Here is a 115,343-nt window from a genome sequence, read left to right on the forward strand (position 1 = left end):
CGTCAAAAGAGCCAAACATCACCGCTCTTTCAACTCCTTCCAGGCCTCGATGAACTGAAGCAAGCCGCTGTCGAAAACTGCGTAACTCATTGAATCTCAAGTAGTTTTCCGTTTCGACTGCGCCGGAAGTGGGGCGAATTATAGACTTCTAAAATTCGCCGTCAACCCCTAAATCCAACTTTATTCAGATTTCAACGTGATGCGTGCAAATGCCTTCTTGCCCGCCTGGCAAACGTGGGTCGCGCCCAGCACATATATAAAGGAGCGATCAACCACCTCACCATCCACACGCACACCACCGGAAGCCAACAAATCACGCGCAGCCGCCGAGTTCTTCACCAGCCCTGCCTTATTAAGGACGGCCGCAATCGGCATATCTTCAGCAGAGACCAGTTCGATCTCCGGCAGATCATCCGGCAGCTCACCATCCTTCATACGGTTACCAGCAGCGCGATGCGCATTGGCGGCAGCCTCCTCACCGTGGAAGCGAGCGACAATCTCTTCTGCCAGCTTGATCTTGATATCGCGCGGGTTAGCCCCTGCCTCTACATCCGCACGGAAGGCATCGATCTCATCCATCGAACGGAAGCTGAGCAGCTCAAAGTAACGCCACATCAGCGCATCTGGAATCGAAACCAGCTTGCCGTACATCACACCTGGCGCTTCCTGGATACCAACGTAATTGCCCAACGACTTGGACATCTTCTTCACGCCATCCAGACCCTCCAGCAACGGCATGGTCAGAATGCACTGAGCTTCCTGGCCATACCCACGCTGCAGCTCACGCCCCATCAGCAGGTTGAACTTCTGATCGGTACCGCCCAGTTCGACATCCGCGCGCAGAGCAACCGAGTCATAACCCTGAACCAGCGGATAGAGGAACTCATGAATAGCGATCGGCTGATTGGTGGTGTAACGCTTATCGAAGTCATCACGCTCAAGCATACGCGCGACAGTGTATTGCGAAGTCAGACGAATAAAGTCCGCCGGCCCCATCTGATCCATCCAGGTGGAGTTGAACGCAACTTCGGTTTTCGCCGGATCCAGAATCTTGAACACCTGAGACTTGTAGGTCTCGGCGTTTTCCAAAACCTGCTCGCGAGTCAAAGGAGGACGCGTAGCGCTCTTGCCGCTTGGATCACCGATCATCCCGGTGAAGTCACCAATCAGGAAGATCACCTGATGCCCCAATTCCTGGAACTGGCGCAGCTTATTAATAAGCACGGTGTGACCCAAGTGCAGATCCGGGGCGGTTGGATCGAAACCAGCCTTGATACGCAGCGGCTGGCCGCGCTTGAGCTTCTCGATCAGCTCGGACTCGACCAATAGTTCTTCCGCACCACGTTTAATCAGCGCTAGCTGCTCTTCAACCGACTTCATAACAGACCCGCAAGGCTCAGATTCAAAGGGAACCAACCATACAAGATCGTGCACCAATTACAAGTTTTGCCCGGCGCACGGACACCAATCTGCAGACAGGGTGTCTGTAGACTTGCTTCGGGGATGATTTGGTTATATTTTATACAGTTATTTCATCTTCATCATGTCATTCATCTTTTCCAATTCATCTTTTTTCAAAGTCAAAATTACTTATGACCACTGAACCGTCTAAAGCGCCACCGCTTTACCCGAAGACCCACCTGCTTGCCGCAAGTGGAATCGCCGCCCTTCTCAGTCTGGCGCTCCTGGTATTTCCTTCCAGTGATGTTGAAGCCAAAAAGACGACCCTGAGCCTGGAACTGGAAAGTCCTGCTGAACAACTGACACAAGATCAAGACGCTGCTGACGCGATTCAAGCCACAAATGAGCCAGCAGCCTCACCTTTCGCCCAGATCGAAAACAGCACCGAAGAAACCCCGAAAACCGCTGAAGCCGCACCTGCCCCAACTCCGGCTGCAGAGAAACCAAAAGCCCCGGGGCACCGCGAAGTCGTCGTATCCAAAGGCGATACGCTCTCTACATTGTTCGAGAAAGTCGGTCTGCCAGCCGCTGCTGTGCACGAAGTGCTGGCCAGCGACAAACAAGCCAAACAGTTCAGCCAGCTCAAGCACGGCCAGAAGCTGGAGTTCGAACTGAACCCGGAAGGCCAACTGACCAGCCTGCACAGCAAGGTCAGCGATGTCGAAACCATTACCCTGACCAAGAATGACAAGGGCTACGCATTCAACCGCGTAACAGCCAAGCCGACCGTTCGCACGGCTTACGTGCACGGCGTGATCAATAGCTCCCTGTCACAATCCGCTGCCCGCGCAGGCCTGTCCCACAGCCTGACGATGGATATGGCCAGCGTCTTCGGCTACGACGTCGACTTCGCTCAGGACATCCGTCAAGGTGACGAATTCGACGTGATCTACGAGCAGAAAGTGGTCAACGGCAAGGCAGTGGGCACCGGCCCGATTCTGTCTGCACGCTTCACCAACCGCGGCAAGACCTACACCGCCGTGCGTTATACCAACAAACAAGGCAACAGCAGCTATTACACCGCTGATGGCAACAGCATGCGTAAGGCGTTCATCCGTACCCCGGTGGACTTCGCCCGCATCAGTTCGAAATTCTCCATGGGCCGCAAACACCCGATCCTCAACAAGATCCGCGCCCACAAAGGCGTCGATTACGCAGCGCCACGCGGTACGCCAATCAAGGCTGCCGGTGACGGTAAAGTGCTGTTGGCTGGTCGCCGCGGTGGCTACGGCAACACGGTGATCATCCAGCACGGCAACACCTACCGCACGCTGTATGGCCACATGCAAGGCTTCGCCAAAGGCGTGAAAACCGGCGGCAGCGTCAAGCAGGGCCAAGTGATCGGTTACATTGGTACCACCGGCCTGTCCACTGGACCGCACTTGCACTATGAGTTCCAGGTCAACGGTGTTCACGTCGACCCACTGGGCCAGAAGCTGCCGATGGCAGATCCGATCGCCAAGTCCGAGCGCGCACGTTTCCTTGCGCAGAGCCAGCCGCTGATGGCGCGCATGGATCAAGAGAAGGCCACCATGCTGGCTTCGAGCAAGCGCTAAGCCATGGCTCTTTATATCGGCGTGATGTCCGGCACCAGTCTCGATGGGCTGGACATCGCCCTGATCGAGCAGACCTCGGCGATCAAACTGATCGCCACGCTTTACATCCCCATGCCTGAAACCCTGCGCGCCGAGCTGCTTGGCTTGTGCGCCAGCGGCCCCGACGAGATTGCCCGCTCGGCGATCGCCCAGCAGCACTGGGTCAAACTCGCTGCACAGGGCATCCATACCCTCCTCGATCAGCAGCAACTGAAGCCTGAAGCCATTCGTGCAATCGGCAGCCATGGCCAGACCATTCGCCATGAGCCCGCTCGTGGCTTCACAGTGCAGATCGGCAATCCCGCACTACTGACCGAGCTGACCGGCATCACCGTGGTTAGCGACTTCCGCAGCCGCGACGTGGCTGCTGGCGGTCAGGGTGCCCCACTGGTGCCAGCCTTCCATGAGGCTTTGTTCGAAGAGCGTAACGGCAACCGTGCAGTCTTGAATGTCGGCGGTTTCAGCAATCTGAGTCTGATTGAGCCGACCAGGCCTGTAGCCGGTTTCGACTGTGGCCCTGGGAATGTGCTGATGGATGCCTGGATTCATCAGCAACGCGGCGAGAACTATGATCGCAACGGTCAGTGGGCAGCCACCGGCACTGTCGAGCCAGTCTTGCTCAAAGCGCTGCTCAGCGATCCGTTCTTCGTGACCAAAGGCCCAAAGAGTACTGGCCGGGAAGTGTTCAACCTGCCCTGGCTGGAACACCATCTCTCAGAGCTACCGAGCTTCGCTGCTGAAAACGTCCAGGCAACGCTGCTCGAACTGACGGCGCTGACCATTGTCGAGTCGCTGCAAACCGCTCAATCCGATACCCGGGAAATGCTGGTCTGCGGCGGCGGCGCTCACAACGCTACGCTGATGAAACGTCTTGCCGACCTGCTGCCTAACGCCACCGTCGCCAGCACCGCCACTCACGGCGTCGATCCGGACTGGGTCGAGGCAATGGCCTTCGCCTGGCTGGCCCATTGCTGCCTCGAAGGCATTGCCGCCAATCGCCCGAGCGTCACCGGCGCCAAAGGCCTGCGGGTACTCGGCGCCATCTATCCCAACTGAATAAAACGCCAGCAACAAAAAACGCCGCAGAACCGTAAGGCTCTGCGGCGTTTTGTTGTGCGCAGCGAGGTGCGATCAGATCGAGAACGAAGAGCCGCAACCACAGGTCGTGGTGGCGTTCGGGTTCTTGATCACGAAGCGCGAACCTTCCAGACCTTCCTGATAGTCCACTTCGGCACCCGCCAGGTACTGGAAACTCATCGGATCGACCACCAGACTCACGCCTTCGCGCTCGACGATGGTGTCGTCCTCGGCCACATCTTCATCGAAGGTGAAGCCGTACTGAAACCCCGAACAACCGCCGCCCGTAACGAATACGCGCAGCTTCAAGCGATCATTCCCCTCTTCATCGACCAGGCTCTTCACCTTGTGCGCAGCACCTTGGGTGAATTGCAAAGCCGTGGGGGTGAAGGATTCGACGCTCATGCTGACTATCTCCCGGCGTTACGCCGCCATAATGCGTGATGACGCGCATTATCCGCTTGTCCTAGAAAATCGGTCAACTATTGTTACGGTATATCAATAAACCCGACCAACTGCCCAGAATGCAAAAAGGCCCGTTTGACGGGCCTTTTTGCTGTGTTGCCGAACGTGTTACGGCAGCATACCGGCGTGGGACAGACCGAAGCGCTCATCCAGGCCGAACAGAATGTTCATGTTCTGCACCGCCTGACCCGACGCGCCTTTGACCAGGTTGTCGATTACCGACAGCACCACCACCAGATCACCATCCTGCGGACGATGCACAGCGATGCGGCAGACGTTGGCGCCACGCACGCTGCGGGTTTCCGGATGGCTGCCGGCCGGCATCACGTCGACGAACGGCTCGTTGGCATAACGCTTTTCGAACAGTGCCTGCAGATCCACCGAACGATCAACCACGGTCGCGTAGAGCGTGGAATGAATGCCACGAATCATCGGGGTCAGGTGCGGGACGAAGGTCAGACCGACATCCTTACCGGCAGCGCGACGCAGACCCTGGCGAATTTCCGGCAGATGACGGTGACCTTTCACCGCATAAGCCTTCATGCTTTCCGACGTCTCGGAATACAGCGAGCCTACAGAAGCACCGCGACCAGCACCGCTGACGCCGGATTTGCAGTCAGCGATCAGACGCGAAGTATCAGCCAGACCCGCTTCAAGCAGCGGCAGGAAACCCAACTGTGTGGCGGTTGGATAGCAACCCGGTACGGCGATCAGACGCGCCTTCTTGATCTGCTCGCGATTGACTTCCGGCAGGCCGTAGACCGCCTCGTCCAGCAACGCCGGCGCACCGTGTGGCTGTCCGTACCATTTGGCCCATTCTTCAGCGTCCTGCAACCGGAAGTCCGCTGACAGGTCGATGACCTTGGTGCCCACCGCCAACAGTTCACCGGCCAACGCATGGGCAACGCCGTGCGGCGTGGCGAAGAACACAACGTCGCACGCACCCAGGGTTTTGATGTCCGGCACGCTGAACGCCAGACCGTCGTAGTGGCCGCGCAGGTTCGGGTACATGTCAGCCACGGCCAGACCGGCCTCGGATCGGGAAGTGATTACCACCACTTCTGCCTGCGGATGCTGTGCCAACAGACGTAGCAGTTCGACACCGGTGTAACCCGTGCCGCCGACGATACCGACCTTGACCATAAACCTGCCCTCAACGAACCCACTGGAAAGCCGTCGATAATAGGGGCCGCGCGCCCCTGCGACAACCATCAAGGTGACGTGCGGACGCTCAAGCCTCTACTATCCCGGCTACCGTGAACCTGGGAATAACCAAAAATGTTCTATCTGTGGATCAAAGCGTTTCACATCGTCAGTGTCGTGTGCTGGTTTGCCGGGCTGTTCTACTTGCCGCGGCTGTTCGTTTATCACGCGCAAAGTGAAGACGCGATCAGCAAGGAACGCTTCAGCCTCATGGAGCGCAAGCTGTATCGCGGCATCATGGGCCCGGCGATGATCGCCACGCTGATCTTCGGCGGCTGGCTGATCTACCTCAATCCGGGCATCTTCAGCATGGGCGGCTGGATTCACGCCAAGCTGACCCTGGTGGTGCTGCTGATCGGCTACCACCACATGTGCGGCGCGCAGGTAAAACGCTTCGCCCGTGGCGAGAACACCCGCAGCCATGTCTTTTATCGCTGGTTCAATGAAGTGCCGGTTCTGATATTGCTGGCTATCGTAATTCTGGTCGTGGTCAAGCCGTTCTAACTTCATAACAGCATCACACCTCGGGGGATTTCCAATGTCGTTGCCCGCTCTGCTCGAACAACGTCTGCGCTTGCCGGTAGTGGCGGCGCCGATGTTCCTGATCTCCAACCCGGAGCTGGTGCTCGCCTGCTGCCGTAACGGCGTGGTTGGCAGCTTCCCGGCGCTGAACCAGCGTGAAAGCAGCGGCTTCAAGGCCTGGCTGGAGCAGATTGAAGCGGGCCTGGCGACACTGGACAACCCGGCGCCGTATGCAGTGAACCTGATCGTGCACAACAGCAATCCACGCCTGCAGGCGGATCTGAACATCTGCGTCGAGCACAAGGTGCCGATTGTCATCACCAGCCTCGGCGCAGTGAAGGAACTGGTCGATGCCGTGCACAGCTATGGTGGACTGGTGTTCCACGACGTGACCACGCGCCGGCATGCCGAGAAAGCCGCCGAAGCCGGAGTCGACGGCTTGATCGCCGTCGCGGCGGGCGCCGGCGGCCATGCCGGCACCTGGAGTCCGTTTGCACTGATCGCCGAGATCCGTGAATTCTTCGATAAAACCCTGTTGCTTGCCGGATGTCTTAACCACGGCCATGAGATTTTGGCCGCACAGCTGCTCGGCGCGGATTTGGCCTACTTCGGTACGCGATTTATCGGCACCACCGAAAGTCATGCGCCTGACGCCTATAAGGACATGCTGCTGACGGCCAAGGCGGCGGACATCATTCATACTCCTGCAGTCTCTGGCGTACCGGCCAGCTTCATGCGCCAGAGCCTGGAGGCGGCGGGTTTCGACATGGCCGCGCTGCAAGGCAAGGGCGAAGTCAATTTCGGTGACAAGCTCAAACCGATCAACGATGAAGCCAAGGCCTGGAAGACCGTGTGGTCGGCCGGCCAGGGCGTAGGCCAGATCGACGACCTGCCGAGCGTCGACCAGTTGATCGCCCGGCTCGACGCGGAATATCGTCAGGCGCTGGAACGCGCGGCGCAGTTGCCCAAACGCTGGCCGCGCTGAGAAAAATCAGGCCAGTGATCGACCGACTGGCCTTACACTTGCTGACTTTCAATTGATTCGCGACAAGGATGCCCCGACCATGAGCGAACCTCGTTACAAGATCGTTTTCGACGGTGCTCTGCAGCCCGGCGTCGATCTCACCACCGCCAAGCTCAATCTGGCGGCCCTGTTCAAAAGCGATGTTGCCGCCATCGAGCGCCTGTTCAACGGCAGCACCGTCGCCCTCAAACGCGACCTGACCCACAGCGATGCGCAGACTTATCTGCAAGCACTGAGCAAGACCGGGATCGATGCCCGGATCGAAAGCGAAACGGCGATCGAACTGAGTCTGTCGGACGTGCATGAACAACCGGCGACTTTCAACGAACCCGTATCACCCTATGCGCCACCTCGGGCCAATGTCGGCGAAAACCTGCCAGCATTCGCAGTGCTCAAGCCCTTCAGCGTCGAAGGCCGGATCGGTCGCCTGCGGTTTCTGGCCTGGACGATGGTACTGAGCCTGGTGACCCTGCCGATCGTGGGCATATTCGCCCTGCTCGCTCTCGGACTGGTCAGTGGCGACTCCACCACCGGCCTGATCATTGGCGGGATATTCGCGTTCTTCCTGTTCCTCGGCTTCATCATTGTCAGCATTCTGTTCAGCGTACAGCGCCTGCACGATATCGGCTGGTCCGGCTGGCTCTGGCTGCTGAACCTGGTGCCGTTCGTGGGCAGCTTCTTCCCGCTGGTGATCATGGTCGTACCGGGCAACACTGGCGCCAACCGCTACGGCCCGCCGCCGCCACCCAACAGTACCGCGGTCAAAGTGTTGTGCTCGTTGTGGATCGTGTTCTTCGCCCTGGTATTTGCCGGCGGCATGCTCGGCGGTATCTCGGCGATCCAGCAGGAATACGAAAGCAACCTTGAGAGCAGCTACGAAAGCGGCTCGGTCACCACCGATGAAGTCGAGGTCGAGACTGAACCGGCGAATTCCGTGGACGATGCAGCCGAAGCGGCTTCGGCCCCTGTAGACTCTGCGAAAGAATGAACAACGCTCCCCGCCGTGACACCTGCGTCGCTGGCGCGGAGCTGTTGCGATGGAGAATTGCATGACCCGTTACGCTCTGATCACCGGCGCCTCCAGCGGCATCGGCCTGGCCATGGCCGAAGCGCTGGCCCGGCGCGGTCGCAGCCTGATTCTGGTGGCCCGCCAGCGTGATCAGCTGGAAAGTATCGCGATCGAACTGACCCAGCGCTTTGGCGTGGAGGTGTTGTTCCGCGCCTGCGACCTGGGCGAGCCATTGCGCTTGTCCGGCTTCCTGCTGGAACTGGAAGAAGGCGACCGGCAGATCGATCTGCTGGTCAATTGCGCCGGCATCGGCACCTGCGGCCCGTTCCTCGCCCAGGACTGGATGACCGAGCAGGATCTGATCGAAGTCAATATCCTCGCCCTCACCCGCCTGTGCCACGCCATCGGCAACAGCATGGCGCTGCAGGGCGGCGGACAGATCCTCAACGTCGCCTCGGTAGCGGCGTTCAATCCCGGCCCGTGGATGAGCACTTACTACGCCAGCAAGGCTTACGTATTGCACTTCTCCGAAGCGCTGCGGGTTGAACTGAAACAGAGCGCGGTCAAAGTCTCGGTACTTTGCCCCGGCCCGACCCGCACCGCTTTCTTCCGCACCGCGCAGCTCAATAGCGACAAACTCAAGGACAGCAAACTGCTGATGAGCCCCGAGGAAGTCGCGCTGTACACCGTGCGTGCACTGGAGAAAAACCGCGCCATCATCATTCCGGGACGACGCAACCGGTGGCTGGCCTTCCTGCCACGCCTCGGCTCGCGCTGGCTCAATCGCACCATCGTCGGCATGGTCAACAAGGCTTACTGCCCGCGCTGAACTGTCCTACGGCAAAACACTGGGCGGGGTCATTTCCCATGAGTACACTCAGGCCAGCCCCCACAACGGAGAAAACAGCAGTGGATACTCTGTTCACCAAGATCATCAACCGGGAGATCCCGGCCAAGATCATTTACGAGGACGACCAGGTTCTGGCGTTCCACGACATCGCCCCTCAGGCACCGGTGCATTTTCTGGTGATCCCGAAGAAACCGGTGCGCACCCTCAACGACCTGACCGAAGACGACAAGGCACTGGCCGGGCACATTCTGTTCACTGCCCAGCGTCTGGCGCTGGAGCTGGGCTGCGAGGAAGGCTTCCGGGTGGTGATGAACTGCAATGAAAAAGGTGGCCAGACCGTCTATCACATTCATATGCACGTACTTGGTCAGCGCCAGATGAACTGGCCGCCGGGCTGATTCACTGCATCCGCCCCTGTAGGAGCGGGCTTGCTCGCGAAAGCGGAGTGTCTGACATTGATATTCTGAAGGTGCCGACGCCTTCGCGAGCAAGCCCGCTCCCACCAAAAGCATGACCGCGTGGCAAATGACCCAGCGCAAACCTTCCCCGGCCGATTCGGTTAAACTGGCGGTCGAGATTTTTCCCGGAGGTCAGCATGACTACCCAACGTCACTACTCGCCGATTGACCGTCTTCTGCTGCAAGCCGATGCCGCGATGCGTACCCTGCTGCCTTTCAGCGGCCAGCCGTACCGTCCGTCGCCTGCCATCGTGCAGCCGGATGTGCAGATGAGCGATGAAGACACCCGCCACGTCGCCGGCCTGATGCGCATCAACCACACCGGTGAAGTCTGCGCCCAGGCGCTGTATCAGGGGCAGGCGCTGACCGCCAAGTTGCCGCAGGTGCGTGCTGCCATGGAGCACGCCGCCGAAGAAGAAATCGATCACCTGGTGTGGTGCGAACAGCGCATCCATCAACTGGGCAGCCATACCAGCGTGCTCAATCCGCTGTTCTATGGAATGTCGTTCGGCATCGGCGCTGTAGCTGGTCTGATCAGTGACAAGGTCAGCCTTGGCTTCGTCGCGGCCACCGAGCATCAGGTGTGCAAACACTTGAACGAGCACCTGGAACAATTGCCGGCCGAGGACGAAAAGTCCCGGGCGATTCTGGAACAGATGTGCATTGATGAAGAGCATCATGCGGAGAGTGCACTGGATGCGGGTGGTTTCCGTTTTCCGGCGCCGGTGAAGTTCGGGATGAGTCTGTTGGCGAAGGTGATGACCAAGAGTACCTACAGGATCTGACTTCAGTGTTGTCTGGCAGGGCCCCTTCGCGAGCAAGCTCGCTCCCACAGGGTTCTGTTTCGGTAATAAAAAAGGCGACTACCGCACGGTAGTCGCCTTTTTTGTGCCCGGGAATCTTACGCCGGCATGTTGCGCGCGTAGAAGATTTCCAGCATTTCGTGTTTCACACGCTCGGTCACCTGAGCACGCTGCTCGGAGGACAGGTTGCTGGTGGCGTCGCCGAACAGGTAGTTATCCAGTTCGAAGTTCTTCAGCAGCATTTTGGTGTGGAACAGGTTTTCCTGGTACACGTTCACGTCGGTCATCTGGTACGCGTCGCGAGTGTCTTCGGAAAGGTAGTTCTGGATCGAGTTGATCTCGTGGTCGATGAAGTGCTTGTTGCCTTCAACGTCACGGGTGAAGCCGCGCACACGGTAATCCACAGTCACGATGTCCGAATCGAACTGGTGAATGAGGAAGTTGAGCGCTTTAAGCGGTGAAATGACACCACAGGTCGACACGTCGATGTCCACACGGAACGTCGCAATACCGGCGTCCGGATGGATTTCCGGATAGGTATGCACCGTGATGTGACTCTTGTCGAGGTGGGCAAGGATGATTTCGGGCAATGGACCCGGGGACTCTTCGATCTGGCTGTCAGTCGGGGTCACCGGCTCTTCCGAGATCAGAATCGTGACGCTGGCACCCTGAGGCTCATAGTTCTGACTCGCGATGTTCAGAATGTTGGCACCAATGATTTCGACAACTTCCGTGAGGATCTGCGTCAGGCGTTCGGCGTTGTACTCTTGATTGATGTACTCGACGTAAGCCTGCTGGTCTTGCGGGGTTTCCGCGTAGCAGATGTCATAGATGTTGAAGCTCAAGGTCTTTGTCAGGTTATTGAACCCGTGGAGCTTGAGTTTGCTTTTCACCGTTAAAAACTCTCTATGTATGCGGCGCAGCCGCGTGATCAAGCATGCCCGTCAAGTGCGAACAACGCACCTGCGTAGGACGGTTAACACCTCTTCGCGATGGCGATTTTGGTTATCTGTTCAGGCGGACGATCCGTCGGTTGACCGATCACTGCCCTGAAAAAAGTGGCGCATTATGCAGACGTCAGCGAGGGATCGCCAGAGTCTGCACTGCTTTTATGATAGTTGAATGTCGATTCAACCGAGCTCGACGATTTCATAATCGTGAGTGATCGCCACGCCGGCCGCGCCGAGCATGATCGAGGCCGAGCAATACTTCTCGGCAGACAGTTCGATGGCGCGCTTGACCTGGGCTTCTTTCAGGCCACGGCCCTTGACCACGAAGTGCATGTGGATCTTGGTGAACACCTTCGGATCTTCGGTCGCGCGCTCGGCTTCGAGGAACGCTTCGCAGCTTTCAACCGCCTGACGCGACTTCTTCAGGATGCTGACCACGTCGAAGTTGCTGCAACCGCCAACGCCCAGCAGGAGCATTTCCATCGGGCGAACACCCAGATTACGACCACCGGCGTCCGGCGGTCCGTCCATGACCACAACATGTCCGCTACCGGATTCGCCGAGGAACATGGCTTCGCCAGCCCATTGGATGCGTGCCTTCATCGCCAAGACTCCACTGTAGAAAAAAGGGTCGCCAGCTTAGCACAGGCCTTTGCTCTGGCAGCGCCCGGCGTTCCTAGGACGGATGCCTCAGCTGCGTAGGTAATTTCTCGAATTTTCGACGAAGTGTCTGGTAAGCTGGCGCCAATTCGCTGGCGCCAATTGTCAGCCTGTGTAGCGACCGCCTTCAACGCCTCATAAAAAAATCAAACATCACCGTGCAGTCTTTTCGGGATACAACCATGGTTGCTATTACCCCCACACCCAAAATCAAGAACCTCGACAAGCTGTTGATGCATTGCCAGCGCCGTCGCCATGCGGCCAAGAGCAACATCATCTGCGCCGGCGATCGCTCGGACACGCTGTACTTCATCATCAAAGGTTCGGTCACCATCTTGATCGAAGATGACGACGGCCGCGAAATGATCATCGCCTACCTCAACGCCGGGGACTTCTTCGGCGAGCTGGGTCTGTTCGAACAGGCAGGCCAGGAACAGCAACGCAGCGCATGGGTGCGGGCCAAGGTCGAATGCGAAATCGCCGAAATCAGCTACGTGAAGTTCCGCGAACTGTCGCAGCAGGATCCAGACATTCTTTACGTCCTCAGCGGACAAATCGCCCAACGTCTGCGCAATACCACGCGCAAGGTCGGCGACCTGGCGTTCTTCGACGTTACCGGTCGCGTGGCCCGCTGCCTGCTGGAGCTGTGTAAGCAGCCCGACGCGATGACCCACCCGGACGGCATGCAGATCAAGGTGACCCGTCAGGAAATCGGCCGGATTGTCGGTTGTTCGCGGGAGATGGTCGGTCGCGTGCTCAAGGATCTTGAAGAACGCAACCTGGTCGATGTGAAAGGCAAGACCATGGTGGTCTTCGGCACGCGCTAAGCGCACAAAATCAGGCGCTGTAGACCTGCGCCAGCATCAGACGAAACAGCTCATCCAGACGCGCCAAAGCCGTTGGCGCGACGAACTTCTCATGCAGGGCGATGTGGCTTTCGGCGCGCACCCGCTGCTCCAGACCGCAAGCCTCGTTGAAGCGATTGACCGCTGCAACCATCGACTCGCGCTCGTTATCCATCAGCATCGCCCCGTGCACCAGCCCCACCGGACGCTGCCCGCCCTGACTCTGGCGCCAGCGCTGAGCGGTGCCGACCATCTTGCGGCCGTCGAGATTGACGTTGAAACGACCGTCGCAGAACGCGCCGTCGATTTCGCCCAACGACGACACACCACCCAACTCATCGAGCAATTCACAGATCGGATCACACAGGCGCCGGTAACCGGTTTCGATGCGGTTCAGATCGCCCTCGCTGCGGGGCGGGGCGTAAACCAATGCGATGTTGATGGTTGAAGCGGATTGCGGGACCGGTTCACCGCCGGTTTCCCGCAGCAAGACTGGCCAGCCGGCAGCAGCGGAGACTTCACAGGCGTGGTCAAAACCGGGCAGACGATTGAGCCGGCGCGGCATGACCAGAGCGCAATCGCTCGGTTGCCAGAACAGCAGGCCGAATTCGGCGTCGCCGGCGCAGATCGAGGCCAACAGGTCTTGCTCGGCCTTGAGGCCGGCTTCGATGGTCAGGGGGGTTGGCAGCGACATGGAGAACTCCGGCAGATCGTAAATCTTCGGGAAATTTGAAGGCCCTTTCGCGAGCAAGCCCGCTCCCACAGGGGGAAATGCATTCCAAATGTGGGAGCGGGCTTGCTCGCGAAGGGGTCGACTCGGTCTAACGGCAATCAGTCGAGAGTCGAACCACTGACCGGAACGCCACGCTCCGGGAAGAACAGGCGCTGCAGTTCGGTGCCCGGGCTTTCCGCGCGCATGAACGCTTCGCCCACCAGGAACGCATAAACGTCGCTGATTTCCATCAACTCGACATCGGCACGGTTGAGGATGCCGCTCTCGGTAATCACCATACGGTCGCGCGGGATGCGCGGCAGCAGGTCGAGGGTGGTTTCCAGGCTGACGTCGAAGGTGTGCAGGTTGCGGTTGTTGACCCCGACCAGCGGCGTGTCGAGGGTTTTCAGTGCGCGTTCCAGCTCATCGCCATCGTGCACTTCCACCAGCACATCGAGACCCACGCCTTTGGCCACCGAGGCCAGCTCAGCCATTTTCACGTCGTCCAGTGCGGAGACGATCAACAGCACGCAGTCGGCGCCCAGCGCGCGGGCTTCGACGATCTGGTACGGATCGATCATGAAGTCCTTGCGGATCACCGGCAATTTGCACGCGGCGCGGGCCTGTTGCAGGTAGGCATCGGCGCCCTGGAAGTAGTCGATATCAGTCAGTACGGACAGACAGGTCGCACCGCCCTTCTCGTAGCTCTTGGCAATGTCGGCAGGCACGAAGTTCTCGCGGATCACGCCTTTGCTCGGCGAAGCCTTTTTGATTTCGGCGATCACCGCCGGTTGCTTCTTCTTGGCCTGCGCCAGCAATGCCTGGGCAAAACCACGGGGTGCATCGGCCGCCTTGGCCAGACTTTCCAGCTCGCTCAGGCTGACGCGAGCGCTACGCTCGGCGACTTCCTGGACTTTGCGCGCCAGAATGTTTTCCAGAACCGTCGGTACACTCATCCCTCATTCTCCACTTTGAATACCGCGGTAAAGGCACCCAACTCCTCGAGTTTTTCCCGAGCAAGACCGGTGTGCAGAGCATCGTGCGCAAGTGCCACGCCTTCTTTGAGACTGGTCGCCAGGTCAGCCGCGTACAGCGCCGCACCGGCATTGAGCACAATCATTTCGGCAGCTTTCTGGCCGTTCTCGGTCTTGCGCTTGCCCAGCGCATCGCGAATCAGCGCCAACGACGCTTCCGGGCCTTCGACCGAGAGGCCGTGCAGGCTCTGGCTCTTCATGCCCAGATCTTCCGGCTCGACCCAATATTCGGTGATTTCGTTGTTCTTCAGTTCAGCGACGAAGGTCGGCGCGGCGAGACTGAACTCGTCCAGACCGTCCTTCGAATGCACCACCAGTACGTGCTTGCTGCCCAGGCGCTGCAAGACTTCGGCCAATGGCCGGCACAGCGCGGGCGTAAACACGCCCACCACCTGATGTTTGACACCGGCCGGATTCGTAAGCGGGCCGAGCATGTTGAACAGCGTACGCAGGCCGAGATCGCGACGCGGGCCAGCGGCGTACTTCATGGCTTTGTGATGAGTCTGGGCAAACATGAAACCGATGCCGACGTTGTCGATGCAACGGGCGACCTGTACCGGCGTCAGGTTCAGGTAGATGCCGGCTGCTTCGAGCAAGTCGGCGCTGCCGCTCTTGCCCGATACCGCGCGGTTGCCGTGCTTGGCCACGGTACAACCGGCTGCCGCGACGACAAACGCGGACGCCGTCGACACGTTGAAAATGTTCGCACCGTCACCGCCAGTGCCGACCACATCGACCACGCCGTCGAGGGTCTTGAGTTCGACCTGATCGGCCAGCTCACGCATCACCGAAACGGCGCCGACGATTTCATCGATGCTCTCGCTCTTCATGCGCATGGCCATCATGAATGCGCCGATCTGCGCCTCGGTGCATTGACCGGTCATGATTTCGCGCATCACGTCGCGCATTTCTTCGGTGCTGAGGTCGAGGTGTTCGACGATACGGCTCAGGGCTGTCTTGATATTCATGGGAAGTCCTTAGCGCGTGCCGCCGGTTTGTTTGAGGAAGTTGGCAAACAGTTCATGGCCCTGCTCGGTCAGGATCGACTCAGGGTGGAACTGCACGCCCTCAATGTTCAGGGTCTTGTGCCGCAGGCCCATGATTTCGTCGACCGAGCCGTCGTCGTGCTGGGTCCACGCGGTCAGCTCCAGGCACTCGGGCAAAGTATCGTGCTTGACGATCAGCGAGTGGTAGCGGGTAACCGTCAGCGGATGATTCAGACCGGCGAAAACGCCCTTGTCCTCGTGGAATACCGGACTAGTCTTACCGTGCATCACCTGACGGGCACGCACGACATCGCCGCCGAACGCTTGGCCAATCGATTGATGGCCGAGGCAGACGCCGAGGATCGGCAATTTGCCGGCGAAATGCTTGATGGCTTCGATGGAAATGCCGGCTTCGGTCGGCGTGCACGGGCCTGGCGAGACCACGATGCGCTCGGGGTTGAGCGCTTCGATTTCGGCGACGGTCAGTTCGTCGTTGCGCACGACTTTGACCTCGGCACCCAGCTCGCCGAGGTACTGCACAACGTTGTAAGTAAAGGAGTCGTAGTTGTCGATCATCAGCAACATGGCGTTTCGAACCTCTTGAATTCTGACTTGAAGACAGCCTTCGAATGACTTGCCCGCAGGGCGCTGCACGATGTCGGACGCGCAGGTGGCGTCGGCACAGCGGCATTTCAAACGGGTAAGGAAGGCAAAGCGATACAGATCCGGCCGGGCCGGCAGAAAAGATTCAGGCGCGCCAACGCCAACGGGCGTGTGCCTTGATGACTTGATCCAGAAGTTTGCTGACGATCAACACGGGGAAGGTCTCGTTCATACGTTCCGGCACAGTAACTTAGCTGGACGGAGCGTGCAATATGGCGGGGCTGACGGGGGACAAAACTAAGGGAGGCTTCGCGACCGATGGCAAAACGCCGGGAGTTTTTGGTACTGTCGTTTCGTTCACCTACAACAATAAATAAACGGACTTGCTCATGATCAAACAGACGTTGTTTGTACCGCTCGCCGGTTGCCTGCTCGCCATGGCTTGCGCCCAGGCGTACGCAGCACCCGCGCCCTACTCCAACTTCATCGTCTTCGGCGACAGCCTGAACGATGCCGGGACCTTCAAGGACAGCGGCGGCCCGGCCGGCGCCACGCAACGCTACACCAACCGCACCGGCCCGCTGTACAAGGACGGCACCGGAGAAAACCGTGACCTCAACGCCACCCAGATCATCGGCGGCAAACTGGGTTTCAACCCCGACCAGACCGCCTCCTCGTCCTCGGCCGTGCGCGCCGGTGAAGGTCTGGCCGATGGCAACAACTGGGCGGTGGGCGGTTACCGTACCGACCAGATCCTCGACTCGATCACCACCCAGTCCGCCACCGGCGAACGCACCCGCAGCGGTTACCTGCCGTCGAACGGCTTCCGTGCCGACCCGAACGCGCTGTATTACCTGTCGGGGGGCGGCAACGATTTCCTTCAAGGCCGCGTACTCAGTCTCGATCAGGCCAGCGCCGCAGCCGATCGCCTGGCCGACAGCGCCCGCACGCTGCAAGGCGCCGGCGCCAAATACATCATGGTCTGGCTGCTGCCGGACATCGGCCTGACCCCGGCCATCAACGGCTCGCCGCTGCAGGGTTTCACCTCGCAGCTCAGCGCCCAGTTCAACACCGAGCTGGTCAAGCAGTTGCAGGGCATCAACGCCGAAATCATCCCGCTGAACATCCCGGTGCTGCTCAAAGAAGCGTTCGCCAACCCGGCGCAGTTCGGCCTCGCGACCGACCAGAACCTGACGGCCACCTGCTTCAGCGGCAACAGTTGCACCGAGAACGCCCGATACGGCATCAACAGCGCTACGCCGGATCCGACCAAGCTGATCTACAACGACGCAGTGCACCCGACCGAAGCCGGCCAGCGCTTGATTGCCGACTACGCCTACTCGCTGCTCGCCGCCCCTTGGGAGCTGACCCTGCTGCCGGAAATGGCCCAGGGTTCGTTGCGCGCGCATCAGGATGAACTGCGCAATCAATGGCTGGCCGATTGGGAAAACTGGCAAGCCGTGGGCCAATGGCGCGCCATCGTTGCCGGCGGCGGTCAACATCAGGACTTCGACGGCCAACACAGCGCCGCCAGTGCCGACGGCAACGGCTACAACCTGAACATCGGCGGCAGCTATCGCGTCAACGAAGCCTGGCGCGTCGGTTTGGCCGCAGGTTTCTATAACCAGAAACTCGAAGCCGGCGACGCCGACTCGGAATACAAACTCAACTCCTACATGGGCACCGCGTTCGCCCAGTATCAGCAAAACCGCTGGTGGGGCGATCTGGCGATGACCGCCGGCAAACTCGACTACGACAGCCTCAAGCGTAAATTCCAGCTTGGGGTCAACGAGCGCGGAGAGAAAGGCGATACCGACGGTTACGTGCTGGCGATCAGCGGCCGCCTCGGCTACGACATCGCGCAGCAGGCCAGCAGCCCGTGGCACCTGTCGCCGTTCGTCAGCGCCGACTTTGGCAAGACCGAAGTCGATGGCTACTCGGAAAAAGGCGCGGATTCCACAGCGCTGACCTTCGATGACCAGTCGCGCAACTCGCGGCGTCTGGGCGTGGGTATCCAAGGCAAGTACCAGATCACCGCGCAGACTGAAGTGTTCGGTGAGTTCGCTCACGAACGTGAGTACAACGACGACCGCCAGGATCTGACCATCAACCTCAACAGCCTGCCGGGCAACCGTTTCACGCTCGAAGGCTACGAGCCGCAGACCAACCTCAATCGCCTGAACCTGGGCGTGAGCCATAAGCTCACGCAGGATTTGGCGTTGCGCGCCAGCTACAACGTGCGCAAGGATGATGACTTTACCCAGCAGGGGGTGAACGTCGGGGTCAGTCTCGATTTCTGATCTGCTGGCATAAAAAACGCGGCGCCCTCACAGGCGCCGCGTTTTTTTATGGCTGATCACAACACAATGTGGGAGCGGGCTTGCTCGCGAAAGCGGTGTATCAGCCGACATCCATTTTGAATGCCAGCCCGTATTCGCGAGCAAGCCCGCTCCCACAGGGGGATTGTGTGGACTCAGCTTTCCGGGGTCTGCTCAGCCAGGGCCACGGCGCGGAACATCGCGCGGCGTTTGTTCAGGGTTTCTTCCCACTCCAGCGCCGGCACCGAGTCGGCAACGATGCCGCCACCGGCCTGCACGTGCAGTTCGCCGTTCTTGATCACCGCGGTACGAATCGCAATCGCTGTGTCCATGTTGCCGTTCCAGGCAAAGTAACCGACCGCACCGCCATACACGCCACGCTTGACTGGCTCCAGTTCGTCGATGATTTCCATCGCACGGATCTTCGGTGCGCCGGACAAGGTGCCCGCCGGCAGAATCGCCCGCAGCGCGTCCATCGCGGTCAGCCCGGCCTTCAACTGGCCGGTGACGTTGGAGACGATGTGCATCACGTTGGAATAGCGCTCGATGACCATTTTCTCGGTGAGTTTCACCGAGCCGATTTCCGAAACCCGGCCAGTGTCGTTACGACCAAGGTCGATCAGCATCAAGTGCTCGGCGATCTCCTTGTCGTCCGACAGCAGATCCTCTTCCAGCGCCAGATCCGCCTCTTCGGTGGCTCCGCGTGGACGAGTGCCGGCAATCGGGCGCACGGTGATCAGGTTGTCTTCGACCCGTACCAGCACTTCCGGCGAACTGCCGACGACGTGGAAGTCGCCGAAGTTGAAGAAGTACATGTACGGCGTCGGGTTGAAGCAACGCAGGGCACGATACAGATCGATCGGCGCCGCCTTGAAGTCGATCGACATGCGCTGCGACGGCACGACCTGCATGCAATCGCCCGCGAGGATGTATTCCTTGATGGTGTCGACGGCTTTTTCGTAGTCGCTCTGGGTGAAACTGGAGCGGAACAGCGGATCAGCCGCTTGTTGCTTGCTGAAATCCAGGCCACGGCGCGGGGTGATCGGCTGGCGCAGTTTCTCCAGCAGTGCCTGCAATTGCGCCTGACCCTGCTCGTAAGCATCGGCTTGCGCCGGATCGGCGAGGACAATCGCGTGCATCTTGCCGGCGAGGTTGTCGAACACCACCACTGCATCGGAAACCATCAGCAGAATGTCCGGCACGCCCAGTGGGTCCGGGTTCGGGCATTTGCCCAGACGCTTCTCGACATAACGCACACAGTCATAACCGAAGTAACCGACCAGGCCACCGTTGAAACGCGGCAGACCGGCGATGGTCGGCACGTTGTAGCGGGCCTTGAAGGTTTCGACGAAAGCCAGCGGGTCTTCGACGTCATGGCTTTCGGTCTCGACGCCATCGACGGTGATGCTCACGTGATGGTCGTGCACCCGCAGCACGGTGCGGCACGGCAGGCCGATGATCGAGTAACGGCCCCATTTCTCGCCACCCTGCACCGATTCGAGCAGGTAGGAGTTTGGCTGGTCGGCCAGTTTCAGGTAGATCGACAGCGGGGTGTCGAAGTCGGCCAGGGTTTCGCAGGCCAACGGAATGCGGTTGTAGCCGTCAGCGGCCAGGCGCAGGAATTCTTCGCGGATCATGGGGTGCCTCGTGGTGTGAGGGGCAAATCAGTCAGGTGTGCAAACGCGCCGGCAAGCCGGCCAGGCATCAGTCAGGCGCGCCAACGCCAGCGGGCCAGGGCCTTGATGACTTTCATCCAGAGTTTGCGGGTGACCACCACGATGGCGTTTCCAGAATGGGATTGAGCAGCGTCGGGCAACGTTATCTCAGCGGCTGTACCGAGGCAACCGGGAATTAGCTTGCGCAGATCGTCGATCACCAGTGCCGGGGATTCCTCGGCAATCGGTCGACCGTGGTTGTAGCCGTAGCTCAGCGCCACGCACTTGACCCCCGCCGCTTTCGCCGCCAGCACGTCGCTGCGCGAATCGCCGACGAACAGCGATTGCGAGGCCGGGATGTTGGCCATCTTCATCACGAAGAACAGTGCCGCCGGGTCGGGTTTCTTTTGCGGCAGGGTGTCGCCGCCGATGATCCACTTGAAGTAGCGGCCGATCTTCATCTGATCCAGCAGCGGCGCGACAAAACGCTCCGGCTTGTTGGTGATCAATGCCATGGCCACGCCCTGTTTGTGCAGCCATTTGAGAGTGTCGCGTACGCCGGGATAGACCACGGTCAACTCGTGGCTCGCGCCATAGGCTTCCATGAATACTTCCAGCGCGTGCTCGGCCTCGACGTCATCCACCGCCGAATGATCGATGCCACCGGCCAGCGCCCGGCGCACCAGCACCGGTGCGCCATTGCCGACCCACTCGCGTACCGCCTCGATACCGGCAGGCTTGCGGCCGAGGGAGAGCAGCATGGTGTCCACCGCCGCCGCCAGGTCGGGAACCGAGTCGATCAACGTGCCATCCAGATCGAACATCACCAACCGTGGCAGTTGCCCCGGGAACAGCTGCTCAAAACCGCTCATGGGCGCGCCAGCGCCAGTTCGGAACGCATCTTGTCGATGACTTCCTGATAGTTCGGCGCATTGAAGATTGCCGAGCCGGCCACAAAGGTGTCAGCGCCAGCGGCCGCGATTTCACGGATGTTGTTGACGTTGACGCCGCCGTCGATTTCCAGACGAATGTCACGGCCCGAGGCATCGATGATCGCCCGCGCTTCGCGCAGTTTGTCGAGGGTGCCAGGAATGAACTTCTGCCCGCCGAAGCCCGGGTTGACGCTCATCAGCAAGACCATGTCGACCTTGTCGATCACGTACTTGAGCACGTCCAGCGGGGTCGCCGGGTTGAACACCAGACCGGATTTGCAGCCGCCTTCACGGATCAGTTGCAGCGAACGATCGACGTGCAGCGTGGCTTCCGGGTGGAAGGTGATGTAAGTGGCGCCGGCCTCAATGAAGTCGCCGACAATGCGATCCACCGGGCTGACCATCAGGTGTGCGTCGATCGGCGCAGTGATGCCGTACTTGCGCAGGGCCGCGCAAACCATCGGGCCGATGGTCAGGTTCGGCACGTAGTGGTTGTCCATGACATCGAAGTGAACGAAGTCGGCACCGGCGGCCAGAACGTTGTCCACTTCCTCGCCGAGGCGGGCGAAGTCGGCGGAGAGAATCGACGGAGCAATTACGAAGGGCTGCATGACGCACCTTTTCTGAGCTAAATCACGATGGCGCGCATTGTATACCTCAAGTTTCCGTGCGCGCACCGTGACCGCGATGATCAGTACGCCGCCCGGTAGATCTTCTCGATATCCGCAGCGCTGAGCTTGCGCGGGTTGTTGCGCATCAAACGCTCGATTCCCGCGGCCTCCACGGCCATGGCCGGGATCGCCTCTTGCGGAACGCCAAAACTGCGCAGCCCGGCCGGAATTTCCACCGCCGCGCACAGTTCGGTCATTGCCTGCACGGCTTTGTCCGCCGCCTCGGTGGCGCTCAGATGAACGGTCTTCACACCCATGGCTTCGGCGATATCCTGCATGCGCTCGACGCAGGCCATCTTGTTCCAGGTCATGACATACGGCAGCAACAACGCGTTACTGACGCCATGGGCGATGTTGAAGCGCCCGCCCAACGGATAGGCCAACGCATGCACCGCGCCGACTCCGGCATTGCCGAACGCCATGCCGGCCATCAGGCTGGCGGTGGCCATGTCTTCCCGGGCTTGCAGATTGGCGCCATTGGCGTAGGCCTTGGGCAGCGACCGGGCAATCAACCTGATTGCGCCGAGCGCCAGCGAGTCGGTGATCGGCGAAGCGTTGACCGACAGATAGGATTCGATGGCATGCACCAGCGCATCGACGCCACTGGCGGCGGTGACGCTGCGCGGGCAGGTCAGGGTCATTTGCGGGCTGACCAGCGCCACGTCCGGCAACAGGTAGTCGCTGACGATGCCTTTCTTCAGTTGCGCGACCTTGTCGGAGAGGATGGCGACGTTAGTCACTTCCGAGCCGGTGCCGGCGGTGGTCGGGATGGCGATCAGCGGCGGGCCTTTGCGCGGCACCTGATCGACGCCGAACAGGTCTTCCAGCGCGCCGTGGTATCCGGCATACGCGGCGACACTCTTGGCGATGTCGATGGCACTGCCGCCACCGAGACCGATCAAGCCGTCATGCCCGCCCTCGCGATACACGCGCATGCAATCTTCGACGATGGCGATTTCCGGGTCCGGCAGCACCCGATCAAAAATCTCGTACTCGCGCCCGCCCAATTGGCACAGCGCCAGCTCCACGGTGCCGGACTTGACCAGCGCGGCGTCGGTGACGATCAGCGGGTTGTCGATATCCAGCCGCGTGAGCTCCGCCGCCAGTTGCTCGATGGCCCCGGCGCCGGTGATCAGTTTGTGAGCAATTTTGAACTGGGACAGACTCATCGTGCGCAGCCTCTTATAGATGTGGGAGCTGAGCACAAGCGTAGCTGAGGGTTTGGGGTTGTCTGGTATTCAGTTGGTGAATAATCAAGAGCAAAAGCCCCTCACCCTAACCCTCTCCCGGAGGAAGAGGGGACTGACCGAGCTGCACTCTCGAAGTCCATCGACGTGCAATACCGAGTCGAACTCATATTCTGAACAGCATGAAGATCTGCTCCCTTTCCCCCTCGCCCCCTTGGGGGAGAGGGCTGGGGTGAGGGGGTGGCTTTTGATCTGGGCGTCAGACCTGCGCGGTACGCAGTTTCTCGCTACGGCCACGCAGCCATTCCAGCGTCAGTAACAAAATCACCGAAAAAGCGATCAGCAAGGTGGCCGCCGCCGCAATCGTCGGGCTGAGGTTCTCGCGGATCCCGCTGAACATCTGCCGTGGCAAGGTCGCTTGCTCGGGGCCGGCGAGGAACAGCGTCACCACTACTTCATCGAACGAAGTGGCAAAGGCAAACAGCGCCCCGGAAATCACCCCCGGCGCAATTAACGGCAGGGTCACCCGACGGAACGTGGTCAATGGCGAAGCGCCAAGGCTGGCCGCCGCCCGCACCAGATTGTGGTTGAACCCCTGCAACGTCGCCGACACGGTGATGATCACGAACGGCACACCCAGCACTGCGTGCACCACGATCAGCGAGAAGAAGCTGTTGCCCAGACCCAGCGGCGCGAAGAACAGATAACTCGCCACACCAATGATCACCACCGGCACCACCATCGGCGAAATCACCAGCGCCATCACCAGCGCCTTACCGGGGAAATCGCCACGGGTCAGGCCAATGGCGGCCAGGGTGCCGAAGACCATCGCCAGCACGGTCGCCGCAGGAGCGACGATGATGCTGTTCTTCAGCGAGCGCATCCATTCCGCCGAGGCGAAGAAGTCCTGATACCAGTGCAGGGAGAAGCCCTGCAGTGGGTACACCAGAAAACTGCCGGAGTTGAACGACAGCGGCACGATCACCAGTACCGGCAGAATCAGGAACAGCAGGATCAGGCCACAGAGGATCCGCAAGCTGTAGAACCACACCCGTTCGATGGGCGACATGTAAGGACTCAGCATTTCAAATTCCCCTTAGCTCAGGCGCAGGCGACTGGCGCCCACCAGCCAGCTGTAGATCAGATAAAGCACCACGGTCGCCAGCAGCAACAGGCCGCCCAGTGCAGTGGCCATGCCCCAGTTGATGCTGGTGTTGGTGTAGAACGCGACGAAGTAACTGACCATCTGATCGTTCGGGCTGCCGAGCAGCGCCGGGGTGATGTAGTAGCCGATGGCGAGGATGAACACCAACAGGCAACCGGCACCGACGCCGGCATAAGTCTGCGGGAAATACACCCGCCAGAAACTGGCGAACGGATGGCAGCCCAACGAGATGGCGGCGCGCATGTAGGTTGGCGAGATGCCTTTCATCACGCTGTAGATCGGCAGAATCATGAACGGCAGCAGAATGTGCACCATCGAGATGTAGACCCCGGTGCGGTTGAACACCAGCTCCAGCGGCTTATCAATGATGCCCATCGCCATTAGTGCGCTGTTGATCAGCCCGCCCGATTGCAGCAACACGATCCACGCCGCGACCCGCACCAGAATCGAGGTCCAGAACGGCAGCAGCACCAGAATCATCAGCAGGTTGCTCTGCCGTGATGGCAGGTTCGCCAGCAGGTAGGCCAGTGGATAGGCGAGGAACAGACAGATCACGGTGATGATCAGGCCCATCCAGAACGTGCGGGCGAAGATGTCGAGGTAGATCGCCTGATCCGGGGTGGCCGGGGCCAGTTCGCCGAGATCATCGATACGGTGATCCACCGCCGCCAGCAGGTAGTAAGGCGTGATGCTGCTGGTGTTGCGTTTGACCGCTTGCCAGTAGGCCGGATCGCCCCAACGCTCATCGAGCGCTTCGAGGGCTTCTTTATAGGAGGCCGGTTCGCTGGCGAAGGGCAGCGCCCGGGCAGTTTTGGTCAGCAGGCTGCGATAGCCGGCCAACTCCATGTTCAAGCGCTTGGACAGATCGCCCAGCGTCTGGTTTTTGCGGGCTTCGGCGAGATCTTCGCCGGCCGCTTTGTACACCGGTTCAGCGGGCAGGCCACGGCCGTCCCAACTGGCGATGGCCGCCACGGTGCGCGGCATGCCGCCGACCACTTCCGGGTTGCCGACGCTTTTGTAGAGCAGCGCCACGATCGGCACCAGAAACACCAGCAACAGAAACAGCACCAGCGGCGCAATCAACGCCTGAGCCTTCCAGCGGTTGACCCGCTCGGCGCGCTTGAGCTTCTGCTTCAAGGTGGGGCTGGCGCCCTCGTTCAGGGGAACGGCGATGGCCATGACGTACTCCGCAAATCTTTGATCGTTACAGAGGTGGCGAACCACCTCTGTTGTGTTGAAACACCACAGGTCTCAGAGGAGTTTTTGTGGCGAGGGGATTTATCCCCGATCGGCTGCGCAGCAGTCGTAAAACCTGAGAATCCGGTTTATCTGACACACCGAGCGGGTATGGCTTCGGGGGCTGCTTCGCAACCCATCGGGGATAAATCCCCTCACCACACAAGCTCCTTCGCCACAAAGTCTTCCTTCAGACTGTGGTTATTTCGCAGCCCAGGAATTGAAGCGCTGCTCCAGTTGCTCGCCGTTGTCAGCCCAGAAGCTGACGTCGATCTGCACCTGGTTGGCGATGTTTTCCGGGGTGGTCGGCATGTCTTTCAGCACGTCCTTGCTCAGCAGCGGTACGGCTTGAGTGTTGGCCGGGCCGTAGGCGATGTTTTCCGAGTAGGTCTTCTGTTGCTGCGGCTGAACCGAGTAGGCGATGAATTTCTTCGCCGCTTCGGCGCGCTTGGCGTCCAGACCTTTCGGGATGGCCCACGCATCGAAGTCGTAGATGCCGCCATTCCACACCACTTTCAGGTTGGATTCTTTCTGCACGGCGGCGATTCGACCGTTGTAGGCCGAGCTCATGACCACGTCACCGGAAGCAAGGTATTGCGGTGGTTGCGCGCCGGCTTCCCACCACTGAATGCTCGGCTTGAGTTCATCGAGTTTCTTGAACGCGCGATCCTGCCCACCCTTGCTCGCCAGCTCTTTATAAACGTCCTTCGGTGCAACACCGTCGGCCATCAGCGCGAATTCCAGGGTGTACTTGGCGCCTTTGCGCAGGCCACGCTTGCCCGGGAATTTCTTGGTGTCCCAGAAATCGGCCCAACTGGTTGGCGCGGTTTTCAGCTTGTCGGCGTTGTACGCGAGCACGGTCGACCAGACGAAGAAGCCCACGCCGCATGGCTGAATCGCGCCTTTGACGTAGTCTTCAGTCTTGCCGAACAGCGCCGGGTCGAGCTGTTCGAACATGTCTTCATCGCAACCACGGGACAGCTCTGGCGATTCAACTTCCACCAGATCCCACGACACGCTCTTGGTGTCGACCATGGCTTTGACCTTGGCCATTTCGCCGTTGTACTCGCCGGCAACGATCTTGCCGTTGCCCGCCGCTTCCCACGGTGCGTAGAAGGCTTTGACTTGCGCCGCCTTGTTCGCCCCGCCAAACGACACCACAGTCAGATCGGGACCGGCGGCCATAGCGCTGGCCGCACCCATCAGGCCCAGGGTCAGGGCGGTGAACTTCAGGGATCTCAACATTTATTGTTCTCTCCACGTGCAGGGTTGGTGTTGGTATTGCCGGGGCGCTTAGTGCGCCTCTAGAAGAGGATCGAGTGCGCGAACGTGCTCGACCTGCCAGCCAAGCGGAACCACGTCGCCGACCGCGAGCGCTGGATCGAGCTCGGCAATCGGCTGTTTCACGAAGAAGTCGGTCTTGCCGCAGACTTCCAGGCGCACCCGGACGTGGTCGCCCAGATAGATGAATTCCGCCACCCTCCCTGAGAAGCGGTTGACGCATTGGTCGCTCGAACCGTTGAGGCTCACGCGCTCCGGGCGAATCGACAGAGTCACGGGTTCGCCGGTCTGGCCGACGTTGACCGCCAGCGCCTCGACCTTCTCGCCGCGACCCAACTCGACCACGCAACGCTCGCCGCTCTGGCTGAGCAGTCGGCCATTGAGGCGGTTGTTCTCGCCGATGAAGTTGGCGACGAAGGTGTTTTTCGGTTCTTCGTAAAGCGTGCGCGGCGGGGCGATCTGCTGGATCTCGCCCTGATGAAACACGGCGACGCGGTCGGACATGGTCAGCGCTTCACCCTGGTCGTGGGTCACGTAGACCACGGTCACGCCGAGGCGCTGGTGCAGGTGCTTGATCTCCATCTGCATGTGTTCGCGCAGTTGCTTGTCGAGGGCGCCCAGCGGTTCGTCCATCAGCACCAGTTGCGGTTCGAACACCAGCGCCCGCGCCAGCGCCACACGCTGCTGCTGACCGCCGGAGAGTTGTGCCGGATAGCGCGAAGCGAACGCGTCAAGCTGGACCATGCTCAGGACCTTCTTGACCTTGTCGCTGACGTCGCTCTTGTTCAGGCCACGTACGGTCAGCGGAAAGGCCAGGTTCTCGGCCACGGTCATGTGCGGGAACAGCGCGTAGTTCTGGAACACCATGCCGATGTCACGCTTGTGCGGCGGCACGTTGTTGATTGCACGGCCGGCCAGGAGGATTTCGCCAGCGGTCGGGGTTTCGAACCCGGCGAGCATCATCAGACTGGTGGTCTTGCCCGAGCCGGACGGCCCGAGCAGGGTCAGGAACTCGCCTTTGCGAATGTCCAGGTTGAGGTCTTTGACGATCAGGTTCTCGCCGTCGTAGCTCTTCTGCACTCCACGAAAGCTGACCAGCACGTCACTGGCCCCTGCGTTTGAATCGACCTGGCTCATACCCACACCTTTGTTATTGGTAACTGCTGTGGATTAAGCCTAGTGGCTGGCGCCAGCCACGCAAATCGGGGCGCAGGAGAGAATCGCCTCAGCCGGATGGAAGGTTGGGGGTAGGGATTGCCCTACAAGGATGGCGCGTTTTGGCAAACGCAGCGGCAAGCGATGAGCTGCAAGCTGCAAGAACAGGCAAAAGCGCCTGTCGCTAATGGATATGCCCACAATGGCAGGCCAGATGGAGATTCCCTGTGGGAGCGGGCTTGCTCGCGAATGCGGTATGTCAGTCAATGAATGATTGGATGACCCACCGCATTCGCGAGCAAGCCCGCTCCCACATTAGAAATACGGTGTTCTCAGAGGAGTTTGTGCTCCATCGCGTATTTGACCAGCTCGGCCAGCGAGGTGATGTTGAGCTTCTGCATCAGCCGCGCCTTGTGGGTGCTGATGGTCTTGCTGCTCAGCGCCAGTTGCTGGGCGATGTCGTTGACGTTGGCGCCCTGGGCCAGGCGCTCGAACACCGAGAACTCACGCTCGGACAGCAGCGAATGCAACGGACGCGTGTCGGTCAGGCCGACTTCGAAGACCATGCGGTCGGCCAGTTCCGGGTCGATGTAGCGCCCGCCGGCCGCCACCTTGCGAATCGCCGTCAGCAGCAATGCCGGATCGCTGTCCTTGGTCGCATAGCCGGCGGCGCCGACCTTCAGTGCACGGGCGGCCATTTGCGCCTCGTCGTGCATCGACAGCACCAGAATCGCCGGTGGATTGTTCAGCGCGCGAATCCGCGGAATCGCCTCCAACCCATTGACGCCAGGCATCGAGATGTCCAGCAACACCACTTCACACGGCACGCTGCGCAAGGTTTCGAGGAGCTGCTCGCCATTGCTCGCCTCCCCCACCACTTGCAGATCCTTGGCCAGGCCGATCAATTGCTTGATGCCTTCACGGACGATGGTGTGGTCTTCGGCTACCAATACACGGATCACGTTCTTCTCCATTATTCTTATTCAGCGCCAAGGTCATTCGCGAGCAGGCTCGCTCCCACAGGGAAGTGCATTCCAATGTGGGAGCGAGCCTGCTCGCGATAGCGTCAGCTCAAACACCACAACCTTCAAACCTCATCCACCGGCACCCACACATTCAGACTGGTGCCCTCCCCCGGCTCACTCTCAAGCAACAAGCGTCCGCCCATGATCAGCACCCGCTCGCGCATACCGACCAAACCAAAGGACGTTGGCCGATCCGCCGCAGCGACAAAGCCTACGCCATCGTCGCTGACCGTCAGACACAACTCGTCGCCTTCCAGCGCCAGTGTCAGCTCCACAGTATGCGCCTGAGCATGGCGCATGACGTTGGTCAGCGCCTCCTGCAGAATGCGGAACAGCCCGATCGCCTTGGCATCGCTGAGCGCCGGCAGATTGTCCGGCACCTGCACCAGACACGGAATCTGCGTCCGCGCCTCGAAGCGCCGCGCCTGCCACTCGATCGCTGAAGCAATCCCGGCATCGAGAATCGGCGGGCGCAACGCCGTCGCCACATCACGCACCAGCTGGAACAACTGGGCGATCAGGCGTTTCATGCTGTTCAAGCGCTCGTGCAGCCCCGGGTCGAGTTGTGCGTAGGCCAGTTCGCACATCGATGTTTCCAGCTTCAGCACCGTGAGCATCTGCCCCAGCTCATCGTGCACTTCTCGGGCGATGCGTGCCTTTTCTTCTTCGCGCACGCTTTCCAGGTGCGCCGACAATTCGCGCAGTTGCTCGCGGGAGGCGGCCAGCTCCAGCTCGATACGTTTGCTTTCGCTGATGTCCCAGACGATGCCGTCCCAGACATAGGCGCCATCCTCCAGCTGTCGGGTGATTGCCTTGATCTCGGCCCAGCGCTGCTCGCCCTGACGGGTGAGGATGCGACCCTGCCACGACCAGTCACTGTCGGTGTCCAGCGCCTGATCCTGAGTCTGGTGGTAACTGGCCCTGTCGTCCGGGTGCACCAGACTGCGCAAGCCCATGTCGCGATGGGCGATGGCGGCCGGCGCATAGCCGACCAGACTCTCGCTGCCCTCGCTGATGTAGGCGAAATCGATCTGCCCGGTCACCGCCGCCCGCTCCAGGCGGAACACCAGCCCCGGAACGTTGGCGGCGATGCCTTGCAGGCGCGCTTCACTTTCCTGCAACGCGGCCAGGGCGCGGCGGCGCTCGGTGACGTCGGTGAGATAAACCACCAGATACTCGCTGTCGCGAAAACGCAGAAAACTCAGCGAGACGTCCGCCGGCAGGATGCTGCCATCGGCGCGCACGCAACTGGTTTCAAAGCTCAGCGGCCCTTCTTCACTGGCCCGCGCGCGTTTCCACAGGTTGAGCCAGCGGTCCATGTGCAGACCGGGTTCGAAGTCGATCAGCGGCCGCTCGATCAGCGCGCCCTGTGGATAACCGAGCATGTGTTCCGCCGCGCGGTTGGCATAGCGCACATGGCTGTCCCAGTTGACCCAGAGAATGCCGACGGTGCTTTGATCGATGGAAAACTGGGTCAGGCGCAAGGCTTCTTCGCTGGCCGCGCGCAGGGCGATGTCTTCACGTGCAGCCAGCAGACGCTGTTCGAGGCTGTGTTGCTGGCGTCGTTGCCAGACCACGATGGCCAGGCAACTGAGCAGCAACACCGCGAACAGCAGACTGAGGTTCTGCCAGAACCCCGGTGATTCCGTCAGCCGTGGGTACTTGGGTTGCAGCCATTGGTTGTGCAGGCGCTCCAAATCCTTGGCCGGGATCGCTCGCAAGGCGCTTTCGATGATCCCGGCCAATTGCGGCCAGTCGCGCCGCGTGGCAACCCGCAACAGCTGCGGCAAGCCGATATCGCCGACCACCACCAACCCGGCGAACTCGGGTTCGGCGGACAACCGCCCAAGTTGTGCTTCATCTATCACGGCGTAGGACGCTTGTTGAGTCAACAACAGTTGCAGCGCCTGACGCTCCAGCGGCACGCCTTGCAGATTCAGGTGCGGGTAATTGCTGCGCAAATAATCGGCGGTGACGCTGGGCATGCGCACCGCGACGCGGGACAGGCTGTCGAGCTTTTCCAGCTCGACCACGCCGCCGCTCTTCTGGTCGCTGACCACCAGTTGCGGCACACGCATGTAAGGATCGGAAAACAGCCACAGGCGCAGCGCACCCGGGGTCTGAGTCAGGCCCGGGGCGATGTCGATTTCGCCTTCGCGGGCGGCGTCTTCCAGTTGCGCCAGGTCCTGAAAATTGCGCCAGCTCAGCTCGACGTTCAGGGTTTTGGCCAGTGACTTCATCAATTCGACATTGGCCCCGGACAAGCGCTGCAGACGCCGGTCGTACTGCGCGTACGGTGCCTGCAACACCAGACCGACGCGCAGCTCTCGGTGCTGCGCCAGCCATTGCTGCTCGCCGGGCGTCAACAGCGCCGCGTGCGCCGCCGGCGCAGACGCCGCCCAGCCCATCAAGGGAAAACACAACCAGCCGATAACCCACAGGCAGCAAAAATGCATCATTGAAGTCTCGTACACTGACAAATTCTGACCAACCCATTAGGCTGCCGGGATACTTTTCTGGCCTGGAATAACCGATGCCCTCTGTCTACCGCCTGGCAATGCCAGCATTGTGCCTGTCGCTGATCCTGCCTTGTGCGTTTTCCGTCGAAGCCGCCGATCCGGCGCCCGCCTCCACCGCCGAGCAACCGGCCGCCGAAAAACCGGCCGAACGCCAGCCACTGCTTGAGCGTAGTCAGGAAGAAGCCGCAGCACTCGAACGCAAAGTCCCGGCACAAGAACAGCAGCAATTGCAGGCCGGCGCCGATACTTTCCTCGCCCTGTGGAAACCGGCCAACACTGCCGACCCGAAAGGTGCGGTGATTATCGTCCCTGGCGCCGGTGAAACCGCTGACTGGCCGCAAGTGATCGGCCCATTGCGCAGCAAATTGCCCGATGTCGAGTGGAGCAGCCTGAGTATCACCCTGCCGGATCTGCAAAGCGATGTCATTGCACCGCGGGTGATTGCGCCCGCCGCCGCGCCGAAAGCCCCGGAAAGTGGCAGCAAGGATTCCACCACTGCGCAACCGATCGAACAGGCGGCGGGCGGTGAAGCGGAAGTGGCGGATCAGGTGGTCGCCGAAACGACTGAAGAACAATCCAAGGCTGATGCCGAACGGATCTTTGCGCGGATCGATGCGGCGATCGCCTACGCCGAGCAGCAAAGCGCACGCCGGGTCGTGGTCCTCGGTCACGGTACGGGCGCGTACTGGGCGGCGCGCTATCTCAGCGAGCGACAGAGTTCCCAGGTCGAGAAACTGGTGATGGTCGATGCGCAAACGCCGAGCAAGGCCAAGCCACAGCTGGCCGAGCTGACGCCGACCCTGAAGTTGCCGACCGCCGACATTTTCTACATGGACAAGGCGCTGGATCGCAACGCGGCACTGGAGCGCATGCAGGCCAGCAAGCGCTTGAAGACTTCGACCTTCAGCCAGGTGGCGCTCAAGGCGTTACCGGATAAAAAGGCTGAGCAGGAGCAGGTGTTCCGGCGGGTGCGTGGCTGGTTGAATCCGCAGAAGACTGACTGATAGACCGAGTCGCCCCATTCGCGAGCAAGCCCGCTCCCACATTTGAATGCATTCCATCTGTAGGAATGCGATCAATGTGGGAGCGGGCTTGCTCGCGAAGAGGCCCTCATCAACAACTCACCTCTAACGATCAGCGAAAATCCCGCCGCGCCCGAATCAGGGTAAACGCGTTGTGCAGCTCGCGGGTTTTCTCGGTCGCGTCACGCACCTGCTCCGGCGTCGCGCCGCTGCCGGCGATCTTGTCCGGGTGATGACGACTGAGCAGCCGGCGATAGGCGCGCTTGATCTGCGCCGGCTCGCTGGTCGCCGACACCCCGAGCAGGCGCATCGCTTCCTGATAACTCACCGCGGCACTGACAATCGGCCGTTTATTGGGCTCGTAATCATTGGCCAGCGCCTGAATCTGGTGGGTTGTCCAACCCAGCCACTTGCCCCACTGCGCCAATAATTCACGCTCACTCACGCCCGCGCGACCGTCGGCCCAGACCATCCGCCAGCAGGCGCGCAACACGCCTTCGGCGGCATGCGGCTGAGCACTCAGACGGCGCAGATAACCGCGCAGGCGGTCGCCGCCGGACTTGCCGCGATTGAACGCAGCAATCGCCCGCCGCCGTGCCGGCTCGCTCATTTCCAGGGCGTTCATTTCATGGCGCGCCTGCTGGATATGGCCGTCCGTCACTCGCCCGTCACTCTTGGCCAGACGCCCGAGCAACACGAACAGCAATTCGTCGTTGCGCAACATCGGCCGTCCGCCGAGTTTTTCCCGCAAGTGCCCCCAGCTTTGCAGGTGCAGGCGCCGATCCAGCGCCTGTCCCAACAATGCCCCAAGCATGGCCCCCGGAATGCTGGCGATCGCAAAACCCGCTCCGGCTCCAATCAGAGTCCCTGGCCACAACATATCAACGACTCGCTTCTATCAATGCTTCAGCTTCGGCCAGACGCTCATGCGTACCGACATCCACCCAGTGACCTTTCAGACGCTCACCGCTGACCTGTCCGTCAGCCATGGCTTTGCGCAGCAGTGGTGCGAGCTTGAATGCGCCGTCCGCGCAGCCATCGAACAACTGCGGATGGAGCACGGCGATGCCGCTGTAGGTCAGGGTTTGCGCGCCTTGCTGGCCATCCTGTATCCGGCCGTCAGTCAGGGTGAAATCGCCCGTCGGATGATGAGCCGGGTTGTCCGCCAGTAAGAGATGCGCCAGACCGTTGATCGGCTGATGCAGCACGCTGAAGTCGTAATCGGTCCAGATGTCACCGTTGACCACCAGAAACGCATCGTCACCGAGCAACGGCAAGGCGCGGAAAATCCCGCCGCCGGTTTCCAGCGGCTCACCTTCCGGCGAGTACTGGATGCTCACACCGAACTGCGAACCGTCGCCCAGGTAATCTTCGATCTGCTGACCGAGCCAGGCATGGTTGATCACGATCTCGCTGAAACCAGCCGCCGCCAGCGCGCGCAGGTGATATTCGATCAACGGCACGCCGCCGGCACGCACCAGCGGCTTGGGGGTGGTCAGGGTCAGCGGGCGCATGCGCTCGCCCTTGCCTGCCGCCAGAATCATCGCCTTCATGCAGTCGCTCCGCCACGCAGACTGGCGAGCAACGCCTGCAGATCCGCCAGTTCAGGACGACGCGCAAGCACCGCTTCTATATAGGCGAAGAAACGCGGCACGTCGGCCAGGTAGCGCGGCTTGCCATCGCGATGGCAGATGCGGGCGAAGATGCCGATGACTTTCAGGTGGCGTTGTACGCCCATCAGGTCGCTGGCACGCAGGAAGTCTTCGAAATCCGCTTGCACCGGGATGTCCAGCGCCGAGGCTTGCTGCCAGTAGCTTTCCAGCCAGCCACGCACGCGCTCTTCAGGCCAACTGAGGAAGGCGTCCTTGAACAGGCAGGTGACGTCGTAGGTGACCGGGCCGTAGACCGCATCCTGAAAGTCCAGTACGCCCGGATTCGGCTCGCTGAGCATCAGATTGCGCGGCATGTAGTCGCGGTGCACCAGCACTTTCGGCTGGGCCAGGGCGCTGTCGATCAGCAGATCGCTGACGGCTTGCCATTGTTGCTGCTGTGCCGCGTCGAACTCGATGCCGAGTTCGCGCTTTACGTACCACTCGGGGAACAGTTCCAGCTCGCGGCGCAGCAGTGCCACGTCGTAACTCGGCAGCGGTGCGACCATCGGCAATTGCTGAAAAGCCAACAGCGCCTGCAGGGCATCGCTGAGCAAAGCGTCGGCATTTTCGCTGTCGATTACGTCCAGATAGGTCTTGTTGCCCAGGTCATTGAGCAAAAGAAATCCGCGTTCGAGGTCTTCTGCATAAATTTTCGGCACGTTAATTCCGGATTTCGCCAGCAAAAAGGCGATATCCACGAACGGTTTGCAGTTTTCCTGGGGTGGCGGCGCGTCCATCACGACGAAGCTGCGCCCCGCGCCTTCCCAGCGGAAATAACGGCGGAAACTCGCGTCACTGCTGGCCGCGGTCAACGTGGCCGGGGGCACGGCGCCCCAGCCCTGATCTGCAAACAGGATTGCCAACTGCTCATCGAGCCAAACTTTCAGGTGTTGCAAGCGTACATCTTGGTCAGGCATTGCAAGGGTCTCCGACGGCGCTAGCCGTCAAGCGGGTCATGCTTTATTATCCAGCATCTTTTTCAGACCATCGAGAGGCGTGCGGCCCACACCGCGGGCAGATGGCACGCAGGAAGCCCGGACTAATAAGATGGCATTGAAATCCCCCGCGTTTCGTAAAAAATTTCCGTTGTTGGTAACCGGCAGTCTGCTGGCTATGCAACCTCTGGCCAGTCAATTCGTTGTTGCCGCCGAGCAGTATGACTGCGCCGTCTCGGCAACGGGTGGCTGGGCGTGTGCACCCAAGACGCCGGCAGCTGCATTGCCGCCGCGTCCGGTGCATGACGGCAGCGCTGTCAGCGCCGCCGGCGAAGCCCCGACCCAGAACGGTTCCACATCCGACACCGGCGCCAAGCCTGTGCTGGTCACCGAAGCCAAGGGCCGCGGTCTGAAATCCCGTAGCGAAGACTACAGTCACCTCGACTGGGTTCCGCGCGAGAAGCTCACCGCCGCCCAATTGGCCGAGACCGGTCCTTACTGCTCTGGTTCCTATATCGAACCGATTCGTCCTGGCATGAATGACAAGACGAATAAAAGTGACGCACCGACCTTTATCGGCGCCAAAGCCTCGCGCTACAACACCGAAGATCAGGTGGGTACGCTGGCCGGCGACGTGGTCCTGCGTCAGGGCAGCATGCAGGTCGAGTCCGACGAGGCCAGCCTGTATCAGGCCGAGAGCCGCGCCGAACTCAACGGCGACGTGCGCATCCGCGACAACGGCGCACTGATCGTCGGCGACCACGCCGATGTGCAGCTCGACACCGGTGAAGCCAAGGTCGACAACGCCGAATACGTGATGCACAAATCGCGCATCCGCGGTAACGCGCTGTACGCCAAGCGTGCCGAAAACGCGATCATTCGCTTGAAGGACGGCACGTACACCACGTGCGAACCGAACAGCAACGCCTGGCAGCTCAAGGGCAACAACATCACCCTGAACCCTGCCACCGGCTTCGGTACCGCGACCAACGTGACACTGCGGGTCAAGGACATCCCGATCCTGTACACGCCGTACATCTACTTCCCGATCGACGATCGTCGCCAATCGGGTTTCCTGCCGCCGACCATCGGCACCGGCAGCGATACCGGCTTCATGCTGGTGACCCCGTACTACTTCAACCTGGCGCCGAACTACGATGCCACGTTGTACCCGCGCTACATGAGCAAGCGGGGCATGCTGGTCGAAGGCGAGTTCCGTTACCTGACCAAGTCCAGCGAAGGCCAGTTTGGTGCGGCGTATCTGAACGACGAAGATACCGATCGCAGCAAGCAGTCCGATTACGAAAAAAATCGCTACATGTACAACTGGCAGCACAAGGGCGGTCTCGACTCCCGTGTGATGACTCAGGTCGACTACACCAAGATCAGCGATCCGTATTACTTCCAGGATCTGACCACCGATCAGATCGGTGTGAAGAGCGCTGACTACGTGAACCAGCAGGGTTCGGTGACTTACCGAGGCGACAGCTACACCGCACGCCTGAATGCTCAGCAGTATCAACTGGCTACCGTTTCGAACGTCACGCCGTACGGTCGCCTGCCGCAGATCACCTTCAATGGTCAGTTGCCGTACCATCCGGAAGGTTTGAATTTCGATTACGAGACCGAGCTGGTGCGCTTTGATCGTGACTTGAAAGACGGCAACTTCGTGAACGAAGACGGTACTATCGAGCCTCGCCTGGACAACAACATCCAGGGTCTGGCCCGTGCAAACGGCGATCGACTGAACCTGAAACCGGGTGTCAGCCTCCCGATGAACTGGACTTATGGCTTCCTCAAGCCATCGCTCAAGTACCAGTACACCCAGTATCAACTGGATCTGGACGGCACCGGCAAGTCGCAGATTGCTGCGCAAAGTCCCGAGTCGGACAAACTCAACGGCACCTTCGACAGCAACCAGAACCGCGGCGTACCGATCGCCAGCGTCGACAGCGGCCTGTACTTCGACCGCGACACGTCCTACTTCGGCAAGAACTATCGCCAGACTCTGGAACCGCGTCTGTTCTACCTGTATGTACCGAAGGTCGACCAGGAAGACATTCCGGTCTTCGACACCAGTGAGTACACCTTCAACTATGCCTCGCTGTTCCGTGACAACCGCTTCTCCGGCTCCGACCGTGTCGGCGACGAGAACAAGTTGTCGCTGGGCGTGACCAGCCGCTGGATCGAGGATAACGGCTTCGAACGTCAGCGCATCAGCGTCGGTCAGGCTTACTACTTCAAGGATCGTGAAGTTCAACTCCCGGGCATCGCATTCAAGGATCGTGACGACGCGAAATCCAGTGTTTCGCCGTACGCCCTCGAATACGAATATCGCTGGAACCGTGACTGGCGCACCACTGCCGATTACAACTGGGATCCGGACAGCCGCAGCCCGCGCTCCGGCAGTGCGATGTTCCACTACCAGCCGGAAGACAACCCGAACAAGGTGGTCAACGTCGGTTATCGCTATCGCAACGACCAGATCCGTTACGACCAGAACACCGGCAAGTGGGCTGTGGGCGGCGGCGACTACGGCACTCCGGGCCAACCTGGCTACGTGAAGGACTACTACAAGATCCAGCAGCATGACTTCTCGGTCATCTGGCCGATCGTTCCGCAGTGGAGCGCGATCAGCCGCTGGCAGTACGACTACAACCGCAACCGTACGCTGGAAGCCTTCGGTGGTTTCGAATACGACAACTGCTGCTGGAAACTGCGCCTGATCAACCGTTACTGGGTTTCCTACGACGAATTCAGTCAGGAAGCTCCGCAAAACGAAAAAGGCGACCACGGCGTCTTCCTCCAAATTGTTCTGAAGGGACTCGGCGGCCTGACTGGCGCCAAGGTAGAGAGCTTCCTCGACAAAGGCATCCAAGGTTATCGTCAACGTGAAGACCAAGCTTTCTGATTCTCTGCGCCCGCTGCTGCTGGGCGCGCTGTTCCTGGGTACTGCGGCCAACGCCGCAGTACAGTCCATCGATAAAGTGGTCGCGATCGTTGATAACGACGTGGTCATGCAGAGCCAACTGGACCAGCGCGTCCACGAAGTTCAGCAGACCATCGCCAAACGTGGCGGCGGCATGCCGCCTCCAGGCGTGCTGGATCAGCAGGTGCTCGAGCGCCTGATCGTCGAAAACCTGCAACTGCAGATCGGCGAGCGTTCCGGCATCCGCATTACCGATGAAGAGCTGAACCAGGCGGTCGGTACGATTGCCCAGCGCAACAACATGACCGTGGATCAATTCCGCGCCGCCCTGGCACACGACGGTTTGTCCTATGACGACGCCCGTGACCAGATCAAGCGCGAGATGATCATCAGCCGTGTGCGTCAGCGCCGCGTGGCAGAACGCATTCAGGTCTCCGAGCAGGAAGTGAAGAACTTCCTCGCCTCCGACCTGGGCAAGATGCAGCTGTCCGAAGAATTGCACCTGGCCAACATCCTGATCCCGACGCCGGAAAGCGCCAACTCTGATGCGATTCAGAGCGCTTACCGTCAGGCGATGGACGTTTACCAGAAGCTCAAGCAAGGCGATGACTTCGGTCAGATGGCCGTTGCCAAATCCGGCAGCGACAACGCCCTGGAAGGCGGCGACATGGGCTGGCGTAAAGCTGCGCAACTGCCACCGCCGTTCGATCGTGAGCTGAGCAGCATGGCCGTTGGCGACATCACTCAGCCTGCACGTACCCCGGGTGGTTTCATCATCCTCAAGTTGCTGGCCAAACGTGGTGGCGAAGCGCAGATGCGTGATGAGGTGCATGTGCGCCACATCCTGGTCAAACCAAGCCCGATCCGTGACGAAGCCAAGACCAAAGCCCTGGTGCAATCGCTGTACGAGCGCATCCTGGCCGGCGAAGACTTCGCAGAACTGGCGAAGAACTACTCCGAAGACCCGGGTTCGGCGCTCAACGGTGGCGACCTGAACTGGATCGACCCGAACGCACTGGTACCGGAATTCCGCGAAGTGATGGCCAAGACCCCACAAGGTCAGCTGTCCAAGCCGTTCCAGACCCAGTACGGCTGGCACGTACTGGAAGTCCTTGGCCGCCGCGCCACCGACAGCACCGCACAGGCCCGCGAGCAACAAGCGATGACCGTTCTGCGTAACAAAAAGTACGATGAAGAGCTGCAGAACTGGCTGCGTCAGATTCGTGAAGAAGCCTACGTAGAAATCAAACTCCCTGGTGCAGACCAGGCAGCGCAGTGAAACCCAAGCGTTTCGCGCTGACACCCGGCGAACCAGCCGGCATCGGTCCCGACCTGTGCCTGCTGCTCGCCTCGCAAGCCCAGCCACACCCCCTGATTGCCATCACCAGCCGCGACCTGCTCACCGAGCGGGCCGCGCAGCTGGGGCTGGCCGTCACTTTGCTGGAAGTGGCACCCGGTCAATGGCCGGATGCGCCAGCAGCGGCCGGCAGCCTGTACGTCTGGGACACCTCGCTCAGCGCCCCCGTGGTTGCCGGGCAACTGGACAAGGCCAACGCCGCGTTCGTCCTCGAAACCCTGACCCGTGCCGGCAACGGCTGCCTGAACGGCGACTTCGCCGGGATGATCACCGCCCCTGTACACAAGGGCGTGATCAACGAATCCGGCATCCCGTTCTCCGGACACACGGAATTTCTCGCCGACCTGACCCACACCGCCCAAGTGGTGATGATGCTCGCTACTCGCGGTTTGCGCGTAGCCCTGGTCACCACTCACCTGCCCCTGCGCGAGATTGCCGATGCAATTACGCCGGAACGGCTGGAGCGGGTCACGCGGATTCTGCACGCCGACCTGCAAGACAAATTCGGCATCGCCCGGCCACGCATCCTGGTCTGTGGGCTCAACCCGCACGCCGGTGAAGGCGGACACCTGGGCCATGAAGAAATCGACATCATCGAACCTACCTTAGAGCGCCTGCGCGGCGAGGGCATGGACCTTCGTGGCCCGCTGCCTGCCGACACTCTGTTTACCCCCAAATATCTGGAGCACTGCGACGCAGTGCTGGCGATGTACCACGACCAGGGCCTGCCCGTGCTGAAGTACAAAGGCTTCGGCGCCGCAGTCAACATTACCCTTGGCCTGCCGATCATCCGCACCTCGGTCGATCACGGCACCGCCCTGGATCTGGCCGGCAGCGGCAAGATCGACACCGGCAGCCTGCAGGTCGCCCTGGAAACCGCCTACCAGATGGCCGAGACCCGTTTATGACCGAGCAATACCAACACAAGGCGCGCAAACGCTTTGGCCAGAACTTCCTGCACGACGCCGGCGTCATCGACCGCATCCTGCGCTCCATCAGTGCCAAATCCGGCGACCGCATGCTGGAAATCGGCCCGGGCCAGGGCGCGCTGACCGCTGGCCTGCTCAACTCCGGTGCGCAGCTCGACGTGGTGGAACTGGACAAGGACCTGATCCCGATCCTCAACCAGCAGTTTGCCGGCAAGAGCAACTTCAACCTGCATCAGGGCGATGCGCTGAAGTTCGACTTCAACACCCTCAACGCCGCGCCGAACAGCCTGCGCGTGGTCGGCAACCTGCCGTACAACATCTCGACGCCGCTGATTTTCCACCTGCTGAACAACGCCGGCATCATTCGCGACATGCACTTCATGCTGCAGAAGGAAGTGGTCGAGCGCCTGGCCGCAGGCCCGGGTGGCGGGGACTGGGGTCGTCTGTCGATCATGGTTCAGTATCACTGCCGTGTGGAACACCTGTTCAACGTCGGCCCGGGCGCTTTCAACCCGCCGCCAAAGGTCGACTCGGCCATCGTCCGCCTGGTGCCGCATGCGGTACTGCCGCACCCGGCCAAGGATCATCGCCTGCTCGAGCGTGTCGTTCGCGAAGCCTTCAACCAGCGTCGCAAGACTCTGCGCAACACCCTCAAGCAATTGATGACCGCTGCCGAGATCGAAGCCGCCGGTGTCGATGGCAGCCTGCGCCCCGAGCAACTGGACCTGGCCGCATTCGTGCGCCTGGCCGACAAGCTCGCCGAGCAGGTTCCTGCCGCCCCCGCCGCCGACTGACCGGCGATGAACGCTATCGGGCAGGCCGCCACTCTGGTTTACTGCCCGATACTTGCCTAGACTGATTCCCCATCAGCTACGCCTCGCGTTCCGCTTTGCTTAAGGCCCTTTTGCATGTCCGATTCTCGTTATCAGGTCGACGTCAGTGTCGTTACCCGCTACCTGGCAGAACAATCGCAACCCGAGCACAACCGCTTCGCCTTCGCCTACACCATCACCGTGCAGAACAATGGCGAGCGCCCTGCCCAGCTGATGTCACGACATTGGGTGATTACCGACGGTGACGGGCATGTCGAAGAGGTTCGCGGCGCTGGCGTCGTCGGCCAGCAACCGCTGATCGAGGCTGGCAAAAGCCACACCTACAGCAGCGGCACGGTGATGACCACCAAGGTCGGCACCATGGAGGGCACTTACGAAATGGTCGCCGATGACGGCAAGCATTTCGACGCGATCATCAAACCTTTCCGCCTCGCCGTCCCCGGAGCCCTGCACTGATGACGACGTACGCCGTCGGCGACCTGCAAGGCTGCCTCGAACCGCTCAAATGTCTGCTCAAGCAAGTGGCTTTCGACCCGAAGCTCGATCGGCTGTGGCTGGTCGGCGACCTGGTCAACCGCGGCCCGCAATCGCTGGAGACCCTGCGTTTTCTCTACGGCATGCGCGATTCGCTGGTTTGCGTACTGGGTAACCATGACCTGCACCTGCTCGCTGCGGCCAACAACATTGAGCGCCTGAAGAAGTCCGATACCCTGCGCGAGATCATTGAAGCCCCCGACGCAGCCGATCTGCTCGAGTGGCTGCGCCAGCAGAAACTCATGCACTACGACGAACAACGCGAAGTAGCCATGGTGCACGCAGGCATCCCACCGCAGTGGTCCTTGCGCAAGGCCCTGAAGTACGCGGCCGAGGCCGAAGCGGCACTGCGTGACGACAACCTGTTTCCGCTGTATCTCGATGGCATGTACGGCAATGAGCCGGCGAAGTGGGACAGCGAGCTCACGGGCGTAACCCGCCTGCGCGTCATCACCAACTATTTCACCCGCATGCGCTTCTGCACCGCCGAGGGCAAGCTCGACCTCAAGAGCAAGGAAGGTCTCGACACTGCCCCGCCCGGCTATAAGCCATGGTTCCAGCACAAAGAGCGCAAGACCCGCGGTCTGCGCATCATTTTCGGCCACTGGGCCGCGCTGGAAGGCGATGTCCGTGAACCGGGCATCTCGGCACTGGACACCGGTTGTGTCTGGGGCGGCAGCCTGACCCTGATGAACGTCGACAGCGGCGAGCGCGTGTCATGCAAATGCGATGAACACGGCGGGCTTGCGCCATCAGTCGCACCACTTATCCCCGAAACTCCACCAGTCAGCGCCCCGCGTTAGACTGCGCACTCTGCCGAGCTACAGGAACCCGCCATGAGCGAATTCAAACGAATCCCCCCGGAACAGGCCCATGCCCTGCGTGAGCAAGGCGCAGTCGTGGTCGATGTCCGTGATCCTGCAACTTTTGCCGCCCTGCATATCAGCGGTTCGAAGCATCTGGACAACCACTCGCTGCACGCCTTCATTCAAGGCGCCGACCTCGATGCACCGACCGTTGTCGTCTGCTACCACGGCAATTCCAGCCAGGGCGCGGCCGCCTACCTGATCAGCCAGGGCTTCTCCGACGTCTACAGCATGGACGGCGGCTTCGAGCTGTGGCGTGCGACTTATCCGTCGGAAACCGCGCAAGGCACCGCCGAATAATTTTTTTGTCACGCGCAGGCCCCGGCTGCCGTGGGCCTGCGCGCGGCAGACGAACGGTCTGCCACAACTAATTACGTATCTCGCCTTTACCTCTCGAATTCCCAACTATCCTTAAGCCCAGGCCATCCAAAACAGGGGAGAGCCGGTACACCGGCGCACGGGTCATCGGGAGTGACTTTCAAGGTTGTCGACCGCGAAAGTGTTCTGGGGGGTAAACAAGCGGCCACCACGGCTGCTTGCCAGCATCGACTGAGTGATCCGGCGTCGGCTCCACGTATCGAGCGAGGTGACGTCATGAGTATCTTTAGCCACTTCCAACAACGCTTCGAGTCCACACGCCAGGAAGAACTCTCGCTGCAGGAGTACCTGGAGCTGTGCAAAAAGGACCGCAGCGCTTACGTTTCCGCCGCCGAGCGTCTATTGATGGCCATCGGCGAACCCGAGCTGCTCGACACGTCGACCAACTCGCGGCTGTCGCGGATCTTCTCCAACAAGGTGATTCGTCGCTATCCGGCCTTTGAAGACTTCCACGGGATGGAAGAATGCATCGACCAGATCGTCTCGTATTTCCGCCATGCCGCCCAAGGCCTGGAAGAGAAGAAACAGATCCTCTACCTGCTCGGCCCCGTCGGTGGCGGTAAATCGTCCCTGGCCGAGAAGCTGAAACAGCTGATGGAAAAAGTGCCCTTCTACGCGATCAAGGGCTCGCCGGTATTCGAATCCCCGCTGGGTCTGTTCAACGCCACCGAAGATGGCGCGATCCTCGAGGAAGACTTCGGCATCCCGCGGCGCTACCTGAACACCATCATGTCGCCGTGGGCGACCAAACGCCTGGCCGAATTCGGTGGCGACATCAGCCAGTTCCGTGTGGTCAAACTGTATCCGTCGATCCTCAACCAGATCGCCGTGGCCAAGACCGAACCGGGTGACGAGAACAACCAGGACATCTCGGCGCTGGTCGGTAAGGTCGACATCCGCAAACTCGAGGAATACCCACAGAACGACGCCGACGCCTACAGCTACTCCGGTGCGCTGTGCCGGGCCAACCAGGGCCTGATGGAATTCGTCGAAATGTTCAAGGCACCGATCAAGGTGCTGCACCCATTGCTGACCGCCACGCAGGAAGGCAACTACAACAGTACCGAAGGGCTGGGGGCGATTCCGTTCACCGGGATCCTGCTCGCGCACTCCAACGAATCGGAGTGGCACACCTTCCGCAACAACAAGAACAACGAAGCGTTCATCGACCGGATCTACATCGTCAAAGTGCCGTACTGCCTGCGGGTCAGTGACGAGGTGAAGATTTACGACAAATTGCTGTTCAACAGTTCGCTGGCCAAAGCACACTGCGCCCCCGACACCCTGAAGATGCTGGCGCAGTTCACCGTGCTGTCGCGCCTCAAGGAACCGGAAAACTCCAACATCTACTCGAAGATGCGCGTCTACGACGGGGAAAATCTCAAGGATACCGATCCGAAGGCCAAGTCGATCCAGGAATACCGCGATTCGGCGGGCGTCGACGAAGGCATGAACGGTCTCTCGACCCGCTTCGCGTTCAAGATTCTGTCCAAGGTGTTCAACTTCGATCCGCATGAAATCGCCGCCAACCCGGTGCACCTGTTGTATGTACTGGAACAACAGATCGAGCAGGAACAGTTCCAGGCCGAGACCCGCGAACGCTACCTGCGCTACCTCAAGGAATACCTGGCGCCGCGTTATATCGAATTCATCGGCAAGGAGATCCAGACCGCTTATCTGGAGTCTTACAGCGAGTACGGGCAGAACATCTTCGACCGCTATGTGCTGTATGCGGACTTCTGGATCCAGGATCAGGAATACCGCGATCCGGAAACCGGCGAGATTCTCAACCGTGTCGCCCTGAACGAAGAACTGGAGAAAATCGAGAAACCGGCGGGCATCAGCAATCCGAAGGATTTCCGCAACGAAATCGTCAACTTCGTGTTGCGCGCCCGAGCCAACAACAACGGCAAGAACCCGACCTGGCTCAGCTACGAGAAACTGCGGGTGGTCATCGAGAAGAAAATGTTCTCGAACACCGAAGACCTGCTGCCAGTCATCAGCTTCAATGCCAAGGCGAGCAAAGAGGATCAACAGAAACACAACGACTTCGTTACTCGAATGGTCGAACGCGGCTACACCGACAAACAGGTAAGACTTCTGTCCGAATGGTACCTACGGGTCCGGAAATCGCAGTAAAACAGCTACAAGCTTCAAGCTACGAGCTGCAAGAAAAAAGCATGTGAACGCTGTGCTTCTACTTGCGGCTCGCAGCTCACAACTTGAAGCTGCCCGGAGGGCCACGTATGAGCTATGTGATCGACCGACGTCTCAATGGCAAGAACAAGAGCACGGTGAACCGCCAGCGCTTCCTGCGGCGTTACCGTGATCACATCAAGAAGGCTGTCGAAGAGGCAGTCAGCCGCCGTTCCATCACTGACATGGAACACGGCGAACAGATCAGCATTCCCGGTCGCGATATCGACGAACCGGTGCTTCACCACGGTCGCGGCGGCAAGCAGACCGTGGTTCATCCCGGCAACAAGGAATTCACTGCCGGCGAACACATCGCCAGGCCTCCGGGGGGCGGCGGTGGACGCGGTCCCGGCAAGGCTGGCAATTCCGGCGAGGGCATGGACGAATTCGTTTTCCAGATCACCCAGGAAGAATTCCTCGAGTTCATGTTCGAGGACCTTGAACTGCCGAATCTGGTCAAGCGCAACCTCAGTGGTACCGACACCTTCAAGACCGTGCGCGCGGGGATCAGTAACGAAGGCAACCCGTCGCGGATCAATATCATCCGCACCCTGCGCTCGGCCCACGCCCGGCGCATTGCGCTGTCCGGCAGCAGCCGTGCCAAACTGCGCGAGGCCAAAGAGGAACTGGCGCGATTAAAGCGCGAAGAGCCGGACAACTTCGGCGATATTCAGGAACTCGAAGCGGAAATCGAGAAACTCAGCGCGCGCATTCACCGCGTGCCGTTCCTCGATACTTTCGACTTGAAATACAACCTGCTGATCAAGCAACCCAACCCCAGCTCGAAAGCGGTGATGTTCTGCCTGATGGACGTGTCCGGCTCGATGACCCAGGCGACCAAGGACATCGCCAAACGCTTTTTCATCCTGCTGTACCTGTTCCTCAAGCGGAACTACGACAAGATCGACGTAGTGTTCATCCGCCATCACACCAGCGCCCGGGAAGTGGACGAGGAAGAGTTCTTCTACTCGCGGGAAACCGGCGGCACCATCGTCTCCAGCGCCCTGAAGCTGATGCAGGAGATCATGGCCGAGCGCTACCCGAGCAACGAATGGAACATCTACGCCGCGCAGGCTTCCGACGGCGACAACTGGAACGATGACTCGCCGATCTGCCGCGACATCCTGATCAATCAGATCATGCCGTTTGTGCAGTACTACACTTATGTGGAGATCACCCCGCGCGAACACCAGGCCCTCTGGTACGAATACGAACGCATCGCCGAAGCCTTTTCCGACACGTTTGCCCAGCAGCAACTGGTCTCGGCCGGGGATATCTATCCGGTCTTCCGTGAACTCTTCCAGCGCAGGTTAGTGACATGACCGCCAAAGAGCAGAAACGCCAACCCATTTCCACCGGCTCCGAATGGACGTTCGAGCTGATCCAGGCCTACGACCGCGAAATCGCCCGGATTGCGGCCGGCTATGCCCTGGACACCTATCCCAACCAGATCGAAGTGATCACCGCCGAACAGATGATGGACGCCTATGCCTCGGTCGGCATGCCACTGGGCTATCACCACTGGTCCTACGGCAAACACTTCCTCAGCACCGAGAAATCCTACAGCCGCGGCCAGATGGGGCTGGCCTACGAGATCGTGATCAACTCGGATCCGTGCATTGCCTATCTGATGGAAGAAAACACCATCTGCATGCAGGCGCTGGTGGTGGCACACGCGTGCTATGGCCATAACAGTTTCTTCAAGGGCAATTACCTGTTCCGCACCTGGACCGATGCCAGTTCGATCATCGATTACCTGGTGTTCGCCAAGCAGTACATCATGCAATGCGAGGAGCGCCACGGTATCGATGCGGTGGAGGACCTGCTCGACTCCTGCCATGCGCTGATGAATTACGGGGTCGATCGCTACAAGCGTCCCTACCCGATTTCCGCCGAGGAAGAACGCCGGCGGCAGAAGGATCGCGAAGAGCACTTGCAGAAGCAGATCAACGATCTGTGGCGCACCATCCCCAAAGGCGCGGACAAGTACAGCGACAAGGACAACGCCCGGTTCCCGGCCGAGCCGCAGGAAAACATCCTGTATTTCATCGAGAAGCACGCGCCGTTGCTGGAGCCGTGGCAACGGGAGATCGTGCGGATCGTGCGCAAGATCGCCCAGTATTTTTATCCACAGCGTCAGACTCAGGTGATGAACGAGGGCTGGGCCACCTTCTGGCACTACACCCTGATGAACGACCTGTACGACGAGGGCCTGGTGACTGACGGGTTCATGATGGAATTCCTCACCTCGCACACCAGCGTGGTGTTCCAGCCAGGCTTCGACAGCCCTTACTACAACGGGATCAACCCCTACGCATTGGGTTTTGCGATGTATCGCGACATCCGCCGCATGTGCGAAAACCCCACCGAGGAAGACCGGCGCTGGTTTCCGGACATCGCCGGTTCCGACTGGCTGTCGAGCATCAAATTCGCCATGAGCAGTTTCAAGGATGAGAGCTTCATCCTCCAGTACCTGTCACCGAAAGTGATCCGCGACCTGAAGCTCTTCAGCATCCTCGATGACGACCAGAAGGACGATTTGCTGGTCCCGGCGATCCACGACGAAACCGGTTACCGGATCATCCGCGAAACCCTGGCCGCGCAGTACAACCTCGGCAACCGCGAACCGAACGTGCAGATCTACAGCATCGACCGCCGCGGCGACCGCTCGCTGACCCTGCGTCACCAGCAACATGACCGCAAACCCTTGGGCGATTCCACCGACGAGGTACTGAAACATCTGCACCGGTTGTGGGGCTTCGACATTCACCTGGAAACCCTTCAGGGCGACCAGATCATGAAAACTCACCACGTACCGCCGCGAAGTGAACACAGCGAGGGTGATTACGGTCGACTCGACCTGGCCGTGATTCATCTCTAGATGCGGTTCTGACCTCCGAAAGTCCGACACAAGGGTTATCCTGTCGGGCTAACGGAGGTTTTTTATGCAGATTTTCAAGGTTGGCGGTGCGGTACGCGATCGCTTGCTGGGTATACCGGTCACCGACGTTGATCGGGTGGTGGTGGGCGCGACCACTGAGGAAATGCTCGCCCAGGGCTTTCGCCCCGTGGGTGCGGATTTTCCGGTATTCCTTCACCCGAAAACCGGCGAGGAATACGCCCTTGCCCGCACCGAACGCAAAAGCGGTCGCGGTTATGGCGGGTTCACTTTTCACGCAAGCCCCGAAGTCACTCTGGAAGAAGACCTGATCCGTCGTGATCTGACCATCAATGCGATAGCTGAGGACGACCAGCAAAACCTCACCGATCCCTATCATGGGCAACGCGATCTCGAAGCGCGGATCCTGCGCCACGTTTCCCCCGCATTCGCCGAAGATCCGCTCCGCGTGCTGCGCGTTGCGCGCTTTGCTGCCCGTTATGCCAGTCTTGGCTTCACTGTCGCACCAGAAACACTGGAACTGATGCGCCAGCTCAGCGAGTCCGGCGAACTGCAGGCGCTGACCGCCGAACGCAGCTGGAAAGAAATCTCCCGCGCACTGATGGAAGATCAGCCGCAGGTATTCATCCAGGTGCTGCGCGATTGCGGCGCACTGAAAGAACTGATGCCGGAAGTCGACGCGCTGTTTGGCGTGCCACAACCGGAAGTGCATCACCCGGAAATCGACACCGGCCTGCACACTCTCAGCGTTCTGGAGCAATCAGCTCTGCACAAACAACCGCTGACGGTACGCTGGGCTTGCCTGCTGCATGACCTCGGCAAAGGCCTGACGCCGGAAGAAGAGTGGCCACGACATATCGCCCATGAACACACTGGGTTGAAGCTGATCAAAGCGGTCAACGAACGCTTCAAGGCACCGAAGGATTGTCAGGAGTTGGCCTTGCTTGTCGGCAAGTACCACACCCACTGTCATCGGGCGCTGGAATTGAAGGCCTCAACATTGCTGGAGCTGTTGCAGAGCTTTGATGTGTATCGACGACCGCAGCGGTTTGAAGAGTTTGTCGGCGCATGCGAAATGGACGCCCGAGGCCGTAAAGGGCTGGAGCAGAGAAGTTATCCACAGGCCGATTATTTACGCGGCGCTGCCCAGGCTGCGCGGGAAGTCGCGGTGCAGCCGTTACTGGAGAAGGGATTCAAAGGCCCGGAACTGGGCGAAGCGCTGAAGCGAGAACGACTGAAGGCGCTAAAAGCCTACAAAGACAAGGCGTCAGCCTGAAAAGCTTCGCGAGCAAGCCCGCTCCCACAAGGGGAATGCATTCCAAATGTGTGGGCTTGCTCGCGAAAGCGGCCGTTAATTCAACGTAAATCCGAAGACGTCAGTTGCTGCCCACGCCACTCAAAGGCCACCGGCGCCAACACCTGATCAATCTGCGCCTCGGCCCACAACGTCGCGAAGCTTTTCCCCACACCCGGATGCACCCGATCCGGCGCAATCAGCGACAGCGGCCACAGCACAAAGGCGTTTTTCAGAATCTCGGCACGCGGCAGAATCAAGCCGTCGAAGTTACCGGTCAGATCGCCGTATAACAGCACGTCGATATCCAGCGGCAGCCCCTTGCGATCCGGCGCATAGCGCCCGTTATCGGCTTCGATGAATTTCAGGCGCCGATCCAGCTCCATCAAGGGCAGATCGGTAAATGCCGAGACCACGAAGTTGAAGAAAGGCCCGCTCTTGATCCCCACCGGCTGACTCTTGAATACCGCCGAACAGCGGATATCCACCAGAAACGTCGCCAAAGCGTCGAGCCCGGCGCGCAAATGGGTTTCGCGCTCGATATTGCTACCGAGCCCGAGGTACACCTGAGTCAGCGACATCCGCGCTCGATCTCCACACCCACGCCACCCTTGGCGGCCGGCACGGCGCCCGGTTTGGTCAGCTTGAGGCGAACCCAGGTGATCTTGAACTCGGCCATCAATACTTCCACCAGACGCTCGGCAAAGGTCTCGACCAGTTGATATTGGGATTGCTCGGCAAACGCCTGGATACGCGTGGAAACGCTGGCGTAATCGAGCGCCAGGGTCAGGTCGTCACCGGCGGCGGCCGGGCGATTGTCCCAGGCGAAGCTCAGATCAAGACGCAGGCACTGTCGAATGCCCCGCTCCCAGTCGTAAGCACCGATCACGGTGTCGACTTCCAGGCCCTCGATAAACACTCTGTCCAAGCACTTTTCTCCGCTGCACGACAAGGGCGCAATGCGCCGTTAGAATCAGGGCGTCCTCGCCCGGAATAGTTAGCATGTTTTGGTTACTGGCGACTCTCGCCTACCTGCTCGGCTCTCTGTCCTTCGCCATTTTGCTCAGCCGCCTGACCGGAAACCCGGATCCGCGAATGAGTGGCTCGGGTAATGCCGGCGCCACCAACATGCTGCGCCTGGTCGGTCGCAAACTGGCGATCCTGACCCTGCTCGGTGATCTGTGCAAAGGCCTGGTACCGGTGCTGATCGCAGCGGCCGCTGGCCTTTCGTTGCAGGATCAGGCCTGGATCGGCGTGTGCGCCGTTATCGGTCACCTGTTCCCGCTGTATTTCCGTTTTCGCGGCGGCAAAGGCGTCGCCACGGCTGCCGGCATGCTGCTGGGCCTGTATCCACCCGCCGCGCTGCTGGCGGTGTGCGCCTGGCTGCTGACGTTCTACCTGACCCGTACCAGCTCGCTGGCGGCGCTGATCGCCACGCCCCTGACCTTGCCCTTACTCGCGTGGCAAGAACCGGAAGCGCTGCTGCCGATGAGCGCGTTGACATTGCTGATCGTCTGGCGCCACCGCGGCAATCTACGCGACCTGTTTGCCGGGCGCGAACGGCATTTTTAAATACCGCTCAGCCACACCGCCAATCGCACCGCCAATCACAGTGCCGACAACTGCTCCATCGGCCAGCGCGCCTGCACGCTGATCGCCAGACTTTCCTGCTGACCAGCCTGCAAACGCTGACAACCGGCAAACGCGATCATCGCGCCATTGTCTGTGCAGAACTCCGGGCGGGCGTAGAACACATCGCCCTGCATGTCGCCGAGCATCTTTTCCAGCGAAGCGCGCAAGGCCTTGTTGGCGCTGACGCCGCCAGCGATCACCAGACGCTTCATGCCCGCGTGTTTCAGGGCGCGCTTGCACTTGATGGTCAAAGTCTCCACCACGGCCTGCTGGAACGCCAGCGCGATGTCGCAACGGACTTGCTCGCTGTCGTCCCCGGCGCTGACGCATTGCTGCCAGGTATTGAGGGCAAAGGTTTTCAGACCGCTGAAGCTGAAATCCAGACCCGGGCGATCACACATCGGACGCGGGAAGGTGAAACGCCCTGCGACGCCCTTCTCGGCCAGCTTGGCGATTTCCGGCCCGCCCGGATAATTGAGGCCCATCATTTTCGCGGTTTTGTCGAACGCTTCGCCGGCGGCATCGTCGAGGGTCTCGCCGAGCAGGCTGTATTGGCCAATGCCATCGACCTGAACCAGCTGCGTATGCCCCCCGGAAACCAACAAAGCGACGAACGGGAATTCCGGCGGTTTTGGCTCCAGCATCGGCGCCAGCAAGTGGCCTTCCATATGGTGCACACCGAGTGCCGGAATGCCCCAGGCAAATGCCAGCGCCTGAGCGCACGAGGCACCGACCAGCAGCGCCCCGACCAGGCCCGGGCCCGCGGTGTAGGCGATCGCATCAATCTCGGTCGGCACGCAGTCAGCCTCGGCCAACACCTGACGAATCAAGGGCAGCATGCGTTTGACATGGTCACGCGAGGCCAGCTCCGGCACCACGCCGCCATAGACGCGGTGCAGGTCGATCTGACTGAACAGCGCGTCGGCCAGCAGGCCGCGTTCGCTGTCGTATAATGCGACGCCGGTTTCGTCGCAGGAAGTTTCTAATCCCAGTACTAGCATGGGTTTGCGCCTTGTTTAGGCTGAATTCGAAGGCGCGCATAATAGTCGCCATGCGATGCCCCGACTAGCGGTTTTCGATCAGAGGCTTTGCATTCCGAGCGATGAGGGGTTAACATCCGCAACCCTTAAAAACCGACGTCTTCAAGTGCTCTTTTGCCGCGAGGATGTTGACCCCGGTAATGAATGAAGGTAGCTCTGGATGCCAGCCGTCAAAGTTAAAGAGAACGAACCCTTCGACGTAGCTCTGCGTCGTTTCAAGCGCTCCTGCGAAAAAGCCGGTGTACTGGCTGAAGTTCGTAGCCGCGAATTTTACGAGAAGCCAACTTCTGAGCGTAAGCGCAAAGCAGCAGCCGCTGTTAAGCGTCACGCCAAGAAAGTTCAGCGCGAACAGCGCCGCGCCGTTCGTCTGTACTAATACACAGACGATCGTAGCAAGCTTCTTGCCTAAGCCCGGCCCTCAGCCGGGCTAATGGCATTTGCGTAAAACGCTTGATGCTTCACCGTCGAAGCCGCACACGCGACCGAGACAAATCTGCTTCACGCGTCAGACCTGGCTCTTTTGCCAGCGGTGCACGTCTTTTCTGACGAGCCTTTCAAGGCTACTGACGAGCACACCCACTGATTCCTCTTACGACGATCAGCCCAAGGCACCTGCATGCGTGCCCGTTTTATTGAGCTATCCGGGGCCATTTATCGGCCGTCAGCGGATTCAGCGCAACACTTTCAAATAGTCGAAAACTGATGAGTACTGACGTCAGTGGTTTTTCGGCAGATACACTTCCCGACAGCGATCACGCAACCGAACCCGGTCGAGCCGCCCATTTTGTGCGCCTCACTCAAGACCTGCGTCCGGCCGCCCTTCGCATCGGACTCATTACAGCGCAGACGAGAACGCCATGGCCGGGCTGATTCCCCAGAGCTTTATTGACGACCTCCTGAACCGCACCGACATCGTCGACGTGGTCAGCTCGCGTGTGCAACTGAAAAAGGCCGGCAAGAACTACACTGCCTGCTGCCCGTTCCATAAAGAGAAAACCCCATCGTTCAGCGTCAGCCCGGACAAGCAGTTCTATTACTGCTTCGGTTGCGGCGCCGGTGGCAACGCCCTCGGCTTTCTCATGGACCACGACAACCTGGATTTCCCCCAGGCGGTTGAGGACCTGGCCAAAGCCGCCGGCATGGAAATCCCCCGCGAAGAAAGTGGCCGCCCGCACAAACCGCGGCAGCCAACCGATTCGCCGCTGTACCCGCTGCTCACCGCCGCCGCCGATTTCTACCGCCAGGCGCTCAAGAGTCATCCGGCGCGCAAGGCTGCGGTGGATTATCTCAAGGGCCGCGGACTGACCGGCGAGATCGCCCGGGACTTCGGTCTCGGCTTCGCGCCGCCGGGCTGGGACAACTTGTTCAAGCATTTGAGCAGCGACACTTTGCAGCAGAAGGCCATGATCGACGCCGGACTGCTGATCGAGAACGCCGAAACCGGCAAACGCTATGACCGCTTCCGCGATCGCGTGATGTTCCCGATCCGCGATACCCGCGGCCGCATCATCGCTTTCGGTGGCCGGGTACTCGGCGACGACAAGCCGAAATACCTGAACTCGCCGGAAACCCCGGTCTTTCATAAAGGCCAGGAGCTCTACGGCCTCTATGAAGCACGCAAGAACAACCGCAACCTCGACGAAATCATCGTCGTCGAGGGTTACATGGACGTCATCGCCCTCGCCCAGCAAGGTTTGCGCAATGCCGTCGCGACCCTGGGCACTGCAACCAGCGAAGAACACCTCAAGCGTCTGTTTCGGGTAGTGCCGAACGTTTTGTTCTGCTTCGACGGTGACCAGGCCGGCCGCAACGCCGCGTGGCGCGCACTGGAAGCAACATTGCCGTGCCTGCAGGACGGGCGCCGCGCGCGCTTTCTGTTTTTGCCCGAAGGCGAAGACCCGGACACCCTGGTTCGCGCCGAAGGCACTGATGCCTTCAAGGCCCGCATCAACCAACATGCGCAGCCGCTGGCCGATTATTTCTTCCAGCAACTGACCGAGGAAGCCGATCCGCGCTCGCTCGAAGGCAAGGCCCATATGGCCACCCTCGCCGCGCCGCTGATCGACAAAGTGCCGGGCGCCAACCTGCGCATCCTGATGCGCCAGCGCTTGAGCGAAATTACCGGTCTGAGCAGCGAAACCGTCAGCCAGCTGGCGCAAAGCGCGCCGCAGGAAGCGCCGCCCGCCTACGATCCGGGCATCGATTACGACGCAATGCCGGATTACAGCGACTACCATCAGCCGCAGGCACAAGACATGTATGTGCCGCAGCAGGAGTGGACGCCGAAGAAACCCGGCGCCGGCGGCAAGAAATGGGACAAGAAACCCTGGGACAAGAACGGCAAGCGTGGCGGCGATCGCGATCAACAACGCCCGCGCACGCCGATTGGCGTCGAATCACCGACCCTGACCGCGCTGCGAACATTGCTGCATCACCCGCAACTGGCCGAGCGCGTCGAGGACGCCGGGCACATTGCGGACGAAAATCAGACCAACGCACAGTTGCTTGTGGCGCTGCTCGAAGCCGTACAGAAGAATCCCAAGCTAAACTCATTTCAGTTGATCGCGCGATGGCACGGCACTGAACAGGGTCGCTTGTTGAAAGCGCTGGCGGAAAAGGAGTGGCTGATTGACGGAGAAAACCTTGAACAACAGTTTTTCGACACCATTACTAGCTTGTCAGCCCGCCAACGCGAGCGAAATCTGGAACAGTTGCTCAGGAAAGCGCGTCAAAGCGAACTGAGCGCCGAAGAGAAAAATCAACTGCGCGACCTTTTAAGTCGCAATGTTTCCGCATCAAACCCGACCTCAACTGGCGCGTGAGGTCATAGCTCAGGTATAATCCTCGGCTTGTTTTTTGCCCGCCAAGACCTTCAGTGGATAGGGTGTTATGTCCGGAAAAGCGCAACAGCAGTCTCGTATTATTGAGTTGATCAAACTGGGTCGTGAGCAGAAGTATCTGACTTACGCCGAGGTCAACGACCACCTGCCCGAGGATATTTCAGATCCGGAGCAGGTGGAAGACATCATCCGCATGATTAACGACATGGGGATCCCCGTACACGAGAGTGCTCCGGATGCGGACGCCCTTATGTTGGCCGACGCCGATACCGACGAGGCCGCTGCGGAAGAAGCAGCCGCTGCGTTGGCAGCGGTGGAGACCGATATCGGTCGCACCACTGACCCGGTGCGCATGTACATGCGTGAAATGGGTACGGTCGAGCTTCTGACTCGTGAAGGCGAAATCGAAATCGCCAAACGTATCGAAGAAGGCATCCGTGAAGTGATGAGCGCGATCGCGCACTTCCCTGGCACGGTTGACCACATTCTCTCCGAGTACACTCGCGTCACCACCGAGGGTGGTCGCCTGTCCGACGTGTTGAGCGGTTACATCGATCCGGACGACGGCATTGCGCCGCCGGCCGCCGAAGTGCCGCCGCCGATCGACGCGAAAGCCGCCAAGGCTGACGACGATACCGACGACGATGACGCCGAATCTTCGGATGACGAAGAAGAAGCCGAAAGCGGTCCGGATCCGGTCATCGCGGCCCAGCGTTTTGGCGCTGTGTCCGATCAGATGGAAATCACCCGCAAGGCCCTGAAAAAGCACGGTCGTCACAACAAGGCAGCGATTGCCGAGTTGCTGGCCCTGGCCGAGCTGTTCATGCCGATCAAACTGGTGCCGAAGCAATTCGAAGCCCTGGTCGAGCGTGTTCGCAGTGCCCTGGATCGTCTGCGTCAGCAAGAGCGCGCGATCATGCAGCTGTGTGTACGTGATGCACGTATGCCTCGCGCCGATTTCCTGCGTCAGTTCCCGGGCAATGAAGTCGACGAAAGCTGGTCCGACGCCCTGGCCAAAGGCAAGAGCAAATACGCCGAAGCCATTGGTCGCGTACAGCCGGACATCATCCGTTGCCAGCAGAAACTGATCGCGCTGGAAACCGAGACCGGCCTGACCATCGCCGAAATCAAGGACATCAACCGTCGCATGTCGATCGGTGAGGCCAAGGCCCGCCGCGCGAAGAAAGAGATGGTTGAAGCCAACTTGCGTCTGGTGATCTCGATCGCCAAGAAGTACACCAACCGCGGCCTGCAATTCCTCGATCTGATCCAGGAAGGCAACATCGGTCTGATGAAAGCGGTGGACAAGTTCGAATACCGTCGTGGTTACAAGTTCTCGACTTATGCCACCTGGTGGATCCGTCAGGCGATCACTCGCTCGATCGCCGACCAGGCCCGCACCATCCGTATTCCGGTGCACATGATCGAGACGATCAACAAGCTCAACCGCATTTCCCGCCAGATGCTGCAGGAAATGGGTCGCGAACCGACCCCGGAAGAGCTGGGCGAACGCATGGAAATGCCTGAGGACAAGATCCGCAAGGTATTGAAGATCGCTAAAGAGCCGATCTCCATGGAAACCCCGATCGGTGATGACGAAGACTCTCATCTGGGTGACTTCATCGAAGACTCGACCATGCAGTCGCCAATCGATGTTGCAACCGTTGAAAGCCTGAAAGAAGCGACCCGCGAAGTGCTGTCCGGCCTCACTGCCCGTGAAGCCAAGGTCCTGCGCATGCGCTTCGGTATCGACATGAACACCGACCACACACTCGAAGAAGTGGGCAAACAGTTTGACGTAACGCGTGAGCGGATCCGTCAGATCGAAGCCAAGGCGCTGCGCAAGCTGCGCCACCCGACGCGAAGCGAGCATCTGCGCTCCTTCCTCGACGAGTGATACCAGAACCCCCGGCCCAGGCCGGGGGTTTTGTTTATGCGGCAGATTAAATCCCTCGCACCGCCCCTCCCCGGCATACCCCGTCTACACTCGAAACAATGAATCCCGTGCCATAACGAGACGGTTATGCCCAGACTGGCGCCCGTGCTTTTCTTGCTGTCACTGATGATCTGGACCGCAACGGCTGACGCGCTGACTCTGACCGATGAAGAACGTAGCTGGCTGGCGGCTCACCCGGACTTGCGCCTGGGTGTAGATGCATCGTGGCCGCCGTTCGAGTTCCGCGATGAACAGAATCGCTATCAAGGCCTGGCCGCCGACTATATCGACGTGATCCGCCAGCGCCTGTCGATCAAACTCAATCCGGTCGAGCCATCGAGCTGGACCGAAGTGCTGGCGCAGGTGAAAACCGGCGAGATCGACCTGCTGCCAGGGATCATGTCCACGCCGGAGCGCCAGAGCTATCTGTCGTTTACCCGCCCCTACCTCGATTTCCCGATCGTGATCCTCGCCCACATCGGCGGCGCTCAGCCGCGCAAAATCGAGGACCTGTACGGTCTTAAGATCGCCGTGGTGGAGAACTACGCCCCCCACGAACTCCTGCGCACCCACCATCCCGACCTGAATCTGGTGGCCATGCCCAATGTCAGCTCGGCCTTGCAGGCTCTGGCTACCGATGAGGTAGACGCCGTGGTCGGCGACCTTGCCTCCAGCGTCTGGAGTCTGCGCCAGCTCAAGCTCGACGGTTTATACGTGAGCGGCGAAACCCCGTATCGCTATCAGCTGGCAATGGGCGTACCCCGCGACAACAAAATGCTGGTGGGTATTCTGGACAAAGTCCTGGCGGACATGAGCCCCGAGGAAATCAGCAGCATTCAGGAACATTGGGTCGGTAATGTTCTGGACCATCGGACATTCTGGTCGGACCTGCTGATCTATGGCCTTCCGGGCCTGTTGCTGCTGGTCAGCATTCTGGCGGTGGTCATTCGCATCAATCGCCGCTTGAGTTCGGAAATCGCCCGCCGCGTCGACCTAGAACAGGAATTGCGCAGCAGCGAATATCATTACCGCGGATTGGTCGAGAGCCTGTCGGCCATCGCCTGGGAAGCGCGCATGAGCGACTTCACCTATAGCTATGTGTCGCCGCACGCCGAAGATCTGCTCGGTTATCCACAGGCGCACTGGCTGATTCCGGGCTTCTGGCGCAACATCATTCACCCCGCCGACCTGACCCGCGCCCAGGCCATTTGCGATGAGGCGGTACGCGACGGACGCGATCACACCCTCGACTATCGGGTGATCACCGCTGACGGGCGCTGCCTATGGGTGCGTGACATTGTCAGTCTGATTGAACATGGCCATGAGCCTGTGATGCGCGGGCTGATGATCGACATCAGCGAAACCAAGCGCACTGAGGAGGCGCTGCGGCTTTCGGAGCAGAAGTTCGCGTCGGTGTTCCAGCAATGCCCGGATATCCTCGTGATCGCGCGGTTGTCCGACGGCTGTCTGCTGGAGGTCAACGAAGCCTTTGAAGAGCAGATTGGCCTGAAGGCGGAAGACGTGGTCGGCCAGACCGCCACTGAACTGAATATCTGGGGCATCCCCGGGGTCGGGCCCGGGCTGTTACAGCGCTTGCAGGCCGGCAGCATCCGCAACCTGGAGATGCCCTTTCGCCGCAACAACGGCCAGGTGTTCACCGGTCTGATCTCCGCCGAGCCCTTCGACCTCGACACCACTCCGGCGCTGGTGGTGGTCGTGCGCGACATCACTCAACTCAAGGAAACCCAGCAGCAACTGCAAACCTCCGAAGAGAAGTTCGCCAAGGCCTTTCACGCCTCGCCGGACGGCTTGCTGCTGTCGCGTCAGAGCGATGGCTTGCTGCTGGAAGTCAACGAGGGCTTCAGCCGCATCACCGGGTTCAACAGCGCGATGTCGGTGGATCGCTCGGCGCTGGATCTGGGGATCTGGGTCAATCTCAACGAGCGCAAGCAGATGCTCGACCTGCTGCACCGCGACGGCTTCGTACGCGATTTCACCTGCCATATCCGCCGCAGCGACGGGCAGATCCGACTGTGCGAAGTGTCCAGCCGTCCTCTGCCGATCGGCGAAGAAGATTGCATGTTGACCATTGCCCGGGACATCACCGAGCGCCATTTGATGCAGGAAAAACTGCAGCAGGCGGCCACCGTATTCGAGAGCACCGCCGAAGGCGTGTTGATCACCGACACCCAGCAGCACATCAGCGCGGTGAACCGTGCGTTCACCGAAATCACCGGCTACAGCGAAAGCGAAGCCCTCGGCCACACCCCGCGCCTGCTCGCCTCGGGACTGCATGACAGCGCGTTTTACGCGGCAATGTGGCACCAGTTGACTGCTGAGGGACACTGGCAGGGCGAGATTTCCAACCGGCGCAAGAACGGCGAGTTGTATCCGAGCTGGCTGACCATCAGCGCCGTACGCAACCGCGACAAGTTCATCACCCACTTTGTTGCGGTGTTCGCCGATATCTCCAGCCTCAAACACGCACAGGCCAAGCTCGATTATCAGGCGCACCATGACCCGCTCACCGGCCTGCCGAATCGCACCCTGTTTGAAAGTCGCCTGCTCACCGCGCTGAACAGTCAGCAGGAAAACGGTGGTCAGGGCGCGGTGCTGTTCCTCGATCTCGACCGCTTCAAACACATCAACGACAGCCTCGGCCACCCGGTTGGCGATCTGCTGCTCAAAGGCATTGCCGTGCGTTTGAAAGAACAACTGCGTGATATCGACACCGTCGCACGACTGGGCGGTGATGAATTCATCATTCTGCTGCCGGGTCTGCAACAAGCCAGCGATGCCGACAACATCGCATTCAAACTGCTCAACTGCTTTGGCGCACCGTTTCAGGCCGGTGAGCACGAGTTCTTCATCAGCGCCAGCATCGGCACCAGCCTCTATCCACGGGATGGCTGCGATGTCGCCACCTTGGTGAAAAACGCCGACGCGGCGATGTACCGCTCCAAGGCCAAGGGCCGCAACCGCGTCGAAAGCTACACTCGCGACCTCACTGCCCAGGCCAGCGAGCGCGTGGCACTGGAGCACGAACTGCGCCGGGCCATCGAGCGCGAAGAGTTGTTCCTCTACTACCAACCGAAAATCAGCCTCGACGACCATCGCCTGGTCGGCGCCGAAGCACTGATCCGCTGGCGCCACCCGACCTTCGGCGAAGTGCCGCCGGAGCACTTCATCCCGTTGGCCGAAGAGAACGGCATGATCCTGCAGATCGGCGATTGGGTGCTCGAGACCGCCTGCCGGCAGATGTTCGAGTGGAATCAGATCTACGACAGCCTTGGCCCGCTGTCGGTCAACCTGGCCGGCGCGCAACTGCGGCAACCGAATCTGCTCGGACGCATCGAACAACTGCTCAGGGACAACCGTCTGCAGCCGGATTTACTGCAACTGGAAATTACCGAAAACTTCATCATGAGCCAGGCTGAGGAGGCCTTGGCGGTGCTGCACCAGCTCAAACACTTGGGCGTACAACTGGCGATCGACGACTTCGGCACCGGTTATTCTTCGCTCAGTTACCTCAAACGCCTGCCGCTGGACATCCTCAAGATCGACCAGTCCTTTGTTCGCGGACTGCCCGATGACCCGCACGACGCGGCGATTGTTCGCGCGATCATCGCTCTGGGCCGGAGCATGCAATTCACCGTGATCGCCGAAGGCGTCGAGACCCAGGCCCAGCAACAATTCCTCGCAGCCGAAGGTTGCGAACAGATCCAGGGCTACATCGTCAGCCTGCCGCTGCCCCCGGAAGAATTCGCCGCAACGTTTCTTCGTGTAACCGTATCGGATTATTCGGATAGCACAGCCGCCAAACCGTCGCTATAATCCGCGGCCTACTGAGGGCCTATAGCTCAGTTGGTTAGAGCAGAGGACTCATAATCCTTTGGTCCACGGTTCAAGTCCGTGTGGGCCCACCAAACATACAAAGGCTTATGCTTGATGGCATAGGCCTTTTTTGTTTTTGTGTCTCGTCAGCCACTCAGTCGACCCCATCCACCTGGATGTGAGTGGTGCCTGCGGGTCATACGTAAAATCAAATCGCAACGGAGCATGCAATGAGCGTAATGGAAAAGGAACTTCCAGAAATACACATCGACGATACCATCAAAGTTCTTGAACACTTGAGTACATGCAGACCCCTGAAGGCATCTGCACGGCGTAGCAGACTCGAAGTGAATGCGGAGAAATTTGCCAATTGGTGTCTCATTCTCGGCGGTGCCGGGATGGCCGTCGCGGCCTGCATGGCCTACTGGCATACGTCGCAGACTCCGTTGCCGGAAGAGGCCAAATATCTGGCTCTCTATCTTGTGTTCTTCTCGACAATATCTACTTTGCTGTCACTGCTTACACCCATGGCGGCACTGGTCTACGCGCTTTTCCGATGGGAGACCATCACCTTGAAAAGCATGATTGCCGATTTCAGACACGAGAATGCGTTGGTAGATTCACTTGAACCTCATTCGGAAGTGGCACTTCTAGATGCAAAGTATTGGCTCGAACTCAGAATCAATCGAGCAGAAGCGCGTGTCGCCCTGTTTTTTGGAGAAAAAGCTGCAGCCCTTGCTCTGCTGGGAACGGCCTACGTCTGCGCGGAAAAATTCGGCGGTTTCCCCTGGATCAGTAAGACCTTGTTGGCCGGACCTGTGAGCGGAAACTGGGGTGATAGCGCCTTATTGATGATCATTGCCTTGGTACTCGGTCTTTCAATAGGAGCGGTATTGCTCAAACGCGTAAATCTCCGATACCGCTTCCAGATCGAACTTATCGATCAAGCCTTACGCAGAATGGCCAGATAACGGTCAATCCAACGCATAAAAATCCGCGCAATTACGCGGATTTTTCTGTCCACTCTTCGCGCCCCGTTGGCCAATCATTCGATTACCGCCCACAAGCGTCTCGTCGGTTGAGCCTGTAACATGCTCGCTCCAAGATCCGCGCCCTATGGAGCCTTCCTTGCCCGACATCCGCCCGCCCGTGCTCGATGAAATCGACCGGCAGCTAATCGCCGCCCTGCAAATCAACGCTCGCGAGAGCGTGGCCATGCTTGCCCGCCAATTGGGCATTGCGCGCACCACAGTGACGTCGCGACTGGCGCGTCTGGAAAAGGCCAAGGTGATCACCGGTTATGGCGTACGTTTGGGGCAGCGCGTGGTCGATGGCGGGTTGCAGGCGTATGTCGGGATCAAGGTGCAGCCGCGTTCCGGCAAAGAGGTATTGCGCCGGTTGAGCGCGATGGCGCAGGTGCAGCAGTTGTGCGCGGTGAGTGGCGAATTTGATTATGTGGCGTGGTTGCGCACCGACTCGCCGGAGCAACTGGATCAGTTGCTGGATCAGATTGGCGGGGTGGATGGGGTTGAGAAGACCACGACTTCGATCATTTTGAGCAGCAAGATTGATCGGGGGCAGCCGGTTTGAGCGCTGGTGAGCTTGATGGCCTCATCGCGAGCAGGCTCACTCCTACATTTGGTCGGAATGCAGTCATTAATCGTCATATTGATCAATTAACTGGCAAAACGACGACACTTTGCGTCTTATTAACGTGTTCTACGCTCCCTAGAATGGCTGGCATCTTTTCCTATACTCAGACGCGCATCCTGCGTCGGGTCGCCAGCAAGGTCAGCCATGAACAAGAACAATCGCCATCCTGCAGACGGTAAGAAACCCGTCACCATTTTCGGCCCGGACTTTCCGTTCGCCTTCGACGACTGGATCGAACACCCGGCCGGTCTCGGCAGCATTCCTGAACACCATCACGGCGCTGAAGTGGCGATTGTCGGCGCCGGTATCGCGGGTCTGGTGGCCGCCTACGAACTGATGAAGCTCGGCTTGAAACCGGTGGTGTACGAGGCCTCGAAACTGGGTGGCCGCCTGCGTTCGCAAGCGTTCAACGGCACCGACGGCATCGTCGCGGAACTGGGTGGCATGCGTTTCCCGGTGTCCTCAACTGCGTTTTATCACTACGTCGACAAGCTCGGTCTTGAGACCAAACCTTTCCCGAACCCGCTGACACCGGCCTCCGGCAGCACAGTGATCGATCTCGAAGGCAAAACCCATTACGCACAAAGCCTGAAGGATCTTCCTGCACTGTTCCAGGAAGTGGCTGACGCCTGGGCGGATGCACTGGAGGCTGGCTCGCAGTTCGCTGATATCCAGCAAGCGATCCGTGAGCGCGACGTACCACGCCTCAAAGAACTGTGGAATAAACTCGTTCCGCTGTGGGACGACCGCACGTTCTACGACTTCGTGGCCACTTCCAAAGCCTTCGCCAAACTGTCATTCCATCACCGCGAAGTGTTCGGTCAGGTCGGCTTCGGTACCGGCGGCTGGGACTCGGACTTCCCCAATTCGATGCTGGAAATCTTCCGCGTGGTGATGACCAACTGCGACGATCACCAGCATCTGGTGGTTGGCGGTGTGGAACAAGTGCCGCAAGGCATCTGGCGGCATGTGCCGGAGCGCTGCGTGCACTGGCCGGAAGGCACCAGCCTGAAATCCCTGCACCGTGGCGCGCCGCGTTCCGGGGTGAAGAAAATCGCTCACGCGCCGGACGGCCGTTTCGCCGTCACCGACAACAACGGCGACACCCGCGAGTACGCCGCCGTGCTGACCACCTGCCAGAGCTGGCTGCTGACCACGCAGATCGAATGCGACGAAACCCTGTTCTCGCAGAAGATGTGGATGGCGCTGGATCGCACGCGCTACATGCAGTCGTCGAAGACCTTCGTGATGGTCGACCGGCCATTCTGGAAGGACAAGGACCCGCAAACCGGCCGCGACCTGATGAGCATGACCCTCACCGATCGCCTGACCCGCGGCACCTATCTGTTCGACAACGGTGACGATAAGCCGGGGGTGATCTGCCTGTCCTACTCGTGGATGAGCGACGCGCTGAAGATGCTGCCGCACCCGGTGGAAAAACGCGTAGAGCTGGCGTTGAACGCGCTGAAGAAGATCTACCCGAAAGTCGATATCGCCGCGCGGATCATCGGCGATCCGATCACCGTGTCGTGGGAAGCCGACCCGTACTTCCTCGGCGCATTCAAAGGCGCCCTGCCCGGCCACTATCGCTACAACCAGCGCATGTACGCGCACTTCATGCAGGACGACATGCCGGCGGAGCAGCGGGGGATTTTCATCGCCGGTGACGACGTGTCGTGGACCCCGGCGTGGGTCGAAGGCGCGGTGCAAACTTCACTCAACGCGGTGTGGGGCATCATGAAACACTTCGGCGGTTCGACACATAAAGAGAACCCGGGCCCGGGTGATGTGTTCAAAGACATCGGCCCTATCGCCCTGCCCGAGTAAGAGGATTCCCCGATGCGTGTAGCCCTTTACCAATGTCCACCGCTGCCCCTGGAACCCGCCGCCAACCTGCATCGCCTGCAGCAACTGGCAATGGAGGCCAAGGGTGCGGACCTGCTGGTGCTGCCGGAGATGTTCCTGACCGGCTACAACATCGGCACCGAGGCAGTCAGTACGCTGGCCGAGGTCTACAACGGTGAATGGGCGCAACAGATCGGTCGAATCGCCAAAGCCGCCGGGCTGGCGATTGCTTACGGTTACCCCGAGCGCACGGCCGACGGGCAGATCTACAACGCCGTGCAGTTGATCGACGCGCACGGCGAGCGCCTGTGCAATTACCGCAAGACCCATCTGTTCGGCGATCTCGATCGATCGATGTTCAGCCCCGGCGAAGATGATTTTCCGGTGGTTGAACTCAACGGCTGGAAGCTCGGCTTTCTGATCTGCTACGACCTGGAGTTTCCGGAGAACGCGCGACGTCTGGCCTTGGCCGGTGCCGAGCTGATTCTGGTGCCGACGGCAAACATGATTCCGTTCGATTTCGTCGCTGACGTTACCGTGCGTTCCCGTGCCTTCGAAAACCAGTGTTACGTGGCGTACGCCAATTATTGCGGGCAGGAAGGCGAGATCCACTATTGCGGACAAAGCAGCATCGCCGCGCCGGACGGCAGCCGTATCGCCCAGGCCGGACTTGATGAAGCGTTGATCGTCGGTGAGCTGGATCGACAGTTGATGGCCGATTCCCGCGCCGCCAATCGCTACCTCAACGACCGTCGTCCCGAGCTTTACCATGCGTTGAACAAGCGCTGACCCCACCCAATCCGCTAGCATTGGCACTTCACTGTTCTGGAAGTGCCCATGCCTGCGCCGACTCACCCCCGCCCCCACACTGAAACCCTGCCAAACGGCTTGCGCGTGACCCTGCGTCAGGTGCCCGGCTTGAAGCGCAGCGCCGCTGCGTTGCGGGTGGCGGCCGGTAGCCATGATGTGCCACTGGAGTGGCCGGGGCTGGCGCATTTTCTTGAGCATTTGCTGTTTCTCGGCACTGAGCGTTTTCCTGCGAGTCAGGCGCTGATGGCCTACGTGCAAAGTCACGGTGGCCAAGTGAATGCCAGTACCCGTGAACGCACCACCGACTTTTTCTTCGAACTGCCGACCTCGGCCTTCAGTGCCGGGCTCGAGCGCCTGTCAGACATGCTCGCCCAGCCGCGTATGAATCCGCACGATCAGTTGCGCGAACGCGAAGTGCTGGACGCAGAATTTGTCGCGTGGTCGCAAGATCCCACGGCTCAGCAGGAACTGGCGCTGTACGAGGGATTGCCGGCCACACATCCGCTGCGCGGGTTTCATGCGGGAAATCGCGACAGCCTGAAAGTTGAGTTACCAGCGTTTCAACAGGCGCTGAAAGATTTCCACCGGCAGTTTTATCGCACCGGACAAATGACGCTGAGCCTGGTCGGGCCGCAGAGCATCGAGGAATTGCGCGTACTGGCGCAGCAGTTCGCCGCCGTGCTGCCTGTTGGGGATAAGGTCGAGCAAGCAGCGCCGCTGCCATTGGCGGTAAAAAGTTATCAACAGGTCGGCGAGCGAAGCGGCAATCTGTTGTTCGCTTTCGAAGCGCTGCCCGACTCGTCCGCCGAAGCGTTGGCATTTCTCTGCCATTGGCTGAACAGCGCCAAGCCCGGCGGGCTGCTCGCCCATCTGCAACAACAAAGCCTCGCGGACAGTTTGAAAGCCGTGCCGCTGTATCAGTTCGCCGGGCAAGCGCTGCTGCATCTGCAATTCACCGCCCCCGCCGAATCCCTCAGCGCCATTCGTGAACAGCTGCTGGACTGGTTGAGCTTCTTTGCCGCGCAACAGGACTGGGCAGCGTTGCGCGAGGAGTACATCAAGTTACTTGAGCGTCAGCAGCAAATCAGCGGTGCTCTGCCACTGGCGCGGCTCGACAGTGAACAACGCGAAAGCGGTCTGTCGGAAAACGGCGTCGTTGCGCTCAAACAGATCCTGCGCGACCTCGGTGTTGTGGATAACTTCAGCGACCATTGGCATCTGCCTGCCGCCAACCCTTTTCTGGGTTCCAACGAGCCGCTGGCCAACGCCGGACTGATTCGCGGCCAGACCAGCGCTCACCGTGGTTTGCGGACTTTCGCTCAGGATCGCTCGCGCGGGCGGCGTGAGCGTTCGCCGATGCAATTCAGCCAGGCGTTGCCGGATCATAGCGACCACGGCGCGATTTACTTGCGTTGGCAAACGCAGGCGGCGGCCGGCACAGATCTGCAAGGCAAGCTGCGACGCAGTCTGCGGGAAACGCAGGAAGATGCGCGGCAGGCCGGCGTCGAGTTGGCGTTCAGTGCCACCGGCACGCAGTGGCTGCTGAAACTGACGGGCCTGCAGGAGCCGATGCCCAGTGTCCTGGAGCACGCGCTGAAATGTCTGACGCAAATTGACGCCGATTCAGCGAGCGCAGAGGCAGAAACACCGTTGATACCGATCCGCCAGTTGCTCAAGGCGTTGCCTGAATATTGTCTGTCATCGGCCGTCGAGTCGCACGACGTCAAACAGCTGTGGACAACTTCGCGCTGGGACGGACTGGCCCTTGGCCTCAACACACAGACGCAATCGGCCATGGGCCTGGCCCTGAGCCGCATCCCCGGCACACCGGACAATCAATTGCCGGCAGCGCCGACGATCAATACGCAACATCTGTGGAGCCACATCGACACCGCGTCCAGCGAACATGCTTTGCTAATGTTCTGCCCGAGCGCCAGTCGCGAGATCGCCGACGAAGCCGCCTGGCGCTTGCTCGCGCAGCTGTGTCAGACACCGTTCTATCAACGCCTGCGAGTCGAATTGCAATTGGGCTACGCAGTGTTCAGCGCCTTGCGACAGATGCATGGCCAGAGTGGATTGCTGTTCGGTGTGCAGTCGCCGAATACTGCGCCAGTTGAGCTGCTCGGCCATATCCAGCAGTTCCTCGAGGGCATTCCTGCGCTGATCGAAAACCTCGATGAAGAGCGCTTCAACGAGCAGCGCCAGTCACTCGCAGATCAGTTCGCTGAGAATCATCTGTCCGACAAGGACGCCGCCGAGCTGCTGTGGCAGGCCAAGCTCGCCGGCCACTCGTCGGATTATCTGGCGCAACTGCACACAGCCATTGGTCAACTGAAACGCTCAACATTGCTGGAGGCAGCGCAGCGGTTGCTCAACGCCAAGGGCGGCTGGCGCTGCCTGGCCAGCGAATCGTCACCCGGCGCGCCGTGGCAAGCGACAAAATGATCATTACCCAGGCTGCAAGGAGCTTTCTCAAAGATTCACGGGCAATATCGTTGAAATTTTGAGTAACATAGCAGCCTAACTATTTGGAACATCCCGGCGCGGCCATGGACTATAACTATGGACAGCGCTATCCCACCCACCCAATGAGGAGTCACCCTATGTCCTGGACAAAACCAGCTTACACCGACCTGCGTATCGGCTTCGAAGTCACCATGTACTTCGCCAGCCGCTGAGTTCTGTCTACGCAGACTTGCAGTGCAACGCCTCGGCTCGCCGGGGCGTTTTATTTTCAGCGTTGAAAGATGGGAGCGTTCATGTTCGTCCAGATTCTGGGTTCGGCCGCCGGTGGCGGATTTCCGCAGTGGAACTGCAACTGCGTCAATTGCGCAGGCTTTCGCGACGGCAGCCTGAATGCCAAGGCCCGCACCCAATCGTCCATCGCGATTTCCGATGATGGCGTGAACTGGGTGCTGTGCAATGCTTCGCCGGACATCCGCGCGCAACTGCAGAGCTTCGCCCCGATGCAACCGGGCCGTGCACTGCGCGACACCGGCATCAGCGCGATCATCCTGATGGACAGCCAGATCGACCACACCACCGGCCTGCTCAGCCTGCGCGAAGGCTGCCCGCATCAGGTCTGGTGCACGGACATGGTTCACGAAGATTTGAGCACCGGTTTCCCGCTGTTCAAGATGCTTACCCACTGGAACGGCGGTTTGAGCTGGAATCGCATCGAGCTCGACCAGAGCTTCACTGTCGCTGCCTGCCCGAACCTGCGCTTCACCCCGCTGCCGTTGCGCAGCGCCGCGCCACCGTATTCGCCGCACCGTTTCGACCCGCACCCGGGCGACAACATCGGCCTGATCGTCGAAGACATGAACACCGGCGGCAAACTGTTCTATGCACCGGGGCTGGGCAAGGTCGACGCACCGCTGCAGGAAATCATGGCCGGAAGTGATTGCCTGCTGGTGGACGGAACGCTGTGGGATGACGATGAAATGCAGCGCCGTGGCGTCGGCACCCGCACCGGTCGCGAGATGGGCCACCTGGCGCAGAACGGCCCCGGCGGCATGCTCGAAGTGCTGGAGCAATTGCCTGAGCAGCGCAAGGTGCTTATCCACATCAACAACACCAACCCGATTCTCGATGAAGATTCGCCGGAGCGCGCGGAGCTGGCGCGGCGTAATGTTGAAGTGGCCTATGACGGCATGAGTATTGTGCTGTAGCGACCGGCCTCTTCGCGAGCAAGCTCGCTCCCACATTGGATCTGTGGCGTTCACAAACCCTGTGGGAGCGAGCTTGCTCGCGAAGACGTCCGAACAGACACCCAGTATTCCAACGGTTGTTCCCCGGAGAACCTCAATGACCGACACCCCGCTGTCCCCCAGCGAATTCGAAGCCGCCCTGCGCGCCAAAGGCGCCTACTACCACATCTACCACCCGTATCACGTGGCGATGTACGAAGGCCGGGCCACCCGCGAGCAGATTCAGGGCTGGGTCGCCAACCGCTTCTACTATCAGGTGAACATCCCCCTGAAAGACGCGGCGATCCTCGCTAATTGCCCGGATCGCGAGATCCGTCGCGAGTGGATTCAACGCCTGCTCGACCACGACGGCGCCCCCGGTGAAGACGGTGGCATTGAAGCCTGGCTGCGTCTCGGTCAGGCGGTCGGCCTCGACCCGGATCAACTGCGCTCCCAGGAACTGGTGCTGCCCGGCGTGCGTTTCGCCGTCGACGCCTACGTCAACTTCGCCCGCCGTGCCAGTTGGCAGGAAGCCGCCAGCAGCTCGCTGACCGAACTGTTCGCACCGCAGATCCACCAGTCGCGCCTCGACAGCTGGCCGCAGCATTACCCGTGGATCGACCCGGCCGGTTACGAATATTTCCGCACTCGCCTCGGTCAGGCGCGGCGCGATGTCGAGCATGGTCTGGCGATCACGCTCGAGCACTACAAGACCCGCGAGGGTCAGGAGCGCATGCTGGAAATTCTCCAGTTCAAACTGGACATTCTTTGGAGCATGCTCGATGCCATGAGCATGGCTTACGAACTGAACCGCCCGCCGTATCACAGTGTCACCGAGCAGCGGGTCTGGCACAAAGGAATCACCCTATGAGTTTTGATCGCAGCAAGATCCCGACCTGGCGTCCCGGCTACCGTTTTCAGTATGAACCGGCGCAAAAAGGCCACGTGCTGCTCTACCCCGAGGGCATGATCAAGCTCAACGACAGCGCCGCGCTGATCGGCGGTTTGATCGACGGTGAACGCGATGTCGCGGCGATCATCGCCAAACTCGACGAGCAGTTCCCCGGCGTGCCCGAGCTCGGTGAAGACATCGAGCAATTCATGGAGGTTGCCCGTGCGCAGCACTGGATCGAACTTGCCTGAGGCATCGGTGCAAGTACCGCCTAAACCTGAAGTCGGCCTGCCGCTGTGGCTGCTCGCCGAGCTGACTTACCGCTGCCCGCTGCAATGCCCGTACTGCTCCAATCCGCTGGATTTCGCCGAGCAGGGCAAAGAGCTGAGCACCGAGCAGTGGATCAAAGTCTTCCGCGAAGCGCGGGAGATGGGCGCGGCGCAACTGGGCTTTTCCGGTGGCGAACCGCTGGTGCGCCAGGACCTCGCCGAACTGATCCGTGAAGCGCGGCAGTTGGGTTTCTACACCAACCTGATCACTTCCGGCATCGGCCTGACCGAGCAGAAAATCAGCGACTTCAAAAAGGCTGGGCTTGATCACATCCAGATCAGTTTCCAGGCCAGTGACGAACAGGTAAACAACCTGCTCGCCGGCTCGAAAAAGGCCTTCGCGCAGAAGCTGGAAATGGCTCGGGCGGTGAAGGCCCACGGCTATCCGATGGTGCTGAACTTCGTCACCCATCGGCACAACATCGACAAGATCGACCGCATCATCGAGCTGTGTATTGCGCTCGAAGCGGACTTCGTCGAACTCGCCACCTGCCAGTTCTACGGCTGGGCACAGCTCAACCGTGTCGGCCTGTTGCCGACCAAAGAGCAACTGGTGCGCGCCGAACGCATCACCAACGAATACCGCGCCAAACTGGAAGCCGAAGGGCATCCGTGCAAGCTGATTTTCGTCACCCCGGACTACTACGAAGAACGCCCGAAAGCCTGCATGAACGGCTGGGGCAGCATCTTTCTGACGGTTACCCCGGACGGCACTGCCCTGCCCTGTCATGGCGCCCGACAGCTGCCGGTACAATTTCCCAACGTGCGCGACCACAGCATGCAGCATATCTGGTACGACTCGTTCGGCTTCAACCGCTTTCGCGGTTACGACTGGATGCCCGAGCCATGCCGCTCCTGCGACGAGAAGGAACAGGACTTCGGCGGCTGCCGCTGTCAGGCGTTCATGCTCACGGGGGACGCGAGCAATGCCGACCCGGTGTGCAGCAAGTCCGAACATCACGGCGTGATTCTCAAGGCCCGCGAAGAAGCCGAGACCGCCACCCAGACCATCGAACAACTGGCCTTCCGTAATGAACGAAACTCACGCCTCATCGCCAAGGGCTGAGCCTTTCAGCGCCGCCCAAGCCGTCGCCGCCGGAATGGATTTCGCCGAGCTGCAACTCGGCGCCCACGGTTTGTTCTGGAATGAATATCGCCCGCAAGACGCCGCGTGCCGAATCTGGCAGTGGCGAGACGGCGCGGCGAAATGTCTGACGCCGGATGGCTTCAGCGTGCGTAGCCGGGTGTACGAATATGGCGGTGGCGCGTTTTGTCTGACGCCGGACGGGGTGGTTTTCGTCAATGAGGCGGATCAGCAGTTGTATCGGCAGGCGCTGGATGGCGCGCCCGAGGTGCTGACTTCTGGCGAGTGTCGTTATGGCGATCTGCATTTTGCTTTCGGCCAAGTGCTGGCGGTCGAGGAACTGCGCGACCAGCATCGGCTGGTAGCTATTGATCTGGCCGACGGCACCCGGCATTTGCTGGCTGAAGGTGCGGATTTTTATGCAGCACCGGTGATCAGCCCGGACGGTTCGCGATTGGCCTGGATCGAGTGGAGTCGGCCGCATCAGCCTTGGACATCCACGCGATTGATGGTGGCCGAGCGTCTGGCTGAGGGTGGTTTTGGCGCACCGCGTTGCGTGGCGGGGGCTGACCTTGAAGAGTCGATCCAGCAACCGCGGTTCGACGCGAAAGGACGCTTGTTGTGCCTGACTGATCGCGGCGGTTTCTGGCAGCCGTGGGGCGAAACGTCCGACGGTTTGCAGCGACTGCCCTGCGCCGAGGCCGATCATGCGCCCGCCCCGTGGCAATTGGGTGGCAGCACCTGGTTGCCGGTGGGCGATTCGTTTCTGGCGAGCTGGAGCGAACGCGGTTTTGGTCGCCTGGCGCTCGACGGTGAAGATTTCACCGGCGACTACAGCCGCTTCCGCCATCTGGCGCTGGATCAGCAATTTATCTATTGCATCGCCGCTTCGCCGATCAGCCCTTCTGCGGTGATCGCCATTGATCGCGCTACCCGCGAAGTGAATGTGCTGGCTGGCGGTGTGGCGCCTTTGCCGGCGGAGTGCATCAGCCGTCCGCAGACCTTGCGCTACCCGAGCGGCAGCGGTGAGGCTCACGGCTTCTTTTATCCGGCGATGAACGATGAAGTGCGACCGCCACTGGTGGTGTTCATCCACGGCGGTCCGACCTCGGCCTGCTACCCGATGCTCGACCCGCGCATTCAGTACTGGACGCAGCGTGGTTTCGCCGTCGCCGACCTCAACTATCGCGGCAGCAGCGGTTATGGTCGCGAATACCGTCAGGCGTTGCATCTGAGTTGGGGTGAGGTGGATGTCGAGGACGCCTGCGCGGTGGTGGCGTATCTGGCCGAACAAGGTCTGATCGATGGCGAGCGGGCATTTATTCGCGGTGGCAGCGCCGGGGGTTACACCACGCTGTGCGCGCTGGCGTTTCAGCAAGTGTTCCGCGCGGGCGCCAGCCTCTATGGCGTCAGCGACCCGGTGGCACTGGCCCGGGCAACCCACAAATTCGAAGGTGATTATCTCGACTGGCTGATCGGCGATCCCGAACAGGATGCCGAGCGCTACGCCGCCCGCACGCCGCTACTGCACGCGAGCAACATCCGTGTGCCAGTGATTTTCTTTCAGGGTGAACTGGATGCGGTGGTGGTGCCGCAACAGACCCGCGACATGGTCGCGGCGCTGGAGCACAACGGCATCCCGGTCGAGGCGCATTACTACGCCGAGGAACGCCATGGCTTCCGCCGGGCGGTGAACCAGGCGCATGCGCTGGAACAGGAGTGGAAGTTTTATCGGCGGGTGATGGGGTTGGCGGACTAAGCACCGCATTTACATTTCAAAATAGCGGTGCCCCTATCGCGAGCAGGCTCACTCCTACAGTTGACCGTGTTCACAACACAAATCCCCTGTAGGAGTGAGCCTGCTCGCGATGGCTTTTTTATCTGACTCAGCAATACTCAGCGCTTGGCGATGATATACACCGCATGCACGATCCCCGGAATGTAACCGCACAGCGTCAGCAGAATGTTCAGCCAGAACGCCCCGCCGAACCCGACCTGCAGAAACACACCCAGTGGCGGCAACAGAATAGCGATGATGATACGAATGAAGTCCATGGGTCAGCTCCTGAATGGGGGTTGGCTCACATGAGCCATACAAGCTAATCGACCTGCGCCGTTCTTCAGGGTTCAGTGCAAACGCCATTTGATCGCCACCATCGGGCACAAAAAAACGCCCCACGCCAAAAGAATCAGGCGTGGGGCGTGCGTTATACCGCGAGACGGTTCTTCAAATCGGGTAGGAAACTTCAGCTCAGACGGCAATCCCTTTGCGGCATTGCAGTTGCGCAGTACGCACTCGCGAGAAGGCGCGGGCCAGGCGCAGGAGCATTTCGTCGATGTTGGCCTTGCTGACGGTGAGGGCCGGGGTGAAACGCAGGCAGTTGGCTTGCGGCGCGTTGAGCAGCAGGCCTTCGTGCAAGGCGGCATTGACTACGGCATCGGCGGAATCCTCTGACAGGCTCAGTCCCCAGAACAGGCCTTGACCACGCAGTTCGCCATGCCCGTAGCGGTGTGCCAATCGAGCTAGACCTTCGCGCAGGGGCTGGCCGAGGTCTTTGACCTGCTCGAGAAATACCCGATCCTGCACGCTATCAAGCACCACCAGACCGGCCGCTGTCATCAGCGCGTTGCCGTGATGAGTGCCGCCCAGTTCACCGGCGTCAAAACAGCAGGCCTTGCCACGGGCCAATAACGCCGCCAGAGGAACACCGCCGCCGAGGCCTTTGCCGAGCACAACGATATCGGCGCGCACGCCGTAGGACTGTTCGGCGAGCAATGTGCCGCAGCGCCCGATGCCGGTCTGCACTTCGTCGAGGATCAACAAAATGCCCAATTCTCGGCACAGACGCTCGACGCCTTTGAGGTAATGCTCGGTGGCCGGAATCACCCCGGCATCGCTCTGGATCGGTTCGAGCATGATCGCCACGGTTTGCGCATCGACAGCCGCATGCAGCGCCGGCAAATCGTTGAACGGCACCAGATCGAAACCCGGCAGCAACGGTGCGAAGCGGTTGTGCAGGTTGCAACTGTCCGACGCGGAAATCGTTGCCAGGCTGCGGCCATGGCACCCCTGCTTCGCAACAATGATCCGCGAGGCGCCGCCACGATGCAGTTGGCCCCATTTGCGCGCCAGTTTGATCGCTGCCTCACAGGCCTCGCTGCCGCTGTTGAGCAGGTAAGCCTGATCGCTGGAGGTGCTGGCGCACAGGCGTTCGGCAAGGCTGAGCATGCCGCGGTTGTGCAGATTGAAACCGGGATTGATCAGCGCCTGGGCCTGACTGGCGATGGCTTTGACCAGCGCCGAAGGGCTGTGGCCGAGGCTGTTGGCGCCGCCGGCCTGGGAGAAGTCGAGATAAGCGCGGTCGTTGCTGTCCCACAACCAGGATCCCTGGCCACGCACGAAGACCTGCGCCGGTCGCTCGACGCTGGGCATCAGTCGCTCGGCATTCAGGCTATCGCCTGCCTGGGGTGGACCGGCCTCGAAAGCGAGGTCATCGAGACTCGGCGCCTGACGCCGCAGACTGAACAGATTCATTGCAAAAAACCTCGCTTGAGGTTTTTTGAACCGCCTATGCAAACATTGTCGAAGCAAACGCTATTCATCGCGCTCTCTGGCCCTGTAAGCCTTGTGATTGCGGTTAGACTAGGCTCACTGACGGCTTCGGGCCATTTCGATTTACCAGCATTTTCGATAAGTATTACTTATGGATTTCAAACAACTGCGTTATTTCGTCGCGGTCTACGAAGAGGGCCATGTCGGTCGGGCCGCCGAACGCCTGTCGATTTCGCAACCGGCGCTGTCGCAGCAGATTCGCCAGCTCGAACAGAACCTCGACGTCACGCTGTTCGAACGCAGCAGCAAACGCCTGTTGCCGACCCTTGCCGCGCACACGCTGTACAACCACGCCGTGCCGCTGCTCGACGGTTTGCAGCGGGCGCGGGAAGCGCTGGGCAACTTCAAGGGGCAGGCCTTGCGCACGCTGGCGATCGGCGTACTGCAAACCGTGCACACCAGCCTTGTGCCGCAAATGCTCGAACGGGTGCGCAAGGCGCAGCCGCATCTTGTGGTGCAGATCTATGAACTGACGGGGCTGGAGATCGAGCGCCGTTTGCTCAACGGCTCACTGGACATCGGCATCAGCTACCTGCCGCCGCGCCAACCGGGGCTGCATGGCGTGATGCTGTACGAGGACGAACTGACGCTGGTCATCCCGGCGGATCATCCACTACGTGAATTCAAGAAGGTCTCGATGCGGCAGGCAGCGGAATTGCCGATGTTGCTGCTGGGCGAAGAGTTTCAGATCCGGCAGATCTGGCAGGCTCAGTTGACCAGCCTGGGTAGGCGCCCGCAAGTACAGGCCGAGCTGAACAATATGCTGGGGATTCTCGACAGTCTGCCGCACACCAAACTGGCGACGGTGCTGCCCGGGCGTTCACAGAAGGAATACGACGATGAGGATCTGTTGTGGAAGCCGTTGAGCGAACCACGGGTGCCGCTGAAGGTTGGGCTGGTGTGCCGCGATGTGCAACGCCAGCAGGCGTCTTTGGCGTTACTGCGCACATTGCTGGAAGAAGTGATTCAGCGTGAAGACAAACCGCTGAAAGCCGCGCCGCCACTGGATCCGCTGGCCTGATACTTTTCTTCAGGCAAAAGAAAACCCCGCCGAAGCGGGGCTTTGCAGACTGTTTCCCTGACATCCATTTCACTCCGCCACCCTGGCAGAATCCTACGTGTCCGTGTTGTTGCTTTGCGCTTCCTGCGCGACGTCCATGAGTTGTAGATTAGCTGTGGATCCAATCTTCGCCTATGGGAGAACAGCAGCACGTCATGTAAGAGAATGCTTACATGACGTTACATCATCAGAACTGCTCAGCATTCAGCAGGAACAGCGACTCGCTACCCGCCTTCACCGACGCGCTCAGCGAGTGGATACGCGGCAGCAGACGGGCGAAATAGAAGCGTGCGGTACCCAGCTTGCTGGCGTAGAAATCCTCCTGGGCTTCTTTGCCTAGCGCGGCTTTCGCCATCAGTGCCCACATGTAGGCATAAGCGGTGTAGCCAAACGCTTGCAGATATTCGACCGAGGCCGCGCCGATTTCGTTCGGATTGGTTTTCGCCCGATCCAGCAGCCACGCCGTCAGCTCGTCGAGGGTACTGACGGCATCGTTCAGCGGCTTGGTGAATTCGCCGAGGTCAGCGCTGGCGGTCGCGGTGAAGTGGCGGATCTCGTCAGCGAACAGCTTGTAGAACGCGCCGCCGCTGCCGACGATCTTGCGCCCGACCAGGTCCAGTGCCTGAATGCCGTTGGTACCTTCGTAGATCTGGGTGATGCGCACGTCACGCACCAGTTGCTCCTGGCCCCACTCGCGGATGTAGCCGTGGCCGCCGAAAATCTGCTGGCCGTGCACGGTGGTTTCCAGGCCCAGGTCGGTGAGGAATGCCTTGGCCACCGGAGTCAACAGTGCGACCAGGTCTTCTGCGCGCTTGCGAGTGGTCGAGTCTTCGCTGAACTTGGCGGTGTCGAGTTGCATCGCCACGTACGTGGAGAAGGCGCGACCGCCCTCGTTCGAGGCTTTCATGGTCAGCAGCATGCGACGCACGTCCGGGTGAACGATGATCGGGTCGGCAACCTTGTCCTTGTTCTGCGCGCCGGTCGGCGAACGGCTCTGCAGACGATCGCGCGCATATTCGACGGCGTTCTGATAGGAACGCTCACCGCTGGCCAGACCTTGAATACCGACGCCCAGACGCTCGTAGTTCATCATGGTGAACATCGCCGCCAGGCCCTTGTTCGGCTCGCCGACCAGATAGCCCACAGCTTCGTCGAAGTTCATCACGCAGGTCGCGGATGCCTGGATGCCCATCTTGTGTTCGATCGAACCGCAGTTCGCCGGGTTGCGCGCGCCCAAGCTGCCATCGGCATTGACCATAAACTTCGGCACCAGGAACAGCGAAATGCCTTTCGGGCCAGCAGGTGCGTCCGGCAGTTTCGCCAGCACCAGGTGGATGATGTTCTCGGTCAGGTCGTGCTCACCGCCGGTGATGAAGATCTTGGTGCCGCTGACCTTGTAGGAACCGTCGGCCTGCGGTTCGGCCTTGGTGCGGATGATGCCCAGGTCGGTGCCGGCGTGCGGCTCGGTCAGGCACATGGAACCGGCCCAGATCCCGGCGTACATGTTCGGCAGGTAAGCGGCCTTCAGCTCTTCGCTGGCGTGGGCGTTGATCGACAGGCAGGCGCCGGCGGTCAGCATCGGATACAGACCGAACGACAGGCTGGCGGAGTTGACCATCTCTTCTACTTGAGCCGAAACGGCCTTGGGCATGCCCATGCCGCCGTAGGCCGGATCGCCACCGACACCGACCCAGCCGCCTTCAGCGTAAGTCTGATAGGCCTGTGGGAAACCGGCCGGGGTGCTGACGGCACCGTCCTTCCAGTGGCAGCCTTCTTCGTCGGCCGCACGGCTCAGGGGGGCGATGCTTTTGCTGGTGACCTTGCCGGCTTCTTCGAGAATGGCTTCTACGGTTTCTGCATCGACAGTCTCGGCCAAGGCCGGCAGTTCGGCCCAGAGTTTGGCGACTTCGAATACTTCATTGAGGACGAAGCGCATATCGCGCAGCGGCGCTTTGTAGTCAGCCATGGCAAACCTCGCAAGATCTAAACAGGTGATTCGTGGAAGAGTGTTTTCGTTGAGGCCGAGTGTACCTCAACAACTTTTGCGACACATAGGGTCAACCGGTGACTGATTTGTTATTTTTGGTCACCAGCATTCAGAGATAAAACAAAGCCCGCAATCAGCGGGCTTTTGAGTGATGACGTGTGGCTTGAGTCAGCCAGCGGCGCTGTCCATTCGCACCGCGCCGCGACGATTCTGTCCGAACGCCATGACGCAGTTACGCCCGGCGCCCTTGGCGCTGTATAACGCCTGGTCGGCGGACTTGAGGACTTCTTCCGGCGTCCGTTGCTCGACACGCTCGGCGACACCGATACTGACCGTGACCGAGACACTGGAAGCACCGCTGCCGCTACGACGCTGACGACCTTGCTGATCGTCCTGCGGACGGCTCTCCTGATTTCGCAACTGGATGTTGTAGGAGGCAATCGACTCGCGGATGACTTCCAGGTGCGGCATGCACTCCTCGAGGGTTTTGCCCGCAAACACCAAGGCGAATTCCTCACCCCCATAGCGATATGCCCTACCGCCACCGCTGATTTTCGACAGCTTGCTGGCGACCAGCCGTAGCACTTGGTCACCGACGTCGTGACCGTGGGTGTCGTTGAATTTCTTGAAGTGATCGACGTCACTCATCGCCAGCACATAGTTGCGCCCCAGGCGCTGCATGCGTTCATTGAGCGCGCGGCGGCCCGGCAGACCGGTGAGTTCATCGCGAAAGGCCATTTGATAGGCCTCATGCGCCACGGCAGCGGCAATCATCAGCATCACCTGACTGCACATGATGTTCAGGGTGAACGGCAGGATGAAGGTTTTCGGCAGCATCCAGAACACCCCGAGCAGGCCGACCAATTGCGCCGCGTGCAGTGGACGCGGATTGCGCCAGTATTGCCAGGCCAGCAACAGGAATGCCGAGAGGAATACCGGATAGGACATCTGGATCAGGCTCATCCAGGCGCCGTGCAGCGCCGGCCAGCGGATTTCCGAGAGCCACATCAGCAGCGCCTGCGGATAACTTTGTTCAAGCCCCAAAGCAACACCGCCAAAGGCCAGCAACACGGCGAAGCGCGCGACCATGTCCTGGAACAAATGCGTACGTTCCTGCCACGCGGCGAACAGCCCGAACAGCAACGGCAACAGCAGACAGACCAGGTGAAACACCACGGCGGCGTCTTCGCGCACCTTGCCATTGTCGCGGTAATAGTCGGTCTGGGTGTCGAGCAAAAAGTAAGCGATGTACACCGTGAGCATCAGAAACAGCTCGCGCTGACGTCGGTAAACCGCACAGTAAGCCCCGCCCAACAGCAGCACCAGGGTCGGCAACACGTTGAACAGCGAAGTGAAGAATACGTTGAGGTCTTTGACGTACGCAGCCGCCAACCCCGCGAGCAACAACAGCAGTGAAGGTAGGAAATGGCTGAAACGTACAGCAGAAGAACGCGGCAAGGGTAAAGCTCCGACCCGTCATATCAAAGAGATGGCATTGTGCCTGCAATGTGGCCAGTTAAGCACACACAATGTGATCCAGATCACACGCAGTCTCTTTAACGGCAGAAAACCCCGGTTTCTGAGCGATTCAGCAACAAAAAAACCGCTGCCCCCCGAAGGAGCAGCGGTTTTCGTCAGACCGCGTTGAGGCTTAGTAGCCCAGGGCGAAGTCTTCTTCTTTCATGTCCATCAGGTTGTTGGCGCCTGACAGCATGGTGGCCACGTGGGTACGGGTACGTGGCAGGATGCGCTGGAAGTAGAAGCGCGCGGTTTGCAGCTTGGCGGTGTAGAACGCAGCGTCGCCGGTACCTTCTGCCAGCTTCTCGGCGGCCAGACGTGCCATGTCGGCCCAGAAGTAGGCCAGGCAGGCGTAACCGGAGTACATCAGGTAGTCCACGGAGGCCGCGCCGACTTCTTCGCGATCTTTCATGGCAGCCATACCGACCTTCATGGTCAGCTCGCCCCATTCCTTATTCAGTGCAGCCAGCGGCGCAACGAATTCTTTGACGGCTTCGTTGCCTTCGTTGTTCTGGCAGAACTTGTGGACGATCTTGGTGAAGCCTTTCAGGGCCTCGCCTTGAGTCATCAGCACTTTACGGCCCAGCAGGTCGAGTGCCTGGATACCGGTGGTGCCTTCGTACAGCATCGAAATGCGGCTGTCGCGAACGTTCTGCTCCATGCCCCACTCGGCGATGAAGCCGTGGCCACCGTAGATCTGCACGCCGTGGTTGGCGGCTTCGAAACCGACTTCGGTCATGAACGCCTTGGCGATCGGCGTCATGAACGCCAGCAGTGCGTCGGCTTTCTTCTTCTCTTCTTCGTCGACGCCGTATTTGACGATGTCGACCTGTTTAGCGGTGAAGTACACCATCGCGCGGTTGCCTTCGGCGAAGGCCTTCATGGTCAGCAGCATGCGACGTACGTCAGGGTGCACGATGATCGGGTCAGCGGCCTTGTCCGGCGCTTTCGGGCCAGTCAGGGAGCGCATTTGCAGACGATCGCGAGCGTATTTCAGGCCACCCTGGAAGCCGATTTCGGCGTGGGCCAGACCTTGCAGCGCGGTACCCAGACGTGCGGTGTTCATGAAGGTGAACATGCAGTTCAGGCCTTTGTTCGCCGGGCCGATCAGGAAACCGGTAGCACCGTCGAAGTTCATCACGCAGGTGGCGTTGCCGTGGATGCCCATCTTGTGTTCCAGCGAACCGCAGCTCACTGCGTTGCGCGCACCGAGGGTGCCATCGGCGTTCGGCAGGAATTTTGGAACGATGAAAAGGGAAATGCCTTTGGTGCCAGCCGGAGCGTCCGGCAGGCGGGCCAGTACGATGTGGACGATGTTGTCGGCCATGTCGTGTTCACCGGCCGAGATGAAGATCTTGGTCCCGGAAACCTTGTAGGAGCCATCAGCCTGAGGCTCGGCCTTGGTGCGCAGCATGCCCAGGTCGGTGCCGCAGTGCGGTTCGGTCAGGCACATGGTGCCGGTCCATTCGCCGGAAACCAGTTTGGTCAAATAGGCTTCTTGCTGCTCAGGGGTACCGTGCTCGGAGATGGTGTTCATCGCGCCGTGGGACAAGCCTGGGTACATGCCCCACGACCAGTTGGCTTCACCGACCATTTCGCTTACGGCCAGACCCAGCGACTCTGGAAGGCCTTGACCGCCGTGCTCGACGTCGTGCGCCAGACTTGGCCAGCCGCCTTCGACGAATTGCTTGTAGGCCTCTTTAAAGCCAGTCGGGGTTTTCACACCGGACTCGCTCCAGGTGCAGCCTTCGAGGTCGCCCACGCGGTTCAGCGGTGCCAGTACCTGCTCACAAAACTTGGCGCCTTCTTCAAGAATGGCGTCAACCATGTCCGGCGTTGCTTCGGAGCAAGCTGGAAGGTTCTGATAGTGCGCTTCGTAGCCGAGCAGTTCGTCACGAACGAAGCGAATATCACGCAAGGGGGCCTTGTAGTCAGGCATAGCGATAAACCTCTGCTGATGTAACCGGGAATGAACGACCGCGTTGATTTGTTGTGACGGTCAAACAGTTGTTTGAAACATACGTTTACGCCGAAATCTTGTCAAGCGTCGATCTTTTGCCGTTCGTCATGACTTTTTTCAAATGCCGGACACGGCAAACCGCCATGAACTGCAAAGCGTCACGGGCAATGAAAAAAGATTAGTTGAGGGAGAAGGACTTACAACGAAAAACGCCGCGACAAGACGCGGCGTTCGGCAGGCAGGAGGCGCGAAAAATCAGGCAAACGTATCGATGATCGTACCGAGCATTTCATCGGAAGCCTTGGCGACCTTGGTGCCCAGCTCTACCTGAAACTTGCCCTGGGCCATTTCGGCCATGGCGCTGCCCGGATCCATTTGCTGACTGCGGTCGATACCGCGCAGACGATCGACCTGCGCCTCGGAAGACTGGCTGGTGACCGAACGCTCGATGGTGTTGTTGGCGATCTGGCTGGCGGCCTGATCGACACGGTTCTGACCGGTCTGAATCGTGCTCAAACCCGCATAAAAAGCTGTGTTACCGGAGATTTCCATGGGAGTTCTCATCCTTGGGAAGGATCAATGGCTGTCATTGAAGCAGAGGCGCCAGAAAAACACCCGTCAAAAATACTGATAGCACAGTGCCTTGTCATAGCCAAAAACATTAATCCAGCAGATCGAGTTGCAGATGATCAGCCACCGCCTCGGCGCTAAGCGACTTCAGTTTCGGTACCCGCCCCAGACAAGGCGCGGGAATCCGCTCGGCCAGCGTCGCCAGATTCTCCTCCAGCCGCGAGGTTTTCGGATCAATGATATTCGCCACCCAACCCGCCAGTTGCAGGCCATCGCGAGCAATTGCCTCGGCCGTCAGCAACGCATGGCTGATGCAGCCCAGGCGCACACCCACCACCAGAATCACCGGCAGCTTCAACGCGATGGCCAGATCCGACAGATTGTCCTGATCGGCCAACGGCACCCGCCAGCCACCCGCCCCTTCGATCAACGTGAAATCGGCATTCAGCGCCAGAATTTCGCGCATCGGCGCCAGCAACGATTGCACGGTCAGCGCGACGCCGGCCTCACGCGCGGCCAGATGCGGCGCGATGGCCGGCTCGAATGCCACCGGATTGACCTGTTGATAAGTCAGCGGCACCGAACACTCGGCCAGCAGCGCCAGCGCATCGGCATTGCGCAAACCCTTGGGGGTGACCTCGCAGCCCGAGGCAACCGGTTTCCCCGCCGCCGTACTCAGCCCTGCCGAGCGCGCAGCATGCAGCAACCCGGCAGCCACGGTAGTCTTGCCGACATCGGTGTCAGTCCCGGTGATGAAATAGGCTGCGCTCATAAGGGTTTCTCCAACACGGCGTAGACCACCTGGTAAGTCGCCGGCAATCCCTGCGCCTGACGGAACTGCTCGTAAGCCTCGATCAACCCAAGAATCCGCGCGCGTCCGGTCAAGCCACCCGGCCGACCGGGGTTCAGATTGTGCGCGCCGAGTGCCTTGAGTTCGTGAGTCAGGCTGCGCACATCCGGGTAGTGCAACACATGCGCCTGATTCTGCAGACTCACCGTACGCAAGCCGCTGGCGGCACACAACTGCTCATAACGGGCGAATTCGCGGAAGCGGTTGACGTGCACCAGACCATCGACCTGCCGCCAGCTGTCGCGCAACTCGTACAACGTCCCTACACAAAGACTAGCAAACGCAAAAATCCCACCGGGTTTCAGTACGCGAAAAGCCTCACTGAGCACCGATTCGAAGTCCGCACACCACTGCACCGCAAGGCTGGAAAAGATCAGCTCACAGGTCGAATCCTGCAACGGCAGACGTTCCGCATCGCCAGCGATGAAATGCTGCGCACCACCCAAAGGACGGGCGTGATTGAGCATGCCCTCGGCGATATCCAGCGCCAGCCCCTGACCTTCGACATATCGCTCGGCCAATACGCGAGTGAAATACCCGGTGCCGCAGCCCAGATCCAGCCAGCGTGCCGGCACAAAACCCGCTGGCAAGCGCGCGAGCAACTGCGAACCGACATCACGCTGCAACTCGGCAACGCTGTCGTAGCTGGCCGCCGCACGGGAGAAAGAGGCCGCGACCTGGCGCTTGTCAGGCAAGCCGCCAGGCAGCGCAACAAGAGACAAATCAGTCATCACCGCACTCGTGTAGAAAAGCCTGGATCGCACCCGCCACGCCATGGGGGTCTTCCAGAAGAAATGCATGACAGGCCTGTTCGATCAGACCAATTTCGATATCCGGCAACAGGGCGAACAACGCCCCCGCCGCTTCCGCAGGCACCAGGCCGTCCTGCCCGGCGAACAGGTGCAACTGCGGGCCGCGAAACGCCTGCAACGCTTCGCGCGTGTCGATCTGCGCCAGCAGTTCAAGCCCGGCCATCAACGCTTGCGGCGAAGTGGCCGGCGCGCCACCCAGCAGCAGCCGCGACATGCCGCGCGGGTCCGGCGCGCCCTGAGCACACAACAACGAGAACCGTTTTAGGGTCATCCGCGGGTCGGTCTGGCAACTGGCGAGAAATGCATCGAACGTCTCGCCCGGCATCGCACTCGGCCTATGCTCATGGGCGACAAATGAAGGATTGCTCGCCAGCGTCAGCAGACCGCAGCAACGCTCGCCGCGCCGTGCTGCCAGTTCAGAGGCAAGCATGCCGCCCAGCGACCAACCGCCCAGCCACACGTCCTGAGGAATACGTTCATCGAGTTCGTCGAGCCAGTCCTGCAAGTCGCTGGAATCGAATTCCGGCAACGGCTCGATCTCGACATGCAGATGCTCGTCAAGCCCTTGCAAAGCGGCGGCCAGAGGCTCCAGCGGCGAAACACCGAGGCCCCAGCCGGGCAGCAGAATCAGGCGATCACGCATGGCTTGGCTCCGGCGGCAGTTGGGCAAAGCAATCGGCCAGTCCTTCTAACAATAGCTGCACCTGCGCCTCGCTGTGAGCGGCGGTCAGGGTCACGCGCAGGCGTGCACTTCCTGCCGGGACGGTAGGCGGACGGATTGCCGTGACCATCAAGCCGCGTTCGCGCAGCAGCTGCGACAGGCGCACGGCGCGACCGGCATCGCCGATCAGGATCGGCTGGATCGGGGTGAAGCTGTCCATCAGTTGCAGACCGATCTGCTCGGCCCCTCGACGAAATTGGCGGATCAGCAGGTTAAGGTGCTCACGCCGCCAATGCTCGGTGCGCAGTAATTCCAGACTTTTCAGCGTCGCACAGGCCAGCGCCGGTGGCTGGCTGGTGGTGTAGATGTAGGGCCGGGCGAACTGGATCAGGCTTTCGATCAGCTCTTCACTGCCGGCGACGAAAGCACCCGCCGTACCGAACGCCTTGCCGAGGGTGCCAACCAACACCGGCACATCGTCCTGACTCAAACCGAAATGCTCGACGATCCCGCCGCCATTGGCACCGAGCGGGCCGAAGCCATGGGCATCATCAACCATCAGCCACGCGCCCTTGGCCTTGGCCTCGCGGGCCAGCACCGGCAGATCGGCGAGATCGCCGTCCATGCTGAACACGCCGTCGGTGACCACCAGCGTGTTGCCGGTGGCTTTCTCCAGGCGCTTGGCCAGGCTGTCGGCGTCGTTGTGCAGATAACGATTGAAACGCGCGCCGGACAACAGACCGGCATCCAGCAACGAGGCGTGATTGAGGCGGTCTTCCAACACCGTATCGCCCTGCCCCACCAATGCCGTGACCGCACCGAGGTTGGCCATGTAGCCAGTGGTGAACAGCAAAGCACGTGGCCGGCCAGTGAGATCGGCGAGGGCTTCTTCCAGGGCGTGATGCGGGCCGCTGTGGCCGATCACCAGATGCGACGCTCCGCCACCGACGCCCCAGCGCTCGGCACCGGCGCGCCAGGCTTCGATCACCTGCGGGTGATTTGCCAGACCGAGGTAGTCATTGTTACAGAACGCCAGCAACGGCTGACCGTCGACCACCACTTCAGGCCCCTGCGGGGACTCGAGCAACGGACGCTGGCGATAGAGATTTTCGGCACGGCGGGCAGCAAGGCGTGCGGCGAGATCGAAAGACATGCAGGCCTCGACTTTCAAGTGACACAGATTCCCTGTGGGAGCGGGCTTGCTCGCGAAGGCGGTCTGACATTCAACGTTAATGTCGACTGCACTGACGCTTTCGCGAGCAAGCCCGCTCCCACAGGGGTTTTGCATTCCTTCAGAGAAATCCGCGCAGGTTTAGACCGCCGCGTTATAGAACTGCTCGCTGCTCTTCTGCTCCACCAGCGCCTGCTCGATCGCGGCCTGATGCACTTCATCGGCATGCTCTTCGCGCGCTTCCGGCTGAATGCCCAGGCGCGCGAACAGTTGCATGTCCTTGTCGGCCTGCGGGTTGGCGGTGGTCAGCAGTTTGTCGCCGTAGAAAATCGAGTTGGCACCGGCGAAGAACGCCAACGCCTGCATCTGCTCGTTCATCGCTTCGCGGCCGGCGGACAGGCGTACGTGGGATTGCGGCATGAGGATGCGCGCCACGGCGAGCATGCGGATGAAGTCGAACGGGTCGATGTCTTCGGCGTTTTCCAGCGGCGTGCCGGCGACTTTCACCAGCATGTTTATCGGCACCGATTCCGGATGCTCCGGCAGGTTGGCCAACTGGATCAACAGGTTGGCGCGGTCGTCCAGCGACTCGCCCATGCCAAGAATGCCGCCGGAGCAGATCTTCATTCCCGACTCACGCACGTAGGCCAGCGTCTGCAAGCGTTCGCTGTAGGTGCGGGTGGTGATGATGCTGCCGTAGAACTCCGGCGAGGTGTCGAGGTTGTGGTTGTAGTAATCGAGGCCAGCCTTGGCCAGCGCCTCGGTCTGTTCCTGATCGAGACGACCGAGAGTCATGCAGGTTTCCAGACCCATGGCTTTCACGCCTTCGACCATCTTCAGCACATACGGCATGTCTTTGGCCGACGGGTGCTTCCACGCGGCCCCCATGCAGAAACGGGTCGAGCCAATGGCCTTGGCGCGGGCAGCCTCTTCGAGGACTTTCTGCACTTCCATCAGCTTTTCTTTTTCCAGGCCGGTGTTGTAGTGACCGGACTGCGGGCAGTACTTGCAGTCTTCCGGGCAGGCGCCGGTCTTGATCGACAGCAGCGTGGAAACCTGCACCCGGTTGGCGTTGAAATGGGCACGGTGCACCGTCTGCGCCTGGAACAGCAAGTCGTTGAATGGCTGTACGAAGAGCGCTTTGACTTCGGCTAAAGACCAGTCGTGACGCAGGGTGGCAGAGGTGCTGGCGCTCATGGGCAGTTCCTTGGTTATGCTTGGCTGGCGGCTGTGGGAACGGAATACCCACAGGCGCGACACGGATGTTCGGCATATTTAAGGAAGAGTCATGCGCTGTCAACCACGAGACGAAGCACAGGTTTACATCTGTTTAAAAAACGTACAAATCTGTTTGTTGTGCGATGAACCCGCAGAAGCAGAAGTGCCAATCTGCGTCGCCTGCGAAACCGATCTGCCCTGGCTCGGCAACCATTGCCAGACCTGCGCCTTGCCGCTGCCCGGCGCTGGACTGACCTGCGGCGGATGCCTGCTAGAGCCGCCGGCGTTCGAACAGGTGGTGGTGCCGTGGCGCTATGACTTCCCGGTGGACAGTTTGATTACGCGTTTTAAACACAACGCGAAATGGCCGTTTGGTCACCTGCTCGCCGACGTTGCCGGACAATACCTGCAACATCGCTTCGATGAAGGTTTGCCAAGGCCTGATGCGTTGTTGCCGGTGCCGTTGGCGGGGAAACGCCTGCGTCAACGTGGGTTCAATCAAGCGGCAATGCTGGGGCGATGGTTAAGCCAACAGCTGGATCTGCCTTTTGAGGAACAGGCTCTACGACGAATTCACGATACCAGTGCCCAACAGGATCTCGACGCCAAGGCGCGCAAGCGCAACTTGCGTCACGCCTTCGCCCTGGCCCCTGACGCAAAGGTGAAAGGTCGGCACTTCGCGTTGATTGATGATGTGCTGACCACCGGCGCCACGGCCCAGGCACTGGCGCGACTGCTGCGGGATGCAGGGGCGGCGCGAGTTGACGCGTATTGCCTGGCGCGTACGCCAAAACCGGGGAACTGAAAGTCAGCACAATTCCATTGTGGGAGCGGGCTTGCTCGCGAAGAGGCCTGCACATTCAGCATCTTTGGCGACTGATCCACCCCTTCGCGAGCAAGCCCGCTCCCACAGGGGAGACAGCGTGTGGCTTGACTCTTGTGGTTCAAGCCGCCAACTTCACTCCCCACCGCCACCGTGAAAAAGCCCCCCTCCATGTCCCTGCCCACCCTGCTCTCCCAGCACATCGTCCGCCGTCCGCAGCGCATCGCCCTGCTGCAACACATTGCCGAACAGGGCTCGATCACCCGCGCCGCAAAAAGCGCCGGGCTGAGTTACAAAGCGGCATGGGATGCGATTGATGAGCTGAACAACCTGGCGCAGAAACCGCTGGTGGAGCGCGCGGTCGGCGGCAAGGGCGGCGGCGGCGCCAGGTTGTCCAGCGAAGGCGAACGGGTGTTGCGCCTTTATCAAAAACTGCAGGCCTTGCAGGCACAAGTGCTGGAGGCCGCTGAGGACGCCAGCGATCTGGATCTGCTCGGGCGATTGATGCTCAGAACCAGCGCGCGCAACCAGCTGCACGGCAAAGTCGTGGCCATCGAAGGTCAGGGCCGCAATGACCTGATCCGCCTCGAACTGGCCGAAGGCCTGTGGATCAACGCGCAGATCACCCACGACAGCACCGTGCACCTGGAACTGCATCCGGGTACCGAAGTGGTGGCACTGATCAAGGCTGGCTGGCTTGAACTGCTGGCCCCGGAGCAAGTTGCAACATCTGGACACAATCTTCTGCAAGGCACTATCGAAGCCATTCTCGATGCCGAGGACGGCCCCAGCGAAGTGCGCATCGCCCTGCCCAACGGCCAGACGCTCTGCGCTCTGGCGGAGCCGCTGCAGCTTCGCACCCGCGGGCTGAGTGTCGAGCAACCGGTGCAGGTGCAGTTCTCGCCGTCCAACGTACTGATCGGCACGCCGCTGTAATCAGGCGCTGCAACGAAAGCGTAATCGACGCTCATTAAGGTGGCTGCCAAAACCAAGCAGGGAGCCTGATGTGAGCCTATTAGAAGAAAACCAATCGACTGATCTGGAAAAAATGGTCGGCCTCAGCCGTCGCGGTTTCATCAGCGCCGGGGCACTGTGCGGCGCCGCCATGTTCCTCGGCGGTAACCTGCTGAGCCGCAGCGCGCTGGCCACCGGCATCAGCGCCGGCAACAGCCGCCTGCTCGGTTTCGAGAGCATTCCCGCCGCGACCACCGACGTCATCAGCCTGCCCAAGGGCTACAAGTCCTCGGTGCTGATCAGTTGGGGTCAGCCATTGCACAAGAACGGCCCGGCGTTCGACCCGAGCGGCAATGGCACCGCCGCCGCCCAGGAAGTGCAATTCGGCGACAACAACGACGGCATGAGCCTGTTCGAATTCCCCGACGACCGAAACCGTGCGTTGATGGCGATCAACAACGAATACACCAATTATCGCTACCTCTACCCGCACGGCGGCATGCCGCAATCGGCCGAAGACGTGCGCAAGGCGCTGGCCTGTGAAGGCGTGTCGGTGATCGAAGTGCAGCGCAGGAACGGCCAATGGCAGTTCGTCCAGGGCTCGCGCTACAACCGCCGCATCCACGGCAACTCGCCGCTGCGCATCAGTGGCCCGGCGGCCGGTCATGAGCTGATGAAGACGGCCGCCGACAAGCACGGCAAGAAAGTCCTCGGCACCTTCCAGAACTGCGCCAACGGCAAGACGCCGTGGGGCACCTACCTGACCTGCGAAGAGAACTTCACCGACTGCTTCGGCAGCAGCAACGCTCAGCAGCAGTTCGATCCGGCGCAAAAGCGCTACGGCGTGTCGGCCGCCAGCCGCGAGATCAACTGGCACCCGTTCGACCCGCGCTTCGACATGGCCAAGAACCCCAACGAACTCAACCGTCACGGCTGGGTGGTCGAGATCGATCCGTTCGATCCGCAATCGACCCCGGTCAAGCGCACCGCACTCGGTCGCTTCAAGCATGAAAACGCCGCACTGGCCGAGACCGATGACGGTCGCGCCGTGGTGTACATGGGCGACGACGAGCGTGGCGAGTTCATCTACAAGTTTATCAGCCGCGACCGCATCAACCACCGCAACGCCAAAGCCAACCGCGACATCCTCGACCACGGCACCCTGTACGTGGCGAAGTTCGACGCGGGCGACGGCAACCCCGATCACCCGAAAGGCCAGGGCCAGTGGATCGAACTGACCCACGGCAAGAACGGCATCGACGCCAGCAGCGGTTTCGCCGATCAGGCCGAAGTGCTGATCCACGCCCGCCTCGCCGCCAGTGTGGTCGGCGCCACGCGTATGGACCGCCCGGAATGGATCGTCGTCAGCCCGAAGGACGGCCAGGTTTATTGCACCCTGACCAACAACGCCAAGCGCGGCGAAGACGGGCAGCCGGTGGGCGGGCCGAACCCGCGCGCGAAGAACGTCTACGGGCAGATCCTGCGCTGGCGCACCGACCGCGACGATCACGCGTCGAAGACGTTTGCCTGGGATCTGTTTGTGGTCGCCGGCAATCCGGGCGTGCACGCCGGTACGCCGAAGAGCGGTTCGTCGAACATCACCCCGCAGAACATGTTCAACAGCCCGGACGGTTTGGGCTTCGACAAGGCCGGGCGCTTGTGGATTCTGACTGACGGCGACTCGAGCAACGCCGGGGACTTTGCCGGGATGGGCAACAACCAGATGCTCTGTGCCGATCCGAAGACCGGCGAAATTCGCCGGTTCATGGTCGGGCCGATTAGCTGTGAAGTGACCGGGATCAGCTTCTCGCCGGACCAGAAAACCCTGTTTGTCGGGATTCAGCATCCAGGCGAGAACGGCGGTTCGACCTTCCCCGAGCATCTGCCGAATGGCAAGCCGCGTTCATCGGTGATGGCGATTACCCGTGAGGATGGCGGGATCGTCGGCGCCTGATAAATCGCTTTCGCGAGCAAGCCCGCTCCCACACTGGATCGGCTGAGTGCATGAGATGGTCGGCACACCGGAGATCCACTGTGGGAGGGGGCTTGCTCCCGAAGAGGCCCTTCCAGGCAGCCCACTATTCAAGGCAAAACCCTCAACCTCCACAGTCTGCGCTACCATGCTGGGCCGGACGCGGCAGCCTGCTGCGCGCAGGAGTCAGCATGGCCCACCCGTTTGAAACCCTCACACCCGATCTCGTGCTCGATGCCGTCGAAAGCATCGGGTTTCTCAGTGACGCACGCATTCTGGCGCTCAACAGCTACGAAAACCGCGTCTATCAGGTCGGTATCGAAGACTCCGAACCGCTGATCGCCAAGTTCTACCGTCCGCAACGCTGGACCAACGAAGCCATCCTCGAAGAACACCAGTTCACCTTCGAACTGGCCGACGTCGAAATCCCGGTGGTGGCGCCGCTGATCCACAACGGCCAGACCCTGCACGAACACGCCGGTTTCCGTTTCACCCTGTTTCCGCGTCGCGGCGGCCGTGCGCCGGAGCCGGGCAATCTCGATCAGTTGTATCGTCTCGGCCAGTTGCTCGGGCGGATTCATGCGGTCGGCGCGACCAAGCCGTTCGAACACCGTGAAGCACTGGGCGTACAGAACTTCGGCCATGCCTCGCTGGCGACGTTGCTTGAAGGCAACTTCATCCCCAAGAGCCTGCTGCCGGCCTACGAGTCGGTGGCCCGCGACCTGCTCAAGCGGGTCGAAGACGTCTACGCCGCCACGCCGCACCAGAACATCCGCATGCATGGCGACTGTCACCCCGGCAACATGATGTGCCGCGATGAAATGTTCCACATTGTCGACCTCGACGACTGCCGCATGGGCCCGGCCGTGCAGGACATCTGGATGATGCTCGCCGGCGACCGTCAGGAATGCCTCGGGCAACTGTCGGAACTGATGGACGGCTACAACGAATTCCACGACTTCGATCCCCGTGAACTGGCGCTGATCGAACCGCTGCGCGCCCTGCGCCTGATGCACTACAGCGCCTGGCTGGCGCGGCGCTGGGACGACCCGGCATTCCCGCACAGTTTTCCGTGGTTTGGTACGGAGCGGTATTGGGGCGATCAGGTGCTGGCGTTGCGTGAACAACTGTCCGCGCTGAATGAAGAGCCACTGAAACTCTTCTGATTCACCACAAACCTTTGTGGGAGGGGGCTTGCTCGCGAAGGCGGTGTGTCAGGCAATTATTCTGCTGCTGATACACCGCATTCGCGAGCAAGCCCGCTCCCACATTTGGCCAGTATTCACAAATTCAAAACTCATTTGCCAACAAATCTCCTTACAATCCCTGCTTTGTCAGCTGCCTAAGCAAGGATTCTGCATGCAAGCCGCCAACCCGCGTCGCGGGTACATTCTGGGCCTGAGTGCCTACATCATCTGGGGCCTGTTCCCGATCTACTTCAAAGCCATCGCCGAAGTCCCCGCTGTCGAGATCATCATTCACCGCGTGTTGTGGTCGGCACTGTTCGGTGCGCTGTTGCTGATGGTGTGGAAGCATCCGGGCTGGTTGCGCGAGTTGCTCGACAACCCCAAGCGCCTGGCGATTCTGGCCCTGAGCGGCACCCTGATCGCGGCCAACTGGCTGACCTACGTGTGGTCGGTGAACAACGGGCGCATGCTCGAGGCGAGCCTCGGTTACTACATCAACCCGCTGGTGAACGTGCTGCTGGGGATGCTGATTCTCGGCGAACGCCTGCGGCGCATGCAGTGGATCGCGGTAGGGCTGGCGGCCATCGGCGTGGCGCAGCAGGTGTGGCAAGTCGGCAGTCTGCCGTGGGTGTCGCTGGTGCTGGCGCTGACCTTCGGTTTTTACGGTCTGATCCGCAAACAGGCGCCGGTCAAGGCCTTGCCGGGGCTGGTGGTGGAAACCTGGATGCTGGTGCCGATTGCCGTGGCCTGGCTGCTGTTCAACCAGACCGCGACCAGCGCTCAACCCGAGTTCTGGACCACCTCGCAAGCCTGGTGGCTGGTGGCGGCGGGTCCTGTGACGCTCATCCCGCTGGTGTGTTTCAACGCTGCCACCCGTCATCTGCCCTATACCACCATCGGTTTCCTCCAGTACACCGCGCCAACCTTGGTGCTGCTGCAAGCGGTGTTGCTGTTTGGTGAGCACTTGTCGTCGAGCACGCTGATCGCGTTCATCTTCATCTGGGCCGGTCTGGCCGTGTACAGCGTCGATGCGGTGATCAGTTTGCGTCGGCGCAGCTGATCAAAAAACGCACAAAGCTTCGCAGGCCACGGTTCTCGTGGCCTGCAACGTTCCTTCCCAAGGTTATCCACAGCGTGATCCCCGCCGTTTGTGCGCAAGTCACTGAATGCTGGCGGTTTTTTGATCAGCATGCTGCAAGCCACCGCTGGCGTGGCGTTGCGCCCGGTCTCTACAGGTTATCCACAGGCAGGTGCACGTTAAAACTGGATAACCCTGGCGGCGCTTAAACCTCTGTGCGTAACACCAGTTCGACCATCAGATCATCGGCCAGGGTTTCCAGGCGCGATTGCAGCACGTCCAGCGACAGGGTCAGCGGCACCGCGAGAATTGCTTCGGCGTGGAATAACGGCTCGCTGCTCATCGGTGCCGGGCGCACTTCGGTCACCAGCCGTTCGAGGTTCACCCCCTGCTCGCTGAGCAACCGGGTGATGTCGCGCACGATGCCCGGGCGGTCATTGCCCACCAACTCCATGCCGATCGGTTTCCAGGTGCAGGACTGCTCGATGCCACTCTCGGCGATCAGCACGCGAATGCCCTGTGCCGACAGCGCTTGTAGGGAATCGACTAATTCGTCGTAAGCCTCCGCCGGTACGCCCACTCGCAGAATCCCCGCGAACTGCCCAGCCATCCGTGACATGCGGCTTTCCAGCCAGTTGCCGCCGTGCTCAGCGATGCATTGGGCGATGCGCTCGACCTGCCCGGGCTTGTCCGGGGCAAACACAGTGAGTACGAGATGGTCCATGGCGCCGCCCTCTTGTCATGACTTTTGTTATAGAAAGGCAAGTATAGGCAAGGGGTTTGATTCAGCCCGGGCAGCAATTTGTGCGAGTGACCTGTGTCTTGGTTTTGGATGCAGCCTGTGGCGAGGGGATTTATCCCCGATCGGTTGCGCAGCAGCCGTAAACCCTGTCAGCTCGGTCTACCTGTCAGCGCGCAGGGGGCGGCTTCGCCACCCATCGGGGATAAATCCCCTCGCCACAGAATGTGCACCGCAGGGGGATGCCATAGCAGGCAGAAAGGATTTATGTGTACAACTTTTTATATTTAGCTGGAACAATCCGATGGTTTTTTGAGAACATCCCGTTCCGCGACGTGACCGCAATGCGTCATGAGGTCGCAGAACGACGTTATTAGTCTGATTTTCACAAGCGCAACGCATCATGTAGTATGCCTCGGCGCGCACTACATAACGCTGGATCGATGTCTGCCCAAGGCATGTTCGCAACCCTGAAAGCCCCGTCAGCAAGGCCCCCAAGCCGTTGATTGGTCCCAGCCCAGCCGCCAGCAATGGCATGTACTGGTCGGAAGGTTTGTGGTTTAAATGGCCAGAGGCTTCATTGTCAAAATTGAAGAGCTGAAAAGCGAAATAGCTGAGCAGAGTGAGGCAAGCAATGACTGAACACGTTCAAGTCGGTGGCCTGCAGGTCGCCAAAGTCCTGTTCGACTTCGTGAACAACGAAGCCATTCCCGGTACCGGCCTCACCGCCGAAAAATTCTGGGAAGGTGCCGACAAGGTCATTCATGACCTGGCGCCGAAGAACAAAGCCCTACTCGCCAAACGCGATGACTTCCAGGCTCGCCTTGATGCCTGGCACCAGGAACATGCCGGCCAGGCGCACGACGCCGTGGCTTACAAAGCCTTCCTGCAAGAAATCGGTTATCTGCTGCCAGAAGCGGCTGATTTCCAGGCAACGACGCAAAACGTCGATGATGAAATCGCCCGTACCGCCGGCCCGCAACTCGTGGTGCCGGTGATGAACGCCCGCTTCGCCCTCAACGCCTCGAACGCCCGCTGGGGTTCGCTGTACGACGCCCTCTACGGCACCGACGCGATCAGCGAAGACGGTGGCGCGGAAAAAGGCAAAGGCTACAACAAGGTGCGTGGCGATAAAGTCATCGCCTTCGCCCGTGCGTTCCTCGACGAAGCGGCGCCCCTGGCCGCCGGTTCCCACGTCGATTCGACGGCTTACAAGATCGTTGACGGCAAACTGCTGGTCACCCTCAAGGGCGGCAGCAACACTGGCCTGCGCAACGATGCACAGCTGATCGGCTTCCAGGGCGATGCCAATGCCCCGATCGCGATCCTGCTGAAGAACCACGGCCTGCATTTCGAAATCCAGATCGACGCCAGCACCCCGGTCGGCCAGACCGATGCCGCCGGCGTCAAAGACATCCTGATGGAAGCGGCACTGACCACCATCATGGACTGCGAAGACTCCGTGGCTGCCGTCGATGCCGACGACAAAGTGGTGATCTACCGCAACTGGCTCGGCCTGATGAAGGGCGACCTGTCCGAAGAAGTCGCCAAGGGCGGCCAGACCTTCACCCGCACCATGAACCCGGATCGCACCTACACCAAGGTCGATGGCAGTGAACTGACCCTGCACGGTCGCTCGCTGCTGTTCGTGCGTAACGTCGGTCACCTGATGACCATCGACGCGATCCTGGACAAGGACGGCAACGAAGTGCCGGAAGGCATTCTCGACGGTCTGGTGACGTGCCTCGCGGCGATGCACAACCTCAACGGCAACACCTCGCGCAAGAACACCCGCACCGGCTCGGTCTACATCGTCAAACCGAAGATGCACGGCCCGGAAGAAGCGGCGTTCACCAACGAGTTGTTCGGTCGCATCGAAGATGTGCTGGGCCTCAAGCGCAACACCCTGAAAGTCGGGATCATGGACGAGGAGCGCCGCACCACGGTCAACCTCAAAGCCTGCATCAAGGCTGCCAGCGAGCGCGTGGTGTTCATCAACACCGGTTTCCTCGACCGTACCGGCGACGAAATCCACACCTCCATGGAAGCCGGCCCGATGGTGCGCAAGGCCGACATGAAGGCCGAAAAGTGGATCGGCGCCTACGAGAACTGGAACGTCGATATCGGTCTGAGCACCGGCCTGCAAGGTCGTGCACAAATCGGTAAAGGCATGTGGGCGATGCCCGATCTGATGGCGGCGATGCTCGAACAGAAAATCGCTCACCCGCTGGCCGGTGCCAACACCGCCTGGGTGCCATCGCCGACCGCGGCTGCGCTGCACGCGCTGCATTACCACAAGGTCGACGTGTTCGCCCGTCAGGCCGAACTGGCCAAGCGTGCCCGTGCTTCGGTGGACGACATCCTGACCATTCCGCTGGCGGTCAACCCAAGCTGGACGCCTGAGCAGATCAAGAACGAACTGGACAACAACGCCCAGGGCATTCTCGGTTACGTGGTGCGCTGGATCGACCAGGGCGTGGGTTGCTCGAAAGTGCCGGACATCAATGACGTCGGCCTGATGGAAGACCGTGCAACGCTGCGCATCTCCAGCCAGCACATCGCCAACTGGCTGCGGCACGGTATCGTCACCGAAGCGCAAGTGATGGAAAGCCTCAAGCGCATGGCGCCAGTGGTCGATCGACAAAACGCCAACGACCCGCTGTACCGTCCGCTGGCACCGAACTTCGACAGCAACATCGCCTTCCAGGCAGCAGTCGAACTGGTGATCGAAGGCACCAAACAGCCGAACGGCTACACCGAGCCGGTACTGCACCGTCGTCGTCGCGAGTTCAAGAAAGCCAACGGCCTGTAAATTTGCGCTGATGTGAAAAAGCCCTGGTCGAGAGATCAGGGCTTTTTTGTTGGCCTATAAAAATCTCCGGACCACTGGAGATCCCTTGTGGGAGCGGGCTTGCTCGCGAAGACGGACTCACATTCAACATTAACTTCGACAGAAAGGACGCATTCGCGAGCAAGCCCGCTCCCACAGGGGGGGCGGTGTAGCTTGAGAGTCAGGGATCAATGCCCAATTCGTGTTTGACCAGGCCCAGCAACTTCACCGTATCAATCGGCTTGAGCAGAAAGTCCACCACGCTCAGGTGCATCGCGGCGATGGCGTCTTTCACATCGGCATCGCCCGAAACAATGATGATCGGTAACGCCGCCCGCTCCGACTCACGCACCTGCCGAATCAAATCCAGTCCACCGACATTGCCCATACGCAAATCAGTGATCACCAGCCCGATCGAAGGTTTTTCGTCGAGCATCTTCAGTGCGGTTTCGCCGCTGGCCGCGGTCATGCAACGAATGCCATCTAACGCGAGTATCTCCGACAACAGCTCCCGGGCGTCCTTGTCGTCATCGACGATCAGTACACGCTGCGGCGGCAAGTCGGGTTCGAGCATTACTGCGCTGAGCGCTTCACGCTCGGCGTCGCTCAAAATATCGTGGTCGGACATGGCATTCTCTACGTTTTCAATTCAGTCACCTGGCACAGTCGTCAGACATCGCTAAGCAGAGCTTCAATGTGCACTTCGTCGGATTTTTTTCCAAGTGGCTGGCGGGGGAATTTCCGACTGTTTTTGTAGGGCACTTCCCAAATGTGCCGAACGGCATGGCAAACCTAGACTTACGTCCAATGGGCACCCCGCGCGCAGGGGCCGACCATGGCCGCAACGATCCGACAACAACAATTCAAAAAAGACTGCGGTAATGGTTATGAGTAAAGCGGACGCCTTCACCCAGGCAGGGAAAACCGCGGTGTTGCAGAACATTCAGGGCACCCTGCAATTCCTCCAGCGCTTCCCGCCCTTCAATCAGATGGAACACGCCCACCTGGCTTTTCTGGTGGAACAATGTCAGCTGCGCTTCTATGGCCAGGGCGAAAGCATCATCAAGCCCGCCGACGGGCCGGTCGAATATTTCTACATCGTCAAACAGGGTCGCGTGGTCGGCGAACGCCAGCACATCACCCGGCCTGGCACCGAAACCACCTTCGAGATCACCACCGGCGAATGCTTCCCGCTGGCCGCGCTGATTGGCGAACGGGCGACCCGTACCGAACATCTGGCCAGCGAAGACACCTTCTGCCTGCAACTGAACAAACCGGCGTTCATCAAACTGTTCGCCCTGTCCAACAGCTTCCGCGATTTCGCTTTGCGCGGGGTCAGCAGCCTGCTCGATCAGGTCAACCAGCAAGTCCAGCAGAAAGCCGTGGAAACCCTCGGCACCCAGTATTCGCTGAACACCCGCCTCGGCGAATTGGCGATGCGCCATCCGGTGACTTGCAGCCCCGACACGCCGTTGCGTGAAGCGGTGAAGCTGATGCACGAGCAACAGGTCGGCAGCATCGTCGCGGTGGATGAGCACAAGGCGCCGCTGGGGATTTTCACCCTGCGTGATCTGCGCGAAGTGGTCGCCAATGGCAGCGGTGATTTCAGCGAAACCATTGAGCGGCACATGACCTGTTCGCCGTTCTTTCTGTCGCCCGATCACAGCGCCTTCGACGCGGCGATTGCCATGACCGAACGGCACATCGCCCACGTCTGTCTGGTCAAGGATCAGCGCCTGTGCGGCGTGGTTTCCGAGCGCGATCTGTTCTCGCTGCAACGGGTGGATCTGGTGCACTTGGCCCGAACCATCCGCAGTGCCCAGCGCATCGAACAACTGGTGAGCCTGCGCGGCGAGATCGGCCAACTGGTCGAACGCATGCTCGCTCACGGTGCGTCTTCGACGCAGATCACCCACATCATCACCCTGCTCAACGACCACACCGTGTGCCGGGTGATCGAACTGACCCTCGCCGAAAAAGGTGACCCCGGCGTGCCGTTCAGTTGGTTGTGCTTCGGCAGCGAAGGCCGGCGCGAACAGACGCTGCACACCGATCAGGACAACGGCATTCTGTTCGAAGCGCGGGACGCTGCACACGCGGCGGAGATTCGCGGCAAGCTGCTGCCGATCGCCCAGCAGATCAACCAGAGCCTGGCGCAGTGCGGCTTCAGCCTGTGCAAGGGCAACATCATGGCCGGCAACCCTGAGCTGTGCCTGTCCCGAGCAGAATGGGCGCGGCGCTTTGCAGCATTTATCCGCGAGGCGACGCCGGAGAACCTGCTCGGTTCGAGCATTTACTTCGACCTGCGGGTGGTCTGGGGCGACGAGAAAGGCTGCGCTCAACTGCGCCGGGGGATTCTCGATCAGGTCGGCGACAACCGTTTGTTCCAGCGCATGCTGGCCGAGAACGCCCTGCGCAATCGCCCGCCCGTAGGGCGTTTCCGCGAGTTTGTGCTGGCGCGCAAAAACGGCGAGAAAGCCACCCTTGATCTCAAGGTTCAGGGCCTGACGCCCTTCGTCGACGGCGCACGCCTGTTGGCACTGGTCAATGGCATCGAAACCAACAACACCCTCGAACGCTTGCGCCAACTGGTTGAAAAAGAGGTGATCGAACGTCTCGACGGCGCTGCGTATGAAGAGGCCTACCACTTCATTCAGCAGACACGCATGCAGCAGCATCAGATCCAGACGCGGGAAAATCTGCCGTGGTCGAACCGGGTCGATCCCGACAGCCTCAATCATCTGGACCGACGCATCCTGCGTGAATCCCTGCGCCAGGCCCAGCGCCTGCAAAGCAGCCTGGCCCTGCGGTATCAGCTATGAGCCTGTTTTCGTGGCTGCGGCCGGCCAGCCCACTGCTGTCGGCAGACCTGCAACAACGTCTGGCGACGTTGCCGGCGATCAGCGAACTGAAAGAATGCAGCCTGCGCGAGCAGCGTTGGGTGGTGCTCGATCTGGAAACCACCGGGTTGAACCTGAACAAGGATCGCGTGCTGTCGATCGGCGCGGTGGTGATCGAAGACGGCGCAATCGACTTCAGCCAGCAGTTCGAGCGTACCCTGCAATGTCGGGAGCTGAAACTCAGCCCGAGCGTGTTGATTCATGGCCTGGGGCCGAATGCGATTGCCGCCGGCAGCGACCCGGCCGAGGCGTTGCTGGAGTTGATGGCGTTCATCGGCGACAGCCCGGTGCTGGCGTTTCATGCGCCCTTCGATCAGCACATGCTCGGGCGCGCATTGAAAGAACACTTGGGTTACAAGCTGCAGAATGTGTTTCTGGATGTCGCGGACATGGCGCCGTTGTTGTGCCCGCAGGCGAATATCCGCGAGGCCGGCCTGGATAAATGGATCGACTGGTTCAAGCTTGAGGTGTTCGAGCGGCACAACGCGAGTGCCGATGCACTGGCGACGGCGGAGCTGGCGCTGATCCTGTTCAGCCGGGCGCGGCAGCAGCAGATTCATAGTCCGTTGAACCTGCAGCAGCGTTTGAGTCAGTGGAAACGTCGTCAGCAGGCGCCGTCCTTCTAAAAGCCCCCTCACCCCAACCCTCTCCCAAAGGGAGAGGGAGCTGACCTTATTGTCTTGCGTTATACATCGACCTGAAAAACCAGATCGATTATGGATTCAGCAAAGCACTTTCCGGTCGGTGCAGCTCCAGAATATTCCCTGATCGGTCCCCTCTCCCCCGGGAGAGGGTTAGGGTGAGGGGCAGCTCTTGTGCACCCACCCGACCAGTGGCCAATTGCTAACCATTCCCACCTCTGCGAGAATCGCGAACAATTCTCGTTGGTTAACATTTCCCAATCGGTGCGTCTGGTGTCGTCAGTCCCAAGCCCTCACAGTGAACTCGTCGGTGCGTTGTATCGCGACCATCGCGGTTGGCTGCTGAGCTGGTTGCGGCGCAATGTGGCTTGCCCGCAACGAGCCGAAGACCTGAGCCAGGACACCTTCGTGCGTTTGCTCGGTCGCGAGCAACTGCTGACGCCGCGCGAACCCCGGGCGTTTCTAGTGGCGATTGCCAAGGGCCTGCTGTTCGACTACTTCCGCCGCGCCGCACTGGAGCAGGCCTACCTCACTGAATTGATGCTGATCCCCGAAGGCGAACAACCGTCGGTCGAAGAGCAGCAACTGATCCTCGAAGACCTCAAGGCTATCGACCGCCTGCTCGGCAAGCTGTCGACCAAGGCCCGCGCCGCCTTCCTTTATAACCGCCTCGACGGCCTCGGCCATGCTGAAATCGCCGCGAAGCTTGGCGTCTCCGTGCCGCGTGTGCGGCAGTACCTCACGCAGGGCATCCGCCAGTGCTACATCGCCCTGTACGGTGAGCCGACATGAGTCCGGCCAGCTCCAAACCGGTCTCCGCGCAGGTGCTGGATGCGGCGATTGCCTGGCAGTTGTCGCTGGATTCCGGCAGTCCGCTGGAGCGCGAGGAGTTCGCCAAATGGCATGCAGCGAATGAAGAACACGCCCGCGCCTGGCGGCAGTTGGGCATGCTCGATCAGCGCTTCAGCGTCGCCAACGGCCCGGCCCGCGCAGCCTTGCTGCAATCGCGCGAAGGCATTCGGCGGCGCGTGCGCAAGCTCGGCAGCGGATTGGCCAGCGTGGTGGCGCTCGTCGGTCTGGCGTTGTTTGCCGGTGATCGCTACTTGCCGCTGGATTACTGGCTCGCCGATCAACGCACCGCCACCGGCGAGCAGCGTACCGTGCGGCTGGCCGATGGCACCGTGCTCAACCTCAACACCCACAGCGCGGTGGATGTGCGTTTCGATGCCAGGCAGCGGCTGATCGTGTTGCAGGAAGGCGAGATCATGGTCGAGACCGGCCATGGCGATGCGCGGCCGTTCATTGTCGAGACGCGCGAAGGCAGCATGCGCGCGTTGGGCACACGGTTTCTGGTCAAGCGTGAAGACCAAGGCACACGCTTGAGCGTGTTGCAGTCGGCGGTGGCGGCGCATCCGCAAAGCCATCCTGAAGAGCGGATCCTGCGTGAAGGCCAGCAAGTGCTGATCCGCAATGACGGCCTCGACACGGTCGCCGCGCTCACGCCCGGCGCCGATGCCTGGACCCGCGGCATGCTGGTGGTGGACAACGCGCGACTGGAAGACCTGGTGCATGAACTGGCGCGTTATCGCCGCGGATATCTGGGCGTGGCGCCGGAAATCGCTGACCTGCGCATCACCGGCAGCTTCCCGCTGCACGACACCGACAAGGCCTTGAGTGCGCTGCTGCCGACCCTGCCGGTGCAGATCGAGCAGCACACGCCGTATTGGGTCACGGTGGCGAAGGCTGATACCAAGCCTTAAAAAATTCGTTGTCAGGGAAATAGCTATCGCGAGCAGGAATGCGTTCCCCCTGTAGGATTGAGCCTGCTCGCGATAGGGCCACCCGCAGCACTCGAAAATTCCGAATCGGCCGCCCCACTCCCAGTTAATCGAAATTATTTTCATCCAGCCCTATCACTTTTCAATTCTCGTCCGGCACACAGGCAATTGAGAAATATTTCCATTCAGGAGCCTTCGCATGTCCCGTTCGCTAGACACCTTGCTGCGCCCCAGTCTGCTGGCCGTCGCCATCGCCCTCAGCGCGCCGCTGTTCAGCAGCCCGTTGCTCGCTGCTGAACAGGCCTCCAGCGTGCGTGCCTACAACCTGCCAGCGGCGCCGCTGTCGACCACGCTGAACCAGATCGCCAGCCAGGGCGGCCTCGCGTTGTCGCTGAATCCGTCGCTGGCCGCCGGCAAGACCTCTGCGCCGGTCAGCGGTCAGTACGACGCCGCCGGTGCTCTGCGCGCGGCGCTGCAAGGCACCGGTCTGCAACTGGAACAAAGCAGTACCGGCACCTACACTCTGGTTGCAGTGCCGGAAGGGACATTGGCGCTGCCGGAAACCGCAGTGATCGGCGTGGAAAATCTGGAAACGGCCTGGGGCCCGGTCGAAGGCTACACCGCCACCCGCACCGCCGCCGGCACCAAGACCGACACCGCGCTGGTCGAAGCACCGCGCTCGATCTCGGTCGCCACCCGTCAGCAAATGGACGACCGCAGCGTGCACAGCCTCGATGACGCCGTACGCTACATGCCGGGCATCACCGCCAGCAGCTACGGCAGCGACACCCGTATCGACTGGCTACGGGTGCGCGGTTTCGAGCCGACTCAGTTCCTCGACGGCCTGCCGCTGCCCAAGGGCGTATACGCCAACCCAAAGCCTGAAACCTGGAACCTCGACCGCCTCGCGCTGCTGCGCGGCCCGGCCTCTTCCGTCTACGGCCAGACGCCGCCGGGCGGTCTGCTGGACATGGTCAGCCGGCGCCCGAGCGCGGAAGCCAGCAGCGAAATCCAGTTGCAGTACGGCAGCGACAACCATCGCCAGATCAACTTCGCCAGCACCGGCAAGATCGACGACGCCGGCCAGTTTCTCTACGGCATCAGCGGTGTAGTGCGCGACAGCGACACGCAGATCGATCACATCGAGAACAAGCGCTACAACATCGCGCCGAGCCTGACCTGGAACATCGATGACGACACCAAATTCACCCTGCTGACCCAGTTCACCCGCGACGATACCGGTGTCACCAGCCAGTTCTACCCGATTCAGGGCACCAAGATCGACATGCCGTTCGGCAAGATTTCCCATCACAAGAACCTCGGTGATCCGGACTACGACTTCTACGACCGCACCTACTACGCGCTCGGTTATGCCTTCGAGCATCGCCTCAACGACGTCTGGCAGTTCAAGCAGAACCTGCGCTACACCAAGTCGGATCTGTCGTTCCAGACCGTGACCGTCAACAGTTACAACCCATCGTTCGCCGGCTTCACCGTGGATGCTCAGGGCAATGTCGGTCGCGGCACCACCAACGTTGATGAAGACATCAGCCAGTTCGCCGTGGACAACAACTTCCAGGCCGACTTCGCCACTGGCGACATCCGCCATACGCTGTTGCTCGGTCTGGATCACCAGCGCAGCAACACCAACTACACGTCGATCTTCGGCACCGCGCCGGACATTAACGTCAACAACCCGATCTACGGTCAGCCGATCACCCGTCCAGCACGCTCTTCGGCGTTCTATGACTATGACCAGAAGACCTACCAGACCGGCCTGTACGTACAGGACCAGATGGCCCTCGACCAGTGGCGCCTGACCCTCGGCGGGCGTGAAGACTGGGTGCACACCGGCACGCAGTTCATCAACAAGGGCGACGCCACCAACACCCAGCGCGACAAGGCGTTCAGTGGCAACGCGGCGCTCAGCTACGTGTTCGACTCGGGCTTCGTGCCGTACCTGTCGTACGCCGAATCCTTCCAGCCAACCAGCGGCGCCGATGCCACCTCCACCGGTTCGCTCAAGCCGACCGAAGGCAAGCAATGGGAACTGGGCATCAAGTACCAGCCGCCGGGCAGCAAGACTCTGCTGAGCGCTGCGGTGTATGACCTGACCCAGAAGAACGTCGCGGTCAACAGCATCGTCAACAACGTGACCATCACCAGCCAGACCGGTGAAGTGAAGGTCAAAGGCCTGGAGCTGGAAGCGGTTTCCGACGTCACCGATAACCTGAAAGTCATCGCCGCCTACACCCTGGCCAAGTCCGAAGTGCAGAAAGGCGTGGACAAGGGCAATCGCCTGCAACTGATGCCTAACCAGCAAGCTTCGCTGTGGACCGACTACACATGGCACAGCGGCGTACTCGACGGTTTCGGCATCGGCGGTGGCGTGCGTTACACCGGCAACACTTACGGCGACAAGGCCAACACCTGGCTGGGCAAAGCGGACGCCTACACCGTGTTCGACGCCTCGGTGCATTACGACCTCGGTCGCCTGGACAACAGCCTCAAAGGTGCATCGGTCGCGGTCAACGCCACCAACCTGTTCGACAAGGACTACATCTCCACCTGCGACGGCTACTACTGCTACTACGGTGACCAGCGCAGCGTCATCGCCAGCGCCACTTACAAGTGGTAAGCGCGTGAGCTGAACCAGGTTCTGTCACCAGGCCGTCCCCCGTGGACGGCTTCGGTGTTTTTGAAGGTCATGAAATGAAAAGTAAAACAATTCGCCGCTGGTCGTTCATCCACACCTGGACCAGCCTGATCTGCACCGTGTTTCTGCTGCTGTTGGCATTGACCGGTCTGCCGCTGATCTTCCATCACGAGATCGAGCATCTGCTCGGTGATGCCCCACAAGTGCGCGAGATGCCGGTCGACACGCCGCGCTTGAACCTGGCGCAACTGGTCGAGGCCGCAGAAAAACATCGCCCAGGTGAAGTGGTGCAATACTTCGGTTTCGAAGACGACGAACCCAACGCCGTACTGACGATCATGGCGAAGACCGCCGGCACCGAACCGAACTCGTCGCACACCTTCATGCTTGATGCGCGCACCGGTGAAGCGCTGGAAACCCCGTCGGCCAATGGCGGGCTGATGCTGTTCATCCTGCGCCTGCACGTCGACATGTTTGCCGGACTGCCGGGCAAGTTGCTGCTGGCGTTCATGGGTCTGCTGTTCGTGGTCGCGATCATCTCGGGTACGGTGCTCTACCTGCCGTTCATGCGCCGCTTGCAGTTCGGCACCGTGCGTCAGGACAAGTCCACCCGCCTGCGCTGGCTCGACCTGCACAACCTGATCGGCGTCGTTACCCTGACCTGGGCCTTGGTGGTCGGCGTCACCGGCGTGATCAGCGCCTGCGCCGATCTGCTCATTGCCGCGTGGCGCAATGACACGCTGAGCGCCATGGTCGCGCCCTACCGCGATGCCCCGCCGCTGACCCGACTGGCACCGGCCACCCGCCTGCTCGACATCGCCCGGGACGTGGCGCCGGGCATGAACCCGGATTTCATCGCTTTCCCCGGCACGCGGTTTTCCAGCGAGCATCATTATTCAGTCTTCATGAAGGGCGGCACGCACCTGACCTCGCACCTGCTGACGCCGGTGCTGATCGACGCCAGCACCCTACAGGTCACCGCTGTGGCCGAGCGCCCGTGGTACATGGACGCCATGGGCATGTCCCAGCCGCTGCACTTCGGCGACTACGGCGGCATGCCGATGAAGATCCTCTGGGCAACCCTCGACGTGCTGACCATCATCGTCCTCGGCAGCGGCGTGTATCTGTGGGTGGTGCGGCGTAAAGCGGCGAAACCGTTGCCGCGGGAGGCTGCTGCATGAAGCCGCGTCAGTCGAGTTTCTGGAAAGTGTTCAGCACGCCGCTGGTGATTGCGCTGCTGAGTGCGGCGGGGTTGTTTTCGGCGTTGCTGGGGGACGGGATCTGGGATGCGTTGAGTTGGGTCGGGCTGGGTGTTCCCGCATTTCTGGCCATTAGAGGTTTGCTGCCGCGCGAGTGATTTTTGTGCTGCCTGACAGGGCCTCTTCGCGAGCAAGCCCGCTCCCACAGGGGATTTTTGAACGAAACAGATCCAGTGTGGGAGCGGGCTTGCTCGCGAAGGCGGCCTGATGAACACCAGCAAATCCCTCGCCAGCCGTTCTGTATCTGACTAGGCTAATCTCCTGCTCTTCGATGACCACCGAGGTTTGCCAATGTCCGCCCCCAGCATGACCCTGTTTCACAACACGCTCTCCCCGTTCGTGCGCAAAGTGATGGTGCTGTTGCTCGAGACCGGCCAGCAGGATCGCGTCGCCCTGCAAGACTGCGTCCTCACCCCGGTCAGCCCGGACGCTGCGCTCAACGCCGACAACCCGCTGGGCAAGATTCCCGCCCTGCGTCTGGCCGACGGCAGCGTGATCCATGACAGCCGCGTGATCCTCGAATACCTCGACCAGCAACACGTCGGCAATCCGCTGATCCCTCGCGAAGGTTCGGCCCGCTGGCGGCGTCTGACCCTGGCCTCGCTGGCCGACGGGATCATGGACGCCTCGGTGATGGTGCGTTACGAACTGGTGCTGCGCGCCCCGGAAAAACACTGGGACGAGTGGCTCGACGCCCAGCGCGACAAGATTCGTCGCGCCCTGGCCTATCTGGAAAGTGACGCCATCGCCGAGCTGACCAGCCATTTCGACGTCGCCGCAATCAGCGTCGCCTGTGCACTGGGTTACATCGATCTGCGTCATCCGGATCTGGACTGGCGCAGCGCCAATCCGCAACTGGCCAACTGGTATTTCGACGTGAGCCAGCGACCGTCCATGGTTGCCACGATGCCCAAGCCTTAAGTCGGCCGCGCCTGATCCGGCCCCTTCGCGAGCAAGCTCGCTCCCACATTGGAATGCGTACTCCTGTGGGAGCGAGCTTGCTCGCGAAGGCACCAACTCGCATCCAAAGGCAGAAACCCGACAATTCGCGTCACCAACTCTTCCTTCCAGCGCTGATCCTCACGCAGCCCGCTCATTGCATCGCCCCCACATCAAATTCCAGCGGCTTGGCCGGTTTTTGCCCGATCCCGTACCAGTCGAGTTTGCGCGTCAGCACCATGAACACCCCGAGCAGGCCGAACAACAGCAGCGAACCCATCAGCAACGCGTAATCCTCGGCGCTCAGCAGGCCATACAGCAGGCCATACAACGCCGCCAATCCCGCAGAAAAACTCAGGCCGTGGCGCACGCTGTGCAGCACGTGGCAAACATAAAACCCGATCAACAGCACACAGCCACTAGCCGACAGCAGATACGCCAGGGCAAAGCCGATGTGCTCCGACAACGACAGCAGCAACAGATAGAAGAACGCCAGCGCCACCCCGACCAATGCGTATTGCACCGGGTGCACCGCTAGACTTTTGAGCACTTCGAACAGGAAGAAACCGGCGAACGTCAGGACGATGAACAACAGCGCATATTTGATCGCCCGATCACTCTTCAGGTACTGATCCACCGGATCGATGAAACTCACGCCGAAGCTGCGCCCGTTGAACGCCTCGCAGTCATTGCCCATCACGCAACGGCTCATGGCTTCTTGCAGGTTGGTGGAGAAAAACGTGGTCTGCCAATCAGCGCTGAAACCCTGGTCGCTGATCTCGCGTTTGCCCGGCAGGAAGTTGCCGACAAAACTGGGGTGCGGCCAGTTGGCAGCAAGACTGACGTGACTGCTTTTGCCCACCGGCAACACCTGCAACGAACCGGTACCTTGCAGACGCAGGTCGAAACCGAAGGCCAGCTCCGTGGCGTTGCGGGTATCCAGCGCCGGCAACGTCACCCGCACGCCTTCGCCGAGCCAGCCGACTTGGGTACCTGGTACGAAGTCCAAGCGCTGGCCATCGAGTTCCAGTTTCAGGGCGTTTTCGATGCCGCGAATATCGCTGATGCCCACCGCCAGAAACGGCGCATCGAACTGGTAATCGGCAAAGTCTTCCTTGATCCCCAATTGCGCCGGCAACGAGAAATGCCCGTTGATGCGATTGTCGGCATGGAACAGTCGCGCCTCGTAAATACCGCGATTGCGCAGCTCGGTCTGCACTTGGCCGTCGAGCTCGAAACGTTCCGGCAGAAAGTACAGCCGACCACGCTCTTCGCCCAGTTCTTCGTAGCGCTGACTGGTTTTCTCGTTGGTCTTCCAGGTGCGCACCACTTTGCGATACGGCACCACCATCACCGGCCCGCTCAGTTGCTGGCTGTAGCTGGAGCTGCGGGCGATGTCTTCGAGCACGCCGTCGCGCAGTTGCTGGCGATCATCGATGATGCCGTCAATCATCAGCAGCGGTATCAGCAACAGCAGGATCAGCAGGGCAATCGCCCCGAGCTTGATGGTCAGATTCTTGTTCATGGGACTCTCCCTGTTTGGATGGGCAGAGTCTGCTGTTGATGTATGAGGGGAATGTGGGGGGAATATGGAGATTGTGTGGAGACTGCACCGGCCCCTTCGCGAGCAAGCCCGCTCCCACAGTTGATCTTTGGTGTGACCGAGACCTGTGTTTCAACACCCCCCCCTGTGGGAGCGGGCTTGCTCGCGAAGGCAGCGACTCGGTTTCAGGACAAGCGCAATGTCACTTCCACACCGCTCTCGACGTTGCGGATATGCATCGACCCACCATGCAACTTCACCACTTCCTCAACAAAGTTTAGCCCCAGTCCAGTGCTCTTGCGCCCACTGTCCGGGCGCGGCAGCGAATAAAACCGCTCGCTCAGGCGTGGCAAGGCGTAATCGGGAATCGCCGCTGCTTCGTTGAACAAGCGCAACTCGACCTGCTCCCCTACGCGCTCGGCACTGAAGCGCAGCAGCCCGGCGACCGGGGTGAAATCCAGCGCATTCTCCAGCAAGTTGCCCAGGGCCTGACGCAACAGAAACGGCTCGCCGATCAGCAGCAGATCTGGTGCAATCGTCTGCTCGACCGTGAGCCGCCGCCCCTCGATCCGCGCCGCCTGCGCCTGCAACAATTCGTCAACCAGTCCTGCCAGCGGCACCGCCACCCGTTCCTCAAGCCCCTGACGCTGCTCGACTTGCGCCAGATTCAACAGCCGCTCGATCAACTGCTGCATCCGTGCGCTTTCGCTGTCGATGTTGCCGACAAAGCGCAGGCGCTGAATCGCTGGCATCTCATCCTGCAGCAATTCCGCAGCACCGCGAATCGCCGCCAGCGGACTCTTCAATTCATGGGTCAGGGTGTGCACGTAGCGTTCGACGTAAGCCTTGCCTTCGAGCTGGGTGCGCATCTGCTCCACCGCTGTGGCCAGTTGCCCCAGTTCGCCGCCACGGTAATGCGGCACTTCCACTCGCCGACCTTCGCTCACCGCCTGCGCATACCCGGTCAAACGGTGCAGCGCGCGGCTCAGCCACCACGACAGCAAAGCGCCGAACAGCAGACCGAGGCCGATCAGCCCGGCACCGTAAAACAGCAAGCGCCGCTCGGTACGATCAACATAAGGCTGCAATGAGCTGTTGGGTTTGGCCACGGTAACCACGCCGATGATCCGGCCGTTGTCGCGGATCGGCGCACCGACGTGCATCACCGAGGAGTTCGCATCATTCGGATCGCTGCGGCTCGAACGAGCGCCGTACTCACCACGCAAAGTCAGGTAGACGTCGTTCCAGCGCGAGTAATCCTGACCGACCGCCACGCCGCTGGAATCCAGCACCACGATGCCTTTGGCGTCGGTGACGTAGATGCGGTGGTTGACCTGATTTTTCGGCAAACCCCAAATGGTCGCCTGCGGCTGGCGTTCACCGTAGGCACGCAACAATTCGGGCCAGCGGTTTTCGCTGAGCGTGCCGGCCTTGAAATCATCACGGAGAATTTCCGCCATCAGGTTGGCGGTGTCGACCAGGGTTTCTTCGGTGGACTGGCGCACGCCCGGGCGGATTTCTTCCATCACCGTGTTGAGCACGAAGTAACCGGTCAGGCCGATAAACAGCACATACACCAGAAAAATCCGCAGCCCCAACGACATCAGCTGTGCCCCGGGCTGTAGCTGTAACCGAGGCCGCGATGGGTCTGGATCGGCTCGGCATCGGCCCGCACCAGGCGCAATTTGGCGCGCACGCTTTTGATGTGGCTGTCGATGCTGCGCTCGTAACCGGCGTCCGCCGCCACGCCCAGCGCATCGAGCAATTGCTCGCGGCTGAACACCCGCTGCGGTTGTTCGAGCAGGCATTGCAACAGGCGAAACTCATGACGGGTCAGGCTCAACGGCTGTCCCCGATAGACGATCTGCGCACGCTCGGCATCGATGCGAAACAGCGTCGAGGACGCTTCAACCGCAGGACGCGGCGCCATGCGCTTGAGAATTGCCCGTACCCGCGCGGCGACTTCCCGTGGGCTGAACGGCTTGACCACGTAATCGTCGGCGCCGATCTCCAGCCCCACCACCCGATCGATCTCGGCGTCCCGGGCACTGAGGAACAGCACCGGCACTTCACTGAAGCGCCGCAGCTGTTTGCAGGTTTCGAAACCGCTGATGTCCGGCAGGCCGATATCGAGAATGATCAAGTCAGCCGGGGTCTGCCGTTGAAACTCCAGCGCCGCCGCGCCGAGGCTCAGCCACGTGGTGGCGAACCCCTCGCCCTGCAGGGCAAAAATCAGCGTGTCGGCAATCGCCGCTTCGTCTTCGACAATCAGGATATGAGGCATGGCGTCCGAGCCCATGGGTTAAGTGCGCGAACGGTGCCCCAAGCCTGACGTTACGTCAATGAGACCACTTAGCAGTCCGGCTTGTCGGCGGTGAAACGCCGCGCCGGGTTCACTGCCGCGCCGAACTCGCGCAAGGCCTTGGCACCGATCAGCAGCGGGTAGTTGAAGTTGCTGCGGTCGGTCAGGTTGACCTCAACGGTGCGCTTGACGTTGCCCAGGCACAGTTCCAGATCGACCACAGGGCGCTTGGCGACTTCAGTGCTGTCACCCTCGTCCTCTTCATCCGAGCGGCTCTTGATCTTGCTGATCCGCGCGACCTTGTGTTCGTAGACCTTGTTGCTGGCATCCTTGGTGCCGAGGCGGAAACGCACCCAGTTCTCGCCGTCGCGGGTGAAAGTCTCGATGTCCTTGGCCGACAGCGAGGCGGTCAGCGCGCCGGTGTCCATCTTGGCCTTGAGCACCTCACCACCGATTTCCGGCAGCGCGATGTATTCGTAACGCCCGTACAGGGTCGGCTCGGCGGCCATGACCGGCAGGGCGACGAGGGCAAACAGTGCAAGGAGGGATTTCACGTAGAGGGCTTCCTTGGAAAATGAGGGCGTCAGACGCGAGATTTTAGACAGCCGGCGAGCAATTGGTTCGCTTGAGTCCGCCTTCGCGAGCAAGCCCGCTCCCACAGGGGATCCGGGATCTGTTGGAGATGGCATGCACACTGAAGATCCACTGTGGGAGCGGGCTTGCTCGCGAAGAGCCCAGCCCTGCCAACACAGTAATCAGCGCCAGCATAGCCAGCCAAAAGTGAAACATTCGTCACCATCGATTTGGCCTCTCACCCGAAGCCACTTATCATGGCGCGCCCATCCGCCTTCATAGAGTTGCTTATGCGCCGCCTGCTCACCGGCTGTTTCGTCACCCTGCTGCTGTTGCTCAACACCCTGATCCTGATCGGGCCGTTGTTGGTCTTTGCCCTGCTCAAACTGATTGCGCCGGGGCGCTGGCGCGACTACGCCTCGTGGGCGGTGATGTGGATTGCCGAGACCTGGGCGGAAATCGACAAGCTGATTTTTCGCCTGTGCATCCCCACCCAATGGGATATTCGCGGCGGCGCAGACCTGCGTGGTGACACCTCGTACCTGGTGGTCAGCAACCACCAGTCGTGGGTCGACATTCCGGCGCTGATCCAGACCCTCAACCGGCGCACGCCGTTCTTCAAGTTCTTCCTCAAGAAAGAACTGATCTGGGTACCGTTCCTCGGTCTGGCGTGGTGGGCGCTGGATTACCCGTTCATGAAGCGCTACACCAAGGCGTTCCTCGCTAGGCACCCGGAACTGGCGGGCAAGGATCTGGAAATCACCAAACAGGCCTGCGAGCTGTTCAAACGCCAGCCGGTGACGGTGGTGAATTATCTGGAAGGCACCCGCTACACCGCGGCGAAAAGCGCGCAGCAGCAGTCACCGTTCAAGCATCTGCTCAAACCCAAGGCGGGAGGTGTGGCGTTTGTTCTGGCGGCGATGGGGGAACAGCTGGATGCGCTGCTTGACGTGACCGTGGTTTATCCACAGCAGAAGATTCCGGGGTTCTGGGATCTGATCAGCGGCAGCGTGCCGCGGGTGATTGTCGACATCCAGACCCGCGAACTCGACCCGGCACTGTCGCAGGGCGATTACGAGAACGATCCGCAGTTTCGCCAGCAGGTCCAGAACTGGGTCAACCAGCTCTGGACCGAGAAGGATCAGCGCATCAGCGAACTGCGCGGCGAGCGCGGCTGAATCAGCTACCGGTGCCGGCGCCCCAGATGCTGCCCAGACTCTGCAGCAGCGGGCCGCCGACGCCCTGATCACCCAGGTACTTGAGCAACACCGGGGCAAACTGGCCGACCATGCCGCTGTCCATGCCCAACGCACCGAAGGCATTGTTCAGGTCGTTGGTGTCCTTGACGTTGCCCAGCGCGTTTTCCAGCCCGGCCGACTTGCCCGACGAACCCAGCAAACCACTCAACGCCGCCAGGTTGCCGCTGCCGCCCGACAGTTTGTCGATGCCCGGCACTTCTTTGGCCAGCTGCGAATAATCGGTGCTGCTCAACTGATTCTTGGCCAGGCCGAGCATGGCGCTGGTGCCACCGACGGCTTGCTGAGGCGTAACACCGAGACCGGTAACGGCTTGCAGCAAACCGGCGGTTTCCGAGGTCGGCGCGGCGGCGGTGGCAGCGTTGCCACCCTGCATGCTTGCAGCCGCTTTGGTCACGTCGTCCAGACTGAAGCCGGCAAACACCGGGCTCGCTGCAAGGGTCATCAGTGAAGCCAAGGCAATACCGCGTGAAATCTTCATTCAGACATCCTCTTGCGCTGTGGTAACCGCCCGTCTATGAGCGGCAAAACTGCCGGTTTGACCGGGTTTCAGCCAGCATGTTCCTCGCCGACGCATCCATTTTCAGCATAGCCACGTATATAAAACGTGAAACCGCGGATAACCCGAGATGAATGGCACAAGCGCCGTCGCTGAACTAGCCTGTGAACAGCCCGAGCAGCGCCCTCGTCGCCCGCCCATTGCCTGGAGAGCCGTCATTTCCATCGCCGACCCCGATCAGTTGCGCCAGCTGTTGGCCCAGTGCTCACTGGGCGACCGCGGTGCATTCGAAACGCTCTATCGCAGCGTTGGCCCACGCCTGCACGGCGTGGCCCTGCGCTTCATGGGCCGGGCGGATCTGGCCGAGGAAGTGCTGCAGGAAAGCTTCGTGCGCATCTGGAATAACGCCTCGCGCTACGAAGCCCACTTGTCGGCGCCGCTGACCTGGATGATCAACATCACCCGCCATCAGGCCATCGACCAATTACGCAAGCAGCGCGAACGGCCGCTGACCGACTTCGAACAGGACACCCTGCCGGACGATGGCCCTTCAGCCCACGACCTGTTGAACAGCAGCCGCGAAGCCAGCGCGCTGCACCGTTGCCTCGACACTCTCGACGGCATGCAGCGCCAGTCGATCAGCGTCGCCTACTTTCAGGGTTTGTCCTGCTCGGAACTGGCCGAACACCTGGCGGCACCGCTGGGCTCGGTGAAGTCGTGGATTCGTCGCGGCATGGAGCGTCTGCGCAGGTGCCTTGAATCATGAACTACCAGACCCCCGCCTTGCGCCGCGCCCTCGCTGCCGATTACGCCATTGGCCTGATGTCGGCAGCGGCGCGTCGGCGCTTTGAACAATTGCTGCTGGATGACGCAGCACTGCGAACCGAGTTGGCGCAGTGGCAGGAGAGCCTCGCCAGCCTTACCGAAACGCTGCCGGAGCACCCGGTGCCGGATCGGGTGTGGCAAGGCATCACCGCGCGGATCGAGCCGCAAGTACTGCACGTCCCGGAAAAACGTCCGTTCTGGAACTGGCTGCGCGTCAGCGTCGCTGCCTGTTCGATCGTGGTGCTGGTGTTCCTCGGCTCCCTGTACAACCGCGACGACGCCCGCTACCGCGCCACCTTGCTGAGCGCCGACACGCAGCCGGCACTGAAGGTCGAGGCGCATGCGGATTATCTGCAAGTCGAACCGCTGACATTGGCGGCAGTCGGGCCAGATCGCAGCCTGGAACTGTGGGCGATACCGGCGGACGGCAAGCCGATTTCGCTGGGGGTGATTCCTGCAGGCGGCAAAGGCAAGGTTGAACTGAGCGCGGCGCAGAAAGTCTTGATCGGCCAGCCGATTGCGCTGGCGGTGAGTCTGGAACCGAAAGGTGGTTCGCCGACCGGGCAACCGACGGGGCCAGTGCTTTACCAAGGCGCGTTAGCGGCTCTCTGACTCTGGCACCACAAACCTTTTGTGGCGAGGGAGCTTGCTCCCGCTGGGCTGCGAAGCGGCTCAAATCTTGTGTGGGTAATTTTCCTGAGACGCCGCATGTGTGGATTTTACGACGGCTTCGCCGCCGAGCGGGAGCAAGCTCCCTCGCCACAGGTTTCGTGCTCATCCCCATAAAAAACGGCGACCTTGAGGTCGCCGTTTTGCATTGCCTGAAACTTACGCCGCACTGAACAACCGATGCGGATCGATCACAAACTTCTTCGGCACACCGGCATCGAACTCGCCGTAACCTTCCGGCGCCTGATCGAGGCTGATGACCTGCACGCCGACCACTTCGGCGATGTTGATGCGGTCCCACATGATCGCCTGCATCAGTTGGCGGTTGTACTTCATCACCGGGGTCTGACCGGTGTGGAAGCTGTGGGATTTGGCCCAGCCCAAACCGAAGCGGATGCTCAGGCTGCCCATTTTCGCGGCGGCATCGACCGCGCCCGGATCTTCGGTCACGTACAGGCCCGGAATACCGATCTTGCCGGCGACGCGCACCACGCCCATCAACGAGTTGAGCACGGTGGCCGGGGCTTCGGCTTTCACCCCGTCATGCCCGTGGCCGCGTGCTTCGAAGCCCACGCAGTCCACCGCGCAATCGACTTCCGGCTCGCCCAGCAGTGCGGCGATCTGTTCGTGCAGCGGCGTGTCCTTGGACAGGTCGACCACTTCAAAACCCTGAGCCTTGGCGTGCGCCAGGCGGATGGTGTTGACGTCGCCGATGATCACCACCGCCGCCCCCAGCAGACGCGCCGAGGCTGCAGCGGCCAGACCGACCGGGCCGGCGCCGGCGATGTAAACGGTGCTGCCAGGGCCAACGCCCGCCGTCACTGCGCCGTGATAGCCGGTCGGGAGGATATCGGAGAGGCAGGTCAGGTCGCGGATTTTCTCCATGGCCTTGTCGCGATCCGGCAGTTTCAGCAGGTTGAAGTCAGCGTAAGGCACCAGCACGTATTCGGCCTGGCCGCCGGTCCAGTCGCCCATGTCGACATAACCGTAGGCACCGCCGGCACGGGCCGGGTTGACGGTCAGACAGACGCCGGTGTGTTGCTCCTTGCAGGAACGGCAGCGCCCGCAAGCCACGTTGAACGGTACGGAAACCAGGTCGCCGATCTTCAGGTTCTCGACGTCGGAACCCTTTTCGATCACTTCGCCGGTGATTTCGTGACCCAGCACCAGACCGGTCTGCGCCGTGGTCCGGCCGCGCACCATGTGCTGGTCGGAGCCACAGATGTTGGTGGACACCACACGCAGAATCACCCCGTGCTCGATCTTCCTGCCACGCGGGTCCTGCATTTTCGGATAGTCGATTTTCTGTACTTCGACCTTGCCAGCGCCGAGATACACCACACCACGATTGCCAGACATGCTTTCACCTCGCTGTTGTTTTTATGGAACTGCGTTGCCCAGGCAGGCAGCGCGTTAAGTGCTCGGGTACAGATGCTGATTGTTGTGTTGCCTGTTATGGCCTCTTCGCGAGCAAGCCCGCTCCCACAGTTGATCTTGGGTGTGACAGAGACCTGTGTTTCGACACAAATCCCTTGTGGGAGCGGGCTTGCTCGCGAAAGCGATCTAAAGAACGACCGTGCGATTGGCGTTCAAAAACACCCTTCTTTCGATGTGATAACCCACGGCCCGGGCCAGGGTCAGGCCCTCGATATCCCGCCCTTTGGCAATCAGATCCTCCGGGTAATGACTGT

Annotated in this window: 101 protein-coding genes and 1 tRNA gene (1 of these 102 running past the window's edge); 57 read left to right on the forward strand and 45 right to left on the reverse strand. The window is 60.5% G+C overall.

Features of this window, described 5'->3' with window-relative positions:
• Positions 1–180 precede the first annotated feature (180 nt).
• Entirely contained in the window at positions 181–1,380 is a 1,200-nt protein-coding gene (tyrS, locus tag KCG87_RS00005; protein WP_098965875.1) for a tyrosine--tRNA ligase, read from the reverse strand.
• Positions 1,381–1,592: 212 nt separating this feature from the next.
• On the opposite strand from tyrS, the gene KCG87_RS00010 reads away from it, so the two are divergent.
• Together KCG87_RS00010 and KCG87_RS00015 are read left to right on the forward strand one after the other, a co-directional pair.
• Positions 1,593–3,017, forward strand: a complete 1,425-nt coding sequence (locus KCG87_RS00010) for a peptidoglycan DD-metalloendopeptidase family protein (protein WP_210556576.1) — start codon at positions 1,593–1,595, stop codon at positions 3,015–3,017.
• Between the two features lie 3 nt (positions 3,018–3,020).
• Positions 3,021–4,112, forward strand: coding sequence for an anhydro-N-acetylmuramic acid kinase (locus KCG87_RS00015; RefSeq protein ID WP_210556573.1), 1,092 nt, complete (start codon positions 3,021–3,023; stop codon positions 4,110–4,112).
• 75 nt (positions 4,113–4,187) lie between these two features.
• Here KCG87_RS00015 and erpA read toward each other — a convergent pair whose 3' ends face one another.
• Entirely contained in the window at positions 4,188–4,538 is a 351-nt protein-coding gene (gene erpA / locus KCG87_RS00020; RefSeq protein WP_003228776.1) for an iron-sulfur cluster insertion protein ErpA, read from the reverse strand.
• A 168-nt stretch (positions 4,539–4,706) separates the two neighbouring features.
• Positions 4,707–5,741: an N-acetyl-gamma-glutamyl-phosphate reductase gene (gene argC, locus KCG87_RS00025; protein ID WP_210556571.1), complete on the reverse strand. Its 1,035-nt coding sequence runs from the start codon at positions 5,739–5,741 to the stop codon at positions 4,707–4,709.
• A gap of 135 nt (positions 5,742–5,876) precedes the next feature.
• Between argC and hemJ the strand changes: the two genes are divergently transcribed.
• From hemJ to coq7, 6 genes are all read left to right on the forward strand, one after another.
• Positions 5,877–6,305: a protoporphyrinogen oxidase HemJ gene (gene hemJ / locus KCG87_RS00030; RefSeq protein ID WP_210556569.1), complete on the forward strand. Its 429-nt coding sequence runs from the start codon at positions 5,877–5,879 to the stop codon at positions 6,303–6,305.
• A gap of 34 nt (positions 6,306–6,339) precedes the next feature.
• The gene (locus tag KCG87_RS00035; RefSeq protein WP_210556567.1) at positions 6,340–7,308 is read left to right on the forward strand and encodes a nitronate monooxygenase family protein; all 969 of its coding nucleotides are present in this window, start codon (positions 6,340–6,342) and stop codon (positions 7,306–7,308) included.
• Between the two features lie 79 nt (positions 7,309–7,387).
• Positions 7,388–8,335, forward strand: coding sequence for a DUF805 domain-containing protein (locus KCG87_RS00040; RefSeq protein WP_210556566.1), 948 nt, complete (start codon positions 7,388–7,390; stop codon positions 8,333–8,335).
• Positions 8,336–8,396: 61 nt separating this feature from the next.
• The gene (locus KCG87_RS00045) at positions 8,397–9,185 is read left to right on the forward strand and encodes an SDR family oxidoreductase (protein ID WP_027610739.1); all 789 of its coding nucleotides are present in this window, start codon (positions 8,397–8,399) and stop codon (positions 9,183–9,185) included.
• A gap of 80 nt (positions 9,186–9,265) precedes the next feature.
• On the forward strand, positions 9,266–9,604 hold the full coding sequence (locus tag KCG87_RS00050; RefSeq protein ID WP_003228789.1) for a histidine triad nucleotide-binding protein: 339 nt from the start codon (positions 9,266–9,268) through the stop codon (positions 9,602–9,604).
• Positions 9,605–9,801: 197 nt separating this feature from the next.
• The gene (gene coq7 / locus KCG87_RS00055; protein WP_210556564.1) at positions 9,802–10,449 is read left to right on the forward strand and encodes a 2-polyprenyl-3-methyl-6-methoxy-1,4-benzoquinone monooxygenase; all 648 of its coding nucleotides are present in this window, start codon (positions 9,802–9,804) and stop codon (positions 10,447–10,449) included.
• Positions 10,450–10,565: 116 nt separating this feature from the next.
• Here the strand turns inward: coq7 and speD are convergent, their stop codons facing one another.
• The gene (gene speD, locus KCG87_RS00060; RefSeq protein WP_027610737.1) at positions 10,566–11,360 is read right to left on the reverse strand and encodes an adenosylmethionine decarboxylase; all 795 of its coding nucleotides are present in this window, start codon (positions 11,358–11,360) and stop codon (positions 10,566–10,568) included.
• 237 nt (positions 11,361–11,597) lie between these two features.
• Complete coding sequence (locus tag KCG87_RS00065; RefSeq protein ID WP_003228794.1) at positions 11,598–12,020, reverse strand: OsmC family protein; 423 nt, start codon at positions 12,018–12,020, stop codon at positions 11,598–11,600.
• Positions 12,021–12,259: 239 nt separating this feature from the next.
• On the opposite strand from KCG87_RS00065, the gene crp reads away from it, so the two are divergent.
• Positions 12,260–12,904, forward strand: coding sequence for a cAMP-activated global transcriptional regulator CRP (crp, locus tag KCG87_RS00070; protein WP_007966430.1), 645 nt, complete (start codon positions 12,260–12,262; stop codon positions 12,902–12,904).
• A gap of 10 nt (positions 12,905–12,914) precedes the next feature.
• On the opposite strand, the gene KCG87_RS00075 is transcribed toward crp, so the two are convergent.
• From KCG87_RS00075 to KCG87_RS00090, 4 genes are all read right to left on the reverse strand, one after another.
• Positions 12,915–13,616 (reverse strand): lipoate--protein ligase family protein, encoded by a 702-nt coding sequence (locus KCG87_RS00075; protein WP_098965890.1) that lies wholly within the window; start codon positions 13,614–13,616, stop codon positions 12,915–12,917.
• 137 nt (positions 13,617–13,753) lie between these two features.
• The gene (gene trpC / locus KCG87_RS00080) at positions 13,754–14,590 is read right to left on the reverse strand and encodes an indole-3-glycerol phosphate synthase TrpC (protein ID WP_097089157.1); all 837 of its coding nucleotides are present in this window, start codon (positions 14,588–14,590) and stop codon (positions 13,754–13,756) included.
• A complete protein-coding gene (gene trpD, locus KCG87_RS00085; RefSeq protein ID WP_003228800.1) occupies positions 14,587–15,636 on the reverse strand; it encodes an anthranilate phosphoribosyltransferase in 1,050 nt (349 codons plus the stop codon). The genes trpC and trpD overlap by 4 nt, the downstream gene beginning before the upstream one ends.
• A gap of 9 nt (positions 15,637–15,645) precedes the next feature.
• Positions 15,646–16,239: an aminodeoxychorismate/anthranilate synthase component II gene (locus KCG87_RS00090; protein ID WP_047596412.1), complete on the reverse strand. Its 594-nt coding sequence runs from the start codon at positions 16,237–16,239 to the stop codon at positions 15,646–15,648.
• Positions 16,240–16,646: 407 nt separating this feature from the next.
• On the opposite strand from KCG87_RS00090, the gene estP reads away from it, so the two are divergent.
• Positions 16,647–18,557, forward strand: coding sequence for an esterase EstP (gene estP, locus KCG87_RS00095; RefSeq protein ID WP_134787463.1), 1,911 nt, complete (start codon positions 16,647–16,649; stop codon positions 18,555–18,557).
• A 173-nt stretch (positions 18,558–18,730) separates the two neighbouring features.
• On the opposite strand, the gene trpE is transcribed toward estP, so the two are convergent.
• The 10 genes from trpE to KCG87_RS00145 all read right to left on the reverse strand — a co-directional run bounded on the left by trpE (position 18,731) and on the right by KCG87_RS00145 (position 31,341).
• Positions 18,731–20,212, reverse strand: a complete 1,482-nt coding sequence (trpE, locus tag KCG87_RS00100) for an anthranilate synthase component I (protein WP_098965895.1) — start codon at positions 20,210–20,212, stop codon at positions 18,731–18,733.
• 71 nt (positions 20,213–20,283) lie between these two features.
• Positions 20,284–21,102, reverse strand: coding sequence for a phosphoglycolate phosphatase (locus KCG87_RS00105; protein ID WP_095137402.1), 819 nt, complete (start codon positions 21,100–21,102; stop codon positions 20,284–20,286).
• The gene (gene rpe / locus KCG87_RS00110; RefSeq protein ID WP_003228808.1) at positions 21,099–21,773 is read right to left on the reverse strand and encodes a ribulose-phosphate 3-epimerase; all 675 of its coding nucleotides are present in this window, start codon (positions 21,771–21,773) and stop codon (positions 21,099–21,101) included. Before rpe ends, KCG87_RS00105 begins: the two co-directional genes overlap by 4 nt.
• Before the next feature lie 80 nt (positions 21,774–21,853).
• Positions 21,854–23,002 carry an iron-containing alcohol dehydrogenase gene (locus KCG87_RS00115; protein WP_134787464.1) on the reverse strand — a complete coding sequence of 383 codons (1,149 nt, stop codon included), beginning with the start codon at positions 23,000–23,002 and terminating at the stop codon, positions 21,854–21,856.
• A 277-nt stretch (positions 23,003–23,279) separates the two neighbouring features.
• Complete coding sequence (locus tag KCG87_RS00120) at positions 23,280–24,104, reverse strand: ABC transporter permease (protein ID WP_041070101.1); 825 nt, start codon at positions 24,102–24,104, stop codon at positions 23,280–23,282.
• Positions 24,105–24,116: 12 nt separating this feature from the next.
• A complete protein-coding gene (locus tag KCG87_RS00125) occupies positions 24,117–25,364 on the reverse strand; it encodes an ABC transporter permease (protein WP_098965898.1) in 1,248 nt (415 codons plus the stop codon).
• 258 nt (positions 25,365–25,622) lie between these two features.
• Positions 25,623–26,666 carry an ABC transporter substrate-binding protein gene (locus KCG87_RS00130; RefSeq protein ID WP_027610727.1) on the reverse strand — a complete coding sequence of 348 codons (1,044 nt, stop codon included), beginning with the start codon at positions 26,664–26,666 and terminating at the stop codon, positions 25,623–25,625.
• A gap of 48 nt (positions 26,667–26,714) precedes the next feature.
• Positions 26,715–27,839, reverse strand: a complete 1,125-nt coding sequence (locus KCG87_RS00135) for an ABC transporter ATP-binding protein (protein ID WP_007966453.1) — start codon at positions 27,837–27,839, stop codon at positions 26,715–26,717.
• 350 nt (positions 27,840–28,189) lie between these two features.
• Positions 28,190–28,831: a response regulator transcription factor gene (locus KCG87_RS00140; RefSeq protein WP_177327384.1), complete on the reverse strand. Its 642-nt coding sequence runs from the start codon at positions 28,829–28,831 to the stop codon at positions 28,190–28,192.
• A gap of 113 nt (positions 28,832–28,944) precedes the next feature.
• Complete coding sequence (locus tag KCG87_RS00145) at positions 28,945–31,341, reverse strand: sensor histidine kinase (RefSeq protein WP_210556562.1); 2,397 nt, start codon at positions 31,339–31,341, stop codon at positions 28,945–28,947.
• Between the two features lie 74 nt (positions 31,342–31,415).
• Between KCG87_RS00145 and KCG87_RS00150 the strand changes: the two genes are divergently transcribed.
• Positions 31,416–32,405: an alpha/beta hydrolase family protein gene (locus KCG87_RS00150; protein ID WP_210556560.1), complete on the forward strand. Its 990-nt coding sequence runs from the start codon at positions 31,416–31,418 to the stop codon at positions 32,403–32,405.
• Between the two features lie 130 nt (positions 32,406–32,535).
• On the opposite strand, the gene KCG87_RS00155 is transcribed toward KCG87_RS00150, so the two are convergent.
• The 3 genes from KCG87_RS00155 to KCG87_RS00165 are packed head-to-tail and all read right to left on the reverse strand — an operon-like array spanning position 32,536 to position 34,992.
• Complete coding sequence (locus tag KCG87_RS00155) at positions 32,536–33,303, reverse strand: TerB family tellurite resistance protein (protein ID WP_027610724.1); 768 nt, start codon at positions 33,301–33,303, stop codon at positions 32,536–32,538.
• Position 33,304: 1 nt separating this feature from the next.
• On the reverse strand, positions 33,305–33,976 hold the full coding sequence (gene murU, locus KCG87_RS00160; RefSeq protein ID WP_210556558.1) for an N-acetylmuramate alpha-1-phosphate uridylyltransferase MurU: 672 nt from the start codon (positions 33,974–33,976) through the stop codon (positions 33,305–33,307).
• Positions 33,973–34,992 carry a phosphotransferase gene (locus KCG87_RS00165; RefSeq protein WP_210556556.1) on the reverse strand — a complete coding sequence of 340 codons (1,020 nt, stop codon included), beginning with the start codon at positions 34,990–34,992 and terminating at the stop codon, positions 33,973–33,975. The genes murU and KCG87_RS00165 overlap by 4 nt, the downstream gene beginning before the upstream one ends.
• Positions 34,993–35,122: 130 nt before the next feature.
• On the opposite strand from KCG87_RS00165, the gene KCG87_RS00170 reads away from it, so the two are divergent.
• The 11 genes from KCG87_RS00170 (at position 35,123) to KCG87_RS00220 (ending at position 49,207) form a co-directional block, all read left to right on the forward strand.
• Entirely contained in the window at positions 35,123–37,921 is a 2,799-nt protein-coding gene (locus KCG87_RS00170) for an LPS-assembly protein LptD (protein ID WP_210556554.1), read from the forward strand.
• The gene (locus tag KCG87_RS00175; RefSeq protein WP_210556552.1) at positions 37,902–39,218 is read left to right on the forward strand and encodes a peptidylprolyl isomerase; all 1,317 of its coding nucleotides are present in this window, start codon (positions 37,902–37,904) and stop codon (positions 39,216–39,218) included. The genes KCG87_RS00170 and KCG87_RS00175 overlap by 20 nt, the downstream gene beginning before the upstream one ends.
• On the forward strand, positions 39,215–40,204 hold the full coding sequence (gene pdxA / locus KCG87_RS00180; RefSeq protein WP_210556550.1) for a 4-hydroxythreonine-4-phosphate dehydrogenase PdxA: 990 nt from the start codon (positions 39,215–39,217) through the stop codon (positions 40,202–40,204). The genes KCG87_RS00175 and pdxA overlap by 4 nt, the downstream gene beginning before the upstream one ends.
• Entirely contained in the window at positions 40,201–41,019 is an 819-nt protein-coding gene (gene rsmA, locus KCG87_RS00185) for a 16S rRNA (adenine(1518)-N(6)/adenine(1519)-N(6))-dimethyltransferase RsmA (RefSeq protein ID WP_027610718.1), read from the forward strand. The genes pdxA and rsmA overlap by 4 nt, the downstream gene beginning before the upstream one ends.
• Positions 41,020–41,133: 114 nt before the next feature.
• Positions 41,134–41,514: a Co2+/Mg2+ efflux protein ApaG gene (apaG, locus tag KCG87_RS00190; RefSeq protein ID WP_027610717.1), complete on the forward strand. Its 381-nt coding sequence runs from the start codon at positions 41,134–41,136 to the stop codon at positions 41,512–41,514.
• Positions 41,514–42,395 carry a symmetrical bis(5'-nucleosyl)-tetraphosphatase gene (locus KCG87_RS00195; RefSeq protein ID WP_027610716.1) on the forward strand — a complete coding sequence of 294 codons (882 nt, stop codon included), beginning with the start codon at positions 41,514–41,516 and terminating at the stop codon, positions 42,393–42,395. The genes apaG and KCG87_RS00195 overlap by 1 nt, the downstream gene beginning before the upstream one ends.
• 33 nt (positions 42,396–42,428) lie before the next feature.
• A complete protein-coding gene (gene glpE, locus KCG87_RS00200; protein WP_027610715.1) occupies positions 42,429–42,758 on the forward strand; it encodes a thiosulfate sulfurtransferase GlpE in 330 nt (109 codons plus the stop codon).
• A 294-nt stretch (positions 42,759–43,052) separates the two neighbouring features.
• Entirely contained in the window at positions 43,053–44,975 is a 1,923-nt protein-coding gene (locus KCG87_RS00205; protein ID WP_003228848.1) for a PrkA family serine protein kinase, read from the forward strand.
• A 107-nt stretch (positions 44,976–45,082) separates the two neighbouring features.
• Positions 45,083–46,354 (forward strand): YeaH/YhbH family protein, encoded by a 1,272-nt coding sequence (locus KCG87_RS00210; protein WP_003228849.1) that lies wholly within the window; start codon positions 45,083–45,085, stop codon positions 46,352–46,354.
• Positions 46,351–47,913 carry a SpoVR family protein gene (locus tag KCG87_RS00215; RefSeq protein ID WP_027610714.1) on the forward strand — a complete coding sequence of 521 codons (1,563 nt, stop codon included), beginning with the start codon at positions 46,351–46,353 and terminating at the stop codon, positions 47,911–47,913. Before KCG87_RS00210 ends, KCG87_RS00215 begins: the two co-directional genes overlap by 4 nt.
• A 64-nt stretch (positions 47,914–47,977) precedes the next feature.
• Positions 47,978–49,207 carry a multifunctional CCA addition/repair protein gene (locus KCG87_RS00220; protein ID WP_098965916.1) on the forward strand — a complete coding sequence of 410 codons (1,230 nt, stop codon included), beginning with the start codon at positions 47,978–47,980 and terminating at the stop codon, positions 49,205–49,207.
• Between the two features lie 80 nt (positions 49,208–49,287).
• On the opposite strand, the gene folK is transcribed toward KCG87_RS00220, so the two are convergent.
• Both folK and folB read right to left on the reverse strand, forming a co-directional pair.
• Complete coding sequence (gene folK / locus KCG87_RS00225; RefSeq protein ID WP_210556548.1) at positions 49,288–49,806, reverse strand: 2-amino-4-hydroxy-6-hydroxymethyldihydropteridine diphosphokinase; 519 nt, start codon at positions 49,804–49,806, stop codon at positions 49,288–49,290.
• Entirely contained in the window at positions 49,797–50,153 is a 357-nt protein-coding gene (folB, locus tag KCG87_RS00230; protein WP_003228857.1) for a dihydroneopterin aldolase, read from the reverse strand. The genes folK and folB overlap by 10 nt, the downstream gene beginning before the upstream one ends.
• A gap of 74 nt (positions 50,154–50,227) precedes the next feature.
• Between folB and plsY the strand changes: the two genes are divergently transcribed.
• Entirely contained in the window at positions 50,228–50,797 is a 570-nt protein-coding gene (plsY, locus tag KCG87_RS00235) for a glycerol-3-phosphate 1-O-acyltransferase PlsY (RefSeq protein ID WP_027610711.1), read from the forward strand.
• 35 nt (positions 50,798–50,832) lie between these two features.
• Here plsY and tsaD read toward each other — a convergent pair whose 3' ends face one another.
• Positions 50,833–51,858 (reverse strand): tRNA (adenosine(37)-N6)-threonylcarbamoyltransferase complex transferase subunit TsaD, encoded by a 1,026-nt coding sequence (tsaD, locus tag KCG87_RS00240; RefSeq protein ID WP_210556546.1) that lies wholly within the window; start codon positions 51,856–51,858, stop codon positions 50,833–50,835.
• A 199-nt stretch (positions 51,859–52,057) separates the two neighbouring features.
• Here tsaD and rpsU point away from each other — a divergent pair, with 199 nt between their 5' ends.
• From rpsU to KCG87_RS00320, 16 genes are all read left to right on the forward strand, one after another.
• Positions 52,058–52,273, forward strand: a complete 216-nt coding sequence (gene rpsU / locus KCG87_RS00245) for a 30S ribosomal protein S21 (protein ID WP_002551877.1) — start codon at positions 52,058–52,060, stop codon at positions 52,271–52,273.
• A 481-nt stretch (positions 52,274–52,754) separates the two neighbouring features.
• Positions 52,755–54,719 (forward strand): DNA primase, encoded by a 1,965-nt coding sequence (gene dnaG, locus KCG87_RS00250; protein ID WP_135296688.1) that lies wholly within the window; start codon positions 52,755–52,757, stop codon positions 54,717–54,719.
• Positions 54,720–54,786: 67 nt separating this feature from the next.
• Complete coding sequence (rpoD, locus tag KCG87_RS00255; protein WP_027610709.1) at positions 54,787–56,634, forward strand: RNA polymerase sigma factor RpoD; 1,848 nt, start codon at positions 54,787–54,789, stop codon at positions 56,632–56,634.
• Between the two features lie 126 nt (positions 56,635–56,760).
• A complete protein-coding gene (locus KCG87_RS00260; RefSeq protein ID WP_210556544.1) occupies positions 56,761–60,507 on the forward strand; it encodes a bifunctional diguanylate cyclase/phosphodiesterase in 3,747 nt (1,248 codons plus the stop codon).
• A gap of 15 nt (positions 60,508–60,522) precedes the next feature.
• Positions 60,523–60,599, forward strand: a tRNA-Ile gene (locus tag KCG87_RS00265).
• 138 nt (positions 60,600–60,737) lie between these two features.
• Complete coding sequence (locus KCG87_RS00270; protein WP_098965923.1) at positions 60,738–61,478, forward strand: hypothetical protein; 741 nt, start codon at positions 60,738–60,740, stop codon at positions 61,476–61,478.
• Positions 61,479–61,635: 157 nt separating this feature from the next.
• Positions 61,636–62,097, forward strand: a complete 462-nt coding sequence (locus tag KCG87_RS00275; protein ID WP_025108603.1) for an Lrp/AsnC family transcriptional regulator — start codon at positions 61,636–61,638, stop codon at positions 62,095–62,097.
• Positions 62,098–62,304: 207 nt separating this feature from the next.
• A complete protein-coding gene (locus tag KCG87_RS00280) occupies positions 62,305–63,987 on the forward strand; it encodes an NAD(P)/FAD-dependent oxidoreductase (RefSeq protein ID WP_210556542.1) in 1,683 nt (560 codons plus the stop codon).
• Positions 63,988–63,999: 12 nt separating this feature from the next.
• The gene (locus tag KCG87_RS00285; protein ID WP_210556541.1) at positions 64,000–64,794 is read left to right on the forward strand and encodes a carbon-nitrogen hydrolase family protein; all 795 of its coding nucleotides are present in this window, start codon (positions 64,000–64,002) and stop codon (positions 64,792–64,794) included.
• Between the two features lie 48 nt (positions 64,795–64,842).
• Positions 64,843–67,260 carry a pyrroloquinoline quinone biosynthesis protein PqqF gene (gene pqqF / locus KCG87_RS00290; RefSeq protein ID WP_210556539.1) on the forward strand — a complete coding sequence of 806 codons (2,418 nt, stop codon included), beginning with the start codon at positions 64,843–64,845 and terminating at the stop codon, positions 67,258–67,260.
• 158 nt (positions 67,261–67,418) lie between these two features.
• Positions 67,419–67,493, forward strand: coding sequence for a pyrroloquinoline quinone precursor peptide PqqA (gene pqqA / locus KCG87_RS00295; RefSeq protein WP_003422658.1), 75 nt, complete (start codon positions 67,419–67,421; stop codon positions 67,491–67,493).
• An 81-nt stretch (positions 67,494–67,574) separates the two neighbouring features.
• Positions 67,575–68,486, forward strand: a complete 912-nt coding sequence (gene pqqB / locus KCG87_RS00300; RefSeq protein WP_210556537.1) for a pyrroloquinoline quinone biosynthesis protein PqqB — start codon at positions 67,575–67,577, stop codon at positions 68,484–68,486.
• Positions 68,487–68,622: 136 nt separating this feature from the next.
• Entirely contained in the window at positions 68,623–69,375 is a 753-nt protein-coding gene (pqqC, locus tag KCG87_RS00305) for a pyrroloquinoline-quinone synthase PqqC (protein ID WP_096796665.1), read from the forward strand.
• Positions 69,372–69,647, forward strand: coding sequence for a pyrroloquinoline quinone biosynthesis peptide chaperone PqqD (gene pqqD / locus KCG87_RS00310; RefSeq protein ID WP_003228880.1), 276 nt, complete (start codon positions 69,372–69,374; stop codon positions 69,645–69,647). The genes pqqC and pqqD overlap by 4 nt, the downstream gene beginning before the upstream one ends.
• Positions 69,619–70,791, forward strand: a complete 1,173-nt coding sequence (gene pqqE / locus KCG87_RS00315) for a pyrroloquinoline quinone biosynthesis protein PqqE (RefSeq protein ID WP_045121967.1) — start codon at positions 69,619–69,621, stop codon at positions 70,789–70,791. The genes pqqD and pqqE overlap by 29 nt, the downstream gene beginning before the upstream one ends.
• On the forward strand, positions 70,757–72,568 hold the full coding sequence (locus tag KCG87_RS00320) for a S9 family peptidase (protein WP_210556535.1): 1,812 nt from the start codon (positions 70,757–70,759) through the stop codon (positions 72,566–72,568). Before pqqE ends, KCG87_RS00320 begins: the two co-directional genes overlap by 35 nt.
• Positions 72,569–72,705: 137 nt before the next feature.
• Here the strand turns inward: KCG87_RS00320 and KCG87_RS00325 are convergent, their stop codons facing one another.
• On the reverse strand, positions 72,706–72,864 hold the full coding sequence (locus KCG87_RS00325; protein WP_003228885.1) for a YqaE/Pmp3 family membrane protein: 159 nt from the start codon (positions 72,862–72,864) through the stop codon (positions 72,706–72,708).
• Positions 72,865–73,060: 196 nt separating this feature from the next.
• Entirely contained in the window at positions 73,061–74,344 is a 1,284-nt protein-coding gene (locus tag KCG87_RS00330; RefSeq protein ID WP_210556534.1) for an aminotransferase class III-fold pyridoxal phosphate-dependent enzyme, read from the reverse strand.
• Between the two features lie 169 nt (positions 74,345–74,513).
• On the opposite strand from KCG87_RS00330, the gene KCG87_RS00335 reads away from it, so the two are divergent.
• Complete coding sequence (locus KCG87_RS00335; RefSeq protein WP_096796669.1) at positions 74,514–75,443, forward strand: LysR family transcriptional regulator; 930 nt, start codon at positions 74,514–74,516, stop codon at positions 75,441–75,443.
• A gap of 226 nt (positions 75,444–75,669) precedes the next feature.
• Here the strand turns inward: KCG87_RS00335 and KCG87_RS00340 are convergent, their stop codons facing one another.
• The 9 genes from KCG87_RS00340 to bioB form a co-directional block, all read right to left on the reverse strand.
• Complete coding sequence (locus KCG87_RS00340) at positions 75,670–77,448, reverse strand: acyl-CoA dehydrogenase C-terminal domain-containing protein (RefSeq protein ID WP_134787482.1); 1,779 nt, start codon at positions 77,446–77,448, stop codon at positions 75,670–75,672.
• A gap of 189 nt (positions 77,449–77,637) precedes the next feature.
• Entirely contained in the window at positions 77,638–78,927 is a 1,290-nt protein-coding gene (locus KCG87_RS00345; protein WP_210556531.1) for a GGDEF domain-containing protein, read from the reverse strand.
• 193 nt (positions 78,928–79,120) lie between these two features.
• Positions 79,121–80,926: an acyl-CoA dehydrogenase C-terminal domain-containing protein gene (locus tag KCG87_RS00350; RefSeq protein ID WP_210556529.1), complete on the reverse strand. Its 1,806-nt coding sequence runs from the start codon at positions 80,924–80,926 to the stop codon at positions 79,121–79,123.
• Positions 80,927–81,202: 276 nt separating this feature from the next.
• A complete protein-coding gene (locus tag KCG87_RS00355; protein WP_003228898.1) occupies positions 81,203–81,499 on the reverse strand; it encodes a hypothetical protein in 297 nt (98 codons plus the stop codon).
• A gap of 109 nt (positions 81,500–81,608) precedes the next feature.
• Positions 81,609–82,289, reverse strand: a complete 681-nt coding sequence (gene bioD, locus KCG87_RS00360) for a dethiobiotin synthase (RefSeq protein ID WP_098965936.1) — start codon at positions 82,287–82,289, stop codon at positions 81,609–81,611.
• Positions 82,286–83,098: a malonyl-ACP O-methyltransferase BioC gene (bioC, locus tag KCG87_RS00365; RefSeq protein WP_210556527.1), complete on the reverse strand. Its 813-nt coding sequence runs from the start codon at positions 83,096–83,098 to the stop codon at positions 82,286–82,288. The genes bioD and bioC overlap by 4 nt, the downstream gene beginning before the upstream one ends.
• The gene (locus KCG87_RS00370) at positions 83,091–83,822 is read right to left on the reverse strand and encodes an alpha/beta fold hydrolase (protein WP_210556525.1); all 732 of its coding nucleotides are present in this window, start codon (positions 83,820–83,822) and stop codon (positions 83,091–83,093) included. Before KCG87_RS00370 ends, bioC begins: the two co-directional genes overlap by 8 nt.
• Positions 83,815–84,993 (reverse strand): 8-amino-7-oxononanoate synthase, encoded by a 1,179-nt coding sequence (gene bioF / locus KCG87_RS00375; RefSeq protein WP_210556524.1) that lies wholly within the window; start codon positions 84,991–84,993, stop codon positions 83,815–83,817. The genes KCG87_RS00370 and bioF overlap by 8 nt, the downstream gene beginning before the upstream one ends.
• A 159-nt stretch (positions 84,994–85,152) precedes the next feature.
• The gene (gene bioB, locus KCG87_RS00380; protein ID WP_095137442.1) at positions 85,153–86,208 is read right to left on the reverse strand and encodes a biotin synthase BioB; all 1,056 of its coding nucleotides are present in this window, start codon (positions 86,206–86,208) and stop codon (positions 85,153–85,155) included.
• A gap of 91 nt (positions 86,209–86,299) precedes the next feature.
• Between bioB and KCG87_RS00385 the strand changes: the two genes are divergently transcribed.
• The 5 genes from KCG87_RS00385 to rarD all read left to right on the forward strand — a co-directional run bounded on the left by KCG87_RS00385 (position 86,300) and on the right by rarD (position 92,225).
• A complete protein-coding gene (locus tag KCG87_RS00385) occupies positions 86,300–87,034 on the forward strand; it encodes a ComF family protein (protein WP_210556522.1) in 735 nt (244 codons plus the stop codon).
• A 189-nt stretch (positions 87,035–87,223) separates the two neighbouring features.
• Positions 87,224–87,988, forward strand: coding sequence for a TOBE domain-containing protein (locus tag KCG87_RS00390; protein WP_135296706.1), 765 nt, complete (start codon positions 87,224–87,226; stop codon positions 87,986–87,988).
• A gap of 70 nt (positions 87,989–88,058) precedes the next feature.
• Entirely contained in the window at positions 88,059–89,960 is a 1,902-nt protein-coding gene (locus tag KCG87_RS00395) for a PhoX family phosphatase (RefSeq protein WP_210556520.1), read from the forward strand.
• Between the two features lie 209 nt (positions 89,961–90,169).
• Complete coding sequence (locus tag KCG87_RS00400) at positions 90,170–91,144, forward strand: serine/threonine protein kinase (RefSeq protein WP_027610685.1); 975 nt, start codon at positions 90,170–90,172, stop codon at positions 91,142–91,144.
• A gap of 193 nt (positions 91,145–91,337) precedes the next feature.
• A complete protein-coding gene (gene rarD, locus KCG87_RS00405; RefSeq protein ID WP_027610684.1) occupies positions 91,338–92,225 on the forward strand; it encodes an EamA family transporter RarD in 888 nt (295 codons plus the stop codon).
• Positions 92,226–92,448: 223 nt separating this feature from the next.
• Here the strand turns inward: rarD and KCG87_RS00410 are convergent, their stop codons facing one another.
• Positions 92,449–92,967, reverse strand: coding sequence for a glycine cleavage system protein R (locus tag KCG87_RS00410; protein WP_210556518.1), 519 nt, complete (start codon positions 92,965–92,967; stop codon positions 92,449–92,451).
• A gap of 649 nt (positions 92,968–93,616) precedes the next feature.
• Here KCG87_RS00410 and KCG87_RS00415 point away from each other — a divergent pair.
• Positions 93,617–95,794, forward strand: coding sequence for a malate synthase G (locus KCG87_RS00415; protein ID WP_003228921.1), 2,178 nt, complete (start codon positions 93,617–93,619; stop codon positions 95,792–95,794).
• Positions 95,795–95,993: 199 nt separating this feature from the next.
• On the opposite strand, the gene KCG87_RS00420 is transcribed toward KCG87_RS00415, so the two are convergent.
• Positions 95,994–96,440: a response regulator gene (locus KCG87_RS00420; RefSeq protein WP_098965943.1), complete on the reverse strand. Its 447-nt coding sequence runs from the start codon at positions 96,438–96,440 to the stop codon at positions 95,994–95,996.
• A 259-nt stretch (positions 96,441–96,699) separates the two neighbouring features.
• Between KCG87_RS00420 and KCG87_RS00425 the strand changes: the two genes are divergently transcribed.
• The 8 genes from KCG87_RS00425 to KCG87_RS00460 all read left to right on the forward strand — a co-directional run bounded on the left by KCG87_RS00425 (position 96,700) and on the right by KCG87_RS00460 (position 105,967).
• Positions 96,700–98,634 carry a DUF294 nucleotidyltransferase-like domain-containing protein gene (locus tag KCG87_RS00425; RefSeq protein WP_348983724.1) on the forward strand — a complete coding sequence of 645 codons (1,935 nt, stop codon included), beginning with the start codon at positions 96,700–96,702 and terminating at the stop codon, positions 98,632–98,634.
• Entirely contained in the window at positions 98,631–99,338 is a 708-nt protein-coding gene (locus KCG87_RS00430; RefSeq protein ID WP_210556512.1) for a 3'-5' exonuclease, read from the forward strand. The genes KCG87_RS00425 and KCG87_RS00430 overlap by 4 nt, the downstream gene beginning before the upstream one ends.
• Positions 99,339–99,626: 288 nt before the next feature.
• Entirely contained in the window at positions 99,627–100,145 is a 519-nt protein-coding gene (locus tag KCG87_RS00435; protein ID WP_098968459.1) for an RNA polymerase sigma factor, read from the forward strand.
• Positions 100,142–101,113: a FecR family protein gene (locus tag KCG87_RS00440; protein ID WP_210556510.1), complete on the forward strand. Its 972-nt coding sequence runs from the start codon at positions 100,142–100,144 to the stop codon at positions 101,111–101,113. Before KCG87_RS00435 ends, KCG87_RS00440 begins: the two co-directional genes overlap by 4 nt.
• Positions 101,114–101,330: 217 nt before the next feature.
• On the forward strand, positions 101,331–103,769 hold the full coding sequence (locus KCG87_RS00445; protein ID WP_210556508.1) for a TonB-dependent siderophore receptor: 2,439 nt from the start codon (positions 101,331–101,333) through the stop codon (positions 103,767–103,769).
• A gap of 74 nt (positions 103,770–103,843) precedes the next feature.
• Entirely contained in the window at positions 103,844–104,968 is a 1,125-nt protein-coding gene (locus KCG87_RS00450; RefSeq protein WP_210556506.1) for a PepSY domain-containing protein, read from the forward strand.
• Positions 104,965–105,144 carry a hypothetical protein gene (locus KCG87_RS00455; RefSeq protein WP_098965951.1) on the forward strand — a complete coding sequence of 60 codons (180 nt, stop codon included), beginning with the start codon at positions 104,965–104,967 and terminating at the stop codon, positions 105,142–105,144. The genes KCG87_RS00450 and KCG87_RS00455 overlap by 4 nt, the downstream gene beginning before the upstream one ends.
• A 193-nt stretch (positions 105,145–105,337) precedes the next feature.
• Positions 105,338–105,967 carry a glutathione S-transferase gene (locus KCG87_RS00460; RefSeq protein WP_210556493.1) on the forward strand — a complete coding sequence of 210 codons (630 nt, stop codon included), beginning with the start codon at positions 105,338–105,340 and terminating at the stop codon, positions 105,965–105,967.
• Positions 105,968–106,139: 172 nt separating this feature from the next.
• Here KCG87_RS00460 and creD read toward each other — a convergent pair whose 3' ends face one another.
• From creD to KCG87_RS00480, 4 genes are all read right to left on the reverse strand, one after another.
• Complete coding sequence (gene creD, locus KCG87_RS00465; protein WP_210556491.1) at positions 106,140–107,510, reverse strand: cell envelope integrity protein CreD; 1,371 nt, start codon at positions 107,508–107,510, stop codon at positions 106,140–106,142.
• Between the two features lie 203 nt (positions 107,511–107,713).
• Complete coding sequence (gene creC / locus KCG87_RS00470) at positions 107,714–109,132, reverse strand: two-component system sensor histidine kinase CreC (protein ID WP_210556490.1); 1,419 nt, start codon at positions 109,130–109,132, stop codon at positions 107,714–107,716.
• Positions 109,132–109,812 carry a two-component system response regulator CreB gene (creB, locus tag KCG87_RS00475; RefSeq protein WP_210556488.1) on the reverse strand — a complete coding sequence of 227 codons (681 nt, stop codon included), beginning with the start codon at positions 109,810–109,812 and terminating at the stop codon, positions 109,132–109,134. Before creB ends, creC begins: the two co-directional genes overlap by 1 nt.
• A 68-nt stretch (positions 109,813–109,880) precedes the next feature.
• Positions 109,881–110,384, reverse strand: coding sequence for an ATP-dependent zinc protease (locus KCG87_RS00480; RefSeq protein WP_007962587.1), 504 nt, complete (start codon positions 110,382–110,384; stop codon positions 109,881–109,883).
• Positions 110,385–110,693: 309 nt separating this feature from the next.
• Here KCG87_RS00480 and KCG87_RS00485 point away from each other — a divergent pair, with 309 nt between their 5' ends.
• The gene (locus tag KCG87_RS00485; RefSeq protein WP_135296718.1) at positions 110,694–111,581 is read left to right on the forward strand and encodes an acyltransferase; all 888 of its coding nucleotides are present in this window, start codon (positions 110,694–110,696) and stop codon (positions 111,579–111,581) included.
• 1 nt (position 111,582) lies between these two features.
• On the opposite strand, the gene KCG87_RS00490 is transcribed toward KCG87_RS00485, so the two are convergent.
• On the reverse strand, positions 111,583–112,140 hold the full coding sequence (locus KCG87_RS00490) for a DUF2780 domain-containing protein (RefSeq protein WP_135296719.1): 558 nt from the start codon (positions 112,138–112,140) through the stop codon (positions 111,583–111,585).
• A 148-nt stretch (positions 112,141–112,288) separates the two neighbouring features.
• Between KCG87_RS00490 and KCG87_RS00495 the strand changes: the two genes are divergently transcribed.
• Positions 112,289–112,924, forward strand: a complete 636-nt coding sequence (locus KCG87_RS00495; protein WP_210556486.1) for a sigma-70 family RNA polymerase sigma factor — start codon at positions 112,289–112,291, stop codon at positions 112,922–112,924.
• Positions 112,921–113,595, forward strand: a complete 675-nt coding sequence (locus KCG87_RS00500) for an anti-sigma factor (protein WP_210556483.1) — start codon at positions 112,921–112,923, stop codon at positions 113,593–113,595. Before KCG87_RS00495 ends, KCG87_RS00500 begins: the two co-directional genes overlap by 4 nt.
• Before the next feature lie 216 nt (positions 113,596–113,811).
• On the opposite strand, the gene fdhA is transcribed toward KCG87_RS00500, so the two are convergent.
• Positions 113,812–115,011: a formaldehyde dehydrogenase, glutathione-independent gene (gene fdhA / locus KCG87_RS00505; protein WP_027610665.1), complete on the reverse strand. Its 1,200-nt coding sequence runs from the start codon at positions 115,009–115,011 to the stop codon at positions 113,812–113,814.
• A gap of 204 nt (positions 115,012–115,215) precedes the next feature.
• Positions 115,216–115,343, reverse strand: the final stretch of a protein-coding gene (gene purU, locus KCG87_RS00510) for a formyltetrahydrofolate deformylase (RefSeq protein ID WP_003228959.1). It continues 730 nt past the right edge of the window; only the last 128 of its 858 coding nucleotides appear in the window; its start codon lies beyond the right edge, outside the window; it ends in the stop codon at positions 115,216–115,218.

Origin of the sequence: Pseudomonas sp. MWU347 (assembly GCF_017947305.1) — a bacterium.
Lineage (GTDB): Bacteria > Pseudomonadota > Gammaproteobacteria > Pseudomonadales > Pseudomonadaceae > Aquipseudomonas > Aquipseudomonas putida_A.

Bases quoted from the DNA above. Each gene is read 5' to 3' on its own strand.
- KCG87_RS00165 (WP_210556556.1), bottom strand. From the start codon at position 34,992: ATGCCTGACCAAGATGTACGCTTGCAACACCTGAAAGTTTGGCTCGAT.
- KCG87_RS00450 (WP_210556506.1), top strand. From the start codon at position 103,844: ATGAAAAGTAAAACAATTCGCCGCTGGTCGTTCATCCACACCTGGACC.
- KCG87_RS00500 (WP_210556483.1), top strand. From the start codon at position 112,921: ATGAACTACCAGACCCCCGCCTTGCGCCGCGCCCTCGCTGCCGATTAC.
- pqqD (WP_003228880.1), top strand. From the start codon at position 69,372: ATGAGTTTTGATCGCAGCAAGATCCCGACCTGGCGTCCCGGCTACCGT.
- KCG87_RS00170 (WP_210556554.1), top strand. From the start codon at position 35,123: ATGGCATTGAAATCCCCCGCGTTTCGTAAAAAATTTCCGTTGTTGGTA.
- erpA (WP_003228776.1), bottom strand. From the start codon at position 4,538: ATGAGCGTCGAATCCTTCACCCCCACGGCTTTGCAATTCACCCAAGGT.
- plsY (WP_027610711.1), top strand. From the start codon at position 50,228: ATGTTTTGGTTACTGGCGACTCTCGCCTACCTGCTCGGCTCTCTGTCC.
- murU (WP_210556558.1), bottom strand. From the start codon at position 33,976: ATGAAGGCGATGATTCTGGCGGCAGGCAAGGGCGAGCGCATGCGCCCG.
- KCG87_RS00400 (WP_027610685.1), top strand. From the start codon at position 90,170: ATGGCCCACCCGTTTGAAACCCTCACACCCGATCTCGTGCTCGATGCC.
- KCG87_RS00015 (WP_210556573.1), top strand. From the start codon at position 3,021: ATGGCTCTTTATATCGGCGTGATGTCCGGCACCAGTCTCGATGGGCTG.
- KCG87_RS00065 (WP_003228794.1), bottom strand. From the start codon at position 12,020: ATGAAGGCACGCATCCAATGGGCTGGCGAAGCCATGTTCCTCGGCGAA.
- bioD (WP_098965936.1), bottom strand. From the start codon at position 82,289: ATGAGCGCAGCCTATTTCATCACCGGGACTGACACCGATGTCGGCAAG.
- KCG87_RS00045 (WP_027610739.1), top strand. From the start codon at position 8,397: ATGACCCGTTACGCTCTGATCACCGGCGCCTCCAGCGGCATCGGCCTG.
- KCG87_RS00150 (WP_210556560.1), top strand. From the start codon at position 31,416: ATGCCCTCTGTCTACCGCCTGGCAATGCCAGCATTGTGCCTGTCGCTG.
- hemJ (WP_210556569.1), top strand. From the start codon at position 5,877: ATGTTCTATCTGTGGATCAAAGCGTTTCACATCGTCAGTGTCGTGTGC.
- KCG87_RS00420 (WP_098965943.1), bottom strand. From the start codon at position 96,440: ATGTCCGACCACGATATTTTGAGCGACGCCGAGCGTGAAGCGCTCAGC.
- rarD (WP_027610684.1), top strand. From the start codon at position 91,338: ATGCAAGCCGCCAACCCGCGTCGCGGGTACATTCTGGGCCTGAGTGCC.
- KCG87_RS00155 (WP_027610724.1), bottom strand. From the start codon at position 33,303: ATGTTGTGGCCAGGGACTCTGATTGGAGCCGGAGCGGGTTTTGCGATC.
- pqqC (WP_096796665.1), top strand. From the start codon at position 68,623: ATGACCGACACCCCGCTGTCCCCCAGCGAATTCGAAGCCGCCCTGCGC.
- tsaD (WP_210556546.1), bottom strand. From the start codon at position 51,858: ATGCTAGTACTGGGATTAGAAACTTCCTGCGACGAAACCGGCGTCGCA.
- KCG87_RS00445 (WP_210556508.1), top strand. From the start codon at position 101,331: ATGTCCCGTTCGCTAGACACCTTGCTGCGCCCCAGTCTGCTGGCCGTC.
- KCG87_RS00195 (WP_027610716.1), top strand. From the start codon at position 41,514: ATGACGACGTACGCCGTCGGCGACCTGCAAGGCTGCCTCGAACCGCTC.
- tyrS (WP_098965875.1), bottom strand. From the start codon at position 1,380: ATGAAGTCGGTTGAAGAGCAGCTAGCGCTGATTAAACGTGGTGCGGAA.
- KCG87_RS00125 (WP_098965898.1), bottom strand. From the start codon at position 25,364: ATGGCCATCGCCGTTCCCCTGAACGAGGGCGCCAGCCCCACCTTGAAG.
- bioF (WP_210556524.1), bottom strand. From the start codon at position 84,993: ATGTCTTTCGATCTCGCCGCACGCCTTGCTGCCCGCCGTGCCGAAAAT.
- KCG87_RS00105 (WP_095137402.1), bottom strand. From the start codon at position 21,102: ATGAGCGGTTTTGAGCAGCTGTTCCCGGGGCAACTGCCACGGTTGGTG.
- KCG87_RS00220 (WP_098965916.1), top strand. From the start codon at position 47,978: ATGCAGATTTTCAAGGTTGGCGGTGCGGTACGCGATCGCTTGCTGGGT.
- KCG87_RS00460 (WP_210556493.1), top strand. From the start codon at position 105,338: ATGTCCGCCCCCAGCATGACCCTGTTTCACAACACGCTCTCCCCGTTC.
- KCG87_RS00350 (WP_210556529.1), bottom strand. From the start codon at position 80,926: ATGCCTGACTACAAGGCCCCCTTGCGTGATATTCGCTTCGTTCGTGAC.
- KCG87_RS00270 (WP_098965923.1), top strand. From the start codon at position 60,738: ATGAGCGTAATGGAAAAGGAACTTCCAGAAATACACATCGACGATACC.
- KCG87_RS00430 (WP_210556512.1), top strand. From the start codon at position 98,631: ATGAGCCTGTTTTCGTGGCTGCGGCCGGCCAGCCCACTGCTGTCGGCA.
- pqqF (WP_210556539.1), top strand. From the start codon at position 64,843: ATGCCTGCGCCGACTCACCCCCGCCCCCACACTGAAACCCTGCCAAAC.
- KCG87_RS00040 (WP_210556566.1), top strand. From the start codon at position 7,388: ATGAGCGAACCTCGTTACAAGATCGTTTTCGACGGTGCTCTGCAGCCC.
- KCG87_RS00035 (WP_210556567.1), top strand. From the start codon at position 6,340: ATGTCGTTGCCCGCTCTGCTCGAACAACGTCTGCGCTTGCCGGTAGTG.
- KCG87_RS00415 (WP_003228921.1), top strand. From the start codon at position 93,617: ATGACTGAACACGTTCAAGTCGGTGGCCTGCAGGTCGCCAAAGTCCTG.
- KCG87_RS00090 (WP_047596412.1), bottom strand. From the start codon at position 16,239: ATGTTGCTGATGATCGACAACTACGACTCCTTTACTTACAACGTTGTG.
- KCG87_RS00210 (WP_003228849.1), top strand. From the start codon at position 45,083: ATGAGCTATGTGATCGACCGACGTCTCAATGGCAAGAACAAGAGCACG.
- argC (WP_210556571.1), bottom strand. From the start codon at position 5,741: ATGGTCAAGGTCGGTATCGTCGGCGGCACGGGTTACACCGGTGTCGAA.
- crp (WP_007966430.1), top strand. From the start codon at position 12,260: ATGGTTGCTATTACCCCCACACCCAAAATCAAGAACCTCGACAAGCTG.
- creD (WP_210556491.1), bottom strand. From the start codon at position 107,510: ATGAACAAGAATCTGACCATCAAGCTCGGGGCGATTGCCCTGCTGATC.
- KCG87_RS00340 (WP_134787482.1), bottom strand. From the start codon at position 77,448: ATGGCTGACTACAAAGCGCCGCTGCGCGATATGCGCTTCGTCCTCAAT.
- KCG87_RS00495 (WP_210556486.1), top strand. From the start codon at position 112,289: ATGAATGGCACAAGCGCCGTCGCTGAACTAGCCTGTGAACAGCCCGAG.
- KCG87_RS00280 (WP_210556542.1), top strand. From the start codon at position 62,305: ATGAACAAGAACAATCGCCATCCTGCAGACGGTAAGAAACCCGTCACC.
- KCG87_RS00385 (WP_210556522.1), top strand. From the start codon at position 86,300: ATGCGCTGTCAACCACGAGACGAAGCACAGGTTTACATCTGTTTAAAA.
- glpE (WP_027610715.1), top strand. From the start codon at position 42,429: ATGAGCGAATTCAAACGAATCCCCCCGGAACAGGCCCATGCCCTGCGT.
- KCG87_RS00390 (WP_135296706.1), top strand. From the start codon at position 87,224: ATGTCCCTGCCCACCCTGCTCTCCCAGCACATCGTCCGCCGTCCGCAG.
- creC (WP_210556490.1), bottom strand. From the start codon at position 109,132: ATGTCGTTGGGGCTGCGGATTTTTCTGGTGTATGTGCTGTTTATCGGC.
- KCG87_RS00205 (WP_003228848.1), top strand. From the start codon at position 43,053: ATGAGTATCTTTAGCCACTTCCAACAACGCTTCGAGTCCACACGCCAG.
- KCG87_RS00370 (WP_210556525.1), bottom strand. From the start codon at position 83,822: ATGCGTGATCGCCTGATTCTGCTGCCCGGCTGGGGCCTCGGTGTTTCG.
- dnaG (WP_135296688.1), top strand. From the start codon at position 52,755: ATGGCCGGGCTGATTCCCCAGAGCTTTATTGACGACCTCCTGAACCGC.
- folK (WP_210556548.1), bottom strand. From the start codon at position 49,806: ATGTCGCTGACTCAGGTGTACCTCGGGCTCGGTAGCAATATCGAGCGC.
- estP (WP_134787463.1), top strand. From the start codon at position 16,647: ATGATCAAACAGACGTTGTTTGTACCGCTCGCCGGTTGCCTGCTCGCC.
- bioC (WP_210556527.1), bottom strand. From the start codon at position 83,098: ATGACTGATTTGTCTCTTGTTGCGCTGCCTGGCGGCTTGCCTGACAAG.
- KCG87_RS00145 (WP_210556562.1), bottom strand. From the start codon at position 31,341: ATGATGCATTTTTGCTGCCTGTGGGTTATCGGCTGGTTGTGTTTTCCC.
- KCG87_RS00410 (WP_210556518.1), bottom strand. From the start codon at position 92,967: ATGGACCATCTCGTACTCACTGTGTTTGCCCCGGACAAGCCCGGGCAG.
- KCG87_RS00115 (WP_134787464.1), bottom strand. From the start codon at position 23,002: ATGAGTCTGTCCCAGTTCAAAATTGCTCACAAACTGATCACCGGCGCC.
- trpE (WP_098965895.1), bottom strand. From the start codon at position 20,212: ATGATCCGCGAAGAATTCCTGCGCCTGGCCGCTGACGGCTACAACCGC.
- KCG87_RS00130 (WP_027610727.1), bottom strand. From the start codon at position 26,666: ATGTTGAGATCCCTGAAGTTCACCGCCCTGACCCTGGGCCTGATGGGT.
- KCG87_RS00135 (WP_007966453.1), bottom strand. From the start codon at position 27,839: ATGAGCCAGGTCGATTCAAACGCAGGGGCCAGTGACGTGCTGGTCAGC.
- KCG87_RS00010 (WP_210556576.1), top strand. From the start codon at position 1,593: ATGACCACTGAACCGTCTAAAGCGCCACCGCTTTACCCGAAGACCCAC.
- rpsU (WP_002551877.1), top strand. From the start codon at position 52,058: ATGCCAGCCGTCAAAGTTAAAGAGAACGAACCCTTCGACGTAGCTCTG.
- trpC (WP_097089157.1), bottom strand. From the start codon at position 14,590: ATGAGTGTACCGACGGTTCTGGAAAACATTCTGGCGCGCAAAGTCCAG.
- KCG87_RS00075 (WP_098965890.1), bottom strand. From the start codon at position 13,616: ATGTCGCTGCCAACCCCCCTGACCATCGAAGCCGGCCTCAAGGCCGAG.
- coq7 (WP_210556564.1), top strand. From the start codon at position 9,802: ATGACTACCCAACGTCACTACTCGCCGATTGACCGTCTTCTGCTGCAA.
- KCG87_RS00485 (WP_135296718.1), top strand. From the start codon at position 110,694: ATGCGCCGCCTGCTCACCGGCTGTTTCGTCACCCTGCTGCTGTTGCTC.
- rsmA (WP_027610718.1), top strand. From the start codon at position 40,201: ATGACCGAGCAATACCAACACAAGGCGCGCAAACGCTTTGGCCAGAAC.
- KCG87_RS00335 (WP_096796669.1), top strand. From the start codon at position 74,514: ATGGATTTCAAACAACTGCGTTATTTCGTCGCGGTCTACGAAGAGGGC.
- rpe (WP_003228808.1), bottom strand. From the start codon at position 21,773: ATGCAGCCCTTCGTAATTGCTCCGTCGATTCTCTCCGCCGACTTCGCC.
- KCG87_RS00260 (WP_210556544.1), top strand. From the start codon at position 56,761: ATGCCCAGACTGGCGCCCGTGCTTTTCTTGCTGTCACTGATGATCTGG.
- pqqB (WP_210556537.1), top strand. From the start codon at position 67,575: ATGTTCGTCCAGATTCTGGGTTCGGCCGCCGGTGGCGGATTTCCGCAG.
- KCG87_RS00285 (WP_210556541.1), top strand. From the start codon at position 64,000: ATGCGTGTAGCCCTTTACCAATGTCCACCGCTGCCCCTGGAACCCGCC.
- rpoD (WP_027610709.1), top strand. From the start codon at position 54,787: ATGTCCGGAAAAGCGCAACAGCAGTCTCGTATTATTGAGTTGATCAAA.
- apaG (WP_027610717.1), top strand. From the start codon at position 41,134: ATGTCCGATTCTCGTTATCAGGTCGACGTCAGTGTCGTTACCCGCTAC.
- KCG87_RS00320 (WP_210556535.1), top strand. From the start codon at position 70,757: ATGAACGAAACTCACGCCTCATCGCCAAGGGCTGAGCCTTTCAGCGCC.
- KCG87_RS00140 (WP_177327384.1), bottom strand. From the start codon at position 28,831: ATGGAGAAGAACGTGATCCGTGTATTGGTAGCCGAAGACCACACCATC.
- KCG87_RS00355 (WP_003228898.1), bottom strand. From the start codon at position 81,499: ATGGAAATCTCCGGTAACACAGCTTTTTATGCGGGTTTGAGCACGATT.
- KCG87_RS00440 (WP_210556510.1), top strand. From the start codon at position 100,142: ATGAGTCCGGCCAGCTCCAAACCGGTCTCCGCGCAGGTGCTGGATGCG.
- KCG87_RS00325 (WP_003228885.1), bottom strand. From the start codon at position 72,864: ATGGACTTCATTCGTATCATCATCGCTATTCTGTTGCCGCCACTGGGT.
- fdhA (WP_027610665.1), bottom strand. From the start codon at position 115,011: ATGTCTGGCAATCGTGGTGTGGTGTATCTCGGCGCTGGCAAGGTCGAA.
- creB (WP_210556488.1), bottom strand. From the start codon at position 109,812: ATGCCTCATATCCTGATTGTCGAAGACGAAGCGGCGATTGCCGACACG.
- KCG87_RS00120 (WP_041070101.1), bottom strand. From the start codon at position 24,104: ATGCTGAGTCCTTACATGTCGCCCATCGAACGGGTGTGGTTCTACAGC.
- KCG87_RS00330 (WP_210556534.1), bottom strand. From the start codon at position 74,344: ATGAATCTGTTCAGTCTGCGGCGTCAGGCGCCGAGTCTCGATGACCTC.
- KCG87_RS00455 (WP_098965951.1), top strand. From the start codon at position 104,965: ATGAAGCCGCGTCAGTCGAGTTTCTGGAAAGTGTTCAGCACGCCGCTG.
- bioB (WP_095137442.1), bottom strand. From the start codon at position 86,208: ATGAGCGCCAGCACCTCTGCCACCCTGCGTCACGACTGGTCTTTAGCC.
- trpD (WP_003228800.1), bottom strand. From the start codon at position 15,636: ATGAATATCAAGACAGCCCTGAGCCGTATCGTCGAACACCTCGACCTC.
- KCG87_RS00490 (WP_135296719.1), bottom strand. From the start codon at position 112,140: ATGAAGATTTCACGCGGTATTGCCTTGGCTTCACTGATGACCCTTGCA.
- KCG87_RS00425 (WP_348983724.1), top strand. From the start codon at position 96,700: ATGAGTAAAGCGGACGCCTTCACCCAGGCAGGGAAAACCGCGGTGTTG.
- KCG87_RS00215 (WP_027610714.1), top strand. From the start codon at position 46,351: ATGACCGCCAAAGAGCAGAAACGCCAACCCATTTCCACCGGCTCCGAA.